Raw genomic sequence first — 112,633 nt, forward strand, 5'->3', positions numbered from 1 at the left:
CGTCAGGTCGAAGAAATTCGCAACCAGTATGAGGTCGAGGCGGCGGCCTTGATTGCGACGCGACTCGAGTCCATCGCCGCAGAGATTGCCGAACTCGTCAGCGCCAGCGTCGCAAAGGTGTTGGCCCCTGTCATGACCGAGTTTCTGGTCGACAAGGCCGTTGCCGATCTTGCGGCCGAATTGCGGGCCGCGATCATGGAAGGGGATGCCGGCTGCGTCGCAGTCAGCGGTCCGACGGTGCTCTTCGAGGCATTGAAAAAGCAACTTGGCAAGAAGGCGGATCTTCTTCGTCACCATGAAACGGGCGATCTCGATCTGACTGCAGAACTTGGCGACGCTGTGCTTGTGACTCGCGTGTCCGCTTGGGCGACGAGCTTGAAGAAAGTTGTGGAATGAGTGAAAGCGAGAACCACCACCACGGCAAGAACGAAATCATCATCGTCAAGAAACATGGCGGTGGCGATCACGGCGGCGCGCATGGCGGCGCCTGGAAGATCGCCTATGCCGACTTCATGACAGCGATGATGGCCTTCTTCCTCGTCATGTGGCTCGTCAACGCCGCCAACGAGGAAACCAAGGCCTCCGTCGCGACATACTTCAATCCGATCAAGCTTGCCGATGAAAAGCCGACCGAGAAGGGCTTGAAGAAGCCGGTCGAGCAGGCGGATGGCGAAGAGAAGCAGGACAAGTCGAAGGAGAAAGAGGACGAGCCCACGACAGGCGCGTCGGCTGCCAACGGCGACGACCAGACCTCTACGTCAGGCGACCAGACAAACTATTCGGAGGCCGACTTCTTCGAAAATCCCTACTCCGTGCTTGCCGAGATCGCGCAAGAAGTGGGACAGCAGGCAAATGTCAGCGCCAAGGGCGAGGGCGGTGCGGCCGATTCCGGTCCGGCGACCGGCGCGGACGGCGGTGAGGCCTATCGCGATCCGTTCGATCCCGATTTCTGGACGAAGCAGGTCGAGGTCACTCATGCCGACAAGCGTGACCCGAACGCGGCCGATGCGGCGCAGGATTCCGTCGAGCTTGCCAAGGCCGAAGCGCAAAAATCCGAGGAGTTGACCAAACCCGCCGACGTTGAAAAGGCGGATGCCGAAAACTTGCCAGCTGAAAAGGAAGCCAAGGCGTCTGACGGCATTGCAACGCAGGAGGAGCTGGCGGCTGCGCAAAGCGAGGCAGTCAAGGCGGGCGGGCAAACTCCCCAGGCCAAGGCCGAGGAGAAGAAACAAGCTGACGAGCTTCAGAAGGAAATCGCCCAGCAGATCGGCGGCGTTGCCGGCAAGCTTGCGGAAGGCTTGACGGTCACGCCCGCGGAGGGCGGCCTTCTCGTCAGCCTCTCCGACCAGAGCGACGATTCCATGTTCAATGTCGGCTCGGCCGTTCCCCGCAAGGAGATGGTGTTGGCGATGGAGAAGATCGGTGAGGTCCTCAAGGACAAACCCGGCGCTATCGTGATACGCGGCCATACCGATGGTCGTCAGTACAAGGGTGAGAACGAGAACTGGCGGCTCTCCATGGACCGCGCCCAGGCGGCTTATTACATGATCGTACGCGGCGGCATGGCCGAAAAGCGCATCTCGCAGGTTTCGGGCTTCGCCGATCGCAAGCTTAAGGACGCGGCCGATCCGTTTAGCGCCTCCAACCGTCGCATCGAAATTCTGGTGCAGGCGGATCAGAGCTGACCATGGCCCGTCGTCACCGCCATCTGCTGCTTCTCCTTGCCGGTCTTGCCACCGCCCTTCCCGTGGCGGGCAGGGCGGAAGATCAGGAGAACGTCGAGCCCTACAAGATGCTGAGATCCCTGCAGTTCGTGCAGGACTCGGTGGTGCAGGGCGATCATTCGGCCGGTGAAATGCAGCGCTTCATGCTGAACACGATAGACCAGCGCTTGCGCACCGTTGATTTCTCCGTTTTCGAGGATGACCGCAACGTCGACGCCGCACTGATCTATGCGATGAGCGGCGGCAATCCGCAGACCCTGGAATATCTCGTCTCGCGCGACGTGAACGGCTATTTCGACAATCGCGTTACCGATGTCCTGCGCAAGTATCTGAGCGGCAAGGGTCTTCTCGTCGCCAAGAGCCTCGTGGAGACGGCGAACGAGTACAAGGACAAGAAGATCGGCCCTTATCTTGCGCTGGTCGGTGGTAATGTCACGATCGCCAAGAGCCCGCAGGAAGCGCTTAAGCTTTACGATCAGGCACGCCTCAACGAGCCGGGCACCATCGTCGAGGAGGCGGCGTTGCGCCGCTCGCTGGCGATCTGCGTCGATACCGGCCTGGTGGACAAGGGGCTCGATTATTCGCAGCGCTATGTGCGCCGCTTCCTCCACTCGCCCTACGCCAGCCAATTCGCCGATCTCTTCGTAAAGCTGCTGGTCGATCACGATCATCAGGTCAAGCCGGACGACGTCGTCGGCATTCTGAGTTTCATGGACGAAGCGCGCCAACGTGAGGTTTATCTGCGGATCGCACGCGCCGCCGCTATTGCTGGCAAGGGCGAATTGGCGCGCATGTCGGCGGGACGGGCGCAAGCTTTGTCTGGCGATGCCGGCAATGCCTTCGGTGCGCTCGCCGATTTCTATGGCGGCATGGCGGCGATCTCCACCGACAAGGTCGATGCGGCGGCCAAGGACATCAATACGATTGGCGACAATGAACTATCACCACGCGACAAGGCGCTCCGCGCCGCCGCGAGGGCCGTTGCCGAGCAGGTTCTACGCGCGCCGGATCCCGCAAGTTTGACGCAAGTATCCGCCCCTAAATCTAGCGGGCAAGAAATCACTTCTGGCCAGGAAAGTGCCTCGCCGATGGGGGAGGAGGGAGACGATCCTGGTGCGGTGGAAGCGGCATCCGTGCCCGCTTCCGGTGCGGAGGGGTTGCAGAATGGTGACCCTGCCTTCAGCTCATTTGTAACGTCAAGTCGGTCCCGGTTGGATGAGATCGACGGTCTGTTGAACAAAGAAAGCAATTGATATGATGGACATCAGCGTTTCGGGGGGAGCGTCTGGAGCGGAAGCCGCGGCGGCTGCCAAGGGCGGCCGTCAGGCGGTGAAAGGCAACGATGCCAGCGGCGGCGGATTTTCCGATGTTCTCGACAAGACCAATGGTGGCGGCGCAGGCGGCAAGAATGCCAATGCTTCCGCCAACGGACAGGCCGACGGCGTTGCCGAAAACGTTCAACCCGATGCGCAGCATGTGTCGCACAAGCCTGTTGCCAAGCCGGTCATCGATCTCAACGACAGCTCACTGAAAGCGCAGGCCGAGGCCGGCGCGAATGCGGGCAAGGCTGCGGAAAAGGCACCGGCGGACCACGTCAAGGCGAAACCTGGCAAGAGCAGCAAGACGAATGATGCCGATGAGATCGGCGACGAGCTTGCCGCGCATGTCGCCAAGGGCGGAAAACCGGGCAAGAACGGCCCCTCCGATGCCGATGATGCTGCTGCGAGCGACGATGACGCGGCAAGTGACGTGTTGAGCCTGCTCGTTCAGACACCGGTGGACGGCTCGGCAGGTGCAGCGATGGCGGCTGCCATGAATGGACAGAAGTTCGACGGCAAGGCGACCTCCGATATCAAGGAGAAGGCGCCGGCTGATGCAAAAACGAAGGACCAGCTCGTCTCGGATGTCGCAAGTTCGCTTTCGACAGCTGATGCTTCGGGAGACGAGGTCTCCACGCCAGGCACGGAGGAGACGGATAGCATTAGCGGTTCGATCTTCCGGCTGAGCCGTGCGGACGGTCGCGGGCAGTCCATGGATGTTCATCTCGGTATCGACCGCGATGCGGCGCAGGAAAGCGGCGGCCGGGCGAATGTGGAGAACGTTTCCATCCTCGATTCCCGCCGTTATATCGGCCTTGCCGGTGGCACCAACTCGGCAGCGGTCACCGCGGCCATCTCCGGCGATGCCGAATGGGCGCATGCGTTGCAGGCAAGCTCGGCGCTGTCGAACGCGGCTGAATGGACGAGCACCGGCAAGGTGGTGAACACCCTCAAGATCCAGATGAACCCCATCGAGCTGGGTCTGGTGACGGCAACAATGCGGTTGCAGGGTGATGCACTCAATATCGATCTGAAGGTCGAGACCGGGGCCGCCTACAGGCAGCTGAAGGAAGACCACAGCAAGATCGTCGAAGTGCTGCGCGCGCAGGGCTACGCGATCGACAATGTATCGATCAGCATGGCACTCGTCGATCGCTCCGACACGGGCAACCAGGCCGGCGGACAGGGGCAGTCCGCCCAGCAGCAGGCCTTCGCGCAACAGGGCCAGGGCGGCCAGGCACGCGAACGGCAGTATCAGTCCGGACAAAGTACCGGTGGAGGCTTCGATGGCGCAGGTGAAACGGGTATGGACGGCGTTGCTGCTGGCACCGCTGGCGGCCGCGGCACTGGTGACGTTTACCTCTGACGCCGAGGCTTCCAACAGTGCCTGCGAGCAGGAGATCCAGTCGGCCGCATTGAAGTACGGCATCCCGGAAGGCATCCTCTATTCCGTCGGCCTGACGGAGACGGGCCGCAAGGGTTCGCTATACCCCTATGCGCTCAATATAGAGGGGAAGGCCTTCTTTCCGCCCTCTGAGCAGGCTGCCCTGCGCCAGGTCGATGTTGCCAAACGCTCCGGCGCGAAGCTCATCGACATCGGCTGCATGCAGATCAATCAGTATTATCACGGCGAGAATTTCCGCTCCATGGAGGATATGTTCGACCCTCGTCGGAATGTCGAATACGCCGCGAAATTCCTGAGCAACCTTCACGACCGGCACGAGACCTGGACGATGGCGGTAGCCAGATACCACGCCGGACCCAATAATGACCCCGCCCAAAAACAATATGTCTGCCGGGTTATTGCCAATCTGGTTGCCACCGGCTACGGCAAATGGACTCCCAACGCGAGCAATTTCTGCCGGAATTGATTCAATCAAAGATGGCAAAAATGGAACAAATCGGAAATGTGTCATAATGTGGCGGAATCCCGTCGCAATGTGGCAAGGCAAGTCACATTTTAGGACGTGTTAACTTTTCCACCAGAAAAATAGTGGCGAAAAGCGGAAGACCTACTAGATGTAGATCAAATCGCGACCCAATGGTTAATCAACTATTAATTTCTGCCAGTTAGTTCCTGCAGCTTGTCCCAGAATCGTGCGATTCGTACCCATAGATCATCGATGTGCCACAAGTGATTCGGAGGCGGACGAATGATCGTAGTGGTTGATGAGCGTGAGCTCGTGAAGGATGGTTACACTTCCCTTTTTGGTCGAGAAGGCATTCCTTCGACCGGTTTTGATCCCAGCGAATTTGGCGAATGGGTGCAGACGGCTGCTGATTCCGATATCGCAGCAGTCGAGGCATTCCTTCTCGGCCAAGGACAGCAGACGTCTGATCTGCCGCGTGCGATTCGCGACAGAACGCAGGCCCCGGTCATCGCGGTTAGCGACCAGCACTCGCTGGAGAACACGCTGGCGCTGTTTGACTGTGGCGTCGACGATGTCGTCCGCAAGCCGGTACATCCGCGCGAAATCCTCGCACGGGCAGCAGCGATTCGCCGCCGCCTGAAGGCAATCTCCAGCCACACTGACATCGGTGGCATCCGCGTATTCTCGGATGGTCGCGATCCGGAGATCCACGGAGAGGTCTTCCCGCTTCCCCGTCGCGAACGCCGCATCCTGGAATTCCTGATCGCAAATCGCGGTCGGCGCGTGACGAAGACTCAGATTTTCAACGCTATCTACGGCATCTTCGACGAAGAGGTCGAGGAGAACGTGGTGGAAAGCCACATCTCCAAGCTGCGCAAGAAGCTGCGCAAGAAGCTCGGTGTCGATCCCGTCGATTCCAAGCGCTTCCTTGGTTACTGCATTGATTGGAACTGATTTTTAAGCGGGTCTCGTGACCGCATAGTTGGTCTTTCGATTTGTTGCCGGGCCGTTGGGTACAGACAGCTTCACGCAAGGCCCACCAAATACTCTCAGGTCTAATACAGGAAACGAGGTTTTCAGATGAGCATTTTCGGCAGCATGAAGACGGCTGTATCGGGCATGAACGCACAGGCGAACCGCCTCAGCACCGTGGCCGACAACATCGCCAACGTAAACACATCGGGCTACAAGTCGGTTTCGACGGCCTTCTCGTCTCTCGTGCTTCCGTCGAGCTCCGGTAACTACAACTCCGGCGGCGTTCAGACTACCGTCCGCCAGGCTGTTTCCGCCCAGGGCGACATTTCCTACACGACTTCGAGCTACGATCTGGCGATTTCCGGCGATGGCTTCTTCATCGTCCAGAGCCCGGATGGCGTTCCTGTCCTGACACGCGCAGGTGATTTTACCAAGGACGACGAAGGCAACCTCGTCAATTCCGCCGGCTTCAAGCTGATGGGTTATTCCTACGACAGCGGTGCTCCCGCCGTCGTCGTCAACGGTTTCTCCGGCCTTGTTCCGATCAATGTCGCCCAGCAGGGCCTGACTGCGATCGCGTCGACCACGGGTACCTTCTCCGGTAACCTGAACTCGAACGCGGCTGTCGCCACCGGCAACCTGCCGAGCGACAACGTCACGCCGATGACCACCGACACCAAGCAGATCTCGATGGTCGGCTACGACAAGCTCGGCAACACGGTCCAGTACGATTTCTATTTCACCAAGACCGCTGTAACGTCGCCGACGCCGACAGATGGCTCCGTCGCCAGCACGTGGGAAGTCACCGTCTTCCGTCATGCCGACGCGGCCACCGGCGGCACGACCTCGTTCCCCTACACCGTCGTGGCGCCTGCTACGACCGCGGTCGTCGGCAGCGGCACGATGGAATTCGACTCAAGCGGCAAGCTGCTCAGCGGTGACTCGCTGACGATCGACGATCCGGTCACCACGGGTTCGATCCAAATGGACCTTTCGGGCTTCACGCAGCTCGCTTCCGAATTCGCCGGAAAGGGTACGCCGAACGGCCAGGCTGCAAGCCCGGTCGATAGCGTGACGATCGACAAGGACGGAACCGTATATGCCAAATATGCCGACGGCACGTCCAAGGCGCTCTACCGCGTTCCGCTGGCAACCGTCGCGAGCCCCGACAACATGACGCTGATGAGCGGCAACGTCTACAGTGCCAACGGCTCGTCCGGCGTGACCGTCACCGGTTTCCCACAAACGAACGGCTTCGGCTCCATTCAGTCGGGCGCCATCGAAAGCTCCAACGTCGATCTCGCCGGCGAATTGACCGAGATGATCGAAGCGCAGCGAAGCTACACCGCCAATTCCAAGGTGTTCCAGACGGGATCCGACATCATGGACGTTCTCGTCAACCTCAAGAGATAAGTAGGGTAACGGCCTAGCCATGTCGCTCACGTCCGCACTGAACACCGCCCAGAGCATATTCAACAATACCGGCACGCAAAGCAGTGTGGTATCGAACAATATCGCGAACTCCAGCAACAGTGATTACAATCGCCGGCAGGCGATGGTCACGACGTCGCTGAACGGCTCGCAAGTGGTCAAGATCAGCCGCGCACAGGAAGACGCGCTGCTTCGGCAGTGGCTCAAGGCAAGTGCCCAGGACGCCGGCCAGCAGACGCTGCTGGGCGGCCTGTCCGACCTGAAATCGATCATGGGCGGTAACGACTACGAAACGTCGCCGGCAACCTATCTCTCGACGTTCCAGCAGAAACTCCAGGCGTTCCAGACCTCGCCGAGCAGCACGATCGCGGCACAGAGCGCGATCACCGCTGCGCAGGACGTCGCCAACTCGCTCAACACCGCCTCGAAGGCCGTACAGGCCGAGCGTCAGGCTGCCGACAAGGAAATCGCGACCCAGGTCTCGACGCTGAACACGCTGCTGTCGCAGTTCAAGACCGCCAACGACGCAGTCAAGAGCGCGACGGCAAATGGCGGCAACCCGGCGGATGCGCTCGATCAGCGCGACAAGCTTCTGAAGCAGATCTCCTCGATCGTCGGCGTCAACGCGGTCGATCGCAGCAACGGCGACATGGCGCTTTACACGACCGACGGTACGGTCGTTTTCGACACCATTCCGCGTACAGTGACATTCGTTGCGCAGAGCACCTACACCGCGGCCGTCAAGGGCAACGCTATCTACATCGATGGCGTTGCGCTGCAGTCGGGCCAGGGTGCGACGACGAATGCACAGGGCAGCCTGCAGGCGCTCGTGCAAATCCGCGACGAGATCGCGCCGAAGCTGCAGTCACAGCTCGATGAGATCGCAAAGACGCTGGTCAAGACTTTCTCGGAAACCGACGGCACGACGACTCAGCCCGGCCTGTTTACCTGGAACACGCTCGGCGGCCTGACCGGCGACACGCCGACGACGGGCGATGTGATCGATGGAATCTCCACGACGATCACCGTGAACCCGGCTGTCATCACCAGCCAGGGCGGCGACCCGATGAAGTTGAGGGACGGCACGATCACCGGGCTGACCAACCTCAACCCCGACAACAACAGCGGCTTCTCCGGCAACCTCGATGCGCTCTACACGGCGCTCGGTACGGCCCAGACCTTCTCATCCGACGCCGGCATCTCGTCGAACGTCACGCTGCTGGACTACGCATCGAACTCGATCGGCTGGCTCGAGCAGTACCGCAGCGACGCCACCACCGCGTCGGAAAACACGTCCGCGGCGCTCTCGCGCTCGACCGAAGCATATTCGAATGAAACTGGCGTCAACCTCGACGAAGAACTGACACTGCTTCTTGATATTGAACAATCCTATAAGGCCGCGACCAAGATCCTCAATTCGATCGACGAAATGATGAAGGCGCTGCTGGATATAGCGAGCTAAGCCATGAAAAGTTCATTTATTTCTAGTTCAGCGATTCAGAACGCGATGCGGTTGACGATCCGTCAGTCGCAGCAGCAGATGGTCAAATCCGCCCTGGAAGCGACGACGGGTGTTTACGCTGATATCGGTGTATCGCTTGGCTCCGGCGCGGCCAAGAGCGTGAACTTTACCGCCGAGTTGAACCGCATCAAGTCGCTGCAGGGTAGCAATTCCGTCGTCGGCGGGCGCATGGAAGCCTCCCAGCTTGGCCTTGACAGCATGAAAACGGCCGGCGACGCGCTCGTCTCGAAGTTGACGGCGTTGCAGGGCAGCCAGGACAAGACCAGCATAACCGTCGCCGTTCAGTCGGCAGGCGATGCCTTGGCATCGCTGATGGATACGGCGAACTCTCGATATAACGGCGAATACCTGTTCTCCGGCATCAACACCGATGTCCAACCGCTGCAGAACCAGTCGGCCACCGTGACGGCCGACATCCAGTCCGCGTTGAACACTTACGCGACGGGGCTTGGCAAGGATGTCAGCGATCTCACCGGCGACGAGATGGAGACATTCATCACGGGTACCGTCGAGCCGATGTTCTCGGAAGCAAGCTGGACCGACCCGACGACCGGTTGGTCGAGCGCGTCCGACCAGAACATGTCGAGCCGCATCAGCAATTCTGAAGTCATCACCTCGTCCACCAATGCCAACTCGGAAGGCATGCGTTATTTTGCTCTTGCCGCGGTTACCGTCTCGGCGCTGGCGGGCCAGAACCTGAGCGCCGACGCGCTTGGCAAGGTCACCTCGATGGCCATCGGCTACTCCGCCCAGGCAACCTCGGGTATCGTGACGCAGGCCAGCCAGCTCGGCCTCTCGCAGGAGCGGCTTGAGAAGGCCAATGACGCACTCGATGCTCAGACGAGCATCATTCAGAACAAGCTCGTTGATCTGCAGGGAGTCGACCAATCAGAAGCATCGACGTTGGTCAACGCGCTGCAGACGCAGCTGGAGACAGCCTACACCATCGTATCGAAAATCCAGCAGCTGAGTCTCGTGAATTACCTTTGATGATCAAAGGGATGAAATACAAAGAAGGATGCATGAATGTATCAGTTCTCTTACGCCGAGGTCATGCAGGACTCGGTCGCCGATGCGAAGGAGCGGGAGCGTCAAGTTCTCGATCGTTCCATCGAGCTGCTGTCCATCGCGCGGGACAAAGAGAAATACAGCCGGGAAGCCATTGATGCATTGTTTTACACCCGGCGTGTTTGGATAAGTTTCATCGAAGATCTCAAGCATCCGGACAATCAGCTTGAGATCCAGCTCCGGGCCAATCTCATCTCCATCGCGATCTGGATCTTGAAGGAATGCGATCGGATCAGACGCCGGCAGTCAACGAACTATCAAGGCGTCATCGACATTACCACCATCATCAGGGATGGACTGAAATGAAAAGCACACTACGCATCTCGCTTAAGGCCGGGGAAAAAATCTTCATCAATGGTGCGGTTTTGCGCGTCGACCGCAAGGTCGCGCTGGAATTCCTGAATGATGTGACCTTCCTTCTCGAAAACCATGTTCTGCAGCCGGAAGACGCGACGACGCCGCTGCGTCAGCTCTACTTCATCGCGCAGATGATCCTGATCAATCCGGAAGGCAAGGATCAGTCGACCGCGATGTTCCGCAAGTCGGTCGCCATGCTTCTCACCTGCTTCAAGAAGGAAGAAGTGCTGGCCGAACTCAAGCGCATCGACGGCCTGGTTTCGACCGGCCGCGCTTTCGACGCTCTGAAGGCCATTCGCGGTCTCTACGCGATCGAGGATAACATTCTGAACAATCAGGAAATGCATCCGACGATGGTCGAACAGATTCGCAAGGAGATCGCACCGTGGCGGTAGACGGCGTTTCGAACGTAAACACCAATACAGACACCAGCACGTCGAGCACCAAGAAATCTTCGACGCTGCAGTATGATCAGTTTCTTCAGCTGCTGATCGCGCAGATGAAGAACCAGGATCCGACCGATCCGATGGACGCCAGCGAACAGGTTGCCCAGCTGGCGACCTTCTCGCAGGTCGAGCAGACGGTTCAGACCAACACGAAGCTCGACACGCTGCTGGCAAGCTCCAGCCTGACCCAGGCCGGCGCCTACATCGGCAAGTACATGACAAGCGCCGACGGCAGCGTCGCCGGCACGATCGCTTCGGTGAAGGTGTATTCCGACGGAATTATCGCGACGACGAGCGATGGTAAGAGTATTCTCGTTCAGGCGGGAATCACTCTCGCCGATCAGGCTCCGGCCTCGACCACGACTGGCTCGTAGACCTGAACTACAAACCGATGAAACACGGTCCGGCCAATCGGACGGACCGCAAGGCGATATGAGGTTGCCTGACGATGAATGAAGCTGATGCACTCGATATCTTCCAGGCTGCGATCTGGACTGTTCTTGTTTCCGCCGGTCCCGCGGTAGGCGCGGCCATGGTTGTCGGCCTTGTCATCGCGCTGCTCCAGGCGCTGACGCAAGTTCAGGAAGCGACGCTGACCTTCGTTCCGAAGATCGTCACGGTTCTCGTCACCATCGGCATCTCCGCGCCCTTCGTCGGTTCGCAGATTTCCATTTTCACCAATATGGTGTTTTCGCGCATCCAGACGGGCTTCTGAGCCACCTTCGCGCAAGCTTCGCCATCTAGTTCTCGATCCGAATAGGTGGGCATCATGCCCACTCCTCTCATGAAGAGACGGAATCGAAATGGCGCAACCTCCTGCACTTCCCCTTCCGAAACCCGGCCTGAGCGTTCGCGATATCGGTTTTGCCATGGGCATCATCGTTATCATCTGCGTGCTGTTCCTGCCGATCCCGCCCTTCCTGATCGACATGGGTCTGGCGTTTTCGATCGCCTTCTCGGTCCTGATCCTGATGGTGGCGCTGTGGATCAAGCGCCCGCTCGATTTCTCGTCCTTCCCGACCATCCTGCTGATCGCGACGATGACGCGTCTGTCGCTCAACATCGCGACGACACGTGTCATTCTTTCGCATGGCAATGAGGGGCATGGGGCAGCCGGTGGCGTCATCGCCGGCTTTGCGAACCTCGTCATGTCCGGCGATTTCGTGATCGGTCTGATCGTCTTCCTGATCCTGATTACCATCAATTTCATCGTCATCACCAAGGGTGCGACGCGTATCGCGGAAGTCGGCGCGCGCTTCACCCTCGATGCCATCCCCGGCAAGCAGATGTCGATCGACGCGGACCTTTCCGCCGGCATCATCGACGAGAAGGAAGCCCAGCGCCGCCGCAAGGAGCTCGAAGAGGAAAGCTCCTTCTTCGGCGCCATGGACGGTGCGTCCAAGTTCGTGCGCGGCGACGCGATCGCCGGCCTGCTGATCACCGGGATCAACGTCTTCGGCGGCATCATCATCGGTTACTTCCGCCACGGCATGCCGATCGGCGAAGCAGCCGACGTTTTCGTCAAGCTGTCTGTCGGTGACGGCCTCGTCTCGCAGATGCCGGCTCTTATCGTTTCGCTGGCTGCCGGCCTCCTCGTTTCGCGCGGCGGCACCGTTGGTTCGACCGAAGAAGCCGTCGTCAATCAGCTGAGCGGCTATCCCCGCGCGTTGTCGGTCTCCGCGGTCCTCATGGCCATTCTCGGTCTCATGCCCGGCCTGCCGTTCATCCCCTTCATGTTCCTAGCCGGCCTTCTGGCCTTCGGTGCCTGGTTCATCCCGCGTCAGGTCGAAGCCGAAGCCAGGACGCGCCGCGAGCAGGAGGAAAAGACAGTCGTCCAGAACAAGGAGCTGGAGAAGGACTCGGTCAAGTCGGTCCTGCGCACCTCGGAGATCGAGCTCGCGCTCGGCAAGATGGTGTCCACCCGTCTGCTCGGCGCTCACCAGGAACTGGCGTTCCGCGTCAGCAAGATGCGCAAGAAGTTCGCGACGCAGTACGGCTTCGTCGTTCCCGAGATCAAGGTCACCGACGATATCGGTATTCCCGAGAAGTCCTACCAGATCCGCATCCATGGCACGACGGTCGCATCCAATGCGCTGCGTGTCGGCGAAGTCCTGGTGGTCACCGGCTCCGGCCGCAAGCCGAGCATTCCCGGCGACGAGATCCGCGAACCCGCCTTCGGCATGCCGGCGGTCTCCATTCTCGAAGCCTTCAGCGACGACCTCAAGCGCGAAGGCTTCCAGCCGATCGACAATGTCTCCGTCGTCCTCACCCACATGAGCGAGGTCATCCGCAACAATCTGCCGGCGCTCCTGTCCTACAAGGACGTCAAGGTGCTGATCGATCGCCTCGATCCGGAATACAAGAAACTGGCCGACGAGATCTGCTCGTCGCACATGTCCTATTCCGGCCTGCAGGCGGTCCTCAAGCTGCTACTTGCCGAGCGTGTCTCGATCCGCAATCTGCATCTCATCCTAGAAGCCGTCGCCGAACTCGCGCCGCATGTCCGCAAGACCGAGCAGATCGTCGAGCACGTGCGCGTGCGCATGGCCCAGCAGCTTTGCGGCGACCTTGCCGACAACGGTGTGCTGCGCGTCCTGCGATTGGGCAGCAAGTGGGATCTCGCTTTCCACCAGGCGCTCAAGCGCGACAACAAGGGCGAAGTCATCGAATTCGACATCGACCCGCGCATGCTGGAGGAGTTCAGCGAGGAGGCAACGGAAGTTATCCGTGAATTCATGGACCGCGGCCTGCCTTTCGCCCTTGTCACCTCGCCGGAAACACGCTCCTATGTGCGCATGATCATCGAACGCCTGTTCGCAACGCTCCCGGTCCTGTCGCATGTCGAACTGGCCAAGGGCATCGAGATAAAGATTCTGGGCTCTATTTCATGATAACCGACCCGCAAGGGACCGTGCTGGCGCTCTTCCTGATTTTCTGCAGGATCGGCGGCTGCGTCATGGCGATGCCCGGCTTTTCCTCGGCGCGCATCCCGATGCAGATCAGGCTCTTCATGGCCGCTGCCCTGTCCCTTGCTATACTGCCTGTCCTTTGGGACACGGTCTACCCCACGGTCCACACCTCAAGCGCGACCTATATCGGCTTCATCTTCAGCGAGTTGCTGATCGGCCTGATGTACGGAATGCTGGCGCGCCTCTACACTCTCGGCCTCCAGTTCGCCGCCAGCATTATCGGCATGATGATCGGCTACTCGCAGCCCGGCGCCGCCGATATCTTCGAAGATGCGCCGGAAAGCAGCCTTTCGGGCTTCATCACCTTCGCCGGCATGATGATTCTTTTCATGATGGACTTCCATCACATCGTCTTCCGGGCGCTGGTCGATTCCTACACGGCCATGCCCTTCGGCGGCGTCATGCAGATGCGCGCCACGCTGATCTCGTTTACCGACACGCTGTCGTCCACCACTTACATCATGTTGCGGCTCTGCAGCCCGTTTCTGATCTACGGACTGATGTTCAACGTCGCCATCGGCTTCATCAACAAGCTGGCGCCGCAGATGCCGGTCTACTTCATTTCGGCCCCTTATCTGCTGCTCGGCGGCTTGTTTCTCTTCTACTTCTCCGTCGCCGCGCTGGTCAGTCAGTTCGGCCAGTCCTTCGCCAGCGTCTTCATCGGCAGGTAGGGACATGGCGGAGCAGACACGATCGCAGAAGCTCAAACGCCTGGTGGCGGTGCAGCGTCACCTTGAGCAGATGGCCGAATTCGATCTCGCCGAAACCACCCGTCAGCGTGACGAGGTGAACGAGCAGATGGACAGCGTCATCCTGGCCCTGGGGTCCATGGATCCCGTCCATCACGCTTTCTCGCAAGGCTATGCCGACCGCTTCAACCGGCTTGGGATCAAGGACCAGCAGTTGACCGGCATGCAGCAGATCCACGAAGGCCGGGTCACCCAGGAGCGCGCCAAGGCCGATCGCCTGGAAGAGAGCATGCGCGAGGCGCGCGATGCCGAACGGCGTGAGGCCGACGACAACGCGGTCTATGATATCATCGATCAGAAATACGGTACGCCAGCCTCCAGCAAGCTTCAGAAACCATAATCGTCGCGATCTTAGATAAGAGGATTGTGACTTGGCTATTTCACCTCCGAGTGATCTGGTTCTTGATGTTGTCAAAGCCGCCGACCCGACCGAGGTCGAGGCAGCACAGGCAAAATTGAAGGCAAACCAGGCAGCTTTCGCGGCCAACAGCCTGGCGGAAGCCGGCAATGGCTTCACCTCGGCAGTCGACGTCCTCGACCGCGCGAGCCAGAAAGCCGGTCTTGCGGACGTCAAGAACCGCGGCACGAAGACCGAAGAGGTGCCGGAAACCTATCGCAAGTTCGAAGCGATGGTTCTGCAGAACTTCATCAAGAACATGCTTCCGAGCGACAGCGAGGAAGTCTACGGCAAGGGTGCCGCGGGCGACATCTGGAAGGGCATGATGGCCGAGCAGCTCGGCAATACCATTGCCCAGGGTGACGGCATCGGCGTTGCCAAGCAGCTTTATCACGATGCGCTGAAGAAGCAGCAGGGCGTGGTCAACGCCTCGGTCGATAATCACGACCGTAACATGGCGCTCAGCATGGTCGACGAGTTCCAGCGCAAGACCTTCGGCACGCCCACCGCCGACAACAAATCCAGCAACGACGCCTAAGGGGATCGAGGAAAAACAATGGAAATAATCTCGAACGACTACCGTATCAAATCGGTTCTTGGACGCCTTGAAATGATCATCGACAATGAGAACACGCGCATTGGCAGTGATCCGCAGTTCGATCTCAAGGTTTCGAACGCGCATAAGAGCCGTTGCCTCTATGAGCTGTCCATGCTGTTTCGCGACACCGATCCCAAGGAATTGGCGGCATCGCATCTGGATCAGCTGCACGGCCTGAAGTCCAAGCTCGTTCTCAACGCACGCCGTGTCGAGGCGCATCTGGAAGCAGTTCGCACCGTGGCCGATCTCCTGAAGAACGCCGTTCAGGACGCGGATGCCGACGGCACCTATTCGCAAGAGCAGTTCGCTGCGCGTGATGCCTGATGATCAAGCTCGTTATCACAGGCGTCTGGGTTTGCGCGATCACGCTGGCATCGGTCTATTTCTCGGTGCACATGGCGACGGCCCCCGCGCCGGCGCCGGATGATTCCAAGCAAAGCCAGCTCGAGCTTGTGAAGGGCGAGACGATCACGGTGCCGATCGTCAAGGACGGCGCCGTCAGCGGCTATTTCATCACGAAGATGTCCTTCATGATGAACAAGGACGTCGTAAAGGGCGCCACGCTGCCCCTGACCGAAATGACCACCGACGAGCTGTTCACGCTGCTGATCGGCAACAAGATGATCGACATCGCCAAGGTGAAGTCGTTCGATCCCGGTGCCTTCCGCGACACGATCAAGAAGAACATCAACCAGCACCTGGGCGGCGATTATATCGACCAGGTGATGCTGGAGCAGATGGACTACCTCTCCAAGGAAGAGGTCGAGGCAAACTCCTCGGGCCAGCCGCCGAAGACGGGCAAGCCGGTCCACATCGTCGAGCCTGTCGCTACGACAGGTGAAGCCGCCGCCGCCGGTCACTGATCACCATCAAGTCCCGTAAAACGGCGCCGCGAGGCGCCGTTTTACGTTGGCGTCGCCGTCTTGGTTAACGAATTGCTGATTTCGGGCCGGAAATTCGAAGGGTTTTCCTAAAGGTTGCTTGAACTCGTTCTGTTAGAAGCGTCCTCGATGGGCTCGAACACGCATCTGCGTTCCATATTGCGGAATTCTCATGCGATCGCCCCAGGCGAGCGCGTCCGGTCGAATGGCCTTCCGGTGCGGGAGTAAGTCCTTTGTATTCCGGGTGCGGCACGCATGAAGCATTATCGTCAGGAAGTCGGAATGGATCTGATCGCGAATTTCGCGGTGCTTGCGTCACGCCGTACCATCTTTGATCTGCCTGTTTGCGATCTCGGCTGGGACGATGCGCTCGTTTTCATCAACGAGCTCATCAATATGCCCGTCGGCCAGACGTCCATCTCCTTCGTCAATGCGCACAACATCCTGATGACGCTGCGCGATGAGGAGTATCGCGACATCCTGATGCAGAACCTGGTCCTACCTGATGGAATAGGCCTGAACATCGCCTCGAAGATATCGCACGGCTCGCCTTTCCCGGCCAACCTCAACGGCACGGATTTCGTGCCCGCGCTCCTGACCTTCATGGAGACGCCCCGCCGTATCGGACTGATCGGCGGCAAGCCCGAAGTCGTTGAAAAAGCCGCTGCAAATTTCCGCCGGCACGCACCCTGGCATCAGTTCATCGTCATCTCCGACGGCTACTTCGACAAGGAGGATCCTTCCGAAGTCACCGCCGAGATCGAACGCCAGAAACTCGATATCCTGATCATCGGCATGGGAACGCCGCTGCAGGAGAAATGGGCGCACAAGAATGTCCGCGCCCACCATGCCCGGCTGGTCCTGACGGTGGGTGCGCTCTTCGATTTCGTCTCCGGCACGGTGCCGCGCGCGCCGAAAACCGTACGCATGATGCGCATGGAGTGGGCCTACAGGCTGATGCAGGAGCCGAGCCGGCTATGGCGCCGCTATATGATCGGCATCCCGGTCTTTCTCTACTACGTCCTTCAATACCGCATGCATCGTCATGAGCGGATGCTGACGCGCGTCGAAAACCGGCAGCCCGCGCCGCCGCCTCAGAAGCGCATCGGTCGGATTGGTTGATCCGGCACCGTTAACGATTTCTTTGCTATGAAATTTTAGGATCGGTTAATCATCCCCGCCGGATGAGCAATCGACCTTCATATGCATGAGAAGCGGCGATGCATCAAAACTACACGAAAAGCCAATTCGCCCGCCGGTCCGCGGCCGCGCACCGTCATCCCGTTGGTAACGATGAGGCATCAGGCATTGCCGGTCCGGAGCTGGAACTGCTTCGTATTCTCCAGCGCGCTCTTGACGAGCAGAGAACGACGCAGCCTGTCGAGGAGCCGACGCCCGCGCTGGTCAGCCGCATCGAAACCATCCTCGGCAAGCGGCTCGAGGCCGCCAACGATTCGGCCATAGGCGAGCCGATCGAACCGCCCCCCGCGTTCGTTGCGCAGATGCAGGTTGTCGAACCGGTTCACGAGGCCGCTCTCTCCGTCGATCATTCCGAACCTGAACTGCATCATGAAGCGCACTCGCGCTCTATTTCAAAGCTGCTGCCCGCTGTTGCTCTTCTTTGCGCGCTCGGCGCTGCAGTGGGTGCGCTCGCGCCCACCGGGCCGGTCAAACACACGGCTTCCGGAACTCTCGCTGTCCGGGGCGCGGTCGAAACACGGGCTGCGATGACAAGGGCTGTCGAGAAGATGCTGGTCTCGCCGCGTGTTATTGCTGCCGCCGTATCAACCTTGAAACTCGATCATGATCCTGAATTCTCGGGGACCGCGACCGGCGCACTGAACGTTGCGGCGGATCTGTTGTCGGTCCGTGCATCGGCCATCGATCCCGTCTCGCGCGCCGAAGCCTCCCTGATCTCCGCCATCCAGTCCTCCACGAATGACCGGACCGGTGCCATCGATTTCAGCGTAACCACCGGCAGCGTCGACAAGTCGGCGCGGATCGCCGGCTATCTTGCCTCGGCCGTCACCCGCTCCACCCAGCCGAGCTCGGCGGATGGCGACGCGTTGAAGAAGGAAAGCGATACCGCGCGCGCAGCATTCGACGCCTTCGTCAAGCAAAGCGGCGAGGGCAACGTCAAGGTCGCGACCGGTCTGCAGCGGCAGATCGCCGATGTCGATGCCGAGCTGAAGGCCGCGGGCGAGAGGATCGTGACGACGAAGGAAAGCGCCGACCGCCTGAAAGCGGCAAAAGTCGGTGATATTCTTGCCGGTGTCTTGCCGCCGCAGGCGCTCTCGCCGGCACTCGAGGACAAGCGCGAACGCTACGTTACCGCGAAGGCATCGCTGGCGCAGCTTTCGGCAAGCCTCGGCCCCCGTCATCCGCGCCTATTGGCCCAGCAGGCGGAAACCGACAGCCTCCGTAGTGCCGTCGCCGACGAACTCGGTCACCTGCAGCGGCGGTCGGCTGACGATGCCAGGGCCGCCGCCGCCGAAAAGCGGCAGTTCGATAGTCGCCGCAATGCCCTGATCGCTCAAAGCCGCGACACCGGCGTCGATCTCGCGAAGCTGACGGAACTGCATGACAAGGCCATAGCGGCGCAGACGCGGCTAGAGGATGCCATATCGACCGGATCGCTGCCATCGGATGCCGCGCAGGTGATGCTGCTGAAGGCACCCCAGGTGACGACGACGCCTTCTGCGGCCGGGCGTTGGCCGATGTCCATAATCGGCGGGTTCATTGGCCTCGGCTTCGGTGTCATTTTTGCCGTGGCGCGCCTGCTTCGCGGTCGCGGGCGGACAACGTCAAGGATCGAGCCTTCGATGCCGTCCACCGTTGTCGCGGATCAGCCGTAGCGGCCTGCGGTCGCATGCCGCGCTTGCCCGACTGCAGGCGCCACATGGATATTTGCTCTTGCATTTGTCGTTTTAGGCAGGCTACGGCGTGCACAGGCAAGTGACGCGCGCCGGCCCCGGCTAGGATGCGCGAAAGCAACGCAGGAGAAAGTCTTGGTGACAGTAATCGACGGCAAGCAGGTCGCAGCCTCAGTCATTGAAACGGTGAAGGCGGCAAGCTCGGCTCTGGAAAAGCAGAACGGCGTCCAGACGGGTCTGGCGGTCATCATCGTCGGCGATGATCCGGCAAGTCACGCCTATGTCGGCTCCAAGAGCCGCATGGCCAAGGAATGCGGCTTCAAATCCGTTCAGCATACGTTGCCGGTCGAGACCACGCAGGAAGAGCTGGCGAGCCTCGTGGCTTCCCTCAATGCCGATGCTTCCATCCACGGCATTCTCGTCCAGTTGCCGCTACCCAGGCATCTGAACTCCGAACCCATCATCCAGTCGATCCTGCCCGAGAAGGATGTCGATGGGCTTCATGTCGTCAACGCCGGCAAGCTTGCGACCGGCGACCTCGAAACTGGCCTCGTTTCCTGCACCCCGGCCGGCGCGATGGTCGTCGTGCGCCGCACCCATGGCGAGGATCTCTCCGGCCTGAACGCGGTCGTCATCGGCCGCTCCAATCTTTTCGGCAAGCCGATGGCGCAGCTGCTGCTCAACGCCAACGCCACCGTGACGATCGCCCACTCCCGCACCAAGGATCTCCCGGCCGTTTGCCGCAATGCCGATATCCTGGTCGCGGCCGTCGGCCGGCCCGAGATGGTCAAGGCGGATTGGGTCAAGCCGGGTGCCACCGTCATCGATGTCGGCATCAATCGCATTGCCGCGCCCGAGAAGGGCGAGGGCAAGACCCGCCTCGTCGGCGATGTCGCCTTTGCCGAAGCCTCCACGGTTGCCGATGTCATTACGCCGGTCCCCGGCGGGGTCGGGCCGATGACGATCGCCATGCTGATGGCAAACACCGTCATCGCCGCGCACCGCGCTGCCGGCAAGACGCCGCCGAAATTCTAAAGCAATTCCAGGAGAAGCGTGGCTCGGTTTTCCGTCCGCAATGGCGTCAAAACAAAAGGCTGGAACCGCTCAAAGCGGTTCTAGCGCGGCGCCGGACCGGTGGAAGCCCTGACGATCAGTTCGGTCTTCCACAATTCCTGCTCGGGGTAGGGCGTTTCCTGCTTCACGGTCGCGATCAGTCGCTGCGCGATCCTGGCTCCCGCCGCGCGCAGCGAGGATCGCGTCGTCGTCAGCGGCACGGAGAAGTTTTCCGGTTTGAGATGCGGCAGCACGTCGTCATGCGCGATCAGCGATATGTCCTCGCCGAGTTTCAGCCCCGCCTGGTTGACGGCGCGGATCGCTCCCAGCGCCAGCACCGTGCTCGAACAGAGGATCGCCGTCGGACGCTCCGGCATCTGCAGGAAGCGCTCCATGGCGAACTGGCCCGGCTCATCCGTCATTGCCGTGTGGCTCATGCATTCTTCCGAGATTTCAAGCCCGCGCTCGGCCAGCGCGTTGACCAGACCGCTCCTGCGGCGGATCGCGAAATCCAGATGCGCCGGCCCGTTGAGCAGCGCGAAGCGTGTATGGCCAAGCTGCAGCAGAAGCTTGGCCGCATCGTAGAAGGCGCCTTCATTGTCGATGTCGAGATAGGGGTAATCCGGCTCCGAACCGAACGACCGGCCGTGCACTAGGAAGGGCATGGACAGCGACTGCAGCATCGCCAGCCGTGGATCGTGTCCGCGCATATAGGCGATGAAGAGCGCATCGACATTGCCGCTGATTGCCAGCCGCCTGAGCGCGCCGACCTCGTCATCGGGATCGGCCGGCATGATGACGAAGTGGAAGTCGTGGCGCACGGCCTCCTCTCCGAGGCCAGTCAGGAATTCGCCGAAGTGAACGTCGGAATAATGATCCGGAGCGGTTGGCATGACGAGGCCGATCGAGCCTGCCTTGCCGGTGGCGAGCCTTTGCGCCGCCTTGTTCGGACGGTAACCTGTCTCCCTGACCGCCTGCAATACGCGTTCGCGCGTTGCCTCGTTGACCTCAGGGTAGCCGTTCAAAGCGCGGCTGACAGTCGTCTGCGAAAGACCCAGCAGCTCGGATAGCTGTTTCAGATTCACGTGCTATATTTCCTCCGCCGCGCTGGAGGCCAATCTCCCAATGGCTTCCAAAGCGCTTTTAATTATGCAGCAATTCTGCCGGTTGACTCAAGAAAAATCGCTCCATATTCGAATGGGAGGCTTGCTGCGATGCGATAATTGCTTGTGTTTTGGCGGTTCTCTCGAATTGGCTTGACTCTTTTCCGTCTTGAATGAGATGAGTTGGCTGTCAAAGCGCTTTGGAATTCGTTTGAGTGCCATAAGGCGTGGTTGGGATTGTGATGGGAGGTTGTCACATGAGAAAGACATTTTTGTTGGGCGTTGCCGTTGCTGCGCTGTTTGCCGGCTCGGCGTCCGCCGCGGATCTTAAGTTCGCCCCGGGCGAGGATGCCAAGTTCAACTGGAAGAGCTACGACGAGTTCAAGGCCGCTCACGCCGATCTGAAGGGTGAGCCGCTGACGATCTTTGGCCCGTGGCGCGGCGAGGACGAAGCCTTCTTCCGCAGCATTCTCGCCTACTTCACCGAAGCGACCGGCATCGATGCCAAGTATTCGTCTTCGGAAAACTACGAGCAGCAGATCGTCATCGACACGCAGGCCGGCTCGCCGCCGAACGTCGCGATCCTGCCGCAGCCCGGCCTACTGGCCGATCTCGCAAGCAAGGGTTTCCTGACGCCGCTCGGCGACGATACGTCGAAGTGGGTCAAGGACAATTACGGCGCCGGCGACAGCTGGGTCGGTTACGGCACCTACAAGGGCAAGGACGGCAAGGATGCTTTCTACGCCTTCCCGTACAAGGCCGACGTGAAGTCGCTGGTCTGGTACGTGCCTGAGAATTTCAAGGAAGCCGGCTACAAGATCCCGACGACCATGGAAGAGCTGCACGCCCTGACGGATCAGATCGTTAAGGACGGCGGCGTTCCGTGGTGCATCGGTCTCGGCTCCGGCGGCGCCACCGGCTGGCCGGCCACCGACTGGATCGAGGACCTGATGCTGCGCATGCAGCCGCCGGAAGCCTACGACAAGTGGACCACCAACGAACTCAAATTCGATGACCCGGCCGTTGTGTCCGTCATCGAGGAATTCGGCAAGTTCGCCAAGAACGAGAAGTATGTCGATGGCGGCGTCGCGGCCGTAGCTTCGACCGACTTCCGTGATAGCCCCAAGGGCCTCTTCGCCGTGCCGCCGAAGTGCTACATGCACCATCAGGCGTCCTTCATCCCGTCCTTCTTCCCTGAAGGCACGAAGCTCGGCCAAGATGCGGACTTCTTCTACATGCCGACCTACGCCTCGCATCCGGAACTCGGTAAGCCGGTTCTCGGTGCCGGCACGCTGGTGACCATCGCCAAGGATTCCAAGGCGGCCCGTGCCTTCGTCGACTTCCTGAAGACGCCGATCGCCCATGAAGTCTGGATGGCGCAGTCGAGCTTCCTCACGCCTTACAAGGGTGTCAGCACCGCGGCCTATGCCAACGAGCAGATGAAGCGCGAAGGCGAGATCCTGACGACCGCGACCACGTTCCGCTTCGACGGCTCCGACCTGATGCCCGGCAAGATCGGTGCGGGCGCCTTCTGGACCGGTATGGTCGATTTCGTCGGTGGCAAGTCCGCCGAAGACACCGCCAAGGAAATCCAGAGCGCCTGGGATGGTATCAAGTAACATCGCCTGAACGCATGCCGCCGGTTTCGGCGGCATGGCTGCAATGCCTTGGCCGGATGCTCTGAGGGAGCGTTCGGCCATCGCCGCCTTCGTGCCCTGCGCCTGAAGCGCATCGGCCGGGACGGCGCAAACCCTTCAATTTAGACAGGGGTAGCAGGGGAGGGACACATGCTTTCACAGATAGTTTCCGCATTGGGAGTCGTGGTCGTCGCCGTTTTCGCGTGCTCGGCCTACTTCTATTTCTCGAACAAGATTCTGGATCTGGCTTTGCCGGTGAAGGATGGAGACATCGTCTCCGCCTCCCGCAACCTGAACCGCCGATCGGTCATCCGGCCCTGGCTGTTCCTGTTCCCGGCTCTTTTCCTTCTGATCGTCTATCTGGTCTACCCCGTGATCGCGACTTTCATCCTGTCGTTCTACGATCGCTCGGGCGCCAACTTCGTCGGTGTCGCCAATTACAAATGGGCGCTGGGCGACCGCGAATTCCGCCAGTCGATCTTCAACAACATTCTATGGCTTGCCGTCGTGCCGGCCGCCTGCACGTTCTTCGGCCTCGTCATCGCCGTCATGACCGACCGCATCTGGTGGGGCAACATCGCCAAGAGCATCGTCTTCATGCCGATGGCTATCTCCTTTGTCGGCGCCTCCGTCATCTGGAAGTTCATCTACGAATATCGCGGCGGCAACGACACGCAGATCGGCCTGCTGAACGCCATCGTCCAGCTTTTCGGCGGCACCCCGCAGGTGTGGATTTCGGTTCCCTTCTGGAACAGCTTCTTCCTGATGGTCATCCTCATCTGGATCCAGACCGGTTTCGCCATGGTCATTCTCTCGGCGGCCCTTCGCGGCATTCCCGAGGAAACCATCGAGGCGGCGGTCATCGACGGCGCCAATGGCTGGCAGATCTTCTGGCGCATCATGGTGCCGCAGGTCTGGGGCACCATCGCCGTCGTCTGGACGACGATCACCATTCTCGTCCTCAAGGTCTTCGATATCGTGCTCACCATGACCAATGGTCAATGGGACACCATGGTTCTCGCCAACCTGATGTTCAACTGGATGTTCCGCGGTGGCGGCGACAGCGGCCGAAGCGCCGTGATTGCGCTCATCATCATGCTGGCGGTGACGCCTATCATGGTCTGGAACGTGCGCCGCGCCAATCGCGAACTGGGAGGGCATTGAGATGACGCTGGCAGGAAACTTCTTCAAGATCGGCCCGGCCCGTCTCTTTGTTCACTTCGCGGTGCTCGTCGTCGTCATCCTCTGGCTGATCCCGACGCTCGGCATCTTCGTCAGCGCCCTGCGCGACAAGGATCAGATCGTCGTCTCCGGCTGGTGGACGGCGTTCTCCGGCTCCTCGCGCACGGTTGCCACCCGTCTCGGGCAGCCCGACCAGCAGAAGCAGGAAGGCGCCGTGTATGTAATATCAGGCAATGTCCTGGAAGGGCAGGAAGGCCGCGCCATCCGCGCTTTCGGCACACGCGTCGCACAGCCCTCGGCCTACAAGGCGGGCGAAACCGCTGATCTGGGCGACGGGCTCTCGCTGCAGGTCAACGAAGACGGCGGCTACCGTTACATGAAGAACGCCGCCTTCGGTCCCGACGACGGCGGGCGCCGTGTCTATATCTCGGTTGCCACGCCGCCGGAGTTCACGCTGCAGAACTACAGGACGGTGTTGACAGGCGAGGGGATCGGCCAGTCCTTCATCAACTCTTTGACGGTGACGATTCCCGCCACCATCATCCCGATCCTGATCGCCGCCTTCGCCGCCTACGCCTTGAGCTGGATGGAGTTTCCGGGGCGCGCGCTGCTCATCGCCCTGGTGGTCGGTCTCATCGTCGTGCCGTTGCAGATGTCGCTGATCCCGTTGCTCAGGCTCTACAATCAGGTGGGCATGCTGCTCGACGCTCCGTCCAAGACCTATCCCGGCATCTGGCTGGCGCACACGGCATTCGGCATGCCGCTCGCCATCTATCTGCTGCGCGCCTATATCGCGGGACTGCCCAAGGAGATCATCGAATCCGCCCGCGTCGATGGCGCCAGCGAGTTCGATATCTTCACCCGTATCGTGCTGCCCCTATCATTCCCCGCGCTCGCCTCGTTCGCGATCTTCCAGTTCCTGTGGGTTTGGAACGACCTGCTCGTCGCCATGGTCTTCCTAGGCACGGACAGGGATCACCTCGTTCTGACCGGCGCGCTGAACGCGCTGCTCGGCTCGCGCGGCGGCAATTGGGAAATCCTGACCGCATCGGCCTTCATCACCATCATCGTACCGTTGCTCGTGTTCTTCGGCTTGCAGCGCTATCTGGTGCGTGGTCTGCTTGCAGGGTCGGTGAAGGGCGGCTGAGCAATTCCAAAACGCATCTAACAGGACCACACATGAGCATGGCATCTCAATCCAACCTGACGGCTGACAAGGACTGGTGGCGCGGCGCGGTGATCTATCAGATCTATCCGCGCTCCTACCAGGACAGCAACGGCGACGGCATCGGCGACCTCAAGGGCATCACCGCCCGGTTGCCGCATGTCGCAAGCCTCGGCGCCGACGCAATCTGGATTTCGCCCTTCTTCACTTCGCCGATGCGCGATTTCGGCTACGACGTGTCGGATTACGAGAATGTCGATACCATCTTCGGCACGCTCGTCGATTTCGACTCGCTGATATCGGAAGCCCACCGCCTCGGCATCCGCGTAATGATCGATCTCGTGATCTCGCACTCGTCGGACCAGCACCCCTGGTTCGTGGAGAGCCGCTCGAGCCGCACCAACGCCAAGGCTGACTGGTATGTCTGGTCGGAATCCAAGCCTGATGGCACGCCGCCGAACAACTGGCTGTCGATCTTCGGCGGCTCCGCATGGGCGTGGGATCCGACGCGCATGCAGTATTATCTGCACAACTTCCTGACCTCGCAGCCCGATCTCAATCTGCATAACCCGGAAGTGCAGGATCGCCTGCTCGAGGTCGTCCGCTTCTGGCTGAAGCGTGGCGTCGACGGCTTCCGCCTGGATACCATCAACTTCTATTTCCACGACAAGGAACTGCGCGACAACCCGGCACTGGCGCCCGAGCGCCGCAACGCTTCGACTGCGCCTGCGGTGAACCCCTACAATTTCCAGGAACACATCTACGACAAGAACCGCCCCGAGAACATCGCATTCCTGAAGCGGTTCCGCGCGGTGCTCGAGGAGTTCCCTGCCATCGCCGCGGTCGGCGAAGTCGGCGACAGCCAGCGGGGTCTCGAGATCGTCGGCGAATATACCGCCGGCAACGACAAGATGCACATGTGTTACGCCTTCGAGTTTCTGGCCCCGGATCCTCTGACGCCGGAACGTGTCGAAGAGGTGATGGAGGACTTCTCCGCCGCAGCACCAGATGGCTGGGCCTGCTGGGCGTTCTCGAACCACGACGTCATGCGCCATGTCAGCCGCTGGGGCTCGCTGGTCGCCGACCGTGACGCTTTCGCCAAACAGTATGCCTCGCTGCTGCTGACACTGCGCGGCTCCGTCTGCCTTTACCAGGGTGAAGAGCTCGGCCTGACCGAGGCCGATCTCGCCTATGAGGATCTGCAGGATCCCTACGGCATTCAGTTCTGGCCCGAATTCAAGGGGCGCGACGGTTGCCGCACGCCGATGGTCTGGGACAGCCAGGTCGCGCAGGGCGGGTTCTCTACGGTTCGCCCATGGCTTCCGGTGCCCGTGGAGCACATCCTGCGCTCGGTCAGCGTTCAGCAGGGGGACGAGACATCGGTGCTGGAGCACTACCGCCGCTTCCTCGCTTTCCGAAAGCAGTATCCGGCCTTCGCCAAGGGCGAGATCGAGTTCGAGGAGCCGCAGGGCGACATGCTGATCTTCGTGCGCGAATATGGCAACGAAAAGCTTCTGTGCGTTTTCAACATGAGCGCGACGGAAGCCATGGCCATCCTGCCGGCAGGAGACTGGCAGGCGTTGACGGGCCATGGCTTCGTCAGCAATAACTACGGTGACAAAATCGACATACCAGCATGGGGAGCGTATTTCGCGCGCCTCGCATAAGCTTCTTGGAGGAGGAACTAATGACTGGACTAAGCCTGAAGGACATTCGCAAATCCTACGGTTCCGTGGACGTGCTCCACGGCATCGATCTGGAGATCAAGGAAGGCGAGTTCGTCGTTTTCGTCGGTCCCTCCGGCTGCGGCAAGTCCACGCTGCTGCGGATGATCGCCGGCCTTGAGAACATCACGGGCGGCGACATGTACATCGATGGCCAGCTGGTCAACGACGTACCGCCGTCCAAGCGCGGCATTGCCATGGTGTTCCAGTCCTATGCGCTTTATCCGCATATGACGGTCTACGACAACATGGCTTTCGGCATGAAGATCGCCGGTGAGAGCAAGCAGGAAATCGACCGCCGCGTACGCGCCGCGGCCGATAGCCTCCAGCTTGGCAAGTATCTGGACCGCCTGCCGAAGGCGCTCTCCGGCGGCCAGCGCCAGCGTGTGGCCATCGGCCGCGCCATCTGCCGCAATCCGAAGGTCTTCCTCTTCGACGAACCGCTATCGAACCTCGACGCGGCGCTTCGCGTCGCCACCCGCATCGAGATCGCGCGCCTCAACGAGCAGATGGCCGACACCACGATGATCTACGTCACCCACGACCAGGTCGAGGCGATGACGCTGGCCGACCGCATCGTCGTTCTCTCGGCCGGCAATATCGAGCAGGTGGGCGCGCCGCTGGAGCTCTACGAGCGTCCGGCCAATCTATTCGTGGCGAAGTTCATCGGCTCGCCGGCCATGAACGTCATCCCGGCCGATATCACCGAAGCAGGGAACACCACCGTCGTGCGGCTGACCGGCGGCAAGTCGGTCACGCTTGATATCCCGACGCCCGCTGGCGACAAGGGCAAGACCGCAAGCTTCGGCGTTCGCCCGGAAGATCTGCGCATCGCCAATGCCGGCGAGGACTATCTCTTCGAGGGCGAGGTCTCGATTGTCGAAGCGTTGGGCGAAGTGACGCTGCTCTATATCGAGGGTCTGGTCCAGGGCGAGCCGATCATCGTCAAGCTGCCGGGCACGTTCGATATCAAGAAGGGCCAGAAGATGCAGTTCGCCGCCGATCGTTCGAAGCTTCATCTCTTCGATGCGGAAGGCCGTACCTACCGGAAATAATAGCCGAATAACCTTGGGCCGCTTCAAAAAGGCGGCCCAAATCGAAACGGTTCTCACCTTCTGTTAAAGATCACTTGCTAGCATTCCCCTATTGCATATCTAGGGGACTACCAGCTGTGGCTGCATCCAACTCTCTATCTTCTGGCCATTTTCTGAATAAGGAAGAATCCTTCATGTACGACCGCGAATCGCGGTTCAAGATGGAGGACACCATGAACGCCGCTCGGATCGAATATACCGAGAAGGGCGTCCTGAACATGGCATCTCGCCGCTGTGATATTATTCGTATTTCCAAGAGCGGTGCGGTTCTTTCGCTCCTCACCCAGTACAACCTGCCAAAGCAGTTCTATCTCGACATTCCGGATGCGCGCATCACCAAGGTCGGCTGCATGCTGATGCGGGTGAACGCCAACAACACAGTCGAGGTGCGTTTCTTGCGCCTCGTGTCGGAGCGAGAACTCAACAAGATCTTCGTCTACAGCACGCACCCAGCCCACCGCGACCGCGTGCTCGATATCAAAGGCTGATCTCACCCACGGCTTCAATGCAGAAAACCCGCGAGATGGCTCGCGGGTTTTGTGTTTTGCAGGATAGCAAACCGTTCTAGTGGAACAACACGCTGGCGCCCTTGTCGGAAGCGCCGACGGCGCGGCGGAAGGGGGCGAACAGTTCGCGGCCCATGCCGAACTCGTTGTCGGAAAGATCGGCGACGACGGCCTCGCGCTCGGCAAGCGTGGCTGCATCGACAAGCACCTCGAGCGTTCCCGCGATCGCATCGAGGCGAATGATGTCCCCATCCTGGATCCGGGAGATCGGGCCGCCGTCGACAGCTTCGGGCGTTACGTGGATCGCCGCCGGGACCTTGCCTGAGGCACCGGACATGCGGCCGTCGGTGAGGAGAGCCACCCGGAAACCGCGGTCCTGCAGCACGCCCAGCGGCGGCGTCAGCTTGTGCAACTCCGGCATGCCATTGGCCTTCGGTCCCTGGAAGCGAACGACGGCGATGAAATCGCGGTTGAGCTTGCCTTCCTTGAAGGCGTCCTGCAGTTCCTGCTGGCTGTGGAAGACGATCGCCGGTGCCTCGATCACATGCCGGTCCTGTTTTACCGCCGAGATCTTGATGACGGCGCGGCCGAGATTGCCGCGCAGCATCTTCAGGCCCCCATTCGCCTGGAACGGCGTCTCGATGCTGGCGAGAACCTTCGGGTCGACGCTCTTTTCCGGCGCCGCCTCGCGCACCACCGAACCATCCGCGCCAAGGCGGGGCTCGATCGTGTAGGCCTGCAGGCCTTGGCCGAAAACGGTGCGCACGTCGTCATGCAGCAGGCCGTGCTTCAACAGTTCCTTGATCAGGAAGCCCATACCGCCGGCGGCATGGAAGTGGTTCACGTCGGCAAGCCCGTTCGGGTAGACGCGGGCAAGCAGCGGCACGACCTCGGAAAGCTCGGCGATGTCCTGCCATGTCAGCTGGATGCCGCCGGCACGCGCCATGGCGACGAGGTGAAGCGTGTGGTTGGTCGATCCACCCGTGGCATGCAGGCCGACCACACCATTGACGATGGAGCGCTCGTCGATCATTTCGCCGGCCGGCGTGTATTCGTTGCCCTGCGCGGTGATCTCGAGCGCCCGCCTGGTTGCCTCTCGGGTAAAGGCCTCGCGCAGTGGCGTGCCGGGATTGATGAAGGAGGAGCCGGGCATGTGGAAGCCCATGATCTCCATCAGCATCTGGTTGGAGTTGGCGGTGCCGTAAAAGGTGCAGGTGCCGGGGCCGTGGTAAGACTTCGATTCCGCTTCCAGCAATTCGGCGCGTCCGACCTTTCCCTCGGCGAACAGCTGCCGTACGCGCGACTTTTCATCGTTCGGCAGTCCCGATGTCATCGGTCCGGCCGGAACGAAGATCGCTGGCATGTGCCCGAAGGTGAGGGCGGCAATGACGAGGCCCGGCACGATCTTGTCGCAGACGCCGAGATAGAGCGCCGCGTCGAACATGTTGTGCGACAGGCCCACACCTGCCGCCATGGCGATCAGATCACGCGAAAACAGCGAAAGCTCCATGCCCGGCTGCCCCTGGGTCACGCCGTCGCACATGGCCGGAACGGCGCCCGCCACCTGCGCGATGCCGCCCACGGCGGCCGCCGCCTCGCGGATGATCGCCGGATAGGTCTCGAATGGCTGATGCGCCGAGAGCATGTCGTTGTAGGAAGTAATGATGCCGAGGTTGGAAACACGGTCGCCGGCCAGTGCTTCCTTCTCGGCGGTGGAACAGACCGCGAAGCCGTGTGCCAGGTTCGCGCATCCGAGCACCGATCGGGCCGGCCCGCGCGATGCGGCGTTTCTCAATCGGTCCAGATAGGGCTCGCGCGTCGGCTTCGAGCGTTCGACGATGCGGGACGTGATGGCAGCAATACGTGAGTGAGCGGACATGGGTTATCCTCCCTTCGTCAGGTCTTGGATTGTCTGTTCGTATGAGCTCGGGCGCTGTGGCGCTTAGGGAGCCCAGTAGATGTCGACCGGCGAGGCGGCCCGGCGCAGAATGGCGCGGATCGGCATATCTGCCTCCTCGCCGTCGCCTTCCGCCTTGTCCAGCACATCCTTCTTGCCCTGGCCTTCGATGTGCACGACCAGAAGCCGGGCGTCCTGGAGGCTGGAGAAGGTGAATGTCAGGCGGGGTTCACCCGCACCTTCCGCTTCCATGGTGATGACGCCGCGCGGCGTCTTCGGGTCGAGCGCAACCGCAAGATTGCTGCCGCCGGGGAAGAAGGAAGCGGTATGACCGTCGCCGCCCATGCCGAGAATGACGATATCGAACGGGTTGCCGATCGTGCGCGTCGCATCGGTGGCAAGCTTTGCGGCGTCCTCGACCGAGGGCGCTGCCTGGTAAAGTGGCTGGAACTTCGCCGCCTTCGCCTTGTGCTGCAGAAGGTTGGCGGCGACCAGCAGATGGTTCGAACGATCGTTGTCGGCCGGCACGAAACGCTCGTCGACCAGCGTGATCGTTACCTTGCTCCAATCGAGATCGCGCGTCGAGAGCTCCCGGAAAAACTGCTTCGGCGTCGAGCCTCCCGAAACGGCAAGGCTTGCCGTTCCGCGAGACGCGATTGCGGATGAAAGCGACGCAACAACCTTGTCTGCAAGGTTGCGAGCCAGTTCGGCGGCGTCGGCAAAGGCGTGCATGGTAGTTGCCATCGCTATCGATCCTTAGAGGTTGTCGTGCCAGGTGCGGCCGTCGCGCTCGATGAGCGCGATCGACTGGCTCGGGCCCCAGGTGCCGGCGGTGTAGCCCTGAACCTTCTGGCCGGTGGATTCCCAACCCTTGAGGATCGGGTCGACCCACTGCCATGCCGCTTCCACTTCGTCGCGGCGCATGAACAGCGTCTGGTTCGAACGGATGACGTCCATCAGCAGGCGCTCGTAGGCGTCGGGGTTACGAACCTGGAAGGAATCGGCGAAGCTCATGTCCAGCGAAACATTGCGCAGGCGCATGCCACCAGGACCCGGATCCTTGATCATCAGCGACTGCTTGACGCCTTCGTCCGGCTGCAGGCGAATGATCAGCTGGTTCTGGTTGATGCGGCCGGCCGAGTTGTCAAAGACCGAGTGCGGGATCGACTTGAAGGTGATGACGATCTCCGACATGCGGCCGGCAAGACGCTTGCCGGTACGGATGTAAAAGGGAACGCCGGCCCAGCGCCAGTTGTTGATCTCGGCCTTGATGGCGACGAAGGTTTCCGTGTTGGATACGCCGCCTTCGAGCTCTTCGAGATAACCCTTGACCGGGCCGCCCGCCGAAGCGCCGGCGCGGTACTGGCCGCGAACGGTGGTCTGCTCGACATTCGAGGCATCGATCGGCTTCAGAGCGCGCAGCACCTTGAGCTTCTCGTCGCGAACCGCTTCCGAATCCATCGAGGACGGCACTTCCATGGCGACCAGGCAGACAAGCTGCATGATGTGGTTCTGCACCATGTCGCGCAGTGCGCCGGCGGTGTCGTAGTAGCCCGCACGACCTTCGAGACCGACGGACTCGGCAACGGTGATCTGCACGTGGTCGATATGGTTGGCGTTCCACAGCGGCTCATAAAGCGCGTTGGCGAAACGCAGAGCCATCAGGTTCTGCACGGTTTCCTTGCCGAGGTAGTGGTCGATACGGAAGATCTGCTCTTCCTTGAACACCCTGCCGATCGTGTCGTTCAGTTGCAGCGCGGAGTCCAGATCGCGGCCGATCGGCTTCTCGACGACGATGCGGGTCGTCTTGGTGATCAGCTTGTGGTCATGAATCTTCTGCGAGATGTCGCCGAAAATGCCCGGAGCGACGGCGAGGTAGAAGGCGCGAACGCGCTCCTTGCTTTCGTCGAGCAGCTTCTTCAGCTGGTCCCAGCCGGCATCCGAACGGGCGTCGACGGGCACGTAGAACAGGCGCTTGCAGAACTTCTCGACTTCGGCCTCGTTGTACTCGCCCTTCTTCAGGTGCTCCTTGAGCGCGTCCTGGGCGAACTTGCGATATTCTTCGTTCGTGAGCGGGCTTCTGGACGCGCCGATGATGCGCGTCGGCTCGGAGAACTGACCCTCGATCTGGCGATGGTAGAGTGCCGGCAGGAGCTTGCGCTCGGCAAGGTCGCCACTGCCGCCGAAGACGACATAGTCAAAGGGTTCCACGGGGATGATTTGGCTGCTCATGAGCATATCTCTCAATCAGACTGGTTGTTGGCTGTTTAATCTAATCGATTTAAAAAAGCCAGTGTGCAATGCAATGAATCTGTCGAGACGTCGTTTTAGATCGAATTGCCCTCCGAGGAAATCCGCAATCGGACTAAAATTTGTCGCGCAGCGCAAACCAGGTCAGGGCAAGAAACAATAGCGGCGACCGCATCGCGGGGCCACCGGGAAACGCGGGGATATCGAGCGACTTGAACTGGTCGAGGTCGCTGGACTTACCGATCACACTTTCGGCATAGAGCTTGCCGCAGTAGTTCGAAAGCATGACGCCATGGCCGGAATAGCCGCCGATCGAGGTCACGCCCGGCATCACCTCGCGCACGAACGGCTCGCGCGGCATGGTGATCCCGACGGAGCCGCCCCAGGCATGGGTGATCTCGATATCCTTGAGCGCGGGATAGATCTCGACGACCTGCCGGCGGATATGCTGGCTTATGTCGCGGGGATTGTCGGCGGTGTAGGCCTCGCGGCCGCCGAACAGCAGGCGCCCGTCCTTCGACTTGCGGAAATAGCGCACCACGAAGCGCGAATCCGCGACGGCCTCGCCACCGCTGAGGATATCCGGATGATCGCCAAGCGGTGCGGTGGCGCCGATGAAGGAACGGATCGGCATGATATGGCTGGCGGTGACGGGCTCGAGATTTCCGATATAGGCGTCGCAGGCGATCAGCGCCCTGTCGGCGGTGATCTGGCCGCTCGCGGTGTCGATGGTGATCTTGCCGCCACTCTGGCGAATGGCGGTCGCCTTGGTCATTTCGAAGATTTGGGCGCCCGCGTCGGCCGCAACGCGCGCAAGGCCGACCATCAGCTTCAGCGGATTGATATGGCCCGTGCCGGTATCGATCACGCCGCAATAATAGCGCTTCGAGCCCAGCCGCTGCTGCGTCTCCTCCTCGTCCATGAAGCGCGCATGCCGATAGCCGTAGCGGAACGCCGCGATCTCGGCGTTCTCGTAATAGGAGCGCTTGTAGCCCCGCTTGTGCGCCACGTTCATCTGCCCGGGCATGTAGTCCATGTCGATCTGGTGATCCCGGGCGAAGTCCAGCAGGTAATGCTTGGCGCCTTCCGCGATATCAAACAGCGCCTTCGAGCGCTCGTAACCGATTTTCTCCTCGATCTCCTCCGGCCACCAGCGCTGGCCGGTGCCGAGCTGCCCGCCATTGCGCCCCGACGCGCCGTCGCCGAAGCGACAGGCTTCGATGAGAACCACCGACAGGCCCGCCTTGGCCAGCGTGTAGGCGGCCTGCAGCCCCGTATAACCGCCGCCGACAATGGCGACGTCGCAGTTCTTCGATCCGTCGAGCGTGGGGTAGGTCGGACGTTCGCCGACGGTTTCCTGATACCAGGAGACGCCGGGCGCGATGGGGCTTTGCCATGCTGCTTGCAACGTCATGACCGCGCCCTCCTTAAACGTTGAGCAGCAGGAACTCGCGCTCCCAGGGGCTGATCACCTGCATGAAGGTTTCGAATTCTCCGCGCTTCACGCCGGCATAGATACCGAGGAACTCCTTGCCGAACACCTCCTCGAAGGCCTCTTCGTCTTCCATCAGCGCCACGGCTTCCAGGAGACCGCGCGGCAGGTCGATGGAGCCTTCGTTGGCCGTGTCTTCCGTCGGCGCCGTTGGCTCGATACCCTTCATGATGCCGAGCAAGCCGGAAGCAAGCGAGGCCGCGAGCGCCAGATAGGGGTTGGCATCCGAGCTCGGCAGCCGGTTTTCTACACGCCTTGCCTGCGGGTCGGAGACAGGCACGCGGAACGCCGTCGTGCGGTTGTCGTAGCCCCAAGCATTGTTGACGGGTGCCGACATGTCGGGCGTCAGCCGGCGATAGGAATTCACATAAGGCGCCAGCATCACCATCGAGCTCGGCACGTATTTTTGCAGGCCGCCGATGAAGTGGAAGAACTCCCGGGAGGGGGATCCGTCGGGGTTGGAGAAGATGTTCTTCCCCGTCTCGGCGTTGACCACGGATTGGTGGATGTGCATGGCCGAACCCGGCTGGCCCTGCATCGGCTTGGCCATGAAGGTCGCGTAGATGCCGTGCTTCATCGCCGCTTCGCGGATCGTGCGCTTGAAAAGGAACACCTGGTCGGCGAGCTCGATGGGATTGCCGTGGCGCAGATTGATCTCGAGCTGCGCGGGGCCTTCCTCGTGGATCAGCGTATCGATTTCGAGACCCTGCTTCTCCGAGAAGTGGTAGATATCGTCGATCAGTTCGTCGAACTCGTTGATGCCGGCGATCGAATAGCCCTGGCCACCGAGGATCGAACGGCCGGAGCGGCCTTTCGGCGGGTGCAGCGGATAATCCGGGTCGTCGTTCTTGGCGACGAGATAGAATTCGATCTCGGGTGCCACGACCGGCTTCCAGCCGCGGTCGCTGTAGAGCTTGAGCACACGTTTCAGTACGTTGCGCGGCGTATAGGGCACCTCTTCGCCGTTCACGCTGACGATATCGCAGATCACCTGCGCCGTCGGGTCCGTTTCCCAGGGAACGACGGATAGCGTCGAAAGATCGGGCACCAGCTTGAGGTCGCTGTCGCGCGGCTCGTAGCGGAAGCTTTCCGTTTCGTCGGGATATTCGCCAGAGATGGTGTGGCGGTAGATCGCCGAGGGCAGGGCAAGCGACGTGTTGGAGGTGAACTTGGAGCTCGGCATCATCTTGCCGCGTGGCACACCCGCAAGGTCGGGCGTGATGCATTCGATGTCCTCGATCCCGCGTGCCCGCAGAAACTGCGCCGCTTCCTTCCAGTTTTCAACGCCGCGCTGGTGTCCGGGGTCCGGGGGTGTCTTCTTCGATGCGGGTACGTTTCTGGCAGGCTTCAGCGTCGTCTTTTTTGAAGGCATGACACACCGGTTACGTTGATCTTGCAGCCATAATAACCGGAGTTTGGCAATTGGCGAGGGGTAGACGGCGTTGACTTTCGCCCTTTGATGGAAAAAGAAGGCGCTTTCGGCGAGGGACAGGGTTTTGCAGCGAAAAAGCGATGTGATCATTATCGGCGCTGGTGCCGCCGGCATGATGTGCGCCGCCCGCGCCGCCGCCAAGGGACGCTCCGTGCTCGTCCTTGATCATGCGAAGTCGCCGGGCGACAAGATCCGCATCTCGGGTGGCGGCCGCTGCAACTTCACCAATATCCACACCACGCCGAAGAGCTTCCTTTCCGCCAACCCACACTTCTGCAAGTCGGCGCTCGCCCGCTTCACACCCGCAGACTTCGTCGCCCTGGTCGACCGCTACAAGATCTCCTGGCACGAGAAGACGCTGGGGCAGCTGTTTTGCGACGACAGCGCCAAGGACATCATCCGGATGCTCCTGGAAGAGATGCGCGCGGTGGGCGCATCGCTGCAGCTGACCACGGAGATCTCGGGCGTTGAAAAGAGCGCCGACGGTTTCCGCGTGTCGACCTCTGAGGGCGTCCATGAATGCGCCGCGCTGGTCATCGCCACCGGCGGCAAGTCGATCCCGAAGATGGGCGCAACAGGCTTTGCCTACCGGATTGCCGAGCAGTTCGGCCTGCCGCTTGTGGAGACGCGACCCGGCCTGGTGCCGTTGACACTGGATCCGGCGCTGCTCGAAAGCATCGCGCCGCTGTCGGGTATAGCGGCGCCCGCCGAAATCCGCCACGGCAAGACGGCCTTTCGCGAGGCGCTGCTCTTCACCCACCGCGGCCTAAGCGGCCCGGCCATCCTGCAGATATCCTCCTACTGGCGTGAGGGCGACGACATCACCGTCGATATCGAGCCCGATGTCGATATCCTCGCGCATCTGAAGAAGGCCAAGCAGTCCAACGGCCGGCAATCCGCACAGACGGCGCTGGCGGAAATCCTGCCCAAGCGCCTGGCGCAGTTCCTGACGGAACGGGCAGGGGTAACGGGCAACATGGCCGATCTCTCCGACAAGGTTCTTACCCGCTTGGCCGATGCCGCGCAGAACTGGAGCCTGCGGCCATCAGGCTCCGAGGGCTACCGCACCGCCGAGGTCACGCTTGGCGGCATCGACACGACGGCGCTCGATTCCCGCACCATGGCCGCGAAGGCCGTGCCGGGCCTTTATTTCATCGGTGAATGTGTGGATGTGACCGGCTGGCTCGGTGGCTATAACTTCCAATGGGCCTGGGCATCGGGCGTAGCAGCAGGTGAATCTTTGCAGGCATGAAACTCGCAAGGCGATTCAAGAGTTCTTAACAGGGGTGCGCCATCCTGCCTCAATGACGGGGCGAATGGGGCTTCCTAAATAGAGCTTTACCAGCAAACCGTTTTGTTGGATTGTATGCCAGACAAGAAGTGAGGTTCTGCCAATGCACAGGAACACTCGACGCGCACGCGCCATCGCAATCGCCCAGGTCAAGCAGGACGAAAGGCTCGTTGCCTTGCGCTATATCGTCATCGCCGCAAGCGCGGCCGCAGCCGTCGCAGCACTTCTTCTTACGCGAGCGTTCTGACAAATCCATGAATTGATTTCAAATCGCCGGTCCAGCGGCGATTTCGGCTGTCGCCGGCGACGACCGGCCGGCGCTTCAGGTCCGTATGACAGTGCGGTTTCCCACCATATCCGCTTATCCGAAAATTAATACATACTCTGCAAGAATTGACCCTTGAGTATTGGGCGCCTCCGCGTTGAGCGGGCGGCGAGCTGGCAATGAATGCCGCCCCGGTTCGAACCGGGAATCCAGATTGTTCCAAAAAGCAGATCGATGCACTCAGCTGGCGCCATAGGGCCGCCGGTGGGAGGAGTGGTGTATGGAAGGCCGGAACCGCCATGATTGACAAGATTCTTTCCCGATTCAGGATCAAGACCAAGGTCCTGATCTTCGTGCTCCCCTTCGTGGTGAGCATCTCGGCGGTGGGCCTCACCGGCCTTTATGCATCGGGCATGCTTCAGGGCCGCATGGAAATCTCCAACAGCGTCCTGCAGTCGCTGAGTGGTTTCAAGGATCTCTACGGTTCGATGAGCGACTTCCTGCAGACCAGCAGCGAGGAAGCGCGCGACAAGCTCTACAAGGACGTGGAAGCCCAAAAAGCCACGCTTGAGGCAACGCTGAAGCAGATCGGTGACAATTCCGGTCGCGAGCACCTGCAGGCCGCCGAAGATGGCACGTCAGGCATCTCCGATACCGTCGGCAAGCTCTGGACGCTGCATGAAGGCGAAGTGGCGCTTCTGAAGTCCATCGATGACGCCCAGAAGGTGATGATATCGAGCCGCTTCAACGTCAACTACGACGCCCAGCAGCTTTCTGAAAGCATCCGCAGCGACGAGGGCAACGCGACCGCAACCCTACGCGCCGCCGATCGCCTGCTGAAGGGCGGCGATACGCTCGCCGGTGTCATGGCCGCCTTTGCAAAGGCACAGGCGCCTGCCGACAAGCTGAAGGTCGTCACCGACGCGCTTCCCGATATCATCAAGGCGCAGCGCCTGATCGAGATCTCCGTCCCGCAGAACCAGAAGAGCATGACGCAATCGCTGTCGCAGACGATCAGCGACGTGAAGGCGCAAGCCACCGCACCCGACGCCGTCGCCGACGAGCCGATCGCCAATCTCGGTCGCTTGGTTTCGCGCTTCCGCCAGATGTCCACCTACACCCAGCTGACGGCCACGCAGATGATGCGCGAGGCGACGACGACCTTCGTCGAGCTCGACAGCCGCATCGCCCAGACCAACTCGGTTCTGGAAGATACGCGCCGGCTTGAAAGCGCCATCTATTCGCTGCAGCTCGTCCTTGGCGAATTCATCGCTAAGCCGACCAAAGACAATCGCGTTCGCCTGCATCAGGAAATCGCCACGCTTGGCACCAATCTCAACACGCTGCTCGCCAGTGCCAAGGGCATGAATTTCGCCGAGGATATCGTCGCCGCCATGTCGCCGGCCCTGGTCTCGATGGACAAGGACGCGCAGAGCCTCGTCGATACCATCAACCAGCGTGTCACCGATTATGCTTCGGCCCGCCAGCAGCTCGACGCCGTCTGGGGCCAGCTGACCACCTTCGCGGAAATGCAGAAGCAGACGGCCGGCGCCGAACGCACGCAGGCGAACGGCATCTCCGTATTCACGACAGGTCTCGGCATTCTGCTCTCCATCGTTGGCGGCATCGCGCTGGTACTGACCCTGCAGCGCCCGATCGGACAGATCACCTCTGCCATGCGCCGCATCGCCGATGGCGCGCTCGACACCAATATCTCCGGCGAACAGCGCCACGACGAAATCGGCGACATCGCTCGCGCGCTCGGCATCTTCAAGGAGAACGCCATCTCCAAGATCCGCATCGAGGAGCAGAGCGAGGAAGAGCGCGCCGCCGCCGAGCACGAGCGCCAGCGCAACGACGCCGAAAAGCGCGACATGGATCGCCAGATCGAATTCGCCGTCAGCGCCCTCGCAGCCGGCCTCGAGCGCATGTCGCAGGGCGATATCTCGACAACCATCGACACGCCGTTTATCGGCCGTCTCGAGCAACTGCGTCAGGACTTCAACGGCTCGATGACCCGCCTGCAGGCGACCATGAGTCAAATCCGCGACAACGTCGAATTGATCCAGGGCAACGGCAACCAGATGGCGCAGTCCGCCGAGGATTTGTCGAAGCGTACGGAACAGCAGGCCTCGTCGCTGGAAGAGACCGCCGCCGCCGTCGAGGAGATCACCGTCACGGTCCGTTCGTCGGCCGAACGCGCCAAGGATGCCGACCAGATCGTTCGCGAAGCCAAGCGCAGCGCCGATGATTCCGCGACCGTCGTCGGCAACGCGATCGACGCGATGGGCCGCATCGAGGACGCATCCCGCCAGATCGAGCAGATCATCGGCGTCATCGACGAGATCGCCTTCCAGACCAACCTCCTGGCGCTGAACGCCGGCATCGAAGCGGCGCGTGCCGGTGAGGCCGGCAAGGGCTTTGCCGTCGTCGCCATGGAAGTGCGCGAACTCGCCCAGCGCTCGGCCGCTGCCGCCAAGGAAATCAAGGGGCTGATCAACAAGTCGACCAACGAGGTCAGTTCGGGATCGCAGTTCGTGCAGGAAACGGGCACGGTTCTCGCCCAGATCAGCGCCCAGATCGTCACCATCAGCCAGCACGTCGAAATGATCGCCCGCGCAAGCCACGATCAGTCTGGCGCCCTGCAGGAAGTCAACGCCACCGTCAACCAGATGGATCAGATGACCCAGCAGAACGCGGCCATGGTCGAGGAAACCACCGCGTCGAGCCGCGAACTGGCAAATGAGGCTGACGCATTGCTGCGCCTCATTCAGCAGTTCAAGATAGACGGCGATGCACAGCAGCAGGTCTATCGCGCTGCCTGACGGCGACACGCGAGGCGGCCTCTGCGCGAGACTCCGGCCGGCGAGCGACCACACGAAATCTGAACAGCGGCGGTGCAAACCGCCGCTGTCTTTGACGATCGTCAATTCCACGAAGACATTTCTTAAGTGTTTTACCTTAACGTCAACGCCGTTGTTCGTTTTGGGGATATTTATGCTTCGTCTCTTCTCTGCCTCCATCGTTCGCCAGATTGTTGCGATCACGCTCGGCTTGCTGGTCTTCAGCACCGCCGCGATCGTCTGCGTGACCTATTACAATCTGACTTCCTATGTGATGACGAGCGCCGTCTCCGACGCGAGAGACGCGAGCCGGACGATGGCTGTTCTCTATGCCGCGGCCGATGCCGAGGTGAAGGTGAACGTCAGCAACGATCAGCTCGCGAGTGTTACCGAAGAGAAGCTCCCTGGACTCGGCGATCACAAACTGGTGGATCGCACCGCACAGTCGATATCAGGTGTCGCCACCGTTTTCGAGCGCCAGGGCAGCGACTATGTCCGCGTCTCTACCAACGTGAAGACGGAAAACGGCAGCCGCGCCGTCGGCACCAAGCTTGCCGCCAACCACCCCGCCCAGGCCGAGCTCGCCAGTGGTGAAGCCTATTACGGCCCGGCAGATCTCTTCGGCCGCAAGTTCATGACCGGTTATTTCCCGGTCAAGAACACAAGCGGTGCCAATATCGGTATCCTCTTCATCGGCATTCCAATGGAAGTCTATTTCAGCAGCCTGCACCAGCTGCTGGTTCTGGTCGTTGGCGTCGGTGTCGCCGTCTTCGCGCTGGTCGGCGTCCTCGCCTATTTCGCGATCCGCGTCTCGGTAAAGCCGCTCGAAGCGCTGACCAACACGATCAACACCATTTCCGCCGGCAATCTCGATTGCGCCGTGCCTTGCGTCGACAAGGAAAACGAGTTCGGCGCCATCGGTCGCGCGCTGGCACTTTTCCAGGACGGCGCCCGCGAGCGTCTGAGGCTCGAGACGCAGGCCGCCGAACAACGCGCGCTCAGCGATTCCGAACGCGCCCGCAACGACGAGGAAAAGCGCACGCTGGACGGACAGATCGACTTCGCCGTCAATCAGCTGGCAGCCGGTCTCGGACGCCTGTCGCAGGGCGACGTCTCGCAGACGATCGAAACGCCGTTCGTCGGTCGTCTCGAGCAACTTCGCGTCGATTTCAACGCCTCGCTCGAACGCCTGCAGACCACGCTCTCGCGTATCCGCGACAATGCTGCCTCGATCCATCATAATTCGGGCTCGATGCTGTCATCGGCCGATCAACTTTCCAAGCGCACCGAGGCGCAGGCCGCGAGCCTTGAGGAAACGGCCGCCGCTGTCGAGGAGATCACCGTCACCGTCCGTTCGTCCGCAGAGCGGGCCCGCGAGGCGAACAGCGCCGTGATTGTCACGAAGAAGACGGCCGATAGCTCCGGCGCCGTCGTCAGCGACACGGTCGCGGCCATGGCACGGATCGAGGATGCCTCCAAGCGGATCGAGCAGATCATCGAGGTCATCGACGATATCGCGTTCCAGACCAACCTCCTGGCGCTCAACGCCGGCATCGAGGCGGCTCGCGCCGGCGAGGCCGGCAAGGGCTTCGCGGTCGTCGCCATGGAAGTGCGCGAGCTCGCTCAGCGCTCCGCCGATGCGGCCCGCGAGATCAAGGGGTTGATCGAGAAGTCCACCCGCGAAGTCGCCGCCGGCTCCGGCCTGGTCCAGAAGACCGGATCGGTGCTGGCCTCGATCAGCAACGAGATCATCGCCATCAGCAAGCATGTCGAGACCATCGCCACGGCGAGCCAGGATCAGTCCGCCGCGCTTCAGGAGGTGAACGGCTCCGTCAACGCCATGGACCAGATGACGCAGCAGAATGCCGCGATGGTCGAGGAAACCACCGAGCAGAGCCGCCAGCTCGCCAGCGAGGCGGATGCGCTCATGTCGCTGATCCAGCAATTCCGCATCGAGGCGACACCTGGCCAGGCCGGCATGCGGCGCGCGGCCTGATCGGCTGTTCAGTATCACAGGAAGACGAGGGGTCGCGCATGTCGCGGCCCTTTTTCGTTGCGCGGAGTGCGAGCAGCCAGGCCAGTATCCGTTCGGGGCGCGATTGTCCCGCGGTCCGGTAGAATTCGTCCTCGGCACGCGCTGCGGACCTCTGGCCGATGTCGCCGACCTTGAGATCCTGAAGATGGGTGAATGCGATCAATTCCAACATGGCGATGTCCTTTCCTGGGAAACGAAGACATCGCTTTTTCTATACTTCGAAATCTGCTTTATAAACGCAAGAAAACCGACTATGTTTTTCATTCATGAAAAGCACGCAGTGGGATTCCTTCCAGCTCTTTCTGCAAGTCGCCCGCCTCGGCGGGCTGACCGGCGCCAGTGCGGCCAGCGGCCTCAGCCCCGCCACCATCGGCCGGCGGATGCTCGATCTTGAACAGGAGATCGGCCGCGCATTGTTCTTGCGCAGCCAGACCGGCTACCGGTTGACCGCAGATGGCCAGACCCTTCTCGATCATCTGCAGGAAATGGAAGCGGCGGCGCGCAAGGTCGATCTTTGGCGCCAGGCCGGCGGCACCGGTCTCACCGTGCGCATCGCCGCCGGCACCTGGGTCGCCTGGCTGATGGCCGAGAACTTCGGCGCCATCCGCATGCCCGGCGATGACTTCGCGATATCGCTCACAATCGGCGAGGCGCGCGCCAACCTGAACTATCGCGAAATCGATATCGGCATTCGCGCCTTCCAGCCGGAGGAAAGCAATCTCGCCGCACGGCTCTTGGGAGAGGTGGCCTACGCGGTCTATGTGAGACGCAACGCCGGCGAACAGGAAGAACGCTGGCTGGCCGTTAGTGAGGGCGACGCAATCTCCAACTATCTGAGATGGCCGCACGTCAATGCGGGAGGTTCGATCGTTGCTACCGTCAACCGCCCGCGTTCGCTGCCGGATCTCGTGCGCGCCGGAGCAGGCAAGGCCGTACTGCCCTGCTTCGTCGGCGATCTCGATCCGGAATTGCAGCGGCTGGGTCCGGAACTGCCGGAACTGCGCCACCAGCAATGGATCGTCATGAACAACGAGGACCGGCACCGCACGGAAATCCGCCGCGTCGCCGATCGCATGACCAAGCTGTTGAAGAGCTATGCCGATCTTTTCGCGGGAAAGCGCCCCAGCCGAAGCTGAGGCGCCGTGCTGCGGGCTCGGATTGGGGGCAGCTCAGTTCCGGCCGGCAACGATGACGGGGATCAGCAGGTCTCCCCAGTTTCCGTCGCCGCCGTGATGCCGTGCAGAGCGAACGATCTCTACCGAAACACCGGCATCGACGGCCTTCATGACCGACTGGTTCAGCCGGTGCAGGTCGTTGGCGAGCATGCGGATCATGCTCTGCTGGTCGGCGGTCATGCTGCTGGACTGTTCTTCCGCGCGTTCCTTGACGCGTGCGAGCGTAGGCATGGCATTTCTCCTCCTGTGTTTCGTCTACTCGGCTGCCGGCTTGAACTGGGCATGTTCTGTGGATTCGCGCATCGCGGTGGTCGAAGAGCGCCCGCCTGATATCGCCATCGAAACGGCATCGAAATAGCCGGTGCCGACTTCGCGCTGATGCTTGGTGGCGGTGTAGCCGTTGGCTTCCGCCGCGAACTCCGCCTGCTGCAGCTCGGAATAGGCGGCCATCTGCCGGTCCTTGTAGCCGCGCGCAAGCTCGTACATGCCGAAGTTCAGCTGATGGAAACCGGCCAGCGTGATGAACTGGAACTTGTAGCCCATCGCGCCCAGCTCCCGCTGGAACCTGGCGATCGTCGCGTCGTCGAGGTTCTTTTTCCAGTTGAACGACGGCGAGCAGTTGTAGGCGAGCAGCTTGCCGGGATGAACCTTGTGCACGCCTTCCGCAAAGCGCCGCGCCTGTTCGAGGTCGGGCTTGGAGGTCTCGCACCAGATCAGGTCGCAATGCGGCGCATAGGCGACGGCGCGCGCGATGCAGGGCTCCAGCCCGTTGCGGACCTGATAGAAGCCCTCGACCGTGCGCCCGGCGTCGTAGTCGACGAAGGACTGGTCGCGCTCGTCGATATCCGATGTCAGCAGCTTGGCGGCTTCCGCGTCGGTGCGGGCGATGACCAGCGTCGGTACGCCCATGACGTCGGCTGCCAGCCGAGCCGCGTCAAGATTGCGGATATGCGCGGCCGTCGGGATCAGCACCTTGCCGCCGAGGTGGCCGCACTTCTTTTCGGACGCCAGCTGGTCTTCGAAATGCACGCCGGCAACGCCCGCCTCGATATAGGCCTTCATGATCTCGAAGGCGTTGAGCGGGCCGCCGAAGCCGGCTTCCGCATCCGCGACAATTGGTGCGAACCAGCTGTCGACCGAGAGCCCATTGGCCTCGGAGGTTTCGATCTGGTCGGCGCGCTGCAGCGTCCGGTTGATGCGCTTGGCCAGCTCCGGCCCCGCATTGGCGGGATAGAGCGACTGGTCGGGATACATGGCTGACGCGGTGTTGGCGTCAGCCGCGACCTGCCAGCCCGACAGATAGATCGCCTTCAGCCCGGCGCGGACCATCTGCATCGCCTGGTTGCCCGAGAGCGCGCCGAGCGCGTTGACGAAATCGTCCTGCTGCAGCAGCTGCCAGAGCCGGTTCGCGCCCATTTCGGCGAGCGAATAGCGAAGCTCCACGGATCCGCGAAGCCGCCGGACGTCGTCCGCCGAATAGGGCCGCTCGATCCCGTCGAAGCGTCCTGCGGGAATATCGCGGTGAAGCTTGTCAAACTCTGTCATTTTTTCCTCCTTGCAGATCCCAGTGCCGCATCCGGCTGATTGACAGGATTTACAAAACGAGAAGAAATGACCAGAGTTATATGGCTAAAGGCGTTGCGAAACGAGTTTCAATGCAAAGAACTTGACAGTCTAGATCAGTAAAATTGTCAAGTTTTGTAAATTTGGTGATTGGCTTCTTCTGCAAAGGATTGTCAAAATGGCTGAGCGCAAGATCTTCGCAGGCCCCAAGGTCCGCCGCATCAGGAATGGCCTCGGCGTCACCCAGGCAGCAATGGCAGAGGCGCTTGATATATCGCCCTCCTACCTTAACCTCATCGAGCGCAACCAGCGCCCGCTGACCGTCCAGCTGCTTCTGAAGCTCGCGGCGGTCTACAAGGTCGACCTGGAGGAGTTGCGCAGCGAAAGCGACGGCAGTCTCAATCAGTTGAAGGAAGTCTTCGCCGATCCGCTGCTTTCCGGCGAATTGCCGGGTGATCAGGAATTGGTGGAAGTCGCCGAAGCCGCCCCCAATGCCGCAAGCGGCGTGATCAAGCTCTACCAGGCGTATCGCGAGCAGGCCGCTCGCCTTTCGGATCTCACGCGGTTGACTGCCACGGAAGGGCAGGTTCCCCTGATGGGCGCGCGACTGCCGGCCGACGAGGTCGCCGATATCCTGGAGCGTCGGTCCGCATATTTTCCCCGTATCGAGGATGCGGCCGAGCCTCTGGCGTCCCGTTTTGCCGAAACCCGCAACGTCGCCGATGCACTGAAGGAATGGCTGCGTGCCGAGCGCGGCATCAGCGTCCGCATCCTGCCTGTCCATGTTATGCCGGACCTGCGCCGCCGTTTCGACCGCCACTCGATGCGGCTGTTCATCTCCGAACGTCTGTCTGCCGCCGACCAGACATACGAGATCGCGATGGAAGTCGCGAACCTCGCCCTGCGTGACGAGATCGCCGCGGAACTGGAGGGATTGCCGCTCTCCACTCCGGAAGCACGGCGCGTGGCCCGCTTCGAGCTCGCCCGCTACGGCGCGCTGGCGCTCGTCATGCCATATGGCGCTTTCTTCGCGGCTGCGCAAAACACGCGCTACGATCTCGATATCCTGGCCTCGCGCTTTGCCGTCTCCTACCAGCAGGCGGCCACGCGGCTGACGATGCTGCAGCGTCCCGGATCGTCGGCCATACCGCTCTTCCTCATGGAGATCGACGCGGCGGGCCACCGGCTGCGGCGCGCTGGAGCCCAGGCCTTTCCGCAGGTCCGTTTCGGTGGCGGCTGTCCCAAGCTCAATGTTCACGCCGCCTTCCTGCAGCCTGGCCAGATCCTTGCCGAACGCGTCGAGATGCCCGACGGCGCCACCTACCTCACCATATCGAAAACGCTGAAAGGCCCGAGCGCGCCATTCGGCGAACGCATAAGGCGCACCGCGCTGCTGCTCGGCTGCGATGCCGCGGCCGGCGCCGCGACGGTCTATGGCGCCTTGGCGGCGACCCAGCCTGCGGTTGCGGCGGGGCCCGCTTGCCGGCTTTGCGAACGGCGCGGCTGTCTCTGTCGCGCCGAGCCGCCGGTCACCCGCCCCCTCGGCCTCGACGAGATGGTCGGCGGTCTGAGCAGCTTTGAATTTCAATAGGATGAAATCATTGAGATGGCAGGATTTTACGCTTGTCGGCTCTGAAAATCCTTTCTACTCTGCCGCCAAAACCAGAGGGGCCGACATCAAACGGTGCCGGAGCATGAAGCAGGAGATAGAATGAGGTCAGTAATCGCAAGGCTTGCAGCAACGGCTGTCGTTGCTGCGTTTTCATCCGTACCTTCTTTCGCACAGGAACGTGTCGTCAACGTCTACAACTGGTCGGACTATATCGACGCATCGATCCTCGAAGATTTCACCAAGGAAACCGGCATCAAGGTCGTCTACGACACCTTCGATTCCAACGAGACGGTGGAAACCAAACTGCTCGCGGGCGGCACCGGCTATGACGTCGTCGTTCCGACGGCCGACTTCCTGCAGCGCCAGATCCAGGCCGGCGTTTTCCAGAAGCTCGACAAGTCGAAGCTGCCGAACATCAGCAACATGTGGGATGTGATCCAGCAGCGCACCGCAAGCTACGATCCCGGCAACGAATATGCCGTCGACTACATGTGGGGCACTGACGGGATCGGCTACAACGTCAAGAAGGTGGCGGAGATCCTCGGCCCCGACGTCAAGCCGGGCCTCGAGGTGATCTTCGACCCGAAGGTCGCCGCCAAGTTCAAGGATTGCGGCATCTATGTCCTGGACACGCCGAAGGACGTGCTGTCGACCGCGTTGCATTATCTCGGTCTCGATCCGAACTCCAAGAATCCGGAGGACTTCAAGAAGGTCGAGGAACTGATGACGTCGGTTCGACCTTACATCCGCAAGTTCCACTCGTCGGAATACATCAACGCGCTCGCCAACGGCGATATCTGCATCGCCTTCGGCTATTCCGGCGACGTCCTGCAGGCGCGCGACCGTGCCGAGGAAGCCAAGAACGGCGTCGAGGTCGATTACTCGATCCCCTCGCAGGGCGCACAGATGTGGTTCGACATGATGGCCATCCCTGCCGATGCCCCGCATGTCGCCGAAGCGCATGAATTCATCAACTACATGATGAAGCCCGAAGTCATCGCCAAGGCCAGCGATTACACCTTCTACGCCAACGGCAACAAGACCTCGCAGCAGTTCGTAAGCAAGGATGTCCTGGAAGATCCGGCGATCTATCCGACCGAGGATATCATGGGCAAGCTCTTCACGATCTCTCCGTGGGATCCGAAAACGCAGCGTACGGCGACGCGGCTCTGGACCAAGATCGTCACCGGCCAGTAAAACACCATCAGGCCCGGGCGGCAGCGACCGGGCCTTTTTTGTATGCCGATCGTGGGGACGGCGGCCTTTTCAGAGAGATTTTCGGGGAACACTATGAAGTCACTTGGCAATATTCGCCGTTCCTTCGCGCCTTGGACGGACCCGTCCGCTAAGCCGTTCATCTCCTTCAGGAGCGTGACCAAGCAGTTTGGTGACTTCACCGCGGTCGACGATCTCTCGCTCGATATCTACCACCGCGAGTTCTTCGCCCTTCTTGGCGCCTCCGGCTGCGGCAAGTCCACCCTGCTGCGCATGCTTGCCGGCTTCGAGCAGCCGACGGCGGGCGAGATCGTGCTTGACGGAACCGATCTGGCCGGTACGCCGCCCTACAAGCGGCCGGTCAACATGATGTTCCAGTCCTACGCGCTCTTCCCGCACATGACGGTCGAGAAGAACATCGCCTTCGGCCTGCGCCAGGACGGAATGGCCAAGGACGAGATCGCCGAGCGCGTCTCGCAGATGCTGAAGATGGTCAAGCTCGAGAAGTTCGCTTCCCGCAAGCCAAACCAGCTCTCCGGCGGCCAGCGCCAGCGCGTCGCGCTCGCCCGTTCGCTCGCCAAGCGTCCGAAGGTGCTGCTGCTCGACGAGCCGTTGGGCGCGCTCGACAAGAAGCTGCGCGAGGAAACCCAGTTCGAACTGATGGACCTGCAACAGAGCCTCGGCCTGACCTTCGTCGTTGTCACCCACGACCAGGAAGAGGCGATGACCATGGCCGACCGCATCGCCGTCATGAGCCACGGCAAGGTGGTCCAAGTGGCGACGCCGGCCGAAATATACGAGGCGCCCAACTCGCGCTTCGTCGCCGACTTCATCGGCGACGTGAACATCTTCGACGGCAAGGTCGTCGGCGCCAACGACAGCACCGTCGAGATCGCCGTCGATGACGAATTCTCGATCAAGGTCGTCACGCCGGAAAAGCCGGCGATGGGCTCCTCGGCGGGCTTCGCGATCCGCCCGGAAAAGCTGAAGGTCGGCCGCAAGCCGCCGGCCCATCCCGGCATCAATGCGGTTTCCGGTGAGCTCTGGGACATCGGCTATCTCGGCGACATGACCGTCTTCCATGTGAAGCTGAAGAGCGGCAAGGTCGTAAAGGCCTCGCTCTTGAACGCGCAGCGCGCCGTGGACGACCCCTTCACCTACGACCAGGAAGTCTGGATCACCTTCGCCGAAGACGCCGGCGTGCTGCTGAAGGATTGAACCATGGGCAAACTCGGTTCCGCCGTCTACAGCCGTCTGGTCATCATCGTCCCTTATGTCTGGCTGCTGCTCTTCTTCCTGGCGCCATTCTTCATCGTCTTCCGCATTTCGCTGTCCACCACCGCGATCGCCATGCCGCCCTATGAGCCGGTGTTCGCGCTTTCGGACGGCTGGGCAGGGATATGGGAGAAGATCGGCACTTTCTCCTTCGACAACTACAGCTACCTGATCGACGATCCGCTCTATTTCAACGCCTATCTGTCGAGCGTCATCATCGCCGGCGTCTCCACCTTCCTGACGCTGCTGATCGCCTATCCGATCGCCTACGGCATGGCGCAGGCGCCGCGTACCATCCGACCGACGCTGCTGATGCTCGTCATCCTGCCTTTCTGGACGAGCTTCCTGATCCGCGTCTATGCCTGGATCGCGATCCTCAAGCCGGAGGGCCTGCTCAACCAGCTGCTGCAGTCCCTGCACCTCATCGACAGCCCCCTGATCATCCTCAATACAAATGTCGCGGTCTATATCGGCATCGTTTATTCCTACCTGCCGTTCATGGTGCTGCCGCTCTATTCCTCACTGGAAAAGATGGACGGTACGCTGATCGAGGCGGCGCAGGATCTCGGCTGCCCGCCGATCACAGCCTTCTGGCGCGTCACCTTTCCGCTGTCGCTGCCGGGCGTCGTCGCCGGCTGCATGCTGGTCTTCATCCCTGCCGTCGGCGAATTCGTCATCCCCGATCTGCTCGGCGGATCGCAAACGCTGATGATTGGCAAGACGCTGTGGAACGAGTTCAACGCCAATCGTGACTGGCCGGTGTCCTCGGCGGTGGCGACGATCCTGCTGCTGATCCTGGTGATCCCGATCGTGTTCTTCCAGAACGCGCAAGCCAAAGCCGATGAGCAGGGGAAGTAAGCCATGCTGAGATGGACCCGTTTCAACATTGCCTCCGTCGCCCTCGGCTTCGCCTTCCTCTACCTGCCCATCGTTCTGCTCGTGGTGTTTTCCTTCAACGAGTCGAAACTGGTCACCGTCTGGGGCGGCTTCTCGACCAAATGGTACGCCTCGCTGTTCCACAATCAGGCGCTGCTCGACGCCGCCTGGGTGACGGTGCGCGTCGGCGTCCTGTCGGCGACCGCCGCGACGATCCTCGGCACCTTCGCCGCGATCGCCCTGGTCCGCTATACGCGCTTCCGTGGCCGCATGCTGTTTTCGGGCATGGTTTATGCTCCGCTCGTCATGCCCGAGGTCATCACCGGCCTGTCGCTGCTCTTGCTCTTCGTGGCTGTCGGTTTCGATCGTGGCTTCTGGACCATTACGCTGGCGCACACCACGCTGACGATGTGCTTCGTTGCCGTCGTCGTCCAGTCGCGGCTATTGAGCTTCGATCGCTCGATCGAGGAAGCGGCGATGGATCTCGGCGCGCCGCCGGTGCGTACCTTCTTCGAGGTGACGCTGCCGATCATCGCGCCCGCGGTCCTCTCCGGCTGGATCCTGGCCTTCACCCTGTCGCTCGATGACCTCGTGATCGCGAGCTTCACCTCCGGGCCGGGCGCAACCACGCTGCCGATGAAGATCTACAGCCAGGTCCGTCTAGGCGTGACGCCGGAGATCAACGCGGTCTGCACGCTGCTGATCGGCGTGGTCACGATCGGCGTCATCTGCGCATCCGTCATCACCAAGCGGCGCGAAGTGCAGCGCGAACGCGATGAGCGAGCAGCGGCGAACGCGCCCTGATTATTGGGGCTGGGCGGGCTGTAGCGGTCCGTTGCGAGCATGTGCGGGCGAAAGCAGCGGATCGGGCCACGAGCCACCGATGAAGAACGGCAACGGCGGAAATTCGGCCGCCAACGCGGGGTCCGTGGCCTCGATCGATCCTGATAGAGCCAGCCCGCTCGATTGATAGGGAATGACGCCGGATAGTGTCAGCGTTTCCTGCGGCCCCTCGATCCGCGCATCGCGCAGCACCGCGGCACCGTTCTCGATGTCGGCGGTGATGTCGAAGCGGTTGAAGGGCAGCGCGCGGTGGGATACTGCGGCCAGCGGAAAGAAGTCCGATTTGGCCGCCTCCGCGCGCACCGCCTGGGTATCGAAGCCTGACAAGGAGCCGGCACCGGCGCGAAACGCGATTGTTCCAGTCAGGTCGCCGACGCCGGCTTTCCAGAGCGGCAGTCCGGTGCGGACGGCGACATCAAGCGAACCGGAGGCTAGCGGCAGCGGTCCGTTCAATTGAAGGCGCTCGATCAGTCCGCCGAAATCCGCACCGCGAATGGACATCTGCAGCTTGCCGCCGCCGTCGAAGTCGCCACGCGTTGCTTCGAGATGGGCGGTGAGCGAACCGCCCTCGAACTGGCTGTCGCCGATATCGAGCTTCGCCTCGTTGCTCGAAACAATGATGCTGGCGCCCATGCCAGTCAGCGTGAAGGGAGCGATCTGTGCTTGCTTGGCCGAAAGCCTCAGATCGAGATCGAGCCGCTGAAGCGGTCCGCCATCCGGTGGCCCTCCCGCTTCGCCGGCCGCAAGTCTGAGCACAAAGGCGTCGAACAGCGACTTGAAGTTGATCTGGTCGAACGCCAGCGTCCCGCCAAGCTTGGCGCGCTCGTTGGCGATATATGAGAAGTCCATCACTCCGGTTGCGTTCGCGCCATTGATCCCGAGGCTGACATTGTTGAAACGGAAACCGTTGGCGGCCGAGAGCACATCGGTCTCGACCGAGAAGGCCTTGAGCGTTGCAATGCCGGGCACCGACTTACCGGACCAGTCCAGCAATGCCGGCAGATCCGGCACGTTGAGCGCGATGTTGCCGGAAACGCCGGCGAGATTGGAAATATTGGCGAGCCCGTCGAAGCGGGCCATCAGAAGCTTGGAGGTCAACGCAGTGCTTAGCTGCGCGCTTTTGCCGGCAAAGATCAACAAAGGACTGCGAGAGGAAAAATCGATCTTCAGGTCCTGACCGCTGGTGCGGGCGATCAGCACCGCAGAGATCGGGCTCGACAGCTTGCGCCAGTCGACATCGGCGGTTACGCCCTCGAAGCGATAGGTCTTGCCGCTGGCGACATCGGTCATATCGAGTGTTCCGTCCTCGACCGTGATGGTGCCGATCTCGGCATCCAGGCCTCTGTCGAGAGTTTGGCGACCGCCATCCTCGCGGGCACTATCGATCGCCTTGGCGAGCAGGCCCTCGTTCGTCCAGTCGATCATCCCGCTCGCCTCTCGGGTCAGCTTCAGGCTGGGACGCAGCAGGTGGAACTCATGAAAATTGGCGCGGCCCCGGAAGGCGTCGATCAGGTTGAATTCGGCCGACAGGCTCTCGATGGTGCCGAGCAGCTTGTGGTCGCCACCTGTCTTTCGAATGGACATCTGGTTGAGCGTGATGCGCGGTGTCGGCCAGAACTCCACAACCGGCCTGCCGGAAATTTCCGCCCGATAGCCCGTCCATTTCGACACCGCATCCTCGATGCCGGAGCGAACAAGACTGGTGGATACGAGATAGGGGCCGGCGACGCGCAGTGCCACGAAGATGGACAGGGCAATGAGCAGGACCACGGTCGCGAGCCGCGCGAAGCCGGGCAGCCAACGTGAAACGGGTCTGATTTTCTTCCGCCAGCGCGGCTGTCGAGACATGCTCATGATTGTCGCCAGTATTTCCGGCCGTTCGCCCGTTAATCCACTGAAATGCCGGATATATCAAATGCCCGACGCATGCAAATCCATACCGGCCGCGTCCACTCGTCACTGGCTTTATACGCCGATATGGCATCTTATATAGGCAGCCGAACAGGAGGTATGTGCATGCGTGACGACAAGCCGCTCTGGTTACCCTCGCAGGCTTCGGTCGAGGCAAGTCCGATGTACGCCTTCATGCAGAAGTGCAACCGCGATTTCGGCTTGTCGCTCAAGACCTACGAAGACCTGCACGCATGGTCGGTCGCCGAACGCGAGCGCTTCTGGACGGCTGTCTGGCAGTTCTGCGACGTGAAGGGAGAACGTGGAGACACGGCGCTTCTCGATGGCGAGATCATGCTCGATGCACGCTTCTTTCCCGAAGCGAGTCTGAATTTCGCTGAGAACCTCCTGTCCGATGAAGGGGAGGGTATCGCCATCCTTTTCCGCGGCGAGGACAAGGTCAGCGACGCCTGGAGCTGGGATCGGCTGCGCAGCCTTGTCTCCCGGCTGCAGCAGGCGATGAAAGCGGAGGGCATCGGTCCCGGCGACCGTGTCGCAGCGATGATGCCCAACGTACCCGAGACCGTCGCATTCATGCTGGCCGCCGCCTCGATCGGCGCCATATGGTCGTCCTGCTCTCCGGATTTCGGCGAGCAGGGCGTGCTCGACCGCTTCGGTCAGATCGAACCGAAGCTGTTCGTCGCCTGCGACGCCTACTGGTATGGCGGCAAGCTGCAGGACGTCACGGCAAAGGTGGCAGCGGTCTCCAAACGCTTGGGAACGGCAGCCGTCATCGTCCACTATGCCGGAGATGTCGAAGCCACGGCGCGGGCGGTCTCCGGCGCGAAAACCATGAACGACTTCATCGCACCCTTCGAGGCGACGCAACTGGAGTTCCGGCGCCTGCCTTTCTCCCATCCTCTCTATATCCTGTTCTCGTCGGGCACGACGGGCGTTCCCAAATGCATCGTCCACTCCGCCGGTGGCACATTGCTGCAGCACCTGAAGGAACATCGTCTGCATTGCGGTCTGCAGCCCGGCGAGCGCCTGTTCTACTTCACCACCTGCGGCTGGATGATGTGGAACTGGCTGGTAAGTGGTCTGGCCGTCGGCGCCACACTCTGCCTGTTCGATGGCTCCCCGTTCGCGCCTGATGGGAATGTGCTGTTCGATTATGCCGAAGCCGAAAGGTTCGCCGTCTTTGGTACGTCCGCCAAGTACATCGACGCGGTGCGCAAGAGCGGCCTCACGCCCGCCGCCTCGCACGATCTGTCCAGCCTCCGCCTCATCACCTCCACCGGTTCGCCGCTGTCGCCGGAAGGGTTCAGCTTCGTCTATGAAGGGATCAAACCTGATGTCCAGCTGGCCTCCATCTCGGGCGGCACCGATATCGTCTCCTGCTTCGTTCTCGGCAATCCGCTGCAGCCGGTCTGGCGCGGCGAGATCCAGGGGCCGGGGCTCGGCCTTGCGATGGACGTATGGGACGACGACGGCAGGCCGGTGCGCGAGGAGAAGGGCGAACTTGTCTGCACCAAGGCTTTCCCGTCGATGCCGATCATGTTCTGGAACGATCCCGGTGGCGCCAAGTACAAGGCGGCCTATTTCGAGCGTTTCGACAACGTCTGGTGCCACGGCGATTTCGCCGAATGGACGGACCATCACGGCATTGTGATCCATGGCCGTTCGGACGCCACCCTCAATCCCGGTGGCGTGCGCATCGGTACCGCAGAGATCTATAACCAGGTCGAGCAGATGGAGGAGGTGGCCGAGGCGCTGTGCATCGGGCAGGATTGGGATGACGACGTGCGCGTCGTGCTCTTCGTCCGTCTCGCCCCCGGCGTGGCGCTGTCCGACGAGCTCGCGAAAGCCATGAAAACCCGCATTCGCAGCGGTGCCTCGCCGCGCCACGTGCCCGCGAAGATCATTGCCGTCAGCGATATCCCGCGCACCAAATCAGGCAAGATTGTCGAACTGGCCGTCCGCGAGATTGTTCACGGTCGCCCGGTCAAGAACAAGGAGGCGCTGGCCAATCCGGAGGCGCTGGAGCTTTTCGCAGGTCTTGAAGAACTTCGGGTATAGCCACGGCGGCCGGTTCGCTCAAATCTTAACGAAACTACAATCTTTCAGCGGGAAGACCTGCCGTCTGCTGGAAACCTTTTGTTAAGAAACCCTTGTCAAAGGTTTACCGAACTTGGGGCTGCATATGAACGAAGCAGCTAGGAGCCTCTCGCTCCCGATACATGACGTTGAACGACTGAGCCCTTGTTGAACAGCACCCAAACTTTCAGGCAGCCCGCGTGGCTGCCTTTTTTCTTTCAGCCTGCCAGAACCCGCTGTGACGGGAAGGTGATTTCGACAAGCGTTCCCTCGTTCGGCGTCGAGCTGATCGCGAAGGTCGCACGGTTGGCATCGACCATCGCCTTGGTCAGCGGCAGGCCGAGACCCGTGCCGTCGCCGCGGTTGCGCGTCTGCGTCGAAACCTGACGGAACGGCTTCATCGCCTGATCGAGCTCGCCGCGCGTCATGCCGATGCCGGTGTCGCGGACCCTGAGAACCACGCTGCCATTCGCCTCGTAGGAGGTGGAAACCACGATCTGTCCGCCCGATGGCGTAAACCGGATCGAGTTCGACAGGATGTTGAGCGCGATCTGCTTGATCGAGCGCAGGTCGGCCACAACCTCGGGAACGGCCTGCGAAAGCGCGGTGCGGATGATAACCCGCTGGCTGTTGGCCTGCGGTTGCAGCAATGCCACTGCTTCGGAAACAGCCTCGTTGAGGCCTATGGCGACGAAGTCCAGCTCCATCTCGCCGGCTTCGATCTTCGAGATGTCGAGCAGGTCGTTGACGATATCGAGCACATGGCGGCCGGAGCGGCCGATGTCGTTGGCATACTCGATGTAACGCGGATGGCCGATCGGACCGAAGCGCTCGCTCGCCATCATGTCGGAGAAGCCGATGATGGCGTTGAGCGGCGTACGGATCTCGTGGCTGACGCGGGCGAGGAAGTCGGTCTTGTGATCGTTGGCGGTCTCGGCGGCGCTCTTGGCGCTGCGCAGCTCGTCTTCCGTGCGCTTCCACTGCGTGATGTCGCGGATGACAGCGCAGTAGCCGCTCGAAGACGTTAGCTGCCCCATGGTCATGAACAGTGGCACGAAGCCGCCCGCCGCCTCGCGACCGATTACTTCGCGACCGTCATTGAGCACGCTGGCGACGCCATGGCCGGAAAGGCCGTTGAGATAGTCGAGCACAGCCTTCTGGCTTTCATGTGCGAACAGCATGACGAAAGGCTTGCCGCGCGTTTCTTCCTCGTCGTAGTTGAACAAAGCGCTCGCCGAACGGTTCATCGAGCGGATATCGCCGTCGAGCCCGATGACGACCACGCCATCGGTGGCGGTTTCGAGGATCGAGCGCAGTTCCTCCACTTCCACCTGCAGCTTGGCGACCTTCTCGATCATACGGTCGGCGGGACGGGTATCGATGGTCGCTGCCGGTCGCGCTGGAACCGAAACCTCGTTTGCAACGGGAATGAGCGCCAGCATCAGGGCACTGGATTCCTGCCAGCGAATGGACTGCAGCTTCGCCGTCACCGGAACCAGATCGTCATCGACGGTCACCAGCATCATGGCGCCGGCGCGCCCCGCCTTTTCCTCCAGGTCGTGACGCTGCAGCAGCGCGTCGATGCCGCCGACATCGGCCAGGTCTTGGAGTGACTGGTAGCCGGTCAGGCGCATGAACTCGGGATTGGCGTGGATCAGTTGGTCGCCAGCATGTATGAGGACGGCGACAGGCATCTGGTCGATGAGTTCGGTCGAAAGTCCGTCCGTCATCTTCACGCGTGGCGGGATGAAGTTCGCCAGCATGTCCATCTGGCTCACGGTCTCTTCCAGCCCCTCGGTCACGTCGTCGTCACTATCGGCTTGGGGAAGCGGAGCCTGATCGTCGCCCGCTTCCACGGATTCGACGCCATCCTCCGCGATATCCTCATCCGGCGTTTCCGCGTGATCGGCGATATTCTTCTCGACAGCCGAATTCTTTTCGGTAGCGGGTGCCTCGTCCGTCTCTTGGGCGGCCGCCGTCTCTGCTTCCTCTTCCGCATCGCGCACGCCAAACGCCTCGAGGCGCTTGGCGATCTCGCGGAAGTTCGCCTGCTCGGCATTGCTGAGCGTCGGCCCGGCGCCATGCAACTGCACGATCTTGTCGGTCAGCCGGCGGCTCGGCGTTTCCACGATGCGCAGGGCAGGCGGCTCGTGCTTCGGCGGCGCCGATGTCTCGGCAGCGTCTTTGCTTTCGGGCTGCTCATCCGAAACGTCGGGCGTCTGCGCACCCGTATCGTCTTCCGCCACCGCGGGCTCAATGCCTTCGCTGGCTGGGGCCTCGGCAGCTTCAGGCGCCGTTTCCACCGCTACCTCTTCCGCAGCCTCGGTTTCGGCCAGTTCCTCCAGCACATCGGCCGGCTGGCCGAGTTCGGTGCTGTCGTGCACCACGCCGTCAGGCCCGAGGCTGAGGCCGAGCGCAAGCGGATCTTCCGCCGCATCCGAAAGGCGCACCACGCCAAAGCCGCGGAAACCGTCGAATTCGCGGCTGCGAGTATAGGTCGGCAGTGCCGCGAGGTCGACGGGAACGGCCAGACTGGTGCCTTCGATCGGCCAATGAATGGTTTTGCCCGACCATGTGTCGCGCCGCGCCAGCGCCTCGGCGATCTTTCCGTCCGGGTCGAGATTGAAGAGGGCCGCGATATCGCCGAAACCGACGCCGATGATATTGGAGGCATGCGGACCAACCGCTTCGGCGAATTCGCCCGAAACTTCGCTGAACCGCCCTTCGGCATCAATCTTCCACACGAAGCGCGTCGCCCGGCTGTTCGGGCGGAAAACGAAGGGAGCGGGGTGATCCGTCGCCGGGCCTTCCGATCCGTCATCGGCCGAGGCGGTCGTTTCCTCGGGCTCGGCCTCGGCAAGGGCCGGTTCGACAGCCGCGTCGTCGTACGCGTCTTCTTTGTGCTCGACCTCACTCGCACCCTGTCCGTCGGCTTCCGCCTGCAGGGCAGCGAGTTCCTCGGCTTCACCCACGGACAGATCTTCGAACTCGTCCTGTGTGTCTTCCGGACCGGCAGGCTCCTCCTCAGCCTCAATCACATCGATCTCGGCGGTCGCGTCATCCCGCGCGATCTCCGGCTCGCTCTGTTCGGCTGCAGGTTCATCGAAGTCGGCCATCGTGTCGTCGACAGGCGACTCCGCCAGCGCGGCTTCCTCGGCGACGAGGGCGGCTTCTTCCTCGCTCACGATGCCGGCGTCGTCGGCGTCATCCTCGGGTGCGTCGTCCAGCTCCTCGATATCGGCCACGGCATCGATCGCCTCGATGAAGCTCGGGGCAGCGCTCGGCTCGTTATGGTTAATAGCGGCTGTGGATAAAGCGGGTGCCGGCGGTTCGATCGGATCGAGATGACCGAGAACGGTCTCGACCGCGAAGAGAAGATTAAGCGGCGGCTCGTCACTGAGTCGGCCGACGGCCGCGGGCAGGTAACCCTTGCCTGTCGCGACTGGGCGCTTCACCAGCCGGTCGGCATGGTCTCCGGCCAGAACGATCATCGCCTTGGCAGTCTGCTGCGTCACGCCAAGCGCGGCATAGCCCGGCGAGGCGGCAATGATCTCGCCATCGGCGCCGATCACGGCCATGTGGGTGTCCGGATCGTCGAGCCCTTGCAGCATCTGTTCGGCAGATGCCTTGATCGAAAGCTTTTCCATCGAGACGGGCAGGGAGACGAGAACCGCGCGCTCGCCGGAGGATAGGCGCACCAATTCCACCGTCGCCTGCACCATGACGCGCTGGAATCCCCTGGCGATGCGAATCATGAAGTTGCGGCTCTCGCCGGTATCCGCAAGTTGCCGGGCCGTCGCTTCGAGTTGCCGGAACGTGATGTCGGTGGCGCTCACGCCCTGATCAAGCAGATCATAGACCGCCGCATGGCCGAAAAGCTCCGCGCCGGCACCGTTTGCCCATAGCGCCCGCCCGAGATCTGCCGAAAACAGCACCATCCCCTCGCCACGCGAAAAACGTTCCCGCACGCGCGGGTGAACAGCGATGTCGATGAACGGGTATTGCACTGCCGGCATGATCGAACCTTTGGCTTCGGTCACATTCAAATTAACGGTCTATTAATAACGACAGGCCCGAAACTGGTCCAGCAATCGCACTGCATTTCAGCCGAAAAGGTTAACGCGTTGTGCGCTGCACAATCATGTTGCAATGCACAATGAAATGCCCTATATGAAGATTACCTAACCTACAGGCCATCACGCAGGTCCAGACTAGAGGAGCGCATACCAATGGCTACAGTAAAGATGGACGACATTTTTTCAATGTCCGCCTTCGACCCGTCCAAGTACAACGAATCCTTCCGCGATTTCGCCGAAAAGAGTGCCCAGCAGTCGCGCGAGGCATTTGCCAAGATGAAGTCCGCCGGCGAGGAAGCCACCAAGACGATCGAGACGACGGTTCACAACGCCCAGGCCGGCGCCGCCGAGATCGGCCACCAGGCGATCGACGCTCTGCGCACCAATGCCGCTAACTCGCTGAGCCATCTCGACGCGCTGCTGTCGGTCAAGTCGGTTGCCGAACTGATCGAGCTGCAGACCGCTTTCGTGCGCAAGCAGGCGGAACTGAGCGTCGAGCAGGCGAAGTCCTTCCAGGAAACCTCCAAGCAGGTTGCCGAAAAGCTGGCGAAGCCATCCAAGGAAGCGGCTGAAAAGGTCATGGCGTCTTTCAAGGCTGCCTGATTTTACGGATATGGTGACAAGGGTCGGACGATTTGTCCGGCCTTTTTGTGCATTGAGTGGAGATAGGACTTGAATTAATTTTCGAGTCCTCGTATGTGACCCCCGTCGCGGTCGACGCGACATATGCGGTTGTAGCTCAGTTGGTTAGAGCGCAGGTTTGTGGCACCTGAGGTCGGAGGTTCGAGACCCCCCAACCGTACCACCTTCTCCCACAATGCTATCACCATCGATTGATTCGACCTTTGCGTCGGATTTCTCATGGCTGTCAGGTTTATTCTGCTGAAGTCGTGGGATACCGCCTCATTTGGCGGGTTAACGAAAGGTAGGCTGCGCTCAAGCCGCTTTTTGCCTTTAAAGACAATGGGTGAGGGGCGTCTCCCTTGCCTTGGAAACTCCGCAGCCTAATTCCCCCGCTGCGCCACCGATGATCACGATTAACCATACTGCATTGCAAAATGTGAATGGGAGTGTCATTTTCCGTCCGGGGGCTAATTCAGAGTGATTTCAGAAGGAGACTTAAATGTCCATTTCGCTCAACAATCTGGATGAATCCAACGCGACTGCCGTATCCGCATTTGACGTGGCTTCGGCCGTGAAGGCAGCGCGCGAGGGTGTTGGATACAGTGTCGACGATCTCGCTGTTACATGTGGCCTGGTCGCCGGTGAAATCGAGGATATCGAAAGCGGCGAAGACGCCGATCCCGCAAAGCTCAAGCGAATTGCCGCCGCGCTGCAGGTGCCGGTTTCCTCGTTCGTCACGATGTGACAAAGATTTCAGGCCACGCGGGCTGTATTGTTGCCCGGGTGGCCTCCCGCCTATGATGCGGTTGCCGTCAGATTTGCGGTATCTACCCTCCCTGTTTTAAGAACTTCTTCACCACATCGGTTAAACTGCATGAACGGCTGCTACTCTAGGGTAGATTTACCGTGACAGGTGGTATGGTGTGTTAGCAACTTGTGGGCGAATGTCCTTGGAGAGACGCCGAGGCACAGGCCCGGCGGCATTTCCGGGCCGAGGGCAAACATGAACCGTATTCGTCGTTTAGACGATAGGCAGATCGACATGGGCACGCTCGCTTTGCGAAGCGCGCTCGCCTTCCTTTCGGTTCTCGCCGTTGTCTTGCCGATACTGAACGTCATCTTCGCGGATGGGCCCGACGCCTTGCGGCTGGGCGATTTTCGTCTGCTCGCCATGGCCGCCTATCTGCTGCCGCTCGCTTACGTCGCGGGATTGGCCGCTGTTTTCGTCGACGGAATGCGCTCGCATGCGCTCTTCATCGATCTGACGGGGGTCGTTGTCGGCGCGGTGGCGGTTCTCCGTACGAGCTACGTGCTTTTCTCGGATGCGGCCACAGGCTCGGAGATCATTGGCGAGTTCGTCTCGGTGTCGCTCGGAAGTGGCGCAGTGCCGCTTCTGCTTCTGCTACTTGGCGGATCCTGGCTGCTGCAAAAGACCTGGCTTGACTGAAACTCCTGCCGCGCGGTGGAACCGCGTGTGTGTCCAAAACGTTTGAGGATACACAGGAGAAAACGTGCATGTCCAAGTCCCTGCTATATGGCGCAACCAAGGTCGACGAAACGAACAGCGCTTATTCCGCGATCGCGAGCCTCGAGCAGTTCCAGTGGAAGAACCGTGTAATCGTGATCTTTGCCGATCGCGACAACGCTCGTGCCGCGCGTCAGGAAAACCAGCTTCTAGCTGATCGTCCTGCACTGGAAGAGCGCGATATCGTGATGCTGAAGATCGGCAATGGCTCCGTCCGCCTGCTTTTCGGTGCAGGGCAGGGGCTGGACGCCGATGCTATTGCGGCTGAGCTGGAAGCGCCCGAGGCAGGCGAGTTCGCAGCGCATCTGGTTGGCAAGGATGGCACGGTAAAGCTGAAGGTCAGCGAACCTGTCAGCAACGGCGAGCTTTTCGCGATCATCGACAGCATGCCCGTTCGGGCCGCCGAGGCTTTCGCCGACCAAAAGAGGGACGACAGCCCCTGACGTGATGTCAGAGAAAGGTGTCACGCTCGTCCGCGATCAATTCTTGCAGGAAATCAACGACGGTACGAACCCTCACGAGATCGCGCGCGCTCTCGTGATAGGTCGTCCAATAGGCACGCCGTATCGAAACGTCGGGAAGGATGCGAGCGAGTTCAGGATATTGGCGGGCGATGTAGTCGTGCAGGATGCCTATGCCGGCGCCGGAGCGAACGGCCTCTGTCTGGCCGATGGCGGTCGAGATTTCGAAGGCGGCATCCCAACTGCGCATCACCGCGGATGAGAAATTGAGCGACGCGGTAAAAAGCAGGTCCTCCACGTAGCCGATACGCGGATGCCCTTTCAGGCCATCGATGTCACCTGGCGCTTCATGTCTGGCGAGGTACTCTCGCGAAGCATAAAGGCCCAGCGTATAGTCCGTCAGCTTCGATGAGACGAGGCGGCCTTGTTCCGGGCGCTCCAGGGTGATCGCGATATCCGCCTCGCGTTGCGAAAGCGAAAACGAGCGTGGCACTGGCACAAGCTGGATTTTCAGTTCCGGGTGGCGCTCGATCAATCGGCCCAGGCGCGGAGCCAAAAACGAAACGCCAAAGCCATCGGGCGCTCCCACGCGCACCGTTCCGGCAATCGCTGTATCCGTGCGGCCGAGATTGGCCTGCGCGGCGAGCATCTCTGTTTCCATCCGCTCGGCCGACGCCAGGAAGATCTCTCCCTCGGTCGTCAGTTCGCACCCATTTGTCCGGCGTACGAAGAGCCGGGTCTTCAGAGCCTCCTCCAGAGACGTGAGGCGTCGCGATAGTGTGGCGTGGTTAAGCGCCAAGCGCCTTGAGGCCGCGAGGATCTGGCCCGTGCGTGCAACGGCGAGGAAAATGCGGACGTCATCCCAGTTCATTGCTTGGCCGCCATCGCAACCGGCTCCACATCGATCAGGATGAGCGATGTCACCATTCCGGCTGTTCCGGTCTTGTATTTGAGGAAATGTGGCGTCAGCAGATGCGCCTCGTAGGCTTCCTGGTCTGCATACACCTCGAGGATGCGAATCTTGTGAGGGCTATCCTTCACGGCAACGGCGCTCAACGATAGAACGCCGTCTTCCAGAGCGACGGCCGCCTCGATCTCTTCGGAAAGCAGTGCCCGATACGCTTCGACCTGGCCCGGATCGAGTTCGATCTCCGCCATCCTCACGATCTTGTTTTTGCTCATTCGCGGTCATCCTCCCAAATTCGGCTTGCGCTCTATATGCGTCATAGGAACGCCAGCCGATGCCGAGCTTTAATTTTCGCACAACGGTTCCTTATATCAGTTCATTGATTTGTGTAAATTGAAGTGCGACTGTCCGGCATCGAATGAATCCCAGAGGAGGCACATCCATGCGTGAGATCGGTCATTTCATCGGCGGCAAGCATGTCGCAGGCACCAGCGGACGCACCAGCAACGTCTACAATCCGGCCACGGGCGAAGTGCAGGCAACCGTTGCGCTTGCGAGCAACGAGGAAATGCGCGCGGCCGTCGAGAACGCCAAGGCGGCGCAGCCGAAGTGGGCTGCCACCAACCCGCAGCGCCGCGCCCGCGTCTTCTTCAAGTTCGTCGAGCTCCTGAACAAGCACATGGACGAACTCGCCGTTCTCCTGTCCAGCGAACACGGCAAGACGGTAGAGGACTCCAAGGGCGATATCGTTCGCGGCCTCGAAGTCTGCGAATTCGTCTGCGGCATTCCGCACCTCCAGAAGGGTGAGTTCACGGAAGGCGCTGGTCCCGCGATCGACATGTACTCGATGCGTCAGGCCGTCGGCGTTGGCGCCGGCATCACGCCGTTCAACTTCCCGGCCATGATCCCGATGTGGATGTTCGCCCCGGCAATCGCCTGCGGCAACGCCTTCATCCTGAAGCCGTCCGAACGCGACCCCTCCGTTCCGCTCCGCCTTGCCGAACTGATGATCGAAGCCGGCCTTCCGGCAGGCATCCTCAACGTCGTCAACGGCGACAAGGCTGCCGTCGATGCGATCCTCACCGATCCCGATATCGGCGCCGTTTCCTTCGTCGGCTCGACCCCGATCGCCCGTTACGTCTACGGCACCGCAGCGATGAACGGTAAGCGCGCCCAGTGCTTCGGCGGCGCCAAGAACCACATGATCATCATGCCGGATGCCGACATGGATCAGGCCGTCAACGCTCTGATGGGCGCCGGCTATGGCTCCGCCGGCGAGCGCTGCATGGCGATCTCGGTTGCCGTTCCGGTTGGCGAAGAAACGGCCAACCGCCTCGTCGAGAAGCTGACGCCGAAGATCGAGGCGCTCCGCATCGGTCCTTACACGGATGACAAGGCGGACCTCGGCCCGCTCGTCACCAAGGAAGCGCAGGCCCGCGTCACCGGCCTGATCGACAAGGGTGTCGAAGAAGGTGCCAAGCTCGTCGTCGACGGTCGTGGCTTCAAGCTGCAGGGCTACGAAGACGGCTACTTCGTCGGCGGCACGCTGTTCGACAACGTCACGCCCGACATGGAGATCTACAAGACCGAGATCTTCGGACCGGTTCTGTCTGTCGTCCGCGCCAAGAACTATGAAGAAGCCCTCGAACTGCCGATGAAGCATGAATACGGCAACGGTGTCGCGATCTACACCCGCGATGGCGATGCGGCCCGCGACTTCGCCTCGCGCATCAACATAGGCATGATCGGCATCAACGTTCCGATCCCGGTTCCGCTGGCCTACCACTCGTTCGGCGGCTGGAAGGCTTCCAGCTTCGGCGACCTCAACCAGCACGGCACGGACTCGATCAAGTTCTGGACGAAGACCAAGACGATCACCGCCCGTTGGCCGTCCGGCATCAAGGATGGCGCCGAGTTCGTCATGCCGACGATGAAGTAAGCTTCGCGGTAAGCTATGGGAAACGGGCTCCATCGGGAGCCCGTTTTCGTGTGAGGCAAGCCGTCAGAAAACGTGATTTAATTTTTCACCTTTTCGCCTTTTTGGAATTGTTCAAAACTACTATTGCCTCTATATAAGGTTTTCAAAGAGAACGATTCTGGAGATCGGCATGCGTTTGACGAAACAGACCAACTATGCGGTTCGCATGTTCATGTATTGCGCGGCCAACGACGGCAACCTCAGCCGTATCCCGGAGATCGCCAAGGCTTACGGCGTTTCCGAACTTTTCCTTTTCAAGATTCTGCAGCCGCTCAACAAGGCGGGTCTGGTGGAGACCGTGCGTGGCCGCAACGGCGGTGTCCGTCTCGGCAAGCCGGCCGAGAAGATCAGCCTGTTCGACGTGGTGCGTGTCACCGAAGACAGCTTTGCCATGGCCGAGTGCTTCGAGGATGACGGCGAGATCGATTGCCCGCTGGTCGACAGTTGCGGCCTGAACTCGGCGCTGCGCAAGGCGCTCAATGCTTTCTTCGACGTTCTGACGCAGTATTCGATCGACGACCTCGTCAAGGCCCGTCCGCAGATCAATTTCCTGCTCGGCATCGACGGCGAGCATCATCATCGCAAGCCGCAGGCTGTCGCGCCGGCTGCCTGAGGTCGCATCGCATTATTCTTCACAACCGCAGTCACGGATCGTGGCTGCGGTTGTTTCGTTTCCGGATTCCCGTTGTCGGCGCATCAGCCGCGGTACCGTATTTGCACCACCGATCATATGCGCACACATTAAATGTGACCAAAACAAGGGTTATCCAGAGTGAATATTGCTGAATGCGACTGAAATTTGGCGTAAAATTACTAAAGTTGACCGGCTAGAAAAATTTTCCGGGCCGGTCGTTGATTTCAGCAATCAAATGTCGTTCCATCGGCGCTCGATCCGGAGGAGCGCTCTGGGATCAGAAAAACGTATAAAAGAACAAACCTGGGAAACGAAATCATGAAAAAGATCTCTGTCCTTCTGGCAGCGACCGTTTTGGCCTCGGCCATGGCGTCGGCCGCTTGGTCCAAGACGCTTGTATATTGCTCGGAAGGATCGCCGGAAGGCTTCGATCCCGCAATCTACACGGCAGGCACCACTTTCGACGCTTCGTCGCGTACCGTCTACAGCCGCCTGGTCGAGTTCAAGCATGGCAAGACCGAAGTCGAGCCGGGCCTTGCCGACAGCTGGACCGTTTCCGATGATGGTCTGACCTATACCTTCAAGCTGCATCCGGGCGTCAAGTTCCAGACCACCGAGTTCTTCACGCCGACCCGCGATCTGAACGCCGATGACGTCGTCTTCTCGTTCGATCGCCAGCTGAAGGCCGACAGCCCCTGGGCCAAGTACGTCGCCGGCGTTTCCTACGAATACGCTGCCGGCATGGGCTTCCCGGATCTGATCAAGTCGGTGGAGAAGGTCGATGACCTCACCGTCAAGTTCACGCTCAACCATCCGGAAGCACCGTTCCTCGCCGACCTCGCGATGGACTTCGCCTCTGTCGTTTCCAAGGAATATGCCGACAAGCTGCAGGCCGATGGCAAGATGGAGCAGATGAACCAGATGCCGCTCGGCACCGGTCCGTTCACCTTCGTCGCCTACCAGCCGGATGCCGTCATCCGCTACAAGGCCAACGAAACCTACTTCAAGGGCAAGGAAAAGATCGACGATCTCGTCTTCGCGATCACCCCTGACGCTTCCGTTCGCGCCCAGAAGCTCAAGGCTGGCGAATGCCACATCATGCCTTACCCGAACGCTGCCGACGTCAAGGACCTCAAGGCCGACTCGAACCTCAAGGTTCTGGAACAGCCGGGCCTGAACGTTGCCTATCTCGCCTACAACACGCAGCAGGCTCCGTTCGACAAGCCTGAAGTGCGCAAGGCGTTGAATATGGCGATCAACAAGCAGGCGATCGTCGACGCCGTCTTCCAGGGCGCTGGCCAGGTTGCCAAGAACCCGATCCCGCCGACGATGTGGTCCTACAACGACGCCGTCAAGGACGACGCCTACAGCCCCGACGAAGCCAAGAAGGCTCTCGAAGCAGCTGGCGTCAAGGATCTCTCGATGAAGATCTGGGCCATGCCGGTTTCGCGTCCGTACATGCTGAACGCACGTCGCGCCGCCGAGCTGATGCAGGCTGACCTCGCCAAGGTTGGCGTCAAGGTCGACATCGTCACCCACGAATGGGCCGAATACCTGAAGCTCTCCAAGGACGTTAAGCGCGACGGCGCCGCGATCCTCGGCTGGACGGGTGACAACGGTGATCCGGACAACTTCCTCGACACGCTGCTCGGCTGCGAAGCCGTCGGTGGCAACAACCGCGCGCAGTGGTGCAACAAGGAATTCGACGCCCTCGTGAAGAAGGCCAAGAAGACCGCCGACGTTGCCGTGCGCACCAAGCTCTACGAAGAAGCACAGGTTGTCTTCAAGAAGGAAGCTCCCTGGGCAACCATCGACCACTCGACGGAATTCGTTCCGATGAACGCCAAGGTTTCCGGCTACGTGCAGGATCCGGTCGGCGTTCACCGCTTCGATGGCGTTGATATCGCCGAATAAGCAAAACTATGCAAAGATGCCCGACAAGATCGGGCTTGGCCGGCGGTCAGGTTTGATACCTGACCGCCGGACTAATATGGACATATGAGATGTTTCGTTTCTTCATCGGGCGCCTAGCGGTCCTGATCCCCACCTTCCTCGGTGTTTCCATCATCGCTTTCGCGTTCATCCGCCTGCTGCCGGGAGATCCGGTCATGCTGATGTCGGGCGAGCGCGTCATGGCGCCGGAACGCCATGCCGAAATCATGCACGACCTCGGCCTCGATCGGCCGGTTTACGTCCAGTACATCGATTACCTCGGTAATCTCGTGCAGGGCGACCTCGGCTCGTCGATCGTCACCAAGCGCCCGGTCCTGCAGGAATTCATGTCGCTGTTTCCGGCAACGCTGGAGCTGTCGCTCTGTGCCATCCTGTTCGCCATCATCCTCGGCATTCCCGCCGGCATCTTCGCCGCGGTGAAGAGGGGGACGTGGTTCGATCAGGGGGTCATGGGTGTGGCCCTTGTCGGCTATTCCATGCCGATCTTCTGGTGGGGCCTGCTCCTCATCGTTCTCTTCTCGAATACGCTGCACTGGACCCCCGTGTCCGGCCGTATCTCGCTGATGTACTTCTTCAAGCCGGTCACCGGCTTCATGCTGATCGACAGCTTGCTGTCCGGCCAGGCCGGCGCCTTCAAGTCGGCTTTCCAGTCGCTGATCCTGCCGACCATCGTTCTCGGCACCATTCCGCTCGCCGTCATCGCCCGCCAGACGCGCTCGGCCATGCTCGAGGTTCTCGGCGAGGATTACGTGCGCACCGCCCGCTCCAAGGGCCTCGCACCTCTCCGGGTCGTCGGCGTACATGCGCTGCGCAACGCCATGATCCCTGTCGTCACCTCGATCGGCCTGCAGGTCGGCGTTCTGCTTGGCGGCGCCATCCTCACGGAAACCATCTTCTCCTGGCCTGGTATCGGCAAGTGGATGGTCGATGCGGTGTTCAAGCGTGACTACACCGTGGTCCAGGGCGGCCTGCTTCTGATCGCGGCCATCATCATGCTCGTCAACCTGATCGTCGACTTGATGTACGGTCTCATCAACCCCCGTATCAGACACTAGGAGCGGCCCATGAGCACGACAAACACCACGTCTGCCCAGCCCTCCGGCCTATCGGAGTTCTGGTACTACTTCTCCCGCAACAAGGGCGCGGTCATCGGCCTCGTCGTTTTCGTCTTCGTTCTCCTGCTGGCGATTTTCGCATCCGTCGTCGCCCCGCATGATCCGAACGTACCGTCGGGCTTCCAGCGCCTGCCGCCGGCCTGGTCGGAAGGCGGCAACAGCGCCTATTTGCTCGGCACCGATGCCGTTGGTCGCGACATGCTCTCGCGGCTGATCTTCGGCACGCGCTTCTCGCTGTTCATCGGCCTCGTCGTCGCATCGCTGTCGGCAGTTGCCGGCGTCCTGCTCGGCCTGATCGCCGGCTATTTCCGCGGTCGCACCGATACGATCATCATGCGCGTCATGGATATCATCCTGGCCTTCCCGTCGCTGCTGCTGGCCCTCGTCCTGGTCGCCGTTCTCGGTCCGGGCCTGCTGAACGCCATGATCGCGATCTCGATCGTCAACCAGCCGCACTTCGTCCGCCTGACCCGCGCCGCCGTCATCAGCGAGCGCGAGAAGGAATATGTCGTGGCCTCCCGCGTCGCCGGCGCCGGCACGCTTCGCCTGATGTTCAAGACGATCCTGCCAAACTGCCTGGCACCGCTGATCGTCCAGGCAACGCTCGCCTTCTCGGCGGCTATCCTCGACGCGGCGGCCCTCGGCTTCCTCGGCATGGGCGCCCAGCCGCCGACATCCGAGTGGGGCACGATGCTCGCCGACGCCCGCGAGTTCTTCCAGAGCTCGCCGTCGCTCGTCACTTTCCCGGGCCTGTGCATCCTCATCACCGTTCTCGCCATCAACCTGATGGGCGACGGTCTGCGCGATGCGCTCGATCCCAAACTGAAGAGGTCCTGATATGGCACTTCTCGAAATCGAAAATCTCGTCGTCGAGTTCCAGACCTCGACCGGCACCTTCCGCGCCGTCGATGGCGTGTCGATGAAGGTCTCGGCCGGCGAAGTTCTGGCCATCGTCGGCGAATCCGGCTCCGGCAAGTCCGTCTCGATGCTTGCCGCCATGGGCCTTCTGCCCTGGACCGCCAAGGTCACCGCCGACAAGCTGGTCTTCGACGGCCGCAACCTGCTCGGCATGTCTGGCAGCGAGCGCCGCAAGATCATCGGCAAGGACATGTCGATGATCTTCCAGGAGCCGATCGCCAGCCTTAACCCGTGCTTCACGGTCGGCTTCCAGATCGAGGAGGTGCTGCGCATCCATCTCGGGCTGAACAAGTCGGAACGCCGCAAGCGCGCCATCGAGCTCTTCGAAGCTGTCGGCATCCCGAACCCCGCCGAGCGCCTCGGCCACTTCCCGCACCAGATGTCGGGCGGCCAGTGCCAGCGCGTGATGATCGCCATCGCCATTGCCTGCAATCCGAAGCTCCTGATCGCCGACGAGCCCACCACCGCGCTCGACGTCACGATCCAGAAACAGATCCTCGATCTGCTGATGCGTCTGCAGACCGAGCATGGCATGGGCCTGATCATGATCACCCACAACATGGGCGTGGTCGCCGAGACCGCCGATCGCGTGATCGTGCAGTACAAGGGCCGCAAGATGGAGGAGGCCGACGTGCTCTCCCTGTTCGAGGCGCCGAAGAGCGACTACACCCGCGCGCTGCTCGCGGCTCTGCCCGACAACGCCACCGGCGACCGCTTGCCGACCATCGGCGAAATCTTCAAACAGACGAGTGAGGGAGCGGCCCAATGACGCCAGTCCTCGAAGGCAAGAACATCGTCCGCAACTACTTTCTGCCGGGCGGCCTGTTCAAGAAGGAAAAGACTGTCCACGCCGTCAAGGGCGTGAGCTTCACGGTCGAGCAGGGCAAGACGCTGGCGATCGTCGGCGAAAGCGGCTGCGGCAAGTCCACGCTGGCGCGCATCATCACTATGATCGATCCGGCAAGCGACGGCGAACTGTTTATCGACGGCAAAAAGGTGGATATCGCCGCCGGCGATCTGACGCCCGAGATGCGCCGCAAGGTGCAGATCGTCTTCCAGAACCCTTATGGTTCGCTGAACCCGCGCAAGAAGATCGGCGATATCCTGATGGAGCCGCTGATCATCAACACCAACACGCCCGCTGCCGAACGCCGCGAACTGGCGATGTCGATGCTGAAGAAGGTCGGCCTGCAGGAAATCCACTTCAACCGCTATCCGCACATGTTCTCGGGCGGCCAGCGCCAGCGTATCGCCATTGCCCGCGCGCTGATGCTGAAGCCGCGTCTGCTGGTTCTCGACGAGCCGGTGTCTGCTCTCGACCTGTCGGTTCAGGCACAGGTGCTGAACCTGCTCGCCGACCTGCAGGACGAGCTGAACCTGACCTACGTCTTCATCAGCCACGACCTCTCGGTGGTGCGCTACATGGCCGACGACGTCATGGTCATGTATTACGGCGAAGCCGTCGAATACGGATCGCGGGATCAGGTTTTCAACGACCCGCAGCACAGCTATACCAAGACATTGTTCGCGGCGACGCCGCGCGCCGATGTCGACACCATCAGGGCACGTCTCGCCCGCAAGAATGCGGCCATCGCGTCGTAAGCTTGGGTCTCCTGACACGGTGGATCATGCCGAGGTGAGGAGAATTTCTGGAATGTCTGCACAAAACACGCGCCCCCATGCCATCATAGTCATGGGGGTCAGCGGCTGCGGCAAGTCGTCCGTGGGCGAGGCGATAGCGCAAGCACTCGCCGTCGAATTCGCCGAGGGCGATGCGCTGCATCCGGCCTCCAACGTCGAGAAGATGTCGAGAGGCATACCCCTCAACGACGAGGATCGCTTCCCCTGGCTCGATATCATCGGCCGGACAATGAAGGCGGCGCTTGATCGGGGCGAGGGGATCGTCGTTTCCTGCTCGGCGCTAAAGAAAAGCTACCGCGACCGCCTGCGCGCTGCCGTCGACGGCAACCTGTTCTTCGTCTACCTGCACGGCTCCAGGGAGCTTTTGACCGCACGCATGGGCGCACGCAAGGGCCACTTCATGCCGCTTTCCCTGCTGGAAAACCAGCTTGCAACTCTCGAAATTCCGACGGGCGAACCGGGCGTCGTCACCCTCGATATCGACGCGACGATCGACGAGATCGCGAAGACGGCGCTCCGCGATCTCAAAAGTCTAGGTGTGGCTTAGCCGTCGTTGCGAAGCAGTATCTTCTTCTCGAGGAAGAAATACGGCCGCAGCCTCACGCCGATGACATTGCCGGCAAAGGCGGCCAGGGCCCAGAGGTAGCCGTGCAGGCTGCCGGACGCGATGCCGGAGAAATAGGCGCCGATGTTGCAGCCATAGGCGATGCGCGCCCCGTAGCCGAGCAGCAGCCCGCCGATGACGGCAGCCAGCACCGAGCGCAGCGGAATATCCAAGCTCGGCGCGAAGCGGCCGGCCAGCGAGGAAGCCAGCATGGCGCCGGCGATGATGCCGAAGTCCATGACAGAGGTGACATCGGCGAACACGCTGCTTGCCAGCGCCTTGGCGTTGGCGGGCGTCTGCCAGTAGGCCCATACGGTCGGATCGATGCCGATCAGCTGCGCGCCCTTGGCGCCCCACAGCGCAAAGGCCGAAGTGATACCCCAGGGGCGTCCGGCAATCGAAAGCGTGACGAAGTTGAGCAGCGCCAGCGCGACTGCGCCGAGCACCAGCGGCCAGGGACCGCGAAGAAAACGGGCAAAGCCGCGGCGTGGCGAAGGCGCGGCCACTTCCAGCGATCCATGCCAGCGCTTTTCCACCACCACGCTCAGTCCGGCGATGGCTGCGAAGATGATCAGCGAAACCGCGATACCGCCAACTGCGCCGAAGCTCGTCACCAGCGATGTCGGCGGCAGCGACGGCAGGCTCACCCACCAGTCGAAATTGATGGTGCCGAGCACCGAGCCGACGATGAAGAAGAACAGCGTCACCAGCATGCGCGCATTGCCGCCGCCGGCGGTGAACAGCGTGCCGGAAGCGCAGCCGCCGCCGAGCTGCATGCCGATGCCGAACATGAAGGCGCCGACGATGACGCCGATGCCGGCTGGCGACACCGAGCCCTTCACCTCATGGCCGAACAGCGTGCCGCTGGCGAGAAACGGGAAGAACAGCACGACGGTGATGGCAAGCAGGATCATCTGGACGCGCAACCCGCGTCCGCGTCCGTCCGCGATGAAGACGCGCCAGGCGGAAGTAAAGCCGAAGGCGGCGTGATAGAGCGCGATACCGAGCGCGCCACCGACGAGAAACAGCGCGCCCTGGGCCGGGCCATAATAATAGCCGAGCAGCAGCGTACCGAGAACGAGGACGAGAAGCGAGCCGAGACCCGGCGTGCCGAGCGACGGCTCGCGGGTGTCAAGAGCGGAAGAGGAGGCGATGGTCATGGGAGATTTCCTAAGGTTTCCCGTGTCTTGTAACGAATAGTGCACTACTGTTGTAGCAATGGCTTTGCGCAATTCGCCCTGACGGCGGATTCCTGTCCTCAGCACGGCTCCAAACGCGATAATGGATTGGGCTTAAGGGTCAAAGCGTTGTGGCGAGTAGGGAGAAATATCGACGAAAGGCTGTTCGCCGGTCATCTGCTCGGCCAGCGCCCTGCCGGTTACCGGCCCGAGCGTCAGCCCGTGATGCGCGTGCCCGAAGGCGAACCAAAGCCCTTCATGGCGTGGCGCCTTGCCGATCACGGGCATCATGTCCGGTGTGCAGGGGCGGGCACCCATCCAGGGTTCCGGATCGAGCCGCTCTCCGAGCGGAAACACGCCGCGCGCCACTTTCTCGGCGCGGTCCAGCTGCACCGGCGTCTTCGGCGCGTCCATCGCCGCGAACTCGGCGCCCGTCGTCAGGCGAATGCCGTTCTCCATCGGCGCCAGGAGATAGCCGAGTTCGGTGTCTGCAACGGTGTTGTTCAGCACCGCGTTGCCCTTTGCAGAGTAGTGCATGTGGTAGCCGCGCTTGACCCCCAGCGGGAAGGCGTAGCCAAGCCGCCTCGTCGCGATAGCCGCCCATGGGCCGAGCGCCATCACGGCCTCGTCGGCCTCGACAGGGCCTTCGTCTGTCGCAATCTTCCAGCCGGCGCCGAACTTGCCGAAGGAGTTCGCGTCACCCGCAATGAAGCGGCCGCCGATGCTTTCGAAATAGCGCAGGTAGCTTGCGGTCAGGGCTTGCGGATTGGTGACCGACCACGGGTCCTTCCACTTCAGCCCGCCGACGAAGCCGAGGTTCAGGTCCGGCTCCAGCCGCGCCAGATCGCTGGTGTCGAGCCGATCGAAGCCGACGCCGAATTCCCTTTGCAGCCGCTCCGCCTCGGAGAATTCCGCGTCGCGTTTCTCCGCCGTGCGAAACACCTCGATCCAGCCATTCTTGCGGATCAGGTGCTGAGCGCCCGCTGCCTCGATCAGGTCGTCATGCTCGGAAATCGAATGTTCGATCAGTGGCGCATAGGCCTTGGAGATCATCTGGTGGCGCTTGGCGTCGGAGTGCCACCAGTAGCGCGCCAGGAACGAGAGCTGCCTTGGCAGCGCCTTCAGGTGATAATGCGCGTCGATCCGGTTGTTGAGTGCGTAGCGGAAAAGAACCCCAAGCTGCTGCGGAAAACCATAGGGCACGACGCCCTCGCGCTGGATCAGACCGGCATTGCCGAATGATGTGCCGTTGCCCGGCGCCTTGCGATCGACCAGTATTACCTGGCGGCCTCGCCGCTGCAGGTGAATGGCGGTCGATACGCCGACGATGCCGGCGCCAAGCACGATTGTGGTCTTCGTCATGATGATCACGTCCAAACTGTTTCAGCACGAAAATGCCGTCCCGGCTGGCGTCACGCAATTGAAAAATTCCATTTCATTTCAAAAACATTGCGGTTCGCAAGGCGCCGCTCTCGGCGCGGATGCGGACAACGAGCACGGCTGCGTTAAGGATCGAAAACACCAGCGCATAGACGGGCATAGCAAAGACCAGCGGCAGCACGGCCATCTCGCCCGCTACGACGGCATAGTTCGGGTGCGACATGAACCGGTAAGGCCCGCTTCGGACAAGGGGCATGCCGGGCAGCACGATAATCCGCGTCGTCCAGCGCCGCCCGAGCGTTGCGATCACCCATACGCGGCAGGCCTGCAACACGACGAAGACTGCCAGCCACACCGGCTCGATCGGTCGTCCGGGGGCCAGCAGCCACAGGCCGGCGATCCAGCTCGCATGCAGCGCGATCATCAGCGGATAATGCTCCGGTGCCACTTCCCTGCCGCCTCTTTTTAGCAGCGCCCGGGTATTGCGGCGGGCAAGCCCCAGCTCCGCCAGTCGCTGCAACGTCACGAAGCCGAGAACGGCGATCGACGGCCACCACATCAGCTGATCCTCCGCAATGTCACGCAGCTGGCGGTAAAGCCAGGACCCATGGCGATCATGGCACTTCGCTCCGGCAACCCCGCCCGCAACACCCGCTCCAGCACGAATAGCACTGTCGGAGAGGACATATTGCCGAATTCGGCGAGTACCGCGCGCTCGTGGTCCAGCGCCTCGGGCTTAAGCGTCAGCGCGCTTTCCAGCGCGGCCAGCACCTTGGCGCCGCCGGGATGGCAGATGAAACGGTCTATATCGCCGCGCGCGAGGCCGTTGCGCGCCAGGATGCCGTCCACGGCCGGGCCAAGCTCAGCCTCGGCAAAGGGCGGCAGCGATTGCGCCAGCACGATGCCGAAGCCGCTGTCGTCGATCCGCCAGCCCATGATGTCGAGCGTATCGGGAAACAGGTGCTCGCCGGTCGCTTCCACTTCGGCCAAGCCTTCCCGGCCGGCGCGCAGCACGCAGGCGGCCGCGCCGTCGCCGAACAGCGCCGTCGCGATTATATTGGCTCGCGTCAGCTCGTCCAGCCGGAACGCCAACGTGCAAAGCTCGAGCGAGACGAAGAGGACGACGGCCCCCGGCCGGCTTCTCGCCAGCCGCTCGGCGATGGCGAAGCCGGAAACGCCGGCCGCGCATCCGAGCCCGAACACGGGCACGCGCTCTATATCGGAGCGGAACCCCATGCGCCGGGCAAGCTGCGCATCGAAGCTCGGCGTCGCGATCCCGGTCGAGGATACGGTGACGACGCAATCGACGTCCTGCCCCTTCAATCCGGCGCGCTCGAGCGCTTGGGCGGCGGCATCGACGAACAGGCTGCGGGATGTCTCCGCATAAGCCTCCATCCGGTCCTGCCACCCATGCGGGGTGACGAACCATTCGAGCGGTCGTGCGGCATGACGCTTGATGATGCCGGCATTCTCGAACACGCCTGAAAGCCGCGTGAAATCCTTGAGGCGGTGGGAAAACAGCCGCGCGCAGGTCTCCGCCGCCTCGGCCTGCGTGATGATGTGTTCGGGCGCGGCGGTCGCCACGCTCAGCAGTTTCACGGTATCGCTCACGATGTCGGTCACAGGGGGCTCCTCTTGCACCATGCGCGGCAAACACCCCGCACGCGGCTTTATTCGTCGAGGGACCTAACAAACGAGTGATCGGAAAAGATCGCGCGGCGGCGAATAAATCTTCGGGCAGCGGTGTTCATTCGCCGCAACGTCATTCCAGCAGGAGAGATCTCATGATGACCGCACCCGTTCGCATCGCTTCGCTGCTCCTCAGCGGCTGCATCGCCGCCTTCGCCTTCGCCATCGCCGGCCCCGTCTATGCCATCGGCGGCGGCAGCGGCGAGGACAATCAGACGATGCCGACCTGCAAGAAAGGCCAGGTCTACGACAAGAAGACCAAGAAGTGCGTCAAGCAGTCCGGCGCCAACATCACCGACGAGGATCGTACCGATTACGCCTACGCGCTCGCCAAGGCCGGCCGCTACGACGAGGCGCTGGCGATGCTCGATACCCTGAAGAACTCCAATACGCCGGAAGCGCTGAACTATCGTGGCTACGCCACCCGCAAGCTCGGTCGCACGGACGAGGGCATTTCCTATTATCTGAAATCGGTGGCGATGGATCCGCACTATGCGCAGGTGCGCGAATATCTGGGCGAGGCCTATCTCGTCAAAGGCCGGATCGACCTTGCACGCGACCAGCTGAACGCCATCAAGGCGATCTGCGGCAATACCGAATGCGAGGAATACGAAGACCTCAACCAGGCGATCGTCGATCCGAGCAAGATCTGATCGCTTCATTGAGCAAACGCAGGTTCAACTGTTGCCAGGAAATTTGAGAAATGCCGGTCGCGGATACCACATTTGCTGTCTACAGTCGTACCGCCGCAGGGCCGCAGGCATCGCCTGCGGCCTTTGATGGTGCACCTGCGGGAGGGGCGGTCATCGCAAGCAAAGCCGATATCAGAAGCGGCCTGACGGAACACCTGGCGCGCCTCTGGCGCTACGGCCTGGTGCTGTCGCGCCGCCGCGACATCGCCGACGATCTCGTTCAGCAGACCTGCGTGCGGGCGCTGGAGCGGGCCGAGCAGTTTGCTGCCGGAACCCGCCTCGACCGCTGGCTGTTCTCGATCCTGCATTCCATCTGGCTGAACGAAATCCGCTCGCGCCGCGTGCGCCAGGGGCAGGGTTTCGTCGAGGCGGAGGAGGCGCTCGTCGTCGATGGCGCCCACGAAACGGAAACACATGTCATGGCCGGCCAGGTGCTGCGCCTGGTCGACGCCCTGCCGGAAGCCCAGCGCGTGGCTGTCTTCCTCGCCTATGTCGAGGGCCTGTCCTACAAGGAGGTTGCGAGTCTGCTAAATATTCCGATCGGAACCGTGATGAGCCGCCTTGCCGCAGCGCGCGCCAAGCTGTCGGACAACCTGTCCGGGGAGGACGCAGGATGACCGAGAACAACGCCATCCCCCGCGACGAGGAACTGACCGCCTATCTCGATGGCGAACTGTCGCCCGAAGAGGTCTCGCGCCTGGAAGCGATCCTCGAGGTGAGCGCCCCCGCCGCCGAACGGCTGGAGTTCCTGTCCCGCAGTAGTCTCCCCTTCAAGGCGGCCTTCGAACCGTTGCTTGCGGAAGCGCCTACCGAGAAGCTCGAAGCCATGCTCGGTGCGTTGCCGCATGAAGAAATTACGCCCGCGAAAACCGGCATCGGCCGCCGCGGCCTCCTCGGCGCCATGGCCGCCTGCCTCGTCGCCGGTATTGTTGTCGATCGCATCGCCATCGGCTGGCCCGGCGAACGCGAGGCGGCCGATGAAAGCGCCGAATGGCGCGCCGTCGTCGCCGAATATATCGCTCTCTACACCCCGGATACGCTCGCCGGCCCTGCTCCCACGGCTGCCGAACGGGCCGCGCAACTCGCCCGCATCGACGAGAGGCTCGGCCTTTCGCTTTCCCCCGATGCGATCGCCTTGCCGGGAATGGACTTCAAGCGCGCCCAGATCCTGCAATACGATGACCAGCCGCTCGCCCAGATCGCCTATCTCGACCCGGAAACCGGCCCTCTCGCGCTTTGCATCATCCGCTCTGAGGTCGGGCGCAAGGCACCGGAGGTCGAAGGGCGTAAAGGCATGAACGTGGTCTACTGGGCAAGCGACCGCCATGCCTTCATGCTGATCGGCCGGGTCGCTGCGGATCGGATGCAGGCGATCGCCGACGCGATGCGGGAAAGGGCGGCCATAGGATGAGGGCTACGCGGTTCGCTGGGCTTGCCGTCTTCGAGACCGTGATGAGTGTCCCTATACCGCGAGTTGTTCCGACGGAGGCGCCGAATAGACACCGATATTAGGCTTGAATTGCCCTGCGAAATGCAGGGTAAACGACCCCTTCATCGGGAACGGGGCCTGCAGAACCTCCCAGGGAAGCCGTTTCAGCAACCCGGACAAGGCGTATTTCGGTAGCATGTGGGTGACGAAGCTGCCCTGTTCATACGCAGGTCCGGCCCATCGTGGATCTCTGCATATCCACTGCTGCCCCGTCTTTTCCCACAGGTCCGGCGGATAGAGCGCGGCCCATTCGGTCATCAGCTCAAGTCCGCGCTGCCCCCTGCACATGAACACGCCGGCATTGAACGGGCTGCGCCAGACCGGATTGTCGGACGAATACACGAAGACCTCGTCGTTCGAGAAAAAGCGATCGACCGGCATATCGATGTCATGAACGACCGCATCGGTATCCAGCCACAAGACCGCGTCGTAGCCGGCGTTCAGATAGTGTTTGGCGATGTGCGGCTTGGCCCAGAATGGTGGGATGTCCATCCCCAGCCGGTTCACGAATGCATATTCATAACCATGCTGCTTCGCGTATTGCGCATTGCGACCGATCAGGGTTGCAACATGCGCCAGTACCTCAATCGGACGGTCATCGAACTGTATGACGGCTATCTTCATCCAAATACGTCTCTCTTTAATGACTTGCTTCGGCGGCCCCTGTGACTCGGAGAGCGCCAAATCGGTCCTGTCAGGCCTTTTGCTTGTGGTCTGGAGAAGCAAGAATAAACATCAAGGACAGCCTGAGGCTGACCAAATGCTGCTTTTATCTTGAGTACTTGGTGCGCGTCTCCGGCGAGAATTGCCGCGTGAACGCGAGAAGCCGTTGCTACCGCTCTTGTATTTTATAGAAGCGATACGGATTTGAATGCTCAAGGACTGTGAAACCACAATGGTTGTAGCCGGTGTACCAAGCGATCATGTTTAAGGGAGAATTGGCTGGGGAACCTGGACTCGAACCAAGATTAACGGAGTCAGAGTCCGTCGTTCTACCATTGAACTATTCCCCAGCAGTCGCTGCCGAAGCATGGCCTGGCTGCTGTGCGGCGCTTATAACCAAAAGCTTGGCGATTGCAAATAGGTCTTTTGAAAAAAATCCACACGTGTTTTCGGACCACCCGAGCGGCCGTTCGAGGTGCATTGGTGAGCTCGAGCAAAAAGAATTTGGTGATTCCGCTTCGCGCTGATATCCTTGCCGCAACGCAAAAATCGAATGAGCGCCTGCTGCATACCGTCCTGGACTTGCGCGGCGCGATGGAAAACGAACGTGGAAGACCCCGAAGGCGGCGCCAAGCCGCAATTTGACGGGGCGTCGGCGGCAGGTCGCAAGGATGGTAAGAAATCCAGGCGGCGTAAGGGCAAGCGAGGCGGGCAATCCCGCATCGCAGGCCAGTCCGCTCAGCATGTCGCCTCCGGTGATGCCGGAGAGGCAGCGCGCCCAAGTGATGACGCAGCCGGGAATCCGGCACGCAAGCGCAAGCGGCGTCGCCGCGGGTCGGGCGAAGGCGCGCAACAGCACAAAAATCACGCTGAACGGCACGCGACGGCGGAGCAGCAGGTCGCTCGCGTCGAAGGGGAGGCGGCCTCAAGCCGCCGCAATCGACGCAAGCACCGTGGCAAGCGTGGTTTGCAGGGGCGTCCGCTCGCCCACGAAAAAGGCGCCGGCCAGCACGGACACGCAGCGCCGGCGCAGCAGCCCTCCGCGCGCGGCGAATCGCCGAAGCCGCGCGGCGCCGAAGCGGACAATCGTGCCGTTCGGCAGAACGAGCGCGAGCAGCGGCCGCACTTCGAGCATCAATGGCCGGACGAACTGTACGCGGCGCTCGATCTCGGCACCAACAATTGCCGGCTGCTGATCGCGCAGCCGACGCGACCCGGCCAGTTCCGCGTCGTTGACGCCTTCTCGCGTATCGTCCGCCTGGGCGAGGGGCTCGCCGCCAGCGGCCGCCTGTCGGAAGAGGCGATGGACCGCGCGGTCGATGCGCTGCGTGTCTGCGCCGCCAAGCTGAAGAACCGCGAGATCCGTCGCATGCGGTTGATCGCGACCGAGGCCTGCCGCCAGGCGAGCAACGGCGAAGAATTCCTTCAGCGCGTCGTCACCGAAACCGGTCTCGAGCTCGAGATCATCGACCGAGAGACGGAAGCGCGGCTCGCCGTCTCCGGCTGCTCCTCGCTGGTCGGCCGCGAAACGCGCTCCGTCGTGCTGTTCGATATCGGCGGCGGCTCGTCGGAAATCGCAGTCATCCGCATCGGCGACAGCCGGCTCAATCGCCTCGCCAACCATATCACCCACTGGACGTCGCTGCCCGTCGGCGTGGTCACGCTCTCAGAGCGCCACGGCGGCCGGGATGTCACGCCCGATGTCTTCGAAGGCATGGTGCTCGAGGTCGAGGGCATGCTGGCCGGTTTCGATTGCCCGGCGATCGAGGTCGATCAGGCCGGCGATTTCCACCTCATCGGCACCTCGGGGACCGTCACGACGCTCGCCGGCGTGCATCTCGACCTGCCGCGCTACGACCGCCGCAGGGTCGATGGCATCTGGCTGTCCGATGACGAGGTCTCGGCCATGCAGGCGAAGCTGTTGTCCTGGGATTTCGCCAGCCGCGCCGCCAATCCCTGCATCGGGCCCGATCGCGCCGATCTGGTGCTGGCCGGCTGCGCCATCCTGGAGGCGATCCGCCGCCGCTGGCCGAGCCCGCGCATGCGCGTTGCCGATCGCGGCTTGAGGGAAGGGCTGCTGACGGACATGATGGCGGATGACGGCGTCTGGCGGCGCCATCGCCACCGCCGCGGCCAGCGCGGCAAGTAAGATCTACGCGGCCAGCGCGGCAAGTAACAACCACGCGGCCAGCGTGGAAGATAGGAAACGGGATGACCAAGCCAACGATCGCGGGAAACCGCACCGGCCGCAAGCTCGGCCAGCGCGTCAAGAACAAGAAGATGAAGGCGTCGTCGCGGCAGTGGCTGCAGCGCCACATCAACGATCCCTACGTGCAGCGCGCGCAGCTGGAGGGTTACCGCGCCCGCGCCGCCTTCAAGCTTTTGGAGATCGACGAGAAGCACGGCATCCTCAAGGGCGCCCGGCGCATCATCGACCTCGGCGCCGCCCCCGGCAGTTGGTCGCAGATCGCCGCCAAGGTCACCGGCTCGACGGATGAGGACGTGCGCGTCGCGGCGATCGACTTCCTGGAGATGGCGCAGCTTCCCGGCGTCAAGATCCTGCAGCTGGACTTCCTTGATCCGACGGCGCCCGATCAGCTGATGGAAGCGGTCGGCGGCACGCCGGATCTCGTCATCTCCGACATGGCGGCACCGACCACGGGCCACCACCGCACCGATCACCTGCGCACCATGCACCTCTGCGAGGTAGCAGCCCATTTCGCCATCGAGGTTCTGGGCGAGGGTGGACATTTTCTTGCCAAGACCTTCCAGGGCGGCACCGAGAAGGACCTGCTGAACATGCTGAAGCAGCATTTCAAGCAGGTCGTGCACGTCAAGCCGGCCTCCTCGCGCGCCGAATCGGTTGAGATGTTCCTGCTCGCCAAGGGCTTCAAGGGCCGCAAGGCGCAGCCGGAAAACGCGGAGGCTTGATCTTGTGGCCGTTCCGGGTGGAAGATGCTTCCTCCCAGGAATGACCGCTGAGATCGATGCTGCTCTACATCACACTTGGAACCAACGATATCGAAAGCGCCGGCCGTTTTTACGATGCCGTGCTGCCGCCATTAGGCTACCGCCGCCAGCGATACTCCGAGGAGGAGATCGGCTACGCGGCCGATGGCGACGTGCGCTGCCGGCTGTGGGTCGTCACCCCCTTCAACCGCCGCCGGGCGTCGAACGGCAACGGCACGATGGTGGCGCTGGCGGCTGCCACGCGTGCCGATGTCGATGCCTTTCATGCAGCCGCACTTGCGGCTGGTGGTTTCGACGAAGGCAAGCCGGGCCTTCGCCCGTTTCACGACAGCTTTTATGCGGCATATGTGCGCGATCATGACGGCAACAAGCTGAGCGCCGTCTGCGAGGAGCCCGAATAGCGGCCTACTTGACGGCTTGCTCCACCACTGCCGGCGTTACCCGCTGCGCCCCATGGCCGGAGACATGCGCGCCGGCGTTCCGGTCCATGCGAATGAACGGGATGGTGGCGATGACAGTCAGGACGGCCAGGGCGAAGAAGGCATTGTGGAAGTCCGCCACCTGCAGCGCCTCGCCGCGGATATAGATCGACGTCTCCAGGATCGCCGCTGCGACGGCAACGCCCAGCGCCAGGCTGATCTGCTGGATCGCCGAGGTCATGGATGTAGCCTGGCTGGCGTTGGCGTCGTCGATATCGGCATAGGCAAGCGCGTTCACGCCGGTGAAGAAGAACGAGCGCGAGAAGCCGCCGATGAGAAGAATGGTGATGATGACGAGGTGCGGCGTCACCGGTGTGAAGAAGCCGGTGGCGATGGTGACCGCCGTGGTGACGGCCGCCGCAGATAGCAGGGTCGTGCGGAAACCGGTCGCCGCGAAGACGCGACGCGCCATGAACTTGGTGGTAATCGCGCCGATCGCGCCCGCGAAGGTTATGAGGCCGGATTGGAACGGCGTAAGCCCGAAGCCGAGCTGCAGCATCAGCGGCGTCAGGAACGGCATGGCGCCGATGCAGATGCGGAAGATCGTGCCGCCGATGATTGAGGCGCGAAAGGTCTGATTGCGGAAAAGATCGAGGTTCAGGATCGGTGCAGGATGTCGCCGGGCATGCCTCACATAGAGGAAACAACAGACCACGCCTATCGCGGTGGCGATGATGCCGATGATGGGCGGCAGTGCCGGGAGGCTGACGACGGAAAGTCCGAAGACCACGCCGGCGGCGGCAAACGAGGTCAGCACGAACCCCGTCACATCGAGCTTCGGGGGCGCGGTCGCCTCCACCTCGGGCAAAAAGATCGTCGCCAGCCAGACACCGATGATCCCGACGGGCACGTTGATGAGGAATATCCAGTGCCAGGTAAAATAGGTGGTGATGAAGCCGCCGAGCGGCGGCCCGGCCAATGGACCGACGAGTGCGGGAATGGTCAGAAGCGCCATGGCGGAGACCAGATCGCTGCGCTTCGTGGTTCTGAGCAGCACCAGGCGCCCTACCGGCGTCATCATCGCGCCGCCCATGCCTTGGAGGAAGCGGGCGCAGACGAATTCGACCAGCCCCGATGAGAAGGCGCAGAAGATCGAGCCGACAACGAAGACGCAGATGGCGAGGCGAAAGATGCGCTTGGCGCCGAAACGGTCCGCCATCCAGCCGCTGATGGGGATGAACACCGCGAGCGACACCATGTAGGCCGTCAGCGCCAGTTTCAGCGTGATCGGCCCGACATGCAGGTCGTTGGCGATCGCGGGCAAGGCGGTGGAGATGACGGTGGAATCCATCTGCTCCATGAAGAGCGCGACGGCGAGGATAAGGGGAACGATACGGTTCATGCGCGAATGCCTCGGGGGCTACGAAGGCTGCTCGGAAAGCCATTGCTCTGTAGTCCTCGCGGAGAGCTCTGCCAACCCTTCCATGCGCGTTGGAGACACAATCGCTTCACGTCTGCGTGACATCGCTTGCCCGGTAATTTCCCGTGCCAAATTTGGCATATGCTAATCGCGGCTATCGTTGCATGACGCGACGGGCATGTGGGCAATGGGGTTCGCGCGGCGTTGCTGTCGCGCTGTAGAAGAGGGATGGCACATGGCTAAGTCCAAGGGGATTGGGCGGCGTACATTTTTTGCCGCAGGCGTTGGCCTGCTGGCGGCGCCGGTTATTTTTAGACAGACGGCCGCATTGGCCGCAAGCGGAGACAACACAAAGATGGATGCGACAACGCAGCCCCAGTTCAATCAGTTCAAGCTCGGCTCCTTCAAGTTCACCGTCGTAAAGGATGGTGGCGTGGTTGGGGAAAAGCCGAATGAAACCTTCGGTACCAACCAGACGCCGGAGACCGTTCAGGCGCTGCTGACAAAGAACTTCCTGCCTACGGACAAGTTCGTCAACACCTTCGCGCCCTTCGTGGTCGACACCGGTTCGGACGTGATCCTGGTCGATACCGGCTTCGGTGAAAGCGGCCGCGCCAAGGGCAACGGCCAGCTCGCCGCCGGCCTCAAGGCTGCCGGTTACTCGACCGATGACATTACCGTCGTCGCGCTCACCCATCTGCATGGCGATCATATCGGCGGCCTGATGGAAGGCGGCAAGCCCGCTTTTGCCAAGGCCCGCTACGTCGCCGGCAAGACCGAATATGATTTCTGGACCGACAAGGCTCGCGAGGGCACGCCTGCCGAAGGCGGCCACAAGGCGGTTCTCGCCAATGTCGTGCCGTTGGCAGAGAAGATCACCTTCATCGGCGAGGGCGATACGGTCGCGTCCGGCATTACCGCCATGCTGGCCCCGGGTCACACGCCCGGCCACATGATCTTCAACATCGAGTCGGATGGAAAGCGCCTGGTCGCCACCGGCGATACCGCCAACCACTATATCCTGTCGCTGCAAAACCCCACCTGGGAAGTCCGCTTCGACATGGACAAGGCGCAGGCCGCAGCCACTCGCAAGAAGGTGTTCGACATGATCGCATCCGACAAGGTGCCATTCCTCGGCTACCACATGCCGTTCCCGGCTGTCGGCTATGCCGAGGTCTACGAGAGCGGCTATCGCTTCGTGCCGAAGACCTATCAGTTCGACCTCTGATCGTGCTGCATGGCAGCCATACGGAGCCCGGCCATCGCGCCGGGCTTTTTACTATTCCCTTAACGCCGCAGACGTGGTACCAGCCCTCGCCAACTTCCAAAGCAACTTCACACATCGCCGGTGCGGATAATTCGTTCCGGGTGAGGGTGCATTTTTCTTTCATGAGGAATTGGCCATGGCTCGCATCATTGAAACGCCGACCGGTTTAGACGCACTCACCTTCGACGACGTGCTGCTGCAGCCTGGTCATTCCGAGGTCCTGCCGGGCCAGACCAGCGTCGCGACCCGCATCGCCACCGATTTCGAACTCAACATCCCGATCATCTCGTCGGCCATGGACACGGTCACCGAAAGCCGGCTGGCGATCGCCATGGCCCAGGCCGGCGGTCTCGGCGTCATCCACAAGAACCTGACCCCGGTCGAACAGGCCGAGCAGGTTCGCCAGGTCAAGAAGTTCGAAAGCGGCATGGTCGTCAACCCGGTGACGATCGGCCCCGATGCGACGCTCGCCGACGCGCTGGCGCTGATGAAGATCCACAGCATCTCCGGCATCCCCGTTGTCGAGAAGTCCGGCCGTCTCGTCGGCATCCTGACCAACCGCGACGTCCGCTTCGCCTCCGATCCCGCCCAGAAGATCTATGAGCTGATGACCCGCGAAGGGCTCGTCACGGTCAAGGAAACCGTCGACCAGCAGGAAGCCAAGCGTCTGCTGCACGCCCACCGCATCGAAAAGCTGCTGGTTGTCGATGGCGAAGGCCGTTGCGTCGGCCTCATCACCGTCAAGGACATCGAGAAATCGCAGCTCAACCCGAACGCCTCCAAGGATGCGCAGGGTCGCCTGCGCGCCGCCGCCGCCGTTGGCGTCGGTGACGATGGCTTCGAGCGCGCCGAGCGCCTGATCGAAGCCGGCGTCGACCTGCTCGTCGTCGATACCGCCCACGGCCACTCGCAAGGCGTGCTCAACGCCGTCGGTCGCGTCAAGAAGCTCTCCAACTCCGTCCGCGTCATGGCCGGCAACGTCGCTACGTATGACGGCACCAAGGCGCTGATCGATGCCGGTGCTGATGCCGTCAAGGTCGGTATCGGCCCGGGCTCGATCTGCACGACCCGCATCGTTGCCGGCGTCGGCGTTCCGCAGCTCGCCGCCATCATGTCGGCGGTCGAGGCAGCCCGTGCCCAGGATATCCCCGTCATCGCCGATGGCGGCATCAAGTTCTCCGGAGACGTCGCCAAGGCGATCGCATCCGGCGCCTCCGCCGTCATGATCGGCTCGCTGCTCGCCGGTACCGATGAAAGCCCGGGCGAAGTCTACCTCTACCAGGGCCGTTCCTTCAAAGCCTATCGTGGCATGGGCTCCGTCGGCGCCATGGCCCGCGGCTCGGCGGACCGCTACTTCCAGGCGGAAGTGCGCGACACGCTCAAGCTGGTTCCAGAAGGCATCGAAGGCCAGGTTCCGTACAAGGGCCCGGTCTCCGGCGTCCTGCATCAGCTCGCCGGTGGTCTCAAGGCGGCCATGGGCTATGTCGGCGGCAAGGATCTCAAGGACTTCCAGGAACGCGCCACCTTCGTGCGCATCTCCGGTGCCGGCCTGCGCGAGAGCCATCCTCACGATGTGACCATCACCCGCGAAAGCCCGAACTATCCGGGCGCCGGCGCCTGATGAACGACGCGAGCAGCCGCATCCCGACCTCGGTCGTCGCGCTGCTCGCGGCCATCTCCCTGGGCCTTTTCGCCTGGATGCTGTTCAGCTTCGTCCTGCCCTTCTGCAAGCTTGCCGATGTGAGCATGCTGGAGGTGAGAATGGGTCCCTATGGCGCCGCTGATATCGGCGCCATGCGCGATCTGCTCGCCAAGAACCAGCCCGCACGCGATCTTTTGAACGCGATGCATCGCGGGCCGGATCTCTTCTTTCCCGCAATGTTTATCGCTTTTCTCTATACGGCGCTGCTCAAGCTCCGTCCCGCCGGCCATTACTTCAATCGGCCGCTCTCCCCCGCCGTCATCGCCGCGATCTACGCGCTGCCCTTTATCTATGGCTTTTCGGATTACGCCGAAAACATCCTGACGACGAACATTTTCGGGGGCGGTACGGAATGGCGCTTTGCCGCGACCGTCCTGCCGTGGTTTTCAACCATCAAGTTCCTCGCAGCCGCGATTTGCTTGATCGTCATCCTCCGTTTTGCGCTCTATCGCGTGGTCCCGCCGGCCGACCGCGATACCCAATAAACATCGGTGACCTGCACTGGAAAGCCTTGGCCGTTTCCTCTAAAGCTCTGACCTTAAAAGAAAAGCAGCACAGGAGAAGACGCGATGACCGGAATGACAGGCTACGAGATGTTCTGGCCCATCATTGCCCACGCGGCGCTGGTCTATCTGCTCTATATGCTGCTCGGCTACCGCCGCCAGAAAATGCTGAAGTCGGGTAAGGTGCACGCCTCCGATTACCGCGAAAACCGTGGCGAGCCGACCGAAAGCCTGATCGTCAAGAACAGCCTGGCGAACCAGTACGAGCTGCCGGTGCTCTTCTACGCCTGCTGCATCCTGCTCTACATGACTGAGGCCGACAATCTGGTCGCGCTCGTGCTTGCTTGGATCTTCGTCGCCCTTCGCTATGTCCACGCCTTCGTCCATGTCACCAGCAACGATCTGCGCTACCGCAGCCCACTCTTTGCCGCCGGCTATGTCGTGCTTGGCCTCATGTGGGTTTGGCTGGCCGTCTGGATAATGTTCCCGAACGGCTGAAAGACGACGTCATTCAGAATTGCGAATCAGCCTCGTGCTGCCCTGCACGACGAGTGCGGGAAAAGGTAAGTACCATCGCCGTGTAGTCCACGGTGGCACAGTAAAATTACCCTCTCCCGCAGACCAAATCGGGGTGTATCGCCCCGATCTGCTTAAGCATTTTAGCATCGTTAGAATCCGACTTCGGCCGTTTACGAGTCGTGAACACCTGCATGTCATATCGGCCCACAGGCGCCGGCATGAACCACTTCCGTCGCTCCATATAGAAACAAATGGGAACGACATGAAGGTCGGAAGTTTGGATCGTATTGGCCTCCGCCGGAAGCCAAAACAGGAACGCAGTATCCAGAGGCTCGACCTCATTCTCACCGCCGCCGCGGCAATCATTGCCGAGAAGGGTGTGAGCGCGATGCGGATGACGGAGCTCGCCGTCGCCGCCAATGTGCCGATCGGTTCCGTCTATCAGTATTTTCCGGAGAAGGCCGCGGTCGTCAAAGCGCTGTTCGACCGCCACGCCTCAGCCATCCAGGCGAAGATCGCGGATGCCTTTGCCGCCGTGGAATCGCTCGACGGTGTGCTCGAGGCGGTCACCGCGACGGTCGATTGGCACTATGACGAGTACCGCAAGGACGCCGCCTGTCTCGGCATCTGGATGGGTACCGAGACTGACCAGGATTTGCTGAAGCTCAATATCGAACATGGCAAGCACGTCGCCGATATCTTCGAGGACACCATCCGCCGCGTCGCGCCGGAACTGGATGTCGCCGACCTGCAGGCGCGCACCTATCTGTTCAGCCATCTGATAGGCGCGTCGATCCGTCTCGCCGTTGTCAGCGAGCCTCGCCTCGCGGGCAGGATTCTGGACGAATGGAAGCGCGTGGTGCGCTCATCCTTCCTTTCGCCGGTGGGCTGACGGCTACCAGCTCGGAACGACGTTCGAGATCTTCAGGCGCGGCTGCACCCTGCCGTAGCCGTTCTTCAGCTCCGGCTCCAGATTGTCGTCGACGACGGCAGGCGTGATGTTGTCGAGGCAGGCGGTGATGTGGGCGGTGATCGCATTCATCAGCGAGATCGACACGCCCGGCCGCTTCATGATGCCGATCTGTACAGGCGGCAGCGCGGGGAAGCCGTCGGCCTGGCTCAGCACCTTCATGCCGGTGCGCAACGCCGATTCCGGCATCACCGAAACCGCCATGCCGGCAAGGACCGCCGCGGCAACAACCGTGCAGGACCAGCTCGTGAACAGGATCTGGTGCTCGCGCCCGACGGCATCGAGCGCCGAACAGGCGAGCTGCCGCCACTGGCAATCGCGCCGGCCGACGGCAAGCGGCACCGGCGCGTCGTCGCGGATCGGATGATTGGCGGAGGCCACCCAGCACAGCGGCTCGGTCCGCACCACGTCGGAGATGCGCTCGCGCGGATTGTGGGTCACCAGCGCAATATCGAGCTCGCCGCGATGCATGCGTTCTGCAAGGTCCACCGAGGGCTCGCAGACGATATAGAGCTCGACATTCGGATGCGTCTTTGCAAAGCGGCCGATGATCTCGGGCATGTAGCGATCGGCGTAATCGTCGGGCGTGCCGATGCGCAGCATGCCCTCCAGCCTGTTGTCGTCGAAGGCGGCGATTGCTTCGTTGTTGAGCCGGATGATGCGGCGCGCGTAGTTCAGGAGCTTCTCGCCCTCGACCGTCAGCCTGTTGCCGCGGCCGTCCTTGATGAAGAGCTGCTTGCCGACGCGCTCTTCCAGTCGGCGCATCTGCATGGAGACGGCGGATTGTGTCTTGTAGACCTTGTCGGCGGCCTTGGTGAAGCTGCCGGAATCGACAATGGCGATGAAGGTCTGCAACTGGTCAATATCAAGAGGCGCAGCCATGGGTCCACCTATAACGATCTCTGATGATAATCATTAGAAACATTCGTTGGACTGATCAATAGTCCTTTGGCATCTTCGGGATGCAAATCAATCAAAGTGATGGACCGGCTCCCTGCCTGTCCGCTTCCGATTTTCAGCCTGCTCCTCGCCCGCATGACCTCGCGGATGGGGTGGGTTGTTGCGCGCCAATGAAAGGATCATCCCATGCGCACGTCAGACCGGATACTGGAACTCGAATGCAACCCGCCCGTCGCAACGCTGTCGCAGCGAATCGCCAACGGCTTTGCAACGGTGACCTCCGTACTGCGCGTGTTTCGCAACCGTATGGAGATCAATGCGCTGCACGAGCTCGACGATAATCAGTTGAAGGATATCGGCCTCTCCAGGGCTGATCTCGATGCCGCTTTCCTGGCCTCGACCTTCTTCGAGGATCCATCGGATCATTTGACGCGATCCGCGCGCAAGCGTGGCCGCAACGCCGTCTTCCGGTCCCATATCGACTAGGGCCGGCCCAGTTTTCCCCGCAGGGTGATAGCCAATAGCCCTGCCATTTAACCCGGTGATCGGCCTTCCGGCCATCTCCGGGTTTTTTTACGCCTTTGGTTTGGAGACGGGCGGTGTCTGCGGTCGGTAAGTCTCGAAGATCGCTTCCATGCTCTTCTGGTAGCTCTTCTGCACCTCGAGCCCGCTGTCGAACATGGCGTTCAGCATGCCCATGTAGCTCTCGGCGGCACCCGGTTCTTCTTCCCGGGGCGCCGGCTGCGGGTCGGGCGCTGCGGTCTTGCCGAGATTGCCCATCATTTCCTGGAAAGCCTTGGCGAAAGGATTGTCGAGGAAGGGATTGTTAGGCGTCTGCTCCGGTGCCGGCTTCGGCACGCTGAACATCAGCTGCATCGCCTGCGTGAACGGATTGTCGAAGATGCTGGGCTCGGGCGCGGCGCGCTGCTTGGGCGCGAAGCCGGTGCTCTGACGAACGGATTGACAGGCGCGCCCATCTGTCCCGTCGTCTGCTTGAACAGCCCGCCCATCAGCGTATCAGCCATGACAGGCAGCATCTGCTTGTAGATCTCCTGGCCGATGCCGGTCACCTTGGCGGCCTGTTCGGCGACCGCGCGCGACACGTCCTTGGAACCGAAGAGCTGCGCCAGGATGTTGTTGCCGTCGGATATCCCCTGCGGCGTGAAGGCCTTGCTCATGTCTTCGAAGTATTTGCCGTAGTTGCCCGAGGCGACCGCCTGCATCAGCCCCATGAAGTCATAGGGATTGCTGGTGCTGCGCTTCAGCCCCGCCGAAAAGGCCGGCATCAATGCCGCCATGGCTTTGGTCGCCTGCTCCTGCGCCAGGTTGAACTGCTTGGAGATGGCGTCCATCGCCGCGCCGTTCTGCGCCTGCATCATCATGTCGAACAGTGGCAGCATGAAATCCTATTCCCGGTTTCGCGACGCATGGTTGCGCCAGTATAGCCGGAAATAGGAATGCGCAAACGGCTTTCTAGCGATGCGCCTAGTATTGATACTCGTCGAACACGGGTTCGACGGAGCCGTTCCAGCGGCCGTTGTAAAGCTTCAGCAGGTCGTCGGCGAGCGTCGATTTCTTCGCCAGGACCTCGTCGAGCGGCGCAAGGAAGATCGTCTCGTCCTGGCCATCGCGGTTGAGCTTGTTGCGCGATTTCAAGCCGGCCTTTGAAATGGCGATCACCTCGCGGGCTGTGTCGTAGAGCGCGTGGCCGCGGAAGCTCGCGTTCAGCCCCTCTGATGGCACGGCGTTGCGCAGTGCGTTCACCTCGTCGAAGGTCCAGTCCTTGGTCAGCTGGTCGGCGGCTTCCAGCGCCGCTTCATCATAGAGAAGGCCGACCCAGAATGCCGGCAGCGCGCAGATGCGACGCCACGGGCCGCCATCGGCGCCGCGCATTTCGAGGAAGCGCTTCAGGCGTACATCGGGGAAGAGGGTGGAAAGATGGTTCGTCCAGTCGCCCATCGTCGGCTCCCAGGCCGCGACTTCGCCCTTCAGCGCGCCGTTCATGAACTGGCGGAAGGTGACATGGGTACAGTCGTGGTAGCGGCCGTCGCGCACGATGAAGTACATCGGCACGTCGAGCGCCCATTCCGTATAGTCATGGAAGCCGAAATCGTCGCGGAAGGTGAAGTCGAGCAGGCCCGACCGACGGTTGTCGGTGTCGCGCCAGATGTCGCCGCGCCAGGACAGCAGGCCGTTCGGCTTGCCCTCGGTAAAGGGCGAGGCGGCAAACAGCGCCGTTGCCAGCGACTGCAGCTTCATCGAGACGCGCATCTTCTTGCGCATGTCGGCTTCCGAGGCGAAGTCGAGGTTCACCTGGATCGTGCAGGTGCGGTACATCATGTCCAGCCCCTTGGTGCCGACCTTCGGCATGTAGCGGCTCATGATCTCGTAGCGCGATTTCGGCATGACCGGCGTTTCGGCGAGTGTCCACTTCGGGCTGCCGCCGATGCCGAGGAAGCGGATGCCCATCGGCTCGGCGATCTCGCGCAGCGTCGCCAGATGCGAATTCGATTCCTTGCAGGTTTCGTGGATGGTTTCGAGCGGCGCGCCCGAGAGTTCGAACTGCCCGCCCGGCTCGATCGAGATCGCGCCCATGCCGTGCTGTTCGCCAAGCCCGATGATGTTGTCGCCGTCGAGGATCGGCTCCCAGCCGGACTTCACCTGCAGGCCCTTCAAAAGCGCAGAAATGCTTGCTTCGCCGGCATAGGGAACGGGGCTGTTGTCTGCACGGAAGAAGGCAAACTTCTCGTGCTCGGTACCGATACGGAACTTCTCCTTCGGCTTGTTTCCCGCCGCGAGGTAGTCGGTCATTTCCTGCACCGAAGAGAGCGGTGTCTGGTCGGTCGTATCGCGGGCCATGCAAGTTACCTGTATTCGGGAAAACGCCGGGATGTCCGGACGTGGAAAAGGCTGATTAGGGCCGCTCCCACGTATGTTGCAAGTGAAATCCTTTCAACGGTCCATCAAAAAAATAGCACCGATTTTCGTGACGGGTCGAAAGGAGGGTTAATTCCAATCGCCGATCGCCGCCTGGATCACTGCCATGGCCGCCACTGCTGCCGTGTCCGCGCGCAGGATGCGCGGCCCGAGCGGGATGGCGGTGACGAAATCGAGACCGCGCAGCCGGGTACGTTCCTCCTCCGAAAAGCCGCCTTCCGGCCCAACAAGCAAAGCGAGCTTCCGTTCCTTGATCGATGACAGAAGCGGCAGCGGATTTTGCCCGGCATCGCCCTCGTCGCAATAGATGATGCGCCGCTCGCCCGGCCAGCCGTCGAGAAGGTCGAACAGGCGAACCGGCTCGGCCACCTCGGGAATGCCGAGAATGCCGCATTGTTCGGCCGCCTCGATCACGTTGGCGCGCAGCTTGTCGAGATTGGTGATCTTGCCCTGCACATGTTGGGTCATGACCGGCTGCAGCACGCCGGCCCCCATCTCGACCGCCTTCTGCACGAGATAGTCGAGCCGCCCGACTTTCAGTGGGGCAAAGAGATAGTGGAGGTCGGCAGGCGCCGGCTGCTGCCGAGTCTGCTCCTCGGGCACGATCATGATGCGCTTGCGGGTCGGAAAAGAAAGATTGGCCTTCCACTCGCCGTCACGGCCGTTGAAGACGAGGATCTCCGCGCCATCGGTCATGCGCAGCACGTTTGCGAGATAGTTGAATTGCTCCGAGGTCGCTTCAGCCGCTACGCCCTGCGAGAGCGGGGCGGCGACAAACAGCCTTTGCATCCGAAAATTGGCGCGCATCGATAGGTCCTGATCAAACGAAGAGCGCGAACATAATCCAATAGATCACGGCCGCAAGTGTCGCCGAGATGGGCACGGTGACGACCCAGGCGGCAAGGATTGACATGACGTGCGAGCGCCGCACGAGATAGCGCCGACGCACCTCGTAGGTATTGGGATCATCAGGCTCCTCGATCATCCAGACCTCGGCCTTGCGCCGCATGTATTCGATCCGCCGCTTGGAATTGCGCGTGTACCATTCGCGGAAGAAACCGACGCCGAAGACCGAGCCGACGGCGATATGAGTGGTACTGACCGGCATGCCGAGCCAAGAGGCCACGATGACGGTGAGCGCCGTCGACAGCGCGACGCAATAGGCGCGCATCGGGTTCAGCTTGGTGATCTGCTCGCCCACCAGACGGATCAGGCGCGGGCCGAACAGAAGCAAACCCACGGAAATCCCGAAGGCGCCGATCAGCATCACCCACAGCGGCGGCCCGCCGGCATCACCCAGCGGATGGCCGATGGCGACCCGCACGATCGCAGAGAGCGGCCCCACGGCGTTCGACACGTCGTTTGCCCCATGCGCGAAGGACAGCAGCGCCGCCGATCCGATCAGCGGCAGCTGGAACAGCACGCGCAGCGAACTGTTGCGGTTCTCGAGATCGCGCGACTGCCGCCGCACGAACGGCTTCGCGATGAACCATCCCAGCACGCCCATCATCAAACCGAAGAGCAGGATCACCGGCGATGAGAAACGCCCGGCGCTTGCCAGCTGCAGCATCATGTAGGAGGCAAAGCCGCCGATCATTAAGGCGATCAGCACCGGCACCCAGCGCCGGGCTGCGGCGATCTTGTCTTGTCGATAGATGATCAGCGTCTTGACGAGATAGAGCAGTCCCGCCGCGATCACACCGCCAAGCAGGGGTGAAGTTATCCAGGCGATGGTGATCTCGAGCATGACGTGCCAGTTGATCGGCCCGGACCCAACGGCGCCAAAGCCGGCGCCGATCACCGCGCCGACGATCGCGTGCGTGGTCGAAACCGGGGCATTCATCCAGGTCGCCAGGTTGATCCACAGCGCCGCCGCCATCAGCGCTGCCATCATGATCCAGCTGAGCGTTCCCGCCGGCACCTGCGAGGCATCAATGATGCTGGACGAAATCGTCCTCACCACCTCGCCACCTGATATCGTCGCGCCCAGAATTTCGAAGATCGCAGCAATGACAAGCGCCTGCGCCATGGTCATTGCACGCGCACCCACGGCGGCGCCGACGTTGTTGGTCACGTCGTTGGCACCGATGTTCATCGCCATATAGGCGGCAAGGGCTGCCGCGGCGATGACAAGGCCGGCTCCAGGGCGGTCGAAGACGTAGACGCCGGAAAACAGCATCGCCAACCCGAGAAAGACGAGCCCGATACCCGGCGCCACCAGCTTGCGCGAAACGTACTTCGCCGCGTCCTCGACATGCATCAGCTTGTCGAGGTCCTTGTCGAGCGTTCGTTTCGTGAGGACGGGTGGGCGTTCGGGCATGCTGTTCCTTGTGACTGAATCCTGCTTTTGCGCCGCAAAGTCTAGCAGCGCAAGATGGCAGCAATCATTCAGCCGGAATCTGCTTGCGCGGCTCGGTCGAAAGCTCTTCCGTCATACGGCGCTTGAAGAGCAGGAAGAGGTTGCGAAGCTCGGGTTCGCGAACCCGCTTTACCGCCTCGTCGCAGGAAACCCACTCGACCTTGCGCTCGCCCTTTTCCTTGAAGTTCTTGGCGATGTCGGAAACCTCGAGCGCATAGACCTGCACCTTGCAGTTCACCTTGAGCCCGTTCTTCAGCACCTTCGGATAATGGTAGGCGCCGATCGTCTGCTTTTCGACGATCCCGCGCACGCCGGCTTCCTCATAAGCCTCCTGAGCGGCGACTTCGTATGAATGCCGGCGATCCATCGGCCAGCCCTTGGGAATGACCCAGCGACCGGTGTCGCGGCTCGTCATCAGCAGAACCTCAACCTCGTTGCTCTTTTTCTTCAGCCGATAGCAGAGCGCAGCATATTGCTGGCGCGGCGGGCGCCGGAACATGAGCTGCACGTCGGATGCCAGTCGGGCGAGAAGAGTCAACGGTCGGGTCACCTTTCCAATCAGTTCATTGAGTCGGCTATATTAGTATCAGCTGGAAAACTTGCGCGATCCATACGCATTTCAAGTTTTCCCCTTTGGATTGATAGATATCAATAGTCGGATTTCGTCCTGCTTCGAGACGCAAAATCGTCGCAAGCTGTTCCGATTGCGTCTTTTGCACAGGTGTTCATTATGGGCATCACTTGCATTTCGATCAAGGATCGCGCCATGTCGGGCGGCAATATATCGGCACTATGGTAATTATGCGTCTACCTCCCCTAAACGCGCTCCGCGCCTTCGAGGCTGTTTGTCGCCACGGCAGCGTTTTGAAAGCGGCCGAAGAACTCGGTGTCGTGCGTGGCGCGGTTCGCCAGCAGATCGCCACGCTCGAGGCGCATTTCGGCGTCACCCTGTTCGAACGCTCCGGCGGGCGCCTTGTTCCCACGTCGAAAAGCCTGAGGCTTGCCGATGCCGCCAGCACCGCGCTCGCCATCATCAAGCGTGCATCGCAGGAATTCCAGTCGGAGGGGCAGGAGCGCATTCGGCTCGGCGTGCCGTCCGCCTTTGCAATATGGTGGCTGATGCCGCGCCTTGCAATGCTGCAGGCGGCGATGGGACCGGTCGAGATCGATATCGTGCCGATGACGGTGGTCGAGCAGCTGTCCGCGCATCCCGAACTCGATGCGGTGATCATGGGCGGCGAGTATCGCCCGGCATCAGGTGTCACCGCGATCCGTTTCATGAACGACGAGTTCGGCCCCGTCGCCACGCCCATGATCGCCAGGGAGATTCTAGGCAACCCAGCCGCCATGGCAGGAACTACCTGCCTCGCAAGCCGTAGCGCGCCCTCTCTGTGGAACGAATGGTTTTCGGAAAGCGGCACGCCGCGCGTCGCATTCCAGCGCAGCCAAACCTTCGAGGACCTGCTTCTGGCGATCGCCGCTGCCCGCTCCGGGCTCGGTGTCGCGCTTGCGCCGCGCGCGTCTATCGAGGATGACCTGCGGCGGAATCTTCTCGTGGCACCCTACGGCTTCGTCAGTCGCCTGGCCGGCTATAGCCTCTGCTGCCGCAACGCGGATCTGAAGCGGCCTGCCCATGTTGCGTTGCGCGAATGGCTTCAAGACGCCGGCTCAAACGCATAGGGCAGATTTTCTGTCCCTTCGGCAGAAATTCATCCATGGTCTCCAAACGCCGCGCCGTCTACCAAGATGCGGGAGCGAGAAGGATGGAACCATGCAAAAAAATGCCACCCGCATCGAATGGATCGGCGACAGCTGCCGGTTGCTGAAGGCGACGGCCGCGGAATTCGAAGCGACCAGACCGTTTAAGGGCCTCACCATCGGCACCGGCATTCATCTGGAGCCGAAGACGGTGGCGCTCTTGATGACGCTGAAGGCCGGCGGCGCCCGGCTGGTCTGCACCGGCAACCTCAACAGCACTCAGCCCTCCACGGTCGAGTTTCTCCGGTCGGAGGGGATCGACGTCTTCGCCACGCAGACGACCGATCCCGTCGCCCACCGAAACAGCCTGGAAGCGGTGATCGCCGAAAAGCCCGATCTGCTGCTCGACAATGGCGGTGATCTCTTCGCCATCGCCGCCGAAAAGCCCTATGCCAATCTGCTCGGCGGCACCGAGGAGACGACCTCCGGCCGCACGCGCCTGCTGCCGATGCGCGGCAGGCTTTCCATGCCGATCCTGGTGATCAACGACAGCCCCATCAAGCAGTTCGCCGAGAACCGTCATGCGGTCGGCCAGAGCCTGTTCGAAAGCTACATGCGCTTCACCAACCGCTCGACCAACGGCAAGCGCGTCACTGTCTTCGGCTACGGCGCCTGCGGCAAGGGCACCGCCGCCTGCTTCCGCAATGCCTTCGCGCGTGTCAGCGTCGTCGATATCGATCCGGTGACAGCACTTGAGGCGCATCTGGATGGCTTCAACACGCCGCTGCGCGAACAGGCGATCCGCAGCGCCGACGTGCTGGTGACGGTGACGGGCTTTGCCGATATCGTCACGGCGGCCGACCTGCCGCTGATCAAGAATGGCGCCATCCTCATGAACGGCGGCCACTTCCCGCACGAGATCGACGTGGCCGCCTTCCGCGACCATCCCGATGTCATCCGTATCGATCGTTACGAGGCCGACCACATCGAGACCTTCCATCTGCGCGATGGCCGTTCCTTCCATGTGCTCGGCGGTGGCCACATGGCCAATCTCGCCGGACCGCGCCCGCTCGGCAATTCGGTGGAATCGATGGATCTCGGCTTCACCCTGCAGGCGCGCTGCCTCGAACTGGTGGCCCGCCGCGCCGTCGGCCCCGAGGCCTGCATCGTGCCGGTTCCCAAGGAGATCGACGCCATGGTGGCAAGCGCCTATCTCGATCTGGCACGCTGAGCCGCAATCAATCGATCTCGACCACCAGCTTTCCTTGCGCCTGCCGGTTCTCGATCAACGCATGCGCTTCGGCGGCGTCGGCAAGCGTGAAACGCCGCGCGTCCAGCCTCGGGACCAGCTTGCCGGTCTCTGCAAGCCGGGCGACCTCCCGCAGGATTTCGCCATGGTGGTCTCGCCCTTCGCCCGAAAGCAGTGGTAGCAGCGTGAACACGCCGGAATAGCTGGCCGCCTTGAAGGAAAGCGGTGCCAGCGCGTGCGTGCCCCAGCCGAGCGCGCTGACGACATGCCCGAACTTGCCGACCGCCTTGAACGCCGTATCCAGCCCCGCTCCACCAACCGTGTCATAGACCACGTCGAACCCGCGCCCGCCGGTATGGGCCGCGACGTAGTCTTCAACCGATTGCGTGTCACGGTCGATCGCCGTCGCACCGAGGCCTCGGAGATAATCGGCCTTGGAAGCGCTGTCGACCGCATAAACGTCGGCGCCGATGGCTTTGGCGATCTGCACCGCCACATGGCCGACGCCGCCTCCGCCGCCGAGCACCAGTACCCGTTGTCCGGCCCTGACCGCGGCGCGGTCGATCAGGCCTTCCCAGGCGGTGATCGCGATCAGCGGCAAGGCAGCCGCCTCGCGCATCGAAAGATTGTGCGGCTTCCTTGATATCAGGCGGGCATCCACGGCGGCGAATTCCGCCAGCGATCCCTGGATGCCGCCCACCCCGCCCGTCATGCCGTAGACCTCGTCGCCGCGGCGAAAGCCGGTTACGCCGTCGCCTACGGCCTCCACGGTGCCGGCGAGATCGATGCCGAGAACAGCGGGCAGGGGATGCCGCGCATGGGCGGCGTTTCCGGCGCGGATCTTGGTATCGAGCGGGTTGACCCCGCTCGCCCTGATCCGCACCAGAACCTCGTCCGGACCCGCCTGAGGCTTTTCTATCTCGGTCATCCTGAATGCGGCTGCCGGTGCATCCACGATCAGTGCGGTCATGCTCGTCTTCTCTGCCATGGAACTCTCCTTTGGTTCTGATGCCGAAAAGATGCGCCGTTGAAGCGTGAATGAAAATCAACGATATTGATCGAAACTCATGCATTTTTGTTTGGATGCCGACGATGGAATGGAGCGATCTGAAACTGTTTCTGGCGATCGCGCGATCCGGCACACTCGGCGCCGCCGCACGCTATCTCGGCCTGACCCAGCCCACAATGGGCCGCCGCCTGCGGGCGCTGGAGCAGGCGCTCGGCCAGACGCTGTTTCAGCGCACGCCGGACGGCTTCGTGCTGACCGATGAGGGCCACGCCGCGTTAGCCCGCGCCGAGCGCATGGAAGAGGAGGCGCTTGGTCTTGAGCGTGAACTGGCCGGCACCGGGCGCGGGGTAAGCGGCTTCCTGCGGCTCTCCTCGTCCGATTGGTTCGGTATCCATCTGCTCTCGCCCGTGCTGGCGGAATTCTCGGCGGCCCATCCAGGGGTGGTGATCGAGCTTCTCACCGACAGCCGCCTGCTCAGCCTTTCCCGGCGCGAGGCTGATCTGGTCTTTCGCATCGCGCCTTTCACCGAGCCCGACGTGATCTCACGCAAGCTGCTGCACATCGACTACGGGCTCTACATCAGGAAGGGTGCGGAGCATCCTGAGGCCAGCAAGGGCAGGGGCGCGCGGTTGCTTACCATGGATGAAGCCTTCGGCGGCATGGCCGATGTCGCCTGGCTGAAACGCATGCTGCCGCAGGCCGATATCGCCATGCGCAGCAACAACCGCGATGTCCAGGCCGCGCTCTGCGCCGGCGGCGCTGGCCTTGCCGTGCTGCCACGTCCGCTTGGAGATTCCATTTCGGCCATCGAGCGTGTGGATCTGGGCGAGCCGCCGCCCGGCCGCGATACCTGGGTGGGCTATCACCACGACCTTAAACGCCTGCAGCGCCTGCGCCTGTTGCTCGATCTCGTCATCGACAGGCTGGCGCGTTAGGGCAATTCCAGGAAAGGCGTGAGGCAGTTTCCGTTCGGAACTGCTTTGGTCTCAGCGCTCCCAATAAGGCACCGGCCCGTAGAGCTCGGCGAGATAGTCGATGAACAGCCGCACCTTGGCCGGCAGGAACTGGCGGCTTGGATAGACGGCCGAGAGCGCCACGTTGCGGGAGCCCTCATAGGCCGGCAGCACCTGCACCAGCCGGCCGCTTTTCAGTTCCGCGCCGATATCCCAGGTGGACCGTAGCGCGATGCCGAGACCGGCAATCACCGCCTCGCGGATGACTTCGCTGGAATTGGTGATCAGCATCCCCTCCGGCCGTAGCGACAGCGCTCCTCCCGGCCCTTCCAGCCGCCAGATGTCGCCATTATGGGCGGGAAGGCAGCGGTGCTGCTTCAGATCCTCGATCGTCCCGGGCACGCCATTGGCCGCAAGATAATCCGGGGCGGCGCAGAGGACGCGGCGCACCGGCGCCAGCCGCCGCGCCACGAGGCTGGAATCGGTGAGCTCGGCAATACGGATCGCCAGATCGAAACCGCCGCCGATGATGTCGCTGAACTCGTCACTGAGCACGAGGTTGATGGTGAGCTCGGGATGCGCATCCATGAAGCGCTTGAGCTGCGGCGCGATGTGCATGCGCCCGAACGAGGTCGGGGCCGAGATCTTCAGCGTCCCGTGCATCTGCGCCGAGGTTCCCGCGATAAAGAACTCCGCTTCCTCCAGACCGGCCAGGATGGCGAGCACACGGTCGTAGAATCCCTGACCGGCCTCCGTGAGCGAGATCTGCCGCGTCGTCCGCTGCAGCAGCCGCGTTCCCAGCCGTTCTTCAAGCCGCTTGATGCGCTTGGAAACGACGGCCGGCGAGAAGCCCAGAGCCCGCCCGGCAAGCGACATGCTTCCCGTCGAGACGACTTTGGCGAAGATTTCGAGATCACCGAGATTTGTCATGGAATTGCGATCGTTTTCCCTTTTTGACATAAGTGCTTAGCATTTGCGCCAAAATCGGGAAAGTGCTAAGCCGGATTGGCTGGCAGCACGGAGGATGCGGCCGGTTTTCGCTGCCGGCAGCGAAGGGAGAGAGCCATGTCCGACACCATTTCGTTCCTCGCTCCGCGTGCGGATGTGCTGGCGCGCCGCCGCCAGATCGTCGAGGATCTCGCCGACCTTTTACCGCCGGAATGCCTTGTCCACGAGGCCCGCGAACTGATGCCTTTCGAGACGGATGCCTTCGTCTCCTATCGCCGGTTACCGCTCGCCGTTGCCCTGCCGCGCACCACGGCCGAGGTCGCAGCAGTGCTGAAATACTGCCACCGCTACGGCGTTCCCGTCGTTCCGCGGGGCGCCGGGACCTCGCTCTCGGGCGGCGCCATCCCGCAGGAGGATGCCGTCGTCGTCTGCGTGTCGAAGATGAATCGCATCATCGAGATTGACCTGTTCAACCGCCTCGCCATGGTCGAGGCGGGCGTCACCAATCTGCATATCTCGGAATCCGTCTCTGCGGACGGTTTTTTCTATGCGCCCGATCCGAGCTCGCAGCTCGCCTGCACCATTGGCGGCAACATCGGCATGAATTCCGGCGGCGCCCACTGTCTGAAATACGGTGTGACGACCAACAACCTTCTTGGCGTCAGGATGGTCCTGATGGATGGCACGATCATCGATCTCGGCGGCAAGGCGCTCGATGCCGGCGGCTATGATCTGCTCGGCCTCGTCTGCGGTCATGAGGGGCAGCTTGGCATCGTCACCGAGGCGACGGTGCGCCTGATCGCCAAGCCCGAGGGCGCCCGGCCCGTGCTCTTCGGTTTCGATACCTCGGAGGAAGCCGGCTCCTGCGTTGCCGATGTCATCGCGTCGGGCATCATCCCTGTTGCCATCGAGTTCATGGACAAGCCGGCCATCGAGATCTGCGAGGCTTTCGCCAAGGCCGGCTATCCGCTGGATGTCGGCGCGCTCTTGATCGTCGAGGTCGAGGGATCGGAAGCCGAGATGGACGACATGCTGGGCGATATCGTCGCCATCGCCCGCCGACATGGCGTGAAGACCGTGCGCGAATGCCAGTCCGCCACCGAGGCGGCGCTGATCTGGAAGGGTCGGAAATCCGCCTTCGGCGCAACCGGCCGCATCGCCGATTATATCTGCATGGACGGCACTGTGCCGCTCAGCCAGCTCTCCTACGTCTTGAAGAAGACCGGAGAGATCATCGATGGCTACGGCCTTCGCGTCGCCAATGTCTTCCACGCCGGCGATGGCAACATGCACCCGCTGATCCTGTTCAACGCCAACGACCCCGAGGATGCCGCCCGCGCTGAAGCGGCCGGCATGGATATCTTGAAGCTCTGCGTCGATGTCGGCGGCTGCCTCACCGGCGAGCACGGCGTCGGCATCGAGAAGCGCGACCTGATGCGCCATCAGTACGCCGAGGCCGACCTCGCCCAGCAGATGGCAGCTCGTGCCGCCTTCGATCCGGGCTGGCTGCTCAACCCGTCCAAGGTCTTCCCGCTGGAGGGGCGTGCCGGCGCATGATCGACCTCTTTCCCACCAGCGAGGACGATGCCGTCGAGATCGTGAGAAGCCACGCGGCATCGGGAAAGCCGCTTGCAATCTGCGGCGGCAACACCCGATCGGGCTTCGGCAACGCGGTCACCGCATCCGACCGTCTGCGATCAACCAATGTCGCCGGCATCGTCTCCTACAATCCAGGCGAGATGGTGCTGACCGCGCGTGCCGGCACGCCGCTTGCCGAGATCGAGGCGGCATTGGCCGAGAACGGCCAGATGATGGCCTTCGAGCCAATGGACCACCGGCCGCTGATGGGCACGACAGGCGAGCCGACCATCGGCGGCGTCATTGCCGCCAACGTCTCCGGCCCGCGCCGCTTCGTGGCCGGCGCCGCGCGCGACAGCCTGCTCGGCGTGCGCTTCGTCAATGGCAGGGGAGAGATCGTCAAGGCCGGCGGCCGGGTGATGAAGAACGTCACCGGGCTTGATCTGGTCAAGCTCATGGCCGGTTCGCACGGCACGCTCGGCTTCCTCACCGAAGTCACGTTCCGCGTGCCGCCGCGCCCGAAGACGGAGGAGACCATCCTGATCTCGGGCCTGAACGACGCCGAAGCCGCGCTTGCCATGTCCGCCGCGATGGCGCTGCCGGTGGAAGTATCGGCAGCCGCCCACCTGCCGATGACGGTGTCGTGGAAATTTCTCGACAGTACCCTGCCGCCCGGCGAGGCTACCTGCCTTCGTATCGAGGGCTTGCCGAAATCGGTGGAGGCGAGGGCGGCCAAGCTCGCCGCCGTCATGTCCGCCTATGGCCCGGTCATCCATCTGAACCGCGCCGACAGCGCCCGTCTCTGGCGCGATATCCGCGATGTCCTGCCCTATGCCGATGGAACGCCGCGTCCGGTCTGGCGTGTTTCCGTCGCCCCCGGCGCCGGTCACCAGCTGGTCGCCGCCCTGCGCCTGGAAGCCGGCGTCGATGCCTTCTACGACTGGCAGGGCGGGCTTGTCTGGATGCGCATGGAAGCCGATCCCGAGGCCGATCTTGTGCGACGCTTCATCAAGGCGCTCGGCGGCGGCCACGCCACCCTGATCCGCGCGCCCGCCAAGACCCGCGCCGCCGTGCCGGCGTTCGAGCCGCAGGCGGAGGCTGTGGCCATACTCTCGGCACGGCTGCGGGAGAAGTTCGATCCGATGGGGATCTTCAATCCGGGGAAGATGGGGGCATGATGTTGGCGTGGTCACCTTCGCAAGTTAGGAAAAACCCCTCCCCAACCCCTCCCCACAAGGGGGAGGGGCTAACCGGTGGGAACCGGCCTACCCGATCATATCGATTGCGGCTTTTGAAAGGTTGCTTTGTCTGGCAAGGACGTTGCGCCCAGCAAGCCCCTCCCCCTTGTGGGGAGGGGTTGGGGAGGGGTGTTTTGTTTGCAGGGGCAGCTTTCGAGCCCCACACGCCCATGACGCCACCGGACCGATAGCCTGACATGCAAACCAACTTCACCCCAGACCAGCTTGCCGATCCCCAAGTCGCCGCCTCCGAGCAGATCCTGCGCAAATGCGTGCATTGCGGCTTCTGCACCGCCACCTGTCCGACCTATGTGACTTTAGGCAACGAGCTCGACAGCCCGCGCGGCCGCATCTACCTCATAAAGGACATGCTGGAGAACGATCGTGCCGCCGATACGGAGGTCGTCACCCATATCGACCGCTGTCTTTCCTGTCTCGCCTGCACGACGACCTGTCCTTCCGGCGTCGATTACATGCACCTCGTCGATCATGCCCGCGCCCATATCGAAAAGACCTACAAGCGTCCCTTCATGGACCGGCTGACCCGCAACATGCTGGCCGCCGTCCTGCCATATCCCGGCCGTTTCCGCCTTGCCCTGAAACTCGCGCGCCTCGGTCGCCCCCTCGCTGGCCTGATGCGCGGCAGGGCGGCGCTGAAACCCTTCGCCGCCATGCTGGCGCTGGCGCCGCGCCGCGTTCCATCGGCATCGCCCTATGCCTCGCCCGCAACACACCCTCCCGAAGGCGTGAAACGCGGCCGCGTCGCGATCCTGACCGGTTGCGCCCAGCCGGTGCTCGATCCCGGCATCAACGCCGCGACCATCCGCCTGCTCACACGCCTCGGCATAGAGGTCGTGGCGCCGAAAGGGGAGGTCTGCTGCGGCTCGCTGGTTCATCACATGGGCCGCGAGGAGCAGGCGCTGCGAAGCGCCCGCGTCAATGTCGATATCTGGACGCGCGAGATCGAGGAAAGCGGCCTCGACGCCATCGTCATCACCGCGTCCGGCTGCGGCACAACAATCAAGGACTATGGCCACATGCTGCGGCTGGATCCCGATTATGCCGAGAAGGCCGCCCGCGTCTCGGCGCTCGCCAGGGACGTCACCGAATATCTGTCGACGCTTGATCTGCCGTCGATGATGCCCAGAGGGCTGACGGTCGCCTATCACTCGGCCTGTTCCATGCAGCATGGCCAGAAGATTACGCTCGCGCCGAAGCTTCTCTTGAAAACGGCGGGCTTCACGGTGCGCGATCCGGCCGAAGGGCACCTCTGCTGCGGCTCGGCCGGCACCTATAACATCATGCAGCCCGAGATCGCCGACGCCCTGAAGCAGCGCAAGGTGAAGAACATCGAGGCGACGAAGGCTGACGTGATCGCCACCGGTAATATCGGCTGCATCACCCAGATCGCGTCGGGAACCGCCATCCCGATCGTCCACACCATCGAGCTTCTCGATTGGGCTTATGGCGGTGAAGTACCGGAAAAATTAAAGAATATGCCGGTAGCTTAGCGAGCCGGAATGTCCGGCTTTGCCGGGAGTTCCGCAATGCACCGTATTATCCTGACGCTTATGGTTTTCTGCGGCATGGCCCATGTGGCGCAGGCCGAGGGCCGGTTCTTCTGTTCCGCCGACGACAAGAACGCCCGCTTCACGGTGGACGGCGGTTTCCAAGGCGGCGTCGGCAACAAGCTCAATCACTTCCGCGGCGCCCTGATCGTCAAGAACGACGGTGTCTCGCCCGTCTTCCACAAGTTGACGCTCGATTCCGACAACCTCTCGCATGACTGGCAGCATGCCGGCGAGCTGCGTTTCCAGATTTTCCGGGCCGGCGACGATGACAGCCGCGGGCAGGAAATGGATATGACGATCGCCGCCAATCAGCCGAGCAAGTCGGCCACCGCCTTCTCGGGCACTTACGAGCTGACGATTTCGGGTGGCGACAAGCCGTTTACGGCAAGCGGCAAGGTCAGCTGCGGAGCGAAATAGGGCGGCGCATCGACCGGCCGCCCCATCCCTGAATTTTAAGATCAGCCGCCGAAAAGCGTTCTGAGAACATCGATGCCGCGATCGTCGAAGGCGACATTGCCCTGCTTGTTGCCGGGGCCGACGACGATCACCTTGGTGCCGACGGGAACCCGGTCGTAAAGATCCTCGACATCCTTGTTGACCATGCGGATGCAGCCGGACGACAGGTTTAGCCCGATCGTCCAGGGCTGGTTGGTGCCGTGAATGCGGAAAATCGTGTCGCGACCGCCCTGGTAGAGATACATGGCGCGCGCGCCGAGCGGATTGTCGGGGCCACCCGGCTGCACGGCCGGCAGGTTGTGGCCGGCGCGGGCCTCGCGGACGCGCATTTCGGCAGGCGGCGTCCAGGTCGGCCATTCAGCCTTGCGGCCGATCTTCACCACGCCTGACCATCCAAAGCCTTCGCGGCCGACGCCGATGCCGTAGCGCGTGGCCTTGTTGCGGCCTTCGACGAGATAGAGATATTTGTTGACCGTATCGACGATCACGGTGCCGGGCGCCTCGTTGGTGATAAGACGGACGACACGCTTCTTGTATTGCGGCTTGACCTGCTGGCTGTGCTTGACGCCACGAACGGCATCGGTTGCCGTCAACTGTGGTTCGGCATGCGCAACGCCAATCATGCTGGCCAGCACGACGGCCGATACCGCCGCAAGCCGTTTCATATGCTTCATTCGGGAGTCCCCTCTGTCCAAGATCGCTAGCAAGCTAGCCAAATCGTCCCGAATTTCAAGACAGAGAAAGCCGCTACGCGTTCTGGCGGGCGCATCGCGGCCTCAAGTGTTGCGCCGATGCGCCTGAAACGCGTCAGATCACCATGACCCGCGTACCCACCTTCACGCGTTCGTAGAGATCCGTCACGTCCTCGTTGCGCATGCGGATGCAGCCCGAGGAAACGGCGCTGCCGATGGTCCACGGCGCGTTGGTGCCGTGGATGCGATAGAGTGTGGAGCCGAGATACATGGCGCGTGCGCCGAGGGGGTTTTCCGGACCTCCGTCCATGCGCGCCGGCAGGTAATGCCCCTTGGCAGCCTCGCGGCTCACCATTTCTGAGGGTGGCGTCCAGTCCGGCCACTCGGCCTTGCGGGTGACCTTATGAACGCCCGCCCATTCGAAGCCGGGCTTGCCGACGCCGACGCCGTAACGCCGCGCCTTGCCGCCGTCCATGACGAGATAAAGGAAACGGTTGTTGGTATCGATGACGATCGTGCCGGGCCGTTCTTTCGTCTGGTAGTCGACGATCTGCGGCAGGAACTGCGGCTCGAGGCGTTGGCGAACGACGGGAATGCCGGGGTTGATGGCGGAGACCTGCTGTGTCACGGGAGCGCGACGCACGACACGCGGCGCGAAAAGGCCGCGCTGCTGCACGACTGGGCGCTGATAGACGACAGGGCGAACAGGCGCGCCGCCAAGCTGCATGATCCACGGCGCTGTCAGGTCGGGGCTGAGCACAACCGGCGGGCGGCTGGCATAGCGGTCGTCGCCGAACGCGGAACTGGACAACGCGCCGAAAAGGGCCGCGGCAAGCACAACAGATTTCATCATCGGACGGACTCTCTAACAATGGCCGAAAATGCGGCAGCGACAGCCGCCTGCTGAACTGATGCTGCCATCATGCCGGCCAGCGAATGGTAAATATCGATTCATTAAAGTCCGAAGCGGACAATAAACTTTTCGTCAGGGTTATCGTTCGGTTTGGAAACAGGGTTTGCAAATGGTAAAGCCGGATTCGGAACCGGAAAGCGAAGCGATATCATGAGCGAAACTGGCATCGTAACGGGCGCGGACGGCAAGAGCCGCTGCCACTGGCATGGCAACCTGCCGGATTACCTTCTCTATCACGACAATGAATGGGGTCGTCCCGTTACGAACGACATCCGTCTCTTCGAGAAGATCTGCCTGGAAGGCTTCCAGTCCGGCCTCTCCTGGCTGACGATCCTGCGCAAGCGAGAGAATTTCCGCGCGGCCTTCGCGGGCTTTGATTTCGAGAAGGTGGCACTGTTCAACGAGGCCGATATCGAGCGCTGCGTCGCCGATGCCGGCATCATCCGCCATCGCGGCAAGATCGTCTCGACCATCAACAACGCCAGGCGCGCCATCGAATTGCGCGACGAGTTCGGATCGCTCGCACATTATTTCTGGAGCTTCGAGCCGGGCCACAACGAACGCCCGAAAGTGGTCGATCGCGCCACCATCATGGCCAATCCGACGACGCCTACTTCGGTGCTGATCTCGAAGAATTTGAAGAAACGTGGCTGGACCTTTGTCGGTCCGACCACAGTTTATGCCTTCATGCAGGCAATGGGTCTCGTCAACGATCATCTGGAAGGCTGCTATTGCCGCGCCGAGGTCGAGGCCATGCGCGACGCTATGGTGCGTCCATGAGGAGCGCGCCGATGAAGCTGGCCGCGGTGGCCGCGGCGGCACTCTTGCTGTCGGTTTCGGCTGCGTTCGCGCAGCAGGCGCCGCAGCTGCAGCCCGGCGAAAAGCTCGAGAAGTTGCAGTTTCCCGGCGCCACGATGGAGCTCAAGGGCTGGACGAAGTTCGGCAACAGCCATGTCTACACGCTGCCGGTCAAGGCGGGCCAGCACGTCAAGATCAGTTTCTCGACCAAGAGCCAGTTCGCCTTCCTGGCGATCTTCGATCTGGCCCAGGCGGAAGACGAGGCGATCTTCGGCACCGACGAGGATGGCGAGGCCTATGCGGTCACCGTGAAAGCCAACACCACTTGGCTGCTGCGCCCCTATTACTCCAAAGCGTCGCCCCGCCGAGGTCTCGGCGCTCCGTACAGCATCCTGATCGAACCGCAGGCGACCGCGCAGCCGCAAACGCCGCCGCCCGCATCCGCCCCTCAGGATGAAGAGGACGAGGGCCCGTCGCCGCTCTTCCCCCTCAGGCGCTGAAAACGCTCAGCCGATTTCGTCGATGACGGCGCCAAGCTCGCCGAGGTGCTCGATCTTGCGGAAACGCGGCGCGTCCTTTGGCTCGTCGACATGCTCCAGCACCCAGGTCAGCTCGTGGGGCACGAAGACGCCATAGCTGCCGGCAGCGATCGCCGGCACGATATCCGACTTCAGCGAGTTGCCCACCATCATCGCCCTTTCCGGTCCGCCGCCGACCTTGGAGAAGATCCGCCGGTAGGTGACCGCCGATTTGTCGGAGACGATCTCGACCGCATGGAAGAAATCGCCGAGCCCGGATTGCGCCAGCTTGCGCTCCTGGTCGAACAGGTCGCCCTTGGTGATCAGTACGAGCAGATAGTGCTCCGATAGTGCCTCAAGCGTCTCCTGCACATGCGGCAGCGTCTCGACCGGATGCGAGAGCAGGTCGCGCCCGGTGTCGAGGATGCTGGCGATCACGCTTGCCGGAACCGTGCCCTCGGTAATCTCGATCGCCGTCTCGATCATCGACAGCGTGAAGCCCTTGATGCCGAACCCGTAATGCTGAAGATTGCGCTTCTCCGCTTCCAACAGCCGCTGCGAGATATGCGGCCCTTCCGCGAAATCCGACAGCAGCTCGGTGAAATGCTCCTCGGTCAGCCGGTAGAACTGCTCGTTCTGCCAGAGCGTGTCGTCGGCATCGAAACCGATCGTGGTAAGCGTGCGGGTGGTCATGGAAGCGCCTCTGGACATTCAGGCTTAACTTATGAGCCTTCGCCGACGATGCAAGGCTTGGGGATGCAAGACCAGGGCTTGTGGATAGCCAAGCGCGGCAGCCTGTCGCAGCGGCGGGGCCACGTTGAAACCGCAGCCAACCGCCTTATGTCAAAGCTGTTCATTCCCGCGGCCGATTCCGGCCGCGCCCCGCGCGGGCTGAAGACCAGCAAAGAATTCAACCCGCCGCCGGCTCATCGCCACCTTCAAAGGGAAATCCCGACCATGCGTTACAATCAGCTTGGAAATACCGGCCTGTTCGTCTCCGAAATCTGCCTGGGCACCATGACCTTCGGTGCCGCCGACCCAAACAGCCAATGGGGATCGATTGCCGATGTCGACCAGAAGGCCGCCGACTCCATTATCGAGCGCTCGCTGGCAGCCGGCGTAAACTTCATCGATACCGCCGACGTCTACTCCTTCGGTGATTCCGAAAAGCTGCTCGGCCAATCGCTGAAGAACCTTGGCGTCGCCCGCAAGGATGTGGTCATCGCCACCAAGGTCTACGGCGCCATGGGCGACAAGCCGAACGATCGCGGCGCCTCGCGCGGCCACATCATGGATTCGGTCGAGAAAAGTTTGGAGCGTCTGCAGACCGATCACATCGATCTCTACCAGATCCACGGTACAGATGTTGTCACTCCGATCGAGGAAACGCTGCGGGCGATGGACGATCTCGTCTCGCGCGGCATGGTCCGCTATGTCGGCGTTTCCAATTGGCAGGCATGGCGCATCGCCAAGGCGCTCGGCATATCGGAACGCCGCGGCTTCGCCCGCTTCGAGACCGTGCAGGCCTATTATTCGATCGCCGGTCGTGATCTCGAGCGCGATATCGTGCCGATGATGAACGAGGAGAAGGTCGGGCTGATGGTCTGGTCGCCTCTGGCGGGTGGCTTGCTGTCGGGCAAGTACGGCCCCGGCGCGCCGGGCAACGGCGAAGGTCGCCGTGCTACCTTCGACTTCCCGCCTGTCGACAAGGACCGCGCCTGGGCCTGCGTTTCTGTCATGCGCGAGGTTGCCGAAAAGCACGGCGTCAGCGTCGCCACCGTGGCGCTTGCCTATGTGCTGGCCAAGCCTTTTGTGACGACTGTCATTATCGGTGCCAAGCGCATCGAGCAGCTCGACCAGAACCTCGCTGCCGTCGGGCTGAAACTCGATGCAGGCGACTTGAAGCGACTGGACGAGGTCAGCGAACTCGCGCCTGAATATCCCGGCTGGATGCTCGTCCGCCAGGGCGCCGCTCGCCGCCCGCAGCCATTTGAGCCGAAGGGCTAGCAAATACTGAAGACCGGACGCCAGGCAAACCCGGCGTCCGGCGCATCGTGGGCGAGGTGGCCTTACTTGGCGTGCGCCTTCAGCCAGGCCTGCATCTCGGTAATCTCGGCCTCCTGCGCCTTGATCACGCCCTCCGCCAGCTTGCGCATCTCGGGATCCTTCCCGTATTGTAGTTCCACCTTGGCCATGTCGATCGCCCCCTGATGATGGGCAATCATGCCGCGCACGAAGTCGATATCGGCGTCGCCGCTATAGTCGATCATCATGTCCTTGTGCATCTTGCTGTTGGCCTCTGAAAAGGCATGGCTGGACGGGCTGTGGTCGCCGATCGGCATATTCATGTCCATGGGGCTCATATCCTTGGGCTTGTCTTCCGCGCTTGCAGGAAGAGCGATGAGCGAGACGCCGGCGACAAGACCGGTGGTAAGAGCGAGCAGTTTAAGAGACATGGGATATCCTTCCTCTGTCTGGCAATGAAAAGTTCGATGCGGCGGATCGCGCCGCGTTTCTCAGGCTCTTGATTGTCAGCTCGACCGAGGAGGGGGTGCCTGCGGCGCCGGCCGCGCTCCGGGGAGGGCGAGTGCGATCGCGGGCGAGGGGTAGGAGAAGATCTGCTTGCCGTCGGTGTGAACGATCACGTCGACGGGAACGACCAGGCAGGCGGAACAGAGCGGCATATGCGCCATGCCGCCGGCAGCACACGGATTCTTCGCCGGCGCCGAAACCTTCACGGTCTCGCCCGTCTCCATGCCTGGCATATGTTGATGCGCCTTGCCGGCCGCCATGTCTACAGCGGCCTGCTGGCTCATCGATGCGCACATCGGACATCCGGCCCACGCGAACATCGTTCCGTAGGTCAGCCAGGCAAGCATCATCGTCGAGATAGCGAAAAACCGCATTGGTGAAACATAGGCAGGTCCAGCGCCGCTGCCAAGACGTTGCGTCGCGCTAATCGAGCTTGGCGGCCTTGCGCAGCGCATCGTTGATCCGCCCTTGCCAGCCCTTTCCTGTGGCCTTGAAGGCGTCGATCACGTCAGGATCGAGCCTTAGCGAAATCTGCTGCTTAGGGCTCTCCACCGCCGGTCGTCCGCGCGAACGTCGGATGCTTTCGGCAAGCTCGGGAAAGATCTCGGCGAAGGGGCGGGCTTTCTTGAAGTCCTCTTCGGTCCATTCGGGATTGTCGCTGACTTCCTCCCAATCGTCCTTGGAGTAGCCGCGCCCTTCCTTGAATGCTATCTGCAACTCAGTCTTCTTCGCTGTCATCCAGTAGCCTCCTCTCGCTCTTGCGCGCAGGGCGCATGGAGATCACGGAAATGCCCTCCGAACCCAAGACCGCGAACACCACGGCGATCGAGCCATCGGCGAAGCGCCCTATCGCCATCAATCGCCCGCGCTTGGCCGGCCGCAATATGGCACCGAGAAAAAACACCTCGTCGAGCTCGGCGAAGTCGAGGCCATGCTTGTCGAGGTTGGCAAGCCGTTTCGGCTCATCCCAAACGATCTTCATCGATACGATATCGTAAAATAAAAGTGATACAATAAATCTTTGATTGCATCACGATATCTTGCAATTCAGTATGCCGCAATCACCTGATGGATCACCTGGTAATCCGGGCTTTCCTCGCCAATTGGCACCACCGGCCACGCCCACGCCGCCCGCGCCTCCGGCACCGCGACCCCGTGCATCAGGTCGGCCTCTTCATGGGTTTTGCCGTTGCGGTCGATCACGGCATAGGAGATATCGGTGACGAGGCAACTCTTGAACGGCATGCGCGACAGGCCGGAAATATGCGCCGCGATCAGCTGCTCCACCGTATCCTTTGGCATCCGATCCCGCTCGGCCTCGAACCGCCGCTGCACGCCGCGTCCGATCTGCGAGAGCAAATTGGCGGAAACCACGAGGTCGAGATATGGCACATTGCGCAGGAAGCCCAGCGGCTCCGGCTGTTCACCGGCCGCCAGCGCGTCATAGCCCGAGAGATCGCGCTCGATCAGCCGAACATTCCGATAGGCCTTGCCGCGCATCTTCATCCTGACCGTTGCGACATGCACCAGATCGATCAGCACGACGGTATCGAAGTTGGCCGCCAGCTCGCGGATCGGCACATCGCGCAGCAGCCCGGACCCCAGCACCACGGCCGTCCGCCGTTGCTTGCAGCCCGCCATGGCGGCAAGGATCGCCTGCCTCGTCTTCTCCTCATGCTCGGCCCATTGCCGGCTGCAACGGTTGGCGCGGGACCAGAGATTGATGGAGTAGCGGATGAACTTGCGGTGCTGCTTGCTGGTGAAGGGAAGGGTGGCGGCGTAGAGGAGGGCTTCTGCGATCACTATGTTGCTTTCAGCGATAAATGTCCCTGCGATGGCCGATTTCGACCACGAGCACGATAAGCTTCTGGTCCTGAATATCGCAGATGATGCGGTAGTCGCCGACACGGTAGCGCCAGTAACCGCCGAGTGCATGACCTTTCAAGGCTTTGCCGAGTTCGCGAGGATTTTCGTGGTTTGCCAGACGTTCCTCGAGAAACGAGACAATTCGCGCCGCCTCGCGTTTCGCGAGGCGCCCCAGTTGCTTTTCCACCTCTGCCCGAAGTTCAATCTTCCAGGCCAAGTCTCTGCTTCACTTCTTCAAGTGTGTAGGTCGGTTCACCCTTGCGGATGCGCTCCATCGCTGCCTCGGCGAGCGCGATGTCGTGCAGATCCTCCAGATGCTGTTCGATCACATCGCGCACATAGGCATCCGGTGCAGCACCCGCTTCGGCCGCATATTCCTCGACGAGCTTCATCATCTCATCCGGCATTTCGATCGTGACGCGCTTG

108 protein-coding genes, 2 tRNA genes and 1 pseudogene (2 of these 111 cut by a window edge) are annotated in these 112,633 nt (G+C 61.7%); 74 read left to right on the forward strand and 37 right to left on the reverse strand.

The annotated features are described in order from the left end of the window. From QTL95_RS10900 to folD, 22 genes are all read left to right on the forward strand, one after another. Nucleotides 1–396 carry the 3' portion of a hypothetical protein gene (locus tag QTL95_RS10900; protein ID WP_289719986.1) on the forward strand. Its footprint begins 243 nt before the window's first position, so the window shows 396 of its 639 coding nt (coding positions 244–639); the start codon falls outside the window, past its left edge; the stop codon is at nt 394–396. Beyond that, nucleotides 393–1,685, forward strand: coding sequence for a MotB family protein (locus QTL95_RS10905; protein ID WP_289719987.1), 1,293 nt, complete (start codon nt 393–395; stop codon nt 1,683–1,685). The genes QTL95_RS10900 and QTL95_RS10905 overlap by 4 nt, the downstream gene beginning before the upstream one ends. Before the next feature lie 2 nt (nt 1,686–1,687). After that, a complete protein-coding gene (gene motC, locus QTL95_RS10910; RefSeq protein ID WP_289719988.1) occupies nt 1,688–2,977 on the forward strand; it encodes a chemotaxis protein MotC in 1,290 nt (429 codons plus the stop codon). Nucleotide 2,978: 1 nt separating this feature from the next. Next, entirely contained in the window at nt 2,979–4,409 is a 1,431-nt protein-coding gene (fliK, locus tag QTL95_RS10915) for a flagellar hook-length control protein FliK (protein ID WP_289719989.1), read from the forward strand. Continuing rightward, a complete protein-coding gene (locus QTL95_RS10920) occupies nt 4,330–4,914 on the forward strand; it encodes a transglycosylase SLT domain-containing protein (protein WP_289719990.1) in 585 nt (194 codons plus the stop codon). The genes fliK and QTL95_RS10920 overlap by 80 nt, the downstream gene beginning before the upstream one ends. Before the next feature lie 282 nt (nt 4,915–5,196). Beyond that, complete coding sequence (gene rem, locus QTL95_RS10925) at nt 5,197–5,868, forward strand: transcriptional activator Rem (RefSeq protein WP_037187400.1); 672 nt, start codon at nt 5,197–5,199, stop codon at nt 5,866–5,868. Between the two features lie 126 nt (nt 5,869–5,994). After that, nucleotides 5,995–7,302, forward strand: a complete 1,308-nt coding sequence (locus QTL95_RS10930) for a flagellar hook protein FlgE (protein ID WP_289719991.1) — start codon at nt 5,995–5,997, stop codon at nt 7,300–7,302. 19 nt (nt 7,303–7,321) lie between these two features. Further along, complete coding sequence (flgK, locus tag QTL95_RS10935) at nt 7,322–8,782, forward strand: flagellar hook-associated protein FlgK (RefSeq protein ID WP_289719992.1); 1,461 nt, start codon at nt 7,322–7,324, stop codon at nt 8,780–8,782. 3 nt (nt 8,783–8,785) lie between these two features. Next, the gene (locus QTL95_RS10940; protein ID WP_289719993.1) at nt 8,786–9,832 is read left to right on the forward strand and encodes a flagellar hook-associated family protein; all 1,047 of its coding nucleotides are present in this window, start codon (nt 8,786–8,788) and stop codon (nt 9,830–9,832) included. 36 nt (nt 9,833–9,868) lie between these two features. Continuing rightward, a complete protein-coding gene (flaF, locus tag QTL95_RS10945) occupies nt 9,869–10,216 on the forward strand; it encodes a flagellar biosynthesis regulator FlaF (RefSeq protein ID WP_289719994.1) in 348 nt (115 codons plus the stop codon). Continuing rightward, nucleotides 10,213–10,662, forward strand: a complete 450-nt coding sequence (gene flbT, locus QTL95_RS10950; RefSeq protein ID WP_289719995.1) for a flagellar biosynthesis repressor FlbT — start codon at nt 10,213–10,215, stop codon at nt 10,660–10,662. The genes flaF and flbT overlap by 4 nt, the downstream gene beginning before the upstream one ends. Beyond that, nucleotides 10,653–11,087, forward strand: a complete 435-nt coding sequence (gene flgD / locus QTL95_RS10955; RefSeq protein WP_289719996.1) for a flagellar hook assembly protein FlgD — start codon at nt 10,653–10,655, stop codon at nt 11,085–11,087. Before flbT ends, flgD begins: the two co-directional genes overlap by 10 nt. Nucleotides 11,088–11,161: 74 nt before the next feature. Continuing rightward, nucleotides 11,162–11,428, forward strand: coding sequence for a flagellar biosynthesis protein FliQ (gene fliQ, locus QTL95_RS10960; RefSeq protein WP_289719997.1), 267 nt, complete (start codon nt 11,162–11,164; stop codon nt 11,426–11,428). A gap of 88 nt (nt 11,429–11,516) precedes the next feature. Then, a complete protein-coding gene (gene flhA, locus QTL95_RS10965) occupies nt 11,517–13,604 on the forward strand; it encodes a flagellar biosynthesis protein FlhA (protein WP_289719998.1) in 2,088 nt (695 codons plus the stop codon). Continuing rightward, nucleotides 13,601–14,353 carry a flagellar biosynthetic protein FliR gene (gene fliR / locus QTL95_RS10970; RefSeq protein WP_289719999.1) on the forward strand — a complete coding sequence of 251 codons (753 nt, stop codon included), beginning with the start codon at nt 13,601–13,603 and terminating at the stop codon, nt 14,351–14,353. Before flhA ends, fliR begins: the two co-directional genes overlap by 4 nt. 4 nt (nt 14,354–14,357) lie before the next feature. Then, nucleotides 14,358–14,771: a hypothetical protein gene (locus tag QTL95_RS10975; RefSeq protein ID WP_289720000.1), complete on the forward strand. Its 414-nt coding sequence runs from the start codon at nt 14,358–14,360 to the stop codon at nt 14,769–14,771. A gap of 31 nt (nt 14,772–14,802) precedes the next feature. Next, entirely contained in the window at nt 14,803–15,366 is a 564-nt protein-coding gene (locus QTL95_RS10980) for a rod-binding protein (RefSeq protein ID WP_289720001.1), read from the forward strand. A gap of 18 nt (nt 15,367–15,384) precedes the next feature. Continuing rightward, on the forward strand, nt 15,385–15,750 hold the full coding sequence (locus QTL95_RS10985) for a hypothetical protein (protein WP_037187372.1): 366 nt from the start codon (nt 15,385–15,387) through the stop codon (nt 15,748–15,750). Beyond that, nucleotides 15,750–16,289, forward strand: a complete 540-nt coding sequence (locus QTL95_RS10990) for a hypothetical protein (RefSeq protein WP_289720002.1) — start codon at nt 15,750–15,752, stop codon at nt 16,287–16,289. The genes QTL95_RS10985 and QTL95_RS10990 overlap by 1 nt, the downstream gene beginning before the upstream one ends. A gap of 300 nt (nt 16,290–16,589) precedes the next feature. Continuing rightward, on the forward strand, nt 16,590–17,429 hold the full coding sequence (locus QTL95_RS10995) for a WecB/TagA/CpsF family glycosyltransferase (RefSeq protein WP_289720003.1): 840 nt from the start codon (nt 16,590–16,592) through the stop codon (nt 17,427–17,429). A gap of 98 nt (nt 17,430–17,527) precedes the next feature. Next, nucleotides 17,528–19,162 (forward strand): succinoglycan biosynthesis protein, encoded by a 1,635-nt coding sequence (locus tag QTL95_RS11000; protein ID WP_289720004.1) that lies wholly within the window; start codon nt 17,528–17,530, stop codon nt 19,160–19,162. Nucleotides 19,163–19,315: 153 nt separating this feature from the next. Continuing rightward, entirely contained in the window at nt 19,316–20,215 is a 900-nt protein-coding gene (gene folD, locus QTL95_RS11005) for a bifunctional methylenetetrahydrofolate dehydrogenase/methenyltetrahydrofolate cyclohydrolase FolD (protein WP_289720005.1), read from the forward strand. A gap of 80 nt (nt 20,216–20,295) precedes the next feature. On the opposite strand, the gene QTL95_RS11010 is transcribed toward folD, so the two are convergent. Further along, nucleotides 20,296–21,318: a LacI family DNA-binding transcriptional regulator gene (locus QTL95_RS11010; protein WP_289720006.1), complete on the reverse strand. Its 1,023-nt coding sequence runs from the start codon at nt 21,316–21,318 to the stop codon at nt 20,296–20,298. 275 nt (nt 21,319–21,593) lie between these two features. On the opposite strand from QTL95_RS11010, the gene QTL95_RS11015 reads away from it, so the two are divergent. The 6 genes from QTL95_RS11015 (at nt 21,594) to QTL95_RS11040 (ending at nt 28,626) form a co-directional block, all read left to right on the forward strand. Continuing rightward, nucleotides 21,594–22,955 (forward strand): ABC transporter substrate-binding protein, encoded by a 1,362-nt coding sequence (locus QTL95_RS11015; RefSeq protein WP_289720007.1) that lies wholly within the window; start codon nt 21,594–21,596, stop codon nt 22,953–22,955. A 168-nt stretch (nt 22,956–23,123) separates the two neighbouring features. After that, nucleotides 23,124–24,137: a carbohydrate ABC transporter permease gene (locus tag QTL95_RS11020; RefSeq protein WP_289720008.1), complete on the forward strand. Its 1,014-nt coding sequence runs from the start codon at nt 23,124–23,126 to the stop codon at nt 24,135–24,137. A 1-nt stretch (nt 24,138) separates the two neighbouring features. Then, complete coding sequence (locus QTL95_RS11025; RefSeq protein WP_289720009.1) at nt 24,139–25,302, forward strand: carbohydrate ABC transporter permease; 1,164 nt, start codon at nt 24,139–24,141, stop codon at nt 25,300–25,302. 32 nt (nt 25,303–25,334) lie between these two features. Further along, on the forward strand, nt 25,335–26,987 hold the full coding sequence (gene bglA / locus QTL95_RS11030; RefSeq protein WP_289720010.1) for a beta-galactosidase BglA: 1,653 nt from the start codon (nt 25,335–25,337) through the stop codon (nt 26,985–26,987). A 20-nt stretch (nt 26,988–27,007) separates the two neighbouring features. After that, on the forward strand, nt 27,008–28,099 hold the full coding sequence (locus QTL95_RS11035) for an ABC transporter ATP-binding protein (RefSeq protein ID WP_289720011.1): 1,092 nt from the start codon (nt 27,008–27,010) through the stop codon (nt 28,097–28,099). Between the two features lie 173 nt (nt 28,100–28,272). Next, on the forward strand, nt 28,273–28,626 hold the full coding sequence (locus QTL95_RS11040; RefSeq protein ID WP_289720012.1) for a hypothetical protein: 354 nt from the start codon (nt 28,273–28,275) through the stop codon (nt 28,624–28,626). A gap of 76 nt (nt 28,627–28,702) precedes the next feature. On the opposite strand, the gene edd is transcribed toward QTL95_RS11040, so the two are convergent. From edd to QTL95_RS11065, 5 genes are all read right to left on the reverse strand, one after another. After that, nucleotides 28,703–30,523, reverse strand: coding sequence for a phosphogluconate dehydratase (gene edd / locus QTL95_RS11045; protein WP_289720013.1), 1,821 nt, complete (start codon nt 30,521–30,523; stop codon nt 28,703–28,705). 63 nt (nt 30,524–30,586) lie between these two features. After that, nucleotides 30,587–31,285 (reverse strand): 6-phosphogluconolactonase, encoded by a 699-nt coding sequence (pgl, locus tag QTL95_RS11050; protein WP_289720014.1) that lies wholly within the window; start codon nt 31,283–31,285, stop codon nt 30,587–30,589. Nucleotides 31,286–31,297: 12 nt separating this feature from the next. Continuing rightward, nucleotides 31,298–32,773 carry a glucose-6-phosphate dehydrogenase gene (zwf, locus tag QTL95_RS11055; protein WP_289720015.1) on the reverse strand — a complete coding sequence of 492 codons (1,476 nt, stop codon included), beginning with the start codon at nt 32,771–32,773 and terminating at the stop codon, nt 31,298–31,300. 133 nt (nt 32,774–32,906) lie between these two features. After that, nucleotides 32,907–34,205 (reverse strand): NAD(P)/FAD-dependent oxidoreductase, encoded by a 1,299-nt coding sequence (locus QTL95_RS11060; RefSeq protein ID WP_289720016.1) that lies wholly within the window; start codon nt 34,203–34,205, stop codon nt 32,907–32,909. Nucleotides 34,206–34,218: 13 nt separating this feature from the next. Next, nucleotides 34,219–35,655: a glutamine synthetase family protein gene (locus QTL95_RS11065; RefSeq protein ID WP_289720017.1), complete on the reverse strand. Its 1,437-nt coding sequence runs from the start codon at nt 35,653–35,655 to the stop codon at nt 34,219–34,221. Nucleotides 35,656–35,779: 124 nt separating this feature from the next. Here QTL95_RS11065 and QTL95_RS11070 point away from each other — a divergent pair, with 124 nt between their 5' ends. The 5 genes from QTL95_RS11070 to QTL95_RS11090 all read left to right on the forward strand — a co-directional run bounded on the left by QTL95_RS11070 (nt 35,780) and on the right by QTL95_RS11090 (nt 43,285). Next, nucleotides 35,780–36,967, forward strand: a complete 1,188-nt coding sequence (locus QTL95_RS11070; protein ID WP_289720018.1) for an NAD(P)/FAD-dependent oxidoreductase — start codon at nt 35,780–35,782, stop codon at nt 36,965–36,967. Between the two features lie 142 nt (nt 36,968–37,109). Then, nucleotides 37,110–37,253: a hypothetical protein gene (locus QTL95_RS11075; RefSeq protein WP_289720019.1), complete on the forward strand. Its 144-nt coding sequence runs from the start codon at nt 37,110–37,112 to the stop codon at nt 37,251–37,253. Between the two features lie 317 nt (nt 37,254–37,570). Then, nucleotides 37,571–40,096, forward strand: a complete 2,526-nt coding sequence (locus tag QTL95_RS11080) for a methyl-accepting chemotaxis protein (protein ID WP_289720020.1) — start codon at nt 37,571–37,573, stop codon at nt 40,094–40,096. A gap of 172 nt (nt 40,097–40,268) precedes the next feature. Next, nucleotides 40,269–42,110 (forward strand): methyl-accepting chemotaxis protein, encoded by a 1,842-nt coding sequence (locus QTL95_RS11085; RefSeq protein ID WP_289720021.1) that lies wholly within the window; start codon nt 40,269–40,271, stop codon nt 42,108–42,110. A gap of 305 nt (nt 42,111–42,415) precedes the next feature. After that, on the forward strand, nt 42,416–43,285 hold the full coding sequence (locus QTL95_RS11090) for a LysR family transcriptional regulator (protein ID WP_289720022.1): 870 nt from the start codon (nt 42,416–42,418) through the stop codon (nt 43,283–43,285). A 33-nt stretch (nt 43,286–43,318) separates the two neighbouring features. Here QTL95_RS11090 and QTL95_RS11095 read toward each other — a convergent pair whose 3' ends face one another. Further along, entirely contained in the window at nt 43,319–43,555 is a 237-nt protein-coding gene (locus QTL95_RS11095) for an SMc00767 family acetate metabolism repressor (RefSeq protein ID WP_289720023.1), read from the reverse strand. 24 nt (nt 43,556–43,579) lie between these two features. Further along, nucleotides 43,580–44,869 carry an isocitrate lyase gene (gene aceA / locus QTL95_RS11100; protein ID WP_289720024.1) on the reverse strand — a complete coding sequence of 430 codons (1,290 nt, stop codon included), beginning with the start codon at nt 44,867–44,869 and terminating at the stop codon, nt 43,580–43,582. 196 nt (nt 44,870–45,065) lie between these two features. Between aceA and QTL95_RS11105 the strand changes: the two genes are divergently transcribed. The 5 genes from QTL95_RS11105 to QTL95_RS11125 all read left to right on the forward strand — a co-directional run bounded on the left by QTL95_RS11105 (nt 45,066) and on the right by QTL95_RS11125 (nt 50,669). Further along, complete coding sequence (locus QTL95_RS11105; protein ID WP_289720025.1) at nt 45,066–46,478, forward strand: helix-turn-helix domain-containing protein; 1,413 nt, start codon at nt 45,066–45,068, stop codon at nt 46,476–46,478. A 120-nt stretch (nt 46,479–46,598) separates the two neighbouring features. Then, complete coding sequence (locus tag QTL95_RS11110; protein WP_289720026.1) at nt 46,599–47,696, forward strand: polyamine ABC transporter substrate-binding protein; 1,098 nt, start codon at nt 46,599–46,601, stop codon at nt 47,694–47,696. 93 nt (nt 47,697–47,789) lie between these two features. Continuing rightward, the gene (locus tag QTL95_RS11115) at nt 47,790–48,932 is read left to right on the forward strand and encodes an ABC transporter ATP-binding protein (protein WP_289720027.1); all 1,143 of its coding nucleotides are present in this window, start codon (nt 47,790–47,792) and stop codon (nt 48,930–48,932) included. Between the two features lie 3 nt (nt 48,933–48,935). Further along, nucleotides 48,936–49,847, forward strand: a complete 912-nt coding sequence (locus tag QTL95_RS11120) for an ABC transporter permease subunit (RefSeq protein WP_289720028.1) — start codon at nt 48,936–48,938, stop codon at nt 49,845–49,847. Nucleotides 49,848–49,850: 3 nt separating this feature from the next. Further along, nucleotides 49,851–50,669, forward strand: a complete 819-nt coding sequence (locus QTL95_RS11125; protein ID WP_289720029.1) for an ABC transporter permease — start codon at nt 49,851–49,853, stop codon at nt 50,667–50,669. On the opposite strand, the gene QTL95_RS11130 is transcribed toward QTL95_RS11125, so the two are convergent. Beyond that, nucleotides 50,670–52,562 carry an AsmA family protein gene (locus QTL95_RS11130; protein WP_289720030.1) on the reverse strand — a complete coding sequence of 631 codons (1,893 nt, stop codon included), beginning with the start codon at nt 52,560–52,562 and terminating at the stop codon, nt 50,670–50,672. Nucleotides 52,563–52,724: 162 nt separating this feature from the next. Between QTL95_RS11130 and QTL95_RS11135 the strand changes: the two genes are divergently transcribed. Next, nucleotides 52,725–54,677: an acetoacetate--CoA ligase gene (locus tag QTL95_RS11135; protein ID WP_289720031.1), complete on the forward strand. Its 1,953-nt coding sequence runs from the start codon at nt 52,725–52,727 to the stop codon at nt 54,675–54,677. A 236-nt stretch (nt 54,678–54,913) separates the two neighbouring features. Here the strand turns inward: QTL95_RS11135 and QTL95_RS11140 are convergent, their stop codons facing one another. Further along, nucleotides 54,914–58,711, reverse strand: a complete 3,798-nt coding sequence (locus tag QTL95_RS11140; RefSeq protein ID WP_289720032.1) for a sensor histidine kinase — start codon at nt 58,709–58,711, stop codon at nt 54,914–54,916. Between the two features lie 213 nt (nt 58,712–58,924). Between QTL95_RS11140 and QTL95_RS11145 the strand changes: the two genes are divergently transcribed. The 5 genes from QTL95_RS11145 to QTL95_RS11165 all read left to right on the forward strand — a co-directional run bounded on the left by QTL95_RS11145 (nt 58,925) and on the right by QTL95_RS11165 (nt 61,363). Continuing rightward, complete coding sequence (locus QTL95_RS11145; protein WP_289720033.1) at nt 58,925–59,374, forward strand: phasin; 450 nt, start codon at nt 58,925–58,927, stop codon at nt 59,372–59,374. A gap of 125 nt (nt 59,375–59,499) precedes the next feature. Further along, nucleotides 59,500–59,576, forward strand: a tRNA-His gene (locus QTL95_RS11150). 318 nt (nt 59,577–59,894) lie between these two features. Continuing rightward, nucleotides 59,895–60,140: a helix-turn-helix domain-containing protein gene (locus QTL95_RS11155; RefSeq protein WP_037187295.1), complete on the forward strand. Its 246-nt coding sequence runs from the start codon at nt 59,895–59,897 to the stop codon at nt 60,138–60,140. Nucleotides 60,141–60,398: 258 nt separating this feature from the next. Next, entirely contained in the window at nt 60,399–60,842 is a 444-nt protein-coding gene (locus tag QTL95_RS11160) for a hypothetical protein (RefSeq protein ID WP_289720034.1), read from the forward strand. 68 nt (nt 60,843–60,910) lie between these two features. Continuing rightward, entirely contained in the window at nt 60,911–61,363 is a 453-nt protein-coding gene (locus QTL95_RS11165) for a DUF4174 domain-containing protein (protein WP_289720035.1), read from the forward strand. Between the two features lie 7 nt (nt 61,364–61,370). Here the strand turns inward: QTL95_RS11165 and QTL95_RS11170 are convergent, their stop codons facing one another. After that, entirely contained in the window at nt 61,371–62,252 is an 882-nt protein-coding gene (locus tag QTL95_RS11170) for a LysR family transcriptional regulator (protein WP_289720036.1), read from the reverse strand. Next, nucleotides 62,249–62,563 (reverse strand): putative quinol monooxygenase, encoded by a 315-nt coding sequence (locus QTL95_RS11175; RefSeq protein ID WP_289720037.1) that lies wholly within the window; start codon nt 62,561–62,563, stop codon nt 62,249–62,251. Before QTL95_RS11175 ends, QTL95_RS11170 begins: the two co-directional genes overlap by 4 nt. 167 nt (nt 62,564–62,730) lie before the next feature. Here QTL95_RS11175 and QTL95_RS11180 point away from each other — a divergent pair, with 167 nt between their 5' ends. From QTL95_RS11180 to QTL95_RS11215, 8 genes are all read left to right on the forward strand, one after another. Further along, nucleotides 62,731–64,227 (forward strand): CoA-acylating methylmalonate-semialdehyde dehydrogenase, encoded by a 1,497-nt coding sequence (locus tag QTL95_RS11180; RefSeq protein WP_112533534.1) that lies wholly within the window; start codon nt 62,731–62,733, stop codon nt 64,225–64,227. Nucleotides 64,228–64,396: 169 nt separating this feature from the next. After that, complete coding sequence (gene rirA, locus QTL95_RS11185) at nt 64,397–64,879, forward strand: iron-responsive transcriptional regulator RirA (protein WP_289720038.1); 483 nt, start codon at nt 64,397–64,399, stop codon at nt 64,877–64,879. Nucleotides 64,880–65,218: 339 nt separating this feature from the next. Next, nucleotides 65,219–66,814, forward strand: coding sequence for an ABC transporter substrate-binding protein (locus QTL95_RS11190; protein ID WP_289720039.1), 1,596 nt, complete (start codon nt 65,219–65,221; stop codon nt 66,812–66,814). A gap of 89 nt (nt 66,815–66,903) precedes the next feature. Beyond that, nucleotides 66,904–67,908 (forward strand): ABC transporter permease subunit, encoded by a 1,005-nt coding sequence (locus tag QTL95_RS11195; protein WP_018898501.1) that lies wholly within the window; start codon nt 66,904–66,906, stop codon nt 67,906–67,908. 9 nt (nt 67,909–67,917) lie between these two features. Further along, a complete protein-coding gene (locus QTL95_RS11200; RefSeq protein WP_018898502.1) occupies nt 67,918–68,805 on the forward strand; it encodes an ABC transporter permease subunit in 888 nt (295 codons plus the stop codon). A gap of 1 nt (nt 68,806) precedes the next feature. Beyond that, nucleotides 68,807–69,655 (forward strand): ABC transporter ATP-binding protein, encoded by an 849-nt coding sequence (locus QTL95_RS11205; RefSeq protein WP_289720040.1) that lies wholly within the window; start codon nt 68,807–68,809, stop codon nt 69,653–69,655. Further along, nucleotides 69,652–70,488 (forward strand): dipeptide ABC transporter ATP-binding protein, encoded by an 837-nt coding sequence (locus QTL95_RS11210; protein WP_289720041.1) that lies wholly within the window; start codon nt 69,652–69,654, stop codon nt 70,486–70,488. Before QTL95_RS11205 ends, QTL95_RS11210 begins: the two co-directional genes overlap by 4 nt. A 52-nt stretch (nt 70,489–70,540) precedes the next feature. Next, the gene (locus tag QTL95_RS11215; RefSeq protein WP_289720042.1) at nt 70,541–71,074 is read left to right on the forward strand and encodes a gluconokinase; all 534 of its coding nucleotides are present in this window, start codon (nt 70,541–70,543) and stop codon (nt 71,072–71,074) included. On the opposite strand, the gene QTL95_RS11220 is transcribed toward QTL95_RS11215, so the two are convergent. The 4 genes from QTL95_RS11220 to QTL95_RS11235 all read right to left on the reverse strand — a co-directional run bounded on the left by QTL95_RS11220 (nt 71,071) and on the right by QTL95_RS11235 (nt 75,300). Beyond that, on the reverse strand, nt 71,071–72,291 hold the full coding sequence (locus QTL95_RS11220) for a YeeE/YedE family protein (RefSeq protein ID WP_289720043.1): 1,221 nt from the start codon (nt 72,289–72,291) through the stop codon (nt 71,071–71,073). The two genes, QTL95_RS11215 and QTL95_RS11220, sit on opposite strands and share 4 nt — an antisense overlap. Before the next feature lie 132 nt (nt 72,292–72,423). Further along, nucleotides 72,424–73,671: an NAD(P)/FAD-dependent oxidoreductase gene (locus QTL95_RS11225; RefSeq protein ID WP_289720044.1), complete on the reverse strand. Its 1,248-nt coding sequence runs from the start codon at nt 73,669–73,671 to the stop codon at nt 72,424–72,426. Nucleotides 73,672–73,744: 73 nt separating this feature from the next. Beyond that, nucleotides 73,745–74,248, reverse strand: a complete 504-nt coding sequence (locus QTL95_RS11230) for an isoprenylcysteine carboxyl methyltransferase family protein (protein ID WP_289720045.1) — start codon at nt 74,246–74,248, stop codon at nt 73,745–73,747. Beyond that, a complete protein-coding gene (locus QTL95_RS11235) occupies nt 74,248–75,300 on the reverse strand; it encodes a type III polyketide synthase (RefSeq protein ID WP_289720354.1) in 1,053 nt (350 codons plus the stop codon). Before QTL95_RS11235 ends, QTL95_RS11230 begins: the two co-directional genes overlap by 1 nt. 173 nt (nt 75,301–75,473) lie before the next feature. On the opposite strand from QTL95_RS11235, the gene QTL95_RS11240 reads away from it, so the two are divergent. The 3 genes from QTL95_RS11240 to QTL95_RS11250 are packed head-to-tail and all read left to right on the forward strand — an operon-like array spanning nt 75,474 to nt 77,481. After that, nucleotides 75,474–76,031, forward strand: coding sequence for a tetratricopeptide repeat protein (locus QTL95_RS11240; RefSeq protein WP_289720046.1), 558 nt, complete (start codon nt 75,474–75,476; stop codon nt 76,029–76,031). 50 nt (nt 76,032–76,081) lie between these two features. Then, nucleotides 76,082–76,687, forward strand: a complete 606-nt coding sequence (locus tag QTL95_RS11245) for an RNA polymerase sigma factor (RefSeq protein ID WP_289720047.1) — start codon at nt 76,082–76,084, stop codon at nt 76,685–76,687. Beyond that, nucleotides 76,684–77,481, forward strand: coding sequence for an anti-sigma factor family protein (locus tag QTL95_RS11250; RefSeq protein WP_289720048.1), 798 nt, complete (start codon nt 76,684–76,686; stop codon nt 77,479–77,481). The genes QTL95_RS11245 and QTL95_RS11250 overlap by 4 nt, the downstream gene beginning before the upstream one ends. A 51-nt stretch (nt 77,482–77,532) precedes the next feature. Here the strand turns inward: QTL95_RS11250 and QTL95_RS11255 are convergent, their stop codons facing one another. After that, nucleotides 77,533–78,183 (reverse strand): hypothetical protein, encoded by a 651-nt coding sequence (locus QTL95_RS11255; RefSeq protein WP_289720049.1) that lies wholly within the window; start codon nt 78,181–78,183, stop codon nt 77,533–77,535. Nucleotides 78,184–78,498: 315 nt separating this feature from the next. Continuing rightward, nucleotides 78,499–78,572 (reverse strand) — tRNA-Gln (locus tag QTL95_RS11260). Nucleotides 78,573–78,829: 257 nt separating this feature from the next. On the opposite strand from QTL95_RS11260, the gene QTL95_RS11265 reads away from it, so the two are divergent. The 3 genes from QTL95_RS11265 (at nt 78,830) to QTL95_RS11275 (ending at nt 81,593) form a co-directional block, all read left to right on the forward strand. Continuing rightward, nucleotides 78,830–80,371, forward strand: a complete 1,542-nt coding sequence (locus QTL95_RS11265; protein WP_289720050.1) for a Ppx/GppA phosphatase family protein — start codon at nt 78,830–78,832, stop codon at nt 80,369–80,371. Nucleotides 80,372–80,433: 62 nt separating this feature from the next. After that, nucleotides 80,434–81,153 (forward strand): RlmE family RNA methyltransferase, encoded by a 720-nt coding sequence (locus tag QTL95_RS11270; protein ID WP_289720051.1) that lies wholly within the window; start codon nt 80,434–80,436, stop codon nt 81,151–81,153. A gap of 56 nt (nt 81,154–81,209) precedes the next feature. Continuing rightward, complete coding sequence (locus QTL95_RS11275; protein WP_289720052.1) at nt 81,210–81,593, forward strand: VOC family protein; 384 nt, start codon at nt 81,210–81,212, stop codon at nt 81,591–81,593. Between the two features lie 4 nt (nt 81,594–81,597). Here the strand turns inward: QTL95_RS11275 and QTL95_RS11280 are convergent, their stop codons facing one another. Beyond that, complete coding sequence (locus QTL95_RS11280; RefSeq protein WP_289720053.1) at nt 81,598–83,013, reverse strand: MFS transporter; 1,416 nt, start codon at nt 83,011–83,013, stop codon at nt 81,598–81,600. A 253-nt stretch (nt 83,014–83,266) separates the two neighbouring features. Between QTL95_RS11280 and QTL95_RS11285 the strand changes: the two genes are divergently transcribed. From QTL95_RS11285 to QTL95_RS11305, 5 genes are all read left to right on the forward strand, one after another. Further along, nucleotides 83,267–84,259, forward strand: coding sequence for an MBL fold metallo-hydrolase (locus tag QTL95_RS11285; RefSeq protein WP_289720054.1), 993 nt, complete (start codon nt 83,267–83,269; stop codon nt 84,257–84,259). A gap of 175 nt (nt 84,260–84,434) precedes the next feature. Beyond that, a complete protein-coding gene (gene guaB, locus QTL95_RS11290; protein WP_289720055.1) occupies nt 84,435–85,919 on the forward strand; it encodes an IMP dehydrogenase in 1,485 nt (494 codons plus the stop codon). Then, the gene (locus tag QTL95_RS11295) at nt 85,919–86,485 is read left to right on the forward strand and encodes a hypothetical protein (RefSeq protein WP_289720056.1); all 567 of its coding nucleotides are present in this window, start codon (nt 85,919–85,921) and stop codon (nt 86,483–86,485) included. The genes guaB and QTL95_RS11295 overlap by 1 nt, the downstream gene beginning before the upstream one ends. 93 nt (nt 86,486–86,578) lie before the next feature. Continuing rightward, nucleotides 86,579–87,001, forward strand: a complete 423-nt coding sequence (locus QTL95_RS11300) for an MAPEG family protein (protein ID WP_289720355.1) — start codon at nt 86,579–86,581, stop codon at nt 86,999–87,001. Between the two features lie 283 nt (nt 87,002–87,284). Next, entirely contained in the window at nt 87,285–87,914 is a 630-nt protein-coding gene (locus QTL95_RS11305; protein ID WP_289720057.1) for a TetR/AcrR family transcriptional regulator, read from the forward strand. A gap of 3 nt (nt 87,915–87,917) precedes the next feature. Here QTL95_RS11305 and QTL95_RS11310 read toward each other — a convergent pair whose 3' ends face one another. Further along, nucleotides 87,918–88,874 carry a LysR substrate-binding domain-containing protein gene (locus QTL95_RS11310; RefSeq protein ID WP_289720058.1) on the reverse strand — a complete coding sequence of 319 codons (957 nt, stop codon included), beginning with the start codon at nt 88,872–88,874 and terminating at the stop codon, nt 87,918–87,920. A 204-nt stretch (nt 88,875–89,078) separates the two neighbouring features. Here QTL95_RS11310 and QTL95_RS11315 point away from each other — a divergent pair, with 204 nt between their 5' ends. Further along, nucleotides 89,079–89,378, forward strand: a complete 300-nt coding sequence (locus QTL95_RS11315) for a DUF1127 domain-containing protein (protein ID WP_289720059.1) — start codon at nt 89,079–89,081, stop codon at nt 89,376–89,378. A gap of 87 nt (nt 89,379–89,465) precedes the next feature. On the opposite strand, the pseudogene QTL95_RS11320 reads toward QTL95_RS11315, so the two are convergent. From QTL95_RS11320 to QTL95_RS11340, 5 genes and pseudogenes are all read right to left on the reverse strand, one after another. Beyond that, a pseudogene (locus tag QTL95_RS11320) lies at nt 89,466–90,292 on the reverse strand (DUF937 domain-containing protein). 85 nt (nt 90,293–90,377) lie between these two features. Beyond that, the gene (locus QTL95_RS11325) at nt 90,378–91,751 is read right to left on the reverse strand and encodes a glutamate--cysteine ligase (RefSeq protein WP_289720060.1); all 1,374 of its coding nucleotides are present in this window, start codon (nt 91,749–91,751) and stop codon (nt 90,378–90,380) included. A gap of 147 nt (nt 91,752–91,898) precedes the next feature. Beyond that, nucleotides 91,899–92,636: a 16S rRNA (uracil(1498)-N(3))-methyltransferase gene (locus QTL95_RS11330; RefSeq protein WP_289720061.1), complete on the reverse strand. Its 738-nt coding sequence runs from the start codon at nt 92,634–92,636 to the stop codon at nt 91,899–91,901. Between the two features lie 13 nt (nt 92,637–92,649). After that, complete coding sequence (locus QTL95_RS11335) at nt 92,650–94,149, reverse strand: inorganic phosphate transporter (RefSeq protein ID WP_289720062.1); 1,500 nt, start codon at nt 94,147–94,149, stop codon at nt 92,650–92,652. Between the two features lie 64 nt (nt 94,150–94,213). Continuing rightward, entirely contained in the window at nt 94,214–94,726 is a 513-nt protein-coding gene (locus tag QTL95_RS11340; protein WP_289720063.1) for an NUDIX hydrolase, read from the reverse strand. 263 nt (nt 94,727–94,989) lie between these two features. Between QTL95_RS11340 and QTL95_RS11345 the strand changes: the two genes are divergently transcribed. Both QTL95_RS11345 and QTL95_RS11350 read left to right on the forward strand, forming a co-directional pair. After that, nucleotides 94,990–95,868 (forward strand): LysR substrate-binding domain-containing protein, encoded by an 879-nt coding sequence (locus QTL95_RS11345; protein WP_289720356.1) that lies wholly within the window; start codon nt 94,990–94,992, stop codon nt 95,866–95,868. Nucleotides 95,869–95,959: 91 nt separating this feature from the next. After that, nucleotides 95,960–97,117 (forward strand): adenosylhomocysteinase, encoded by a 1,158-nt coding sequence (locus tag QTL95_RS11350; protein WP_289720064.1) that lies wholly within the window; start codon nt 95,960–95,962, stop codon nt 97,115–97,117. A 7-nt stretch (nt 97,118–97,124) separates the two neighbouring features. Here QTL95_RS11350 and QTL95_RS11355 read toward each other — a convergent pair whose 3' ends face one another. Then, the gene (locus tag QTL95_RS11355; protein WP_289720065.1) at nt 97,125–98,123 is read right to left on the reverse strand and encodes a zinc-dependent alcohol dehydrogenase family protein; all 999 of its coding nucleotides are present in this window, start codon (nt 98,121–98,123) and stop codon (nt 97,125–97,127) included. 104 nt (nt 98,124–98,227) lie between these two features. Between QTL95_RS11355 and QTL95_RS11360 the strand changes: the two genes are divergently transcribed. Further along, on the forward strand, nt 98,228–99,079 hold the full coding sequence (locus QTL95_RS11360) for a LysR family transcriptional regulator (protein ID WP_289720066.1): 852 nt from the start codon (nt 98,228–98,230) through the stop codon (nt 99,077–99,079). 51 nt (nt 99,080–99,130) lie between these two features. Here the strand turns inward: QTL95_RS11360 and QTL95_RS11365 are convergent, their stop codons facing one another. Next, complete coding sequence (locus tag QTL95_RS11365) at nt 99,131–100,027, reverse strand: LysR family transcriptional regulator (RefSeq protein WP_289720067.1); 897 nt, start codon at nt 100,025–100,027, stop codon at nt 99,131–99,133. Nucleotides 100,028–100,162: 135 nt separating this feature from the next. Between QTL95_RS11365 and QTL95_RS11370 the strand changes: the two genes are divergently transcribed. The 4 genes from QTL95_RS11370 to QTL95_RS11385 all read left to right on the forward strand — a co-directional run bounded on the left by QTL95_RS11370 (nt 100,163) and on the right by QTL95_RS11385 (nt 104,849). Then, nucleotides 100,163–101,602: an FAD-linked oxidase C-terminal domain-containing protein gene (locus QTL95_RS11370; protein WP_289720068.1), complete on the forward strand. Its 1,440-nt coding sequence runs from the start codon at nt 100,163–100,165 to the stop codon at nt 101,600–101,602. Next, nucleotides 101,599–102,801, forward strand: coding sequence for a glycolate oxidase subunit GlcE (gene glcE, locus QTL95_RS11375; protein WP_289720069.1), 1,203 nt, complete (start codon nt 101,599–101,601; stop codon nt 102,799–102,801). Before QTL95_RS11370 ends, glcE begins: the two co-directional genes overlap by 4 nt. 257 nt (nt 102,802–103,058) lie before the next feature. Then, nucleotides 103,059–104,372: a glycolate oxidase subunit GlcF gene (gene glcF, locus QTL95_RS11380; protein ID WP_289720070.1), complete on the forward strand. Its 1,314-nt coding sequence runs from the start codon at nt 103,059–103,061 to the stop codon at nt 104,370–104,372. A 36-nt stretch (nt 104,373–104,408) separates the two neighbouring features. Then, nucleotides 104,409–104,849 carry a hypothetical protein gene (locus QTL95_RS11385; protein WP_289720071.1) on the forward strand — a complete coding sequence of 147 codons (441 nt, stop codon included), beginning with the start codon at nt 104,409–104,411 and terminating at the stop codon, nt 104,847–104,849. 41 nt (nt 104,850–104,890) lie between these two features. On the opposite strand, the gene QTL95_RS11390 is transcribed toward QTL95_RS11385, so the two are convergent. Next, entirely contained in the window at nt 104,891–105,562 is a 672-nt protein-coding gene (locus tag QTL95_RS11390) for a L,D-transpeptidase (protein ID WP_289720072.1), read from the reverse strand. Between the two features lie 133 nt (nt 105,563–105,695). Next, a complete protein-coding gene (locus tag QTL95_RS11395) occupies nt 105,696–106,433 on the reverse strand; it encodes a L,D-transpeptidase (RefSeq protein WP_289720073.1) in 738 nt (245 codons plus the stop codon). 210 nt (nt 106,434–106,643) lie between these two features. Here QTL95_RS11395 and QTL95_RS11400 point away from each other — a divergent pair, with 210 nt between their 5' ends. Both QTL95_RS11400 and QTL95_RS11405 read left to right on the forward strand, forming a co-directional pair. Then, entirely contained in the window at nt 106,644–107,273 is a 630-nt protein-coding gene (locus QTL95_RS11400; RefSeq protein WP_289720074.1) for a DNA-3-methyladenine glycosylase I, read from the forward strand. An 11-nt stretch (nt 107,274–107,284) separates the two neighbouring features. After that, nucleotides 107,285–107,791 (forward strand): hypothetical protein, encoded by a 507-nt coding sequence (locus QTL95_RS11405; RefSeq protein WP_289720075.1) that lies wholly within the window; start codon nt 107,285–107,287, stop codon nt 107,789–107,791. A 6-nt stretch (nt 107,792–107,797) separates the two neighbouring features. On the opposite strand, the gene QTL95_RS11410 is transcribed toward QTL95_RS11405, so the two are convergent. Beyond that, the gene (locus QTL95_RS11410; protein WP_289720076.1) at nt 107,798–108,502 is read right to left on the reverse strand and encodes an HAD family hydrolase; all 705 of its coding nucleotides are present in this window, start codon (nt 108,500–108,502) and stop codon (nt 107,798–107,800) included. Between the two features lie 264 nt (nt 108,503–108,766). Here QTL95_RS11410 and QTL95_RS11415 point away from each other — a divergent pair, with 264 nt between their 5' ends. Further along, complete coding sequence (locus QTL95_RS11415) at nt 108,767–109,816, forward strand: aldo/keto reductase (protein WP_289720077.1); 1,050 nt, start codon at nt 108,767–108,769, stop codon at nt 109,814–109,816. Between the two features lie 62 nt (nt 109,817–109,878). Here QTL95_RS11415 and copM read toward each other — a convergent pair whose 3' ends face one another. The 7 genes from copM to relB form a co-directional block, all read right to left on the reverse strand. Next, the gene (gene copM / locus QTL95_RS11420) at nt 109,879–110,265 is read right to left on the reverse strand and encodes a CopM family metallochaperone (RefSeq protein WP_289720078.1); all 387 of its coding nucleotides are present in this window, start codon (nt 110,263–110,265) and stop codon (nt 109,879–109,881) included. 75 nt (nt 110,266–110,340) lie between these two features. Beyond that, nucleotides 110,341–110,715: a hypothetical protein gene (locus tag QTL95_RS11425; RefSeq protein ID WP_289720079.1), complete on the reverse strand. Its 375-nt coding sequence runs from the start codon at nt 110,713–110,715 to the stop codon at nt 110,341–110,343. Between the two features lie 49 nt (nt 110,716–110,764). Further along, a complete protein-coding gene (locus QTL95_RS11430; RefSeq protein WP_289720080.1) occupies nt 110,765–111,079 on the reverse strand; it encodes a BrnA antitoxin family protein in 315 nt (104 codons plus the stop codon). Next, a complete protein-coding gene (locus QTL95_RS11435) occupies nt 111,060–111,323 on the reverse strand; it encodes a BrnT family toxin (RefSeq protein WP_289720081.1) in 264 nt (87 codons plus the stop codon). Before QTL95_RS11435 ends, QTL95_RS11430 begins: the two co-directional genes overlap by 20 nt. A 65-nt stretch (nt 111,324–111,388) precedes the next feature. Next, complete coding sequence (locus QTL95_RS11440; RefSeq protein WP_289720082.1) at nt 111,389–112,144, reverse strand: hypothetical protein; 756 nt, start codon at nt 112,142–112,144, stop codon at nt 111,389–111,391. Between the two features lie 10 nt (nt 112,145–112,154). After that, nucleotides 112,155–112,424 (reverse strand): type II toxin-antitoxin system RelE family toxin, encoded by a 270-nt coding sequence (locus QTL95_RS11445; protein ID WP_289720083.1) that lies wholly within the window; start codon nt 112,422–112,424, stop codon nt 112,155–112,157. After that, nucleotides 112,408–112,633 carry the 3' portion of a type II toxin-antitoxin system RelB family antitoxin gene (gene relB / locus QTL95_RS11450; protein WP_289720084.1) on the reverse strand. It continues 5 nt past the right edge of the window, so the window shows 226 of its 231 coding nt (coding positions 6–231); its start codon lies off the right edge, out of view; it ends in the stop codon at nt 112,408–112,410. The genes QTL95_RS11445 and relB overlap by 17 nt, the downstream gene beginning before the upstream one ends.

Origin of the sequence: Rhizobium sp. S152, from assembly GCF_030380735.1 — a bacterium.
Lineage (GTDB): Bacteria > Pseudomonadota > Alphaproteobacteria > Rhizobiales > Rhizobiaceae > Rhizobium.

Excerpts from the sequence above, each read along its gene's own strand:
- QTL95_RS11015 (WP_289720007.1), top strand. The coding sequence starts at position 21,594 with ATGAGAAAGACATTTTTGTTGGGCGTTGCCGTTGCTGCGCTGTTTGCC.
- QTL95_RS11095 (WP_289720023.1), bottom strand. The coding sequence starts at position 43,555 with ATGCCTACGCTCGCACGCGTCAAGGAACGCGCGGAAGAACAGTCCAGC.
- QTL95_RS10905 (WP_289719987.1), top strand. The coding sequence starts at position 393 with ATGAGTGAAAGCGAGAACCACCACCACGGCAAGAACGAAATCATCATC.
- QTL95_RS11020 (WP_289720008.1), top strand. The coding sequence starts at position 23,124 with ATGCTTTCACAGATAGTTTCCGCATTGGGAGTCGTGGTCGTCGCCGTT.
- QTL95_RS11325 (WP_289720060.1), bottom strand. The coding sequence starts at position 91,751 with ATGGCCCGCGATACGACCGACCAGACACCGCTCTCTTCGGTGCAGGAA.
- QTL95_RS11395 (WP_289720073.1), bottom strand. The coding sequence starts at position 106,433 with ATGATGAAATCTGTTGTGCTTGCCGCGGCCCTTTTCGGCGCGTTGTCC.
- QTL95_RS11355 (WP_289720065.1), bottom strand. The coding sequence starts at position 98,123 with ATGGCAGAGAAGACGAGCATGACCGCACTGATCGTGGATGCACCGGCA.
- QTL95_RS11430 (WP_289720080.1), bottom strand. The coding sequence starts at position 111,079 with ATGACAGCGAAGAAGACTGAGTTGCAGATAGCATTCAAGGAAGGGCGC.
- flaF (WP_289719994.1), top strand. The coding sequence starts at position 9,869 with ATGTATCAGTTCTCTTACGCCGAGGTCATGCAGGACTCGGTCGCCGAT.
- QTL95_RS11190 (WP_289720039.1), top strand. The coding sequence starts at position 65,219 with ATGAAAAAGATCTCTGTCCTTCTGGCAGCGACCGTTTTGGCCTCGGCC.
- QTL95_RS11075 (WP_289720019.1), top strand. The coding sequence starts at position 37,110 with ATGCACAGGAACACTCGACGCGCACGCGCCATCGCAATCGCCCAGGTC.
- QTL95_RS11385 (WP_289720071.1), top strand. The coding sequence starts at position 104,409 with ATGCACCGTATTATCCTGACGCTTATGGTTTTCTGCGGCATGGCCCAT.
- QTL95_RS11205 (WP_289720040.1), top strand. The coding sequence starts at position 68,807 with ATGGCACTTCTCGAAATCGAAAATCTCGTCGTCGAGTTCCAGACCTCG.
- glcF (WP_289720070.1), top strand. The coding sequence starts at position 103,059 with ATGCAAACCAACTTCACCCCAGACCAGCTTGCCGATCCCCAAGTCGCC.
- bglA (WP_289720010.1), top strand. The coding sequence starts at position 25,335 with ATGAGCATGGCATCTCAATCCAACCTGACGGCTGACAAGGACTGGTGG.
- flgK (WP_289719992.1), top strand. The coding sequence starts at position 7,322 with ATGTCGCTCACGTCCGCACTGAACACCGCCCAGAGCATATTCAACAAT.
- QTL95_RS11295 (WP_289720056.1), top strand. The coding sequence starts at position 85,919 with ATGAACGACGCGAGCAGCCGCATCCCGACCTCGGTCGTCGCGCTGCTC.
- QTL95_RS11210 (WP_289720041.1), top strand. The coding sequence starts at position 69,652 with ATGACGCCAGTCCTCGAAGGCAAGAACATCGTCCGCAACTACTTTCTG.
- QTL95_RS11060 (WP_289720016.1), bottom strand. The coding sequence starts at position 34,205 with ATGACGTTGCAAGCAGCATGGCAAAGCCCCATCGCGCCCGGCGTCTCC.
- QTL95_RS11120 (WP_289720028.1), top strand. The coding sequence starts at position 48,936 with ATGGGCAAACTCGGTTCCGCCGTCTACAGCCGTCTGGTCATCATCGTC.
- QTL95_RS11035 (WP_289720011.1), top strand. The coding sequence starts at position 27,008 with ATGACTGGACTAAGCCTGAAGGACATTCGCAAATCCTACGGTTCCGTG.
- pgl (WP_289720014.1), bottom strand. The coding sequence starts at position 31,285 with ATGGCAACTACCATGCACGCCTTTGCCGACGCCGCCGAACTGGCTCGC.
- QTL95_RS11105 (WP_289720025.1), top strand. The coding sequence starts at position 45,066 with ATGGCTGAGCGCAAGATCTTCGCAGGCCCCAAGGTCCGCCGCATCAGG.
- QTL95_RS11300 (WP_289720355.1), top strand. The coding sequence starts at position 86,579 with ATGACAGGCTACGAGATGTTCTGGCCCATCATTGCCCACGCGGCGCTG.
- QTL95_RS11285 (WP_289720054.1), top strand. The coding sequence starts at position 83,267 with ATGGCTAAGTCCAAGGGGATTGGGCGGCGTACATTTTTTGCCGCAGGC.
- copM (WP_289720078.1), bottom strand. The coding sequence starts at position 110,265 with ATGTCTCTTAAACTGCTCGCTCTTACCACCGGTCTTGTCGCCGGCGTC.
- QTL95_RS11305 (WP_289720057.1), top strand. The coding sequence starts at position 87,285 with ATGAAGGTCGGAAGTTTGGATCGTATTGGCCTCCGCCGGAAGCCAAAA.
- QTL95_RS10985 (WP_037187372.1), top strand. The coding sequence starts at position 15,385 with ATGGAAATAATCTCGAACGACTACCGTATCAAATCGGTTCTTGGACGC.
- QTL95_RS11220 (WP_289720043.1), bottom strand. The coding sequence starts at position 72,291 with ATGACCATCGCCTCCTCTTCCGCTCTTGACACCCGCGAGCCGTCGCTC.
- flhA (WP_289719998.1), top strand. The coding sequence starts at position 11,517 with ATGGCGCAACCTCCTGCACTTCCCCTTCCGAAACCCGGCCTGAGCGTT.
- QTL95_RS11065 (WP_289720017.1), bottom strand. The coding sequence starts at position 35,655 with ATGCCTTCAAAAAAGACGACGCTGAAGCCTGCCAGAAACGTACCCGCA.
- QTL95_RS11255 (WP_289720049.1), bottom strand. The coding sequence starts at position 78,183 with ATGAAGATAGCCGTCATACAGTTCGATGACCGTCCGATTGAGGTACTG.
- QTL95_RS11040 (WP_289720012.1), top strand. The coding sequence starts at position 28,273 with ATGTACGACCGCGAATCGCGGTTCAAGATGGAGGACACCATGAACGCC.
- QTL95_RS11250 (WP_289720048.1), top strand. The coding sequence starts at position 76,684 with ATGACCGAGAACAACGCCATCCCCCGCGACGAGGAACTGACCGCCTAT.
- QTL95_RS11170 (WP_289720036.1), bottom strand. The coding sequence starts at position 62,252 with ATGAACTGGGATGACGTCCGCATTTTCCTCGCCGTTGCACGCACGGGC.
- QTL95_RS11270 (WP_289720051.1), top strand. The coding sequence starts at position 80,434 with ATGACCAAGCCAACGATCGCGGGAAACCGCACCGGCCGCAAGCTCGGC.
- QTL95_RS11410 (WP_289720076.1), bottom strand. The coding sequence starts at position 108,502 with ATGACCACCCGCACGCTTACCACGATCGGTTTCGATGCCGACGACACG.
- QTL95_RS11085 (WP_289720021.1), top strand. The coding sequence starts at position 40,269 with ATGCTTCGTCTCTTCTCTGCCTCCATCGTTCGCCAGATTGTTGCGATC.
- QTL95_RS11240 (WP_289720046.1), top strand. The coding sequence starts at position 75,474 with ATGATGACCGCACCCGTTCGCATCGCTTCGCTGCTCCTCAGCGGCTGC.
- QTL95_RS11140 (WP_289720032.1), bottom strand. The coding sequence starts at position 58,711 with ATGCCGGCAGTGCAATACCCGTTCATCGACATCGCTGTTCACCCGCGC.
- fliR (WP_289719999.1), top strand. The coding sequence starts at position 13,601 with ATGATAACCGACCCGCAAGGGACCGTGCTGGCGCTCTTCCTGATTTTC.
- QTL95_RS10995 (WP_289720003.1), top strand. The coding sequence starts at position 16,590 with ATGGATCTGATCGCGAATTTCGCGGTGCTTGCGTCACGCCGTACCATC.
- QTL95_RS11080 (WP_289720020.1), top strand. The coding sequence starts at position 37,571 with ATGATTGACAAGATTCTTTCCCGATTCAGGATCAAGACCAAGGTCCTG.
- rirA (WP_289720038.1), top strand. The coding sequence starts at position 64,397 with ATGCGTTTGACGAAACAGACCAACTATGCGGTTCGCATGTTCATGTAT.
- QTL95_RS11180 (WP_112533534.1), top strand. The coding sequence starts at position 62,731 with ATGCGTGAGATCGGTCATTTCATCGGCGGCAAGCATGTCGCAGGCACC.
- QTL95_RS11160 (WP_289720034.1), top strand. The coding sequence starts at position 60,399 with ATGAACCGTATTCGTCGTTTAGACGATAGGCAGATCGACATGGGCACG.
- zwf (WP_289720015.1), bottom strand. The coding sequence starts at position 32,773 with ATGAGCAGCCAAATCATCCCCGTGGAACCCTTTGACTATGTCGTCTTC.
- edd (WP_289720013.1), bottom strand. The coding sequence starts at position 30,523 with ATGTCCGCTCACTCACGTATTGCTGCCATCACGTCCCGCATCGTCGAA.
- QTL95_RS11090 (WP_289720022.1), top strand. The coding sequence starts at position 42,416 with ATGAAAAGCACGCAGTGGGATTCCTTCCAGCTCTTTCTGCAAGTCGCC.
- QTL95_RS11025 (WP_289720009.1), top strand. The coding sequence starts at position 24,139 with ATGACGCTGGCAGGAAACTTCTTCAAGATCGGCCCGGCCCGTCTCTTT.
- QTL95_RS10990 (WP_289720002.1), top strand. The coding sequence starts at position 15,750 with ATGATCAAGCTCGTTATCACAGGCGTCTGGGTTTGCGCGATCACGCTG.
- QTL95_RS11370 (WP_289720068.1), top strand. The coding sequence starts at position 100,163 with ATGTCCGACACCATTTCGTTCCTCGCTCCGCGTGCGGATGTGCTGGCG.
- QTL95_RS11145 (WP_289720033.1), top strand. The coding sequence starts at position 58,925 with ATGGCTACAGTAAAGATGGACGACATTTTTTCAATGTCCGCCTTCGAC.
- motC (WP_289719988.1), top strand. The coding sequence starts at position 1,688 with ATGGCCCGTCGTCACCGCCATCTGCTGCTTCTCCTTGCCGGTCTTGCC.
- QTL95_RS11135 (WP_289720031.1), top strand. The coding sequence starts at position 52,725 with ATGCGTGACGACAAGCCGCTCTGGTTACCCTCGCAGGCTTCGGTCGAG.
- QTL95_RS11215 (WP_289720042.1), top strand. The coding sequence starts at position 70,541 with ATGTCTGCACAAAACACGCGCCCCCATGCCATCATAGTCATGGGGGTC.
- QTL95_RS11310 (WP_289720058.1), bottom strand. The coding sequence starts at position 88,874 with ATGGCTGCGCCTCTTGATATTGACCAGTTGCAGACCTTCATCGCCATT.
- glcE (WP_289720069.1), top strand. The coding sequence starts at position 101,599 with ATGATCGACCTCTTTCCCACCAGCGAGGACGATGCCGTCGAGATCGTG.
- QTL95_RS11225 (WP_289720044.1), bottom strand. The coding sequence starts at position 73,671 with ATGACGAAGACCACAATCGTGCTTGGCGCCGGCATCGTCGGCGTATCG.
- QTL95_RS11115 (WP_289720027.1), top strand. The coding sequence starts at position 47,790 with ATGAAGTCACTTGGCAATATTCGCCGTTCCTTCGCGCCTTGGACGGAC.
- QTL95_RS11365 (WP_289720067.1), bottom strand. The coding sequence starts at position 100,027 with ATGACAAATCTCGGTGATCTCGAAATCTTCGCCAAAGTCGTCTCGACG.
- QTL95_RS11000 (WP_289720004.1), top strand. The coding sequence starts at position 17,528 with ATGCATCAAAACTACACGAAAAGCCAATTCGCCCGCCGGTCCGCGGCC.
- QTL95_RS11405 (WP_289720075.1), top strand. The coding sequence starts at position 107,285 with ATGAAGCTGGCCGCGGTGGCCGCGGCGGCACTCTTGCTGTCGGTTTCG.
- fliQ (WP_289719997.1), top strand. The coding sequence starts at position 11,162 with ATGAATGAAGCTGATGCACTCGATATCTTCCAGGCTGCGATCTGGACT.
- fliK (WP_289719989.1), top strand. The coding sequence starts at position 2,979 with ATGATGGACATCAGCGTTTCGGGGGGAGCGTCTGGAGCGGAAGCCGCG.
- QTL95_RS11415 (WP_289720077.1), top strand. The coding sequence starts at position 108,767 with ATGCGTTACAATCAGCTTGGAAATACCGGCCTGTTCGTCTCCGAAATC.
- QTL95_RS11345 (WP_289720356.1), top strand. The coding sequence starts at position 94,990 with ATGCGTCTACCTCCCCTAAACGCGCTCCGCGCCTTCGAGGCTGTTTGT.
- QTL95_RS11155 (WP_037187295.1), top strand. The coding sequence starts at position 59,895 with ATGTCCATTTCGCTCAACAATCTGGATGAATCCAACGCGACTGCCGTA.
- QTL95_RS11350 (WP_289720064.1), top strand. The coding sequence starts at position 95,960 with ATGCAAAAAAATGCCACCCGCATCGAATGGATCGGCGACAGCTGCCGG.
- QTL95_RS11195 (WP_018898501.1), top strand. The coding sequence starts at position 66,904 with ATGTTTCGTTTCTTCATCGGGCGCCTAGCGGTCCTGATCCCCACCTTC.
- QTL95_RS11360 (WP_289720066.1), top strand. The coding sequence starts at position 98,228 with ATGGAATGGAGCGATCTGAAACTGTTTCTGGCGATCGCGCGATCCGGC.
- guaB (WP_289720055.1), top strand. The coding sequence starts at position 84,435 with ATGGCTCGCATCATTGAAACGCCGACCGGTTTAGACGCACTCACCTTC.
- rem (WP_037187400.1), top strand. The coding sequence starts at position 5,197 with ATGATCGTAGTGGTTGATGAGCGTGAGCTCGTGAAGGATGGTTACACT.
- QTL95_RS11280 (WP_289720053.1), bottom strand. The coding sequence starts at position 83,013 with ATGAACCGTATCGTTCCCCTTATCCTCGCCGTCGCGCTCTTCATGGAG.
- QTL95_RS11130 (WP_289720030.1), bottom strand. The coding sequence starts at position 52,562 with ATGAGCATGTCTCGACAGCCGCGCTGGCGGAAGAAAATCAGACCCGTT.
- QTL95_RS11175 (WP_289720037.1), bottom strand. The coding sequence starts at position 62,563 with ATGAGCAAAAACAAGATCGTGAGGATGGCGGAGATCGAACTCGATCCG.
- QTL95_RS11335 (WP_289720062.1), bottom strand. The coding sequence starts at position 94,149 with ATGCCCGAACGCCCACCCGTCCTCACGAAACGAACGCTCGACAAGGAC.
- QTL95_RS11230 (WP_289720045.1), bottom strand. The coding sequence starts at position 74,248 with ATGTGGTGGCCGTCGATCGCCGTTCTCGGCTTCGTGACGTTGCAGCGA.
- QTL95_RS11275 (WP_289720052.1), top strand. The coding sequence starts at position 81,210 with ATGCTGCTCTACATCACACTTGGAACCAACGATATCGAAAGCGCCGGC.
- QTL95_RS11315 (WP_289720059.1), top strand. The coding sequence starts at position 89,079 with ATGCGCACGTCAGACCGGATACTGGAACTCGAATGCAACCCGCCCGTC.
- QTL95_RS11165 (WP_289720035.1), top strand. The coding sequence starts at position 60,911 with ATGTCCAAGTCCCTGCTATATGGCGCAACCAAGGTCGACGAAACGAAC.
- QTL95_RS10920 (WP_289719990.1), top strand. The coding sequence starts at position 4,330 with ATGGCGCAGGTGAAACGGGTATGGACGGCGTTGCTGCTGGCACCGCTG.
- QTL95_RS11425 (WP_289720079.1), bottom strand. The coding sequence starts at position 110,715 with ATGCGGTTTTTCGCTATCTCGACGATGATGCTTGCCTGGCTGACCTAC.
- aceA (WP_289720024.1), bottom strand. The coding sequence starts at position 44,869 with ATGACAGAGTTTGACAAGCTTCACCGCGATATTCCCGCAGGACGCTTC.
- QTL95_RS11330 (WP_289720061.1), bottom strand. The coding sequence starts at position 92,636 with ATGCGCGCCAATTTTCGGATGCAAAGGCTGTTTGTCGCCGCCCCGCTC.
- QTL95_RS11125 (WP_289720029.1), top strand. The coding sequence starts at position 49,851 with ATGCTGAGATGGACCCGTTTCAACATTGCCTCCGTCGCCCTCGGCTTC.
- QTL95_RS10930 (WP_289719991.1), top strand. The coding sequence starts at position 5,995 with ATGAGCATTTTCGGCAGCATGAAGACGGCTGTATCGGGCATGAACGCA.
- QTL95_RS11245 (WP_289720047.1), top strand. The coding sequence starts at position 76,082 with ATGCCGGTCGCGGATACCACATTTGCTGTCTACAGTCGTACCGCCGCA.
- QTL95_RS10975 (WP_289720000.1), top strand. The coding sequence starts at position 14,358 with ATGGCGGAGCAGACACGATCGCAGAAGCTCAAACGCCTGGTGGCGGTG.
- QTL95_RS11400 (WP_289720074.1), top strand. The coding sequence starts at position 106,644 with ATGAGCGAAACTGGCATCGTAACGGGCGCGGACGGCAAGAGCCGCTGC.
- QTL95_RS10940 (WP_289719993.1), top strand. The coding sequence starts at position 8,786 with ATGAAAAGTTCATTTATTTCTAGTTCAGCGATTCAGAACGCGATGCGG.
- QTL95_RS11390 (WP_289720072.1), bottom strand. The coding sequence starts at position 105,562 with ATGAAGCATATGAAACGGCTTGCGGCGGTATCGGCCGTCGTGCTGGCC.
- QTL95_RS11110 (WP_289720026.1), top strand. The coding sequence starts at position 46,599 with ATGAGGTCAGTAATCGCAAGGCTTGCAGCAACGGCTGTCGTTGCTGCG.
- flbT (WP_289719995.1), top strand. The coding sequence starts at position 10,213 with ATGAAAAGCACACTACGCATCTCGCTTAAGGCCGGGGAAAAAATCTTC.
- QTL95_RS11435 (WP_289720081.1), bottom strand. The coding sequence starts at position 111,323 with ATGAAGATCGTTTGGGATGAGCCGAAACGGCTTGCCAACCTCGACAAG.
- QTL95_RS11200 (WP_018898502.1), top strand. The coding sequence starts at position 67,918 with ATGAGCACGACAAACACCACGTCTGCCCAGCCCTCCGGCCTATCGGAG.